This is a genomic window from Paraburkholderia haematera (assembly GCF_905220975.1).
In the GTDB taxonomy this organism is placed as follows: Bacteria; Pseudomonadota; Gammaproteobacteria; order Burkholderiales; family Burkholderiaceae; genus Paraburkholderia; species Paraburkholderia haematera.
In genome coordinates this window covers 1-113,850 of the sequence record NZ_CAJNBK010000014.1, presented here as the reverse complement: position 1 = coordinate 113,850, position 113,850 = coordinate 1, and the positions used below count along the sequence as shown (strand labels likewise).

Genomic DNA, 113,850 nt, shown 5'->3' with positions numbered 1-113,850 from the left:
GTCGTGCAATAGCGTCACGAGGTCTTCCGGCAAAGCCGGTTTGGTCATGAAATGCTGGAAGCCTTCGCCGATGCTGCGCAAGCGGTAAGCGTCGTCGGTATGGCCCGTGAGCGCCACGGCGACCGAAGGCGCGTGGTCGCCGCGAATCTCGTGATCGCGCAGCCGCTGGATCAGATAAAAGCCGTCCATGGCCGGCAATTCGAGGTCGCACACCACGGCGTCAGGCAACAGCCGCAGCGCCGCTTCGACACCCTCTTCCGCATCCGCCACTGCGACGACATGCGCGCCTTCCGCCTCGAGTAACAAGGCTAGTGATTCCCGGCTATCCGGGTCGTCCTCGACGAGCACGATCGTGGCCTGATCGAGTCTCAATGCTCCGTTCATGTGCTGTTGTTGCTCTAAAAAACCGGTTGGGCCGTCAGACGCGGCCAACATATCGTCCTGCTGTTTGCCGCGAAGTTGCGCGGCTGCGGTATTGCTGCTCATGGTTCCGACTCGATTTGATGCGTCGAGTTGCATGCAGGCCCGCGATTGTAAAACATGGCCCTGGCGCAACGCGTGCGCACAGTAACGCGCCAAAATTGCACGCGGATGAAAAACCGGCCCTCGGCGCCGTTGCTCCGGCAGACAGATGCCGATATCCGATTCGCCGTGACCACTGACAGAAACCCGTGTGCACCGCCCTGTACGCGAGGCGTGTGCTCTGAACATTCATGCTCTTTGCGACACCGGCGCGCTTGCGTTTCACGCGCGGCGGCCACCTCCACGCTTCAGGTAGCATGCCGCGTGCCTCGGCGCTATTCGTCAGGTGTGCCGGCATGGTTGCGCGGGCCTGCTTCACGATCCAAGGCGGCGCTATCATCGGGTGCGCGAAACCGCCGTGGCTGCGTTCAGCCGCTGCGACGCAGCACGGCAGATGAACGCCATCTCCCCGCCCCCAAACCTGAGGCCGCCCGACACCATGTCCGATCTCGACTCCGCCACGCTTGAAACACTCCGTCATGTCAGCACCGCCACGCTGACCACCCAGTTGTTCAAGCGCGGCTTGCGCAATACGTTCATGCAGGGTGTCGCGCCGCTCGCCGCGCACAGTGGCGCGAATCTGGTCGGCCCGGCATTCACGCTGCGCAATATTCCCTCGCGCGAAGATATCGACGTGCTCGAACTCTTTGCCGATCCCGAGTACGCGCAGCGCAAATGTGTCGAAACTATTCCTGCCGGCCATGTGCTCGTGCAGGATTGCCGCGGCGAGCGCGGCAGCGCCTCGTTCGGTTCGATCCTCTCGCAACGGTTGCAGGTGCGTGGCGTGGCGGGCATGGTCTCCGACGGTCCGGTACGCGACAGCACGACGATAGCCGCGCTCGGCATGCCGGTGTTTTGCGCCGGGGCAAGCGCGCCGCCGAATCTGATCCGGCACCATGCGGTGGATATCAATGTGCCGATCGGCTGCGGCGGCGTAGCCGTGTTTCCGGGCGACGTGATCGTGGGCGATGCGGACGGCGTGGTGGTGATCCCGCTGAAAATGGCAGCCGAAGTTGCACAGGCCGCGGCCGAACAGGAGCAACTCGAAGCGTTTCTCACTGAGCGTATTCGCGACGGCGCTGCCTTGCCGGGCACCTATCCGCCTAACGAGAAAACGAAGGCCGCGTACGAGGCGTGGCGGCAGAAACGTCATTCTGAATGAGTGGGTTGGGGGTCAGTCCGCTTTGCCCGGACCGATGCCCTGCACTAGCAAGGCCACCGCATGCCGGGCGATCTCCGCGCCGCCGATCTTGCGCCGCACGGGGTCGTTACGCCACAGCTTCGAGGTGGCCAGCGGCAGAATCGTCAGGCCCAGCAGGGTGACGAATACCAGCGACGGCTCCAGCCCCGCATTCAGGCGCCCTTCCTTTTGCCAGCGCGCGATGGACGACAGCGACGCCTTCTGAGGCGCGTCGCCGAACCGCTCATGCATGCGCTGGCGCAGCAGGCCGCCGTCGCTGATCACTTCACGCACCCACAGCGAAGGAAACCACGGGTTGTCGCTCGCCACCTGCACCAAACGCTGCGCAAGCTGCGTGATTGCCGTTATCGGGTCGTCGGGATGTTCCTGGAACGGCAGGCCGATCGCCGCGCGTAACGGAACGAAACGCTCGTCGATCAGCACGTCGAGCAATTGATCGCGCGTCTTGAAGTAGTAATGCATCATCGCCGGCGTGAAACCCGCCTCGCGGGCAATCTCCCCGAGCGTCGTGTCGACGATGCCCTGCCGCGCGAACAAGGCGAGCGCGGCGTCCAGCAGGCGGCTGCGTTGCTCCGTGCCGCCCGCGGAACCCGAAGGCCTGCCGGGGCGCCGTGCGGGTGCCGCCTTCGCTGATTCGCCCACGGCGGCCGACGCCGCCGGCTTCGCAAGCTTTCGTGCCTTCACGGCGGCCGTACTGCGCGGTGTGCGTTTCACTTCGTGTTCATCTGACGGAATCCTTGCCATTGCATTCAATTTGACGAGTGACGCGATGTCGCCTATATTAATCTCCGAATTAATTAATTTCAACATCGTGGTGCCATGGATCAATTGACAACGACTCAACCCGCCGGGCCCTTGCAGTCGGACGTGCAGTCGGGCGTGCAGCCAGCCGTGCAGGCTGGCGCGCAGGCGAGCGATCACCCGCCGATCCGCCTCCTGTTTCCGGCGTTGCTGCTGGTCATGCTGCTCGCCGCGCTCGATCAGACGATTGTCTCGACCGCGCTGCCGACCATCGTCGGCGAACTCGGCGGACTCAACAATCTCTCATGGGTCGTGACCGCCTACCTGCTCAGCTCGACCATCGTCGTGCCGCTGTATGGCAAATTCGGCGACCTGTTCGGCCGCAAAATCGTGCTGCAGACGGCGATCATCGTATTTCTCGTCGGCTCCGTGCTGTGCGGCATCGCGCAGGACATGACCCAGCTGATCGTGCTGCGCGCGCTGCAAGGACTTGGCGGCGGCGGTCTGCTGGTCGTGACGATGGCCGCCATCGCGGACGTGATTCCGCCGGCTGAACGCGGCCGCTACCAGGGGGTATTCGGCGGCGTGTTCGGTCTCGCCACGGTGATCGGCCCTCTGCTCGGCGGCTTTCTTGTCGAGCATCTGTCATGGCGCTGGATTTTCTACATCAACCTGCCGCTCGGCATCATTTCGCTGGCCGTGATCGGCGCGGTCTTCAAACCGCACGTGCGGCACGTGAAGCACACGATCGACTACATGGGCGCTGTGTTTCTCGCCGGCGCACTCACCTGCATCATCCTGTTCACGAGCCAGGGTGGCACGATCCTGCCGTGGTCGTCGCCACAGTTGTGGTTCACGTTAGGGATGGGGCTCGTGGCGATCTGGGGTTTCATTCACGAAGAGCGCACCGCCGTCGAACCGATCATGCCGCTCGAGCTCTTTAAACAGCGCACGTTTTTGCTGAGCAGTCTGATCGGCTTCATCATCGGCGTGTCGATGTTCGGCTCGGTCACCTTCCTGCCGCTCTATTTGCAAGTAGTCAAAGGCTCGACACCTTCGAAAGCCGGCATGCAAATGCTGCCGATGATGGGCGGCCTGTTCGTGATGTCGATGGTGACGGGCCGTTTGATCAGCAGGATCGGCAAGTACCGCATGTTCCCGATCGCCGGCACGTTCCTCGTGGCCTTGGCCATGCTGCTGCTCGCGCGCCTGCAGATCAGCACGCCGATTTATGTGATGTATATCGACATGGGCATTCTCGGCTGCGGCCTTGGCATGGTGATGCAGGTGCTGATTCTCGCCGTGCAGAATACGGTCGAGTTCAAGCACATGGGCGTCGCCACGTCAGGCGCGACGCTGTTCCGTTCGATCGGCGGCTCGATCGGCGTGGCCGGTTTCGGCGCGGTGTTTTCGAATGGCCTCGCCGCGCGCCTGGAAAAACTGATTCCGCCCGACACCGAATTGCCGCACGCGCTCGGGCCGGCGACCATTCACCAGTTGCCGCAAGCGTTGCGCGACGATTATCTGCAGGCGTTTGCCGGCGCGTTGCACACGGTGTATCTGTCGGCGACCTGCGTGGTCGTGCTGGCCTTCGCGCTCGCATGGCTTCTGAAGGATCACCCGCTGCGCAAGCACTGATTCCGTATCGCGCTTGCTGCAAGCGTTTTCTGCAAGCGCTTGATGACGAGGTCGAACGCCGCGGGCTTCGACCTCGTTCTGTTTTCATCGCCCCCCGCGTTTTACCGCTTCCGTTCCGCCGATCCCGCCGCCTTGCGCTAGCCTCCTTGCCATGACCGCGCAGGCGGCGTGAAAAAAACGATCCGCCTCTTCGTTCTCACGACATATGAAGTGTTTCGTCGTACCTACAAATGTTCTTTTTCTGCGCCTGAGGTAGGTGAGAACGTCGATTGACGTTCTCACCGAAACGCCACATATTGCAAGCAGCGGCACTGCAAGCGAGGACTTGCGTCCCTAGGCTCTCCAGCGCATGTGGATCGTGATTTCCGCGGACATTCCTCCTGCCTCAACACGATCTGGAGCATGCCGTAACGACGTTGTTTTCCACAGGTGGGTCCACAGTATGTCCACCCAGACAATACTCGGCCATAGTTTCCCTATGCCCTGCAAACGCTGTGGCGGCGCCCTGTATCGGCAAGTCGACTATTGTCCATATTGCGGCGCGGTGCATCCACTCGAAGCGGGCCCACACAAGCGCACTGTGATTCCCGGCAGCCGCGCCAGCGCTAGCGCGACGAGCAAGACGGCGCAGAAAAGCGATTTCGATCCGGCACAGCCGGGCGAATCCGAGTTCACCGCGCAGACCGCGCAGACCTCGTTCAGCGACGAAGCCGCCCCTGTCGAACCTCCGATGCAACTGCCCGTACTCGCGTCGCTTCCTCCGCGCACCGATCCGCCACTTTCCGCCGATCCGCCGCACGCTCAAGGCCTCACTGCTCTCCCGCTGCGCTGGGTGCTGCTCGCGATCGCGGCCATTGGCGCAATCGGACTAGCGTATGTCGCGTATGCACTATTCAGCGAAAATCGCGAATCGCAGAACGGCAACGCCGAGCAGACCGCAGACACCGTCCAGGACGCAAGAACGGCAACCGGCACAATTGCGCTCTACGCACCGGCTCAGTCGACGAAACCGGCGACAGCGAGTAAGCCCACCGCCCCTGCCAGTCCAGTGAAGGCCGCGCCGGCGACACCCTCTACGCCCATTGTGGCGCCGTTGGCCGCGGCCCCAGTGAAACCGGCAACGCCGCAGTTCCGCGATGCCGCGCAGGCGCTGCAGGCAGCGCGTCTCGCCTTCCGCGCCAACGATCTGTCCGCTGCACAAGCGGCGCTCGGCGCGGCGCAAACGCTGCAACCCGCCAATAGCGACGCGCAAAGCCTGCAGACGGAATTGAAGCCGCTCGCCGCGCGCCGCGACGCCGCATTGCAGGCAGCGCAAGCGTGTGCGGCACAGCAGTCGTGGAACTGCGCACGTCAGCACGCCAACGAGGCGCTCGCGATCGACACCGGCAACGACACCGCGAAAACGATCCTCGAACGCGTGATTCGCGAGACAGGCTGGGCGCCGCTCAAACCGCATGCCGCGATAGACAGTCCGGTCAACGATAGATCGTTTGGATACCGAATTTCATAGCAGCGCGCAGGACCGGTTTTACTGGCTGACTGCCCGAATCACGGCGCGCGATTGCACTGCCACCGCGTGCACTCTGAGCGGCAACAGACGGACATGGCACGCGCAGCGGATTGAACATCAGGGAGCAAGCCGGCTCACCGGCGCTTCGCGCGTGCCGGCGCGAGAAGCTGTTCAACCCTGACCGATAGGAAGGTAGACCATGCTGAAGAGACTTCTGGCGGGATGGCTGGGGCTGCTGCTGATGATCGTGTCTTCGATGGCCGGCGCCGAGCCTGCGCACTACAAGATCGTCACCGGTCCGGAACGGGGCACGTATATTCAGATCGGCCAGGATCTGTCGAAATGGGTTGCGCAGCCGGCGGGCATCGATCTGGACGTGGTGGCGTCGAAAGGCTCGGCCGAGAATGTGCAGCGCATGCGCTTCGAGCCGGGCGTGAAACTCGCGCTGGTGCAGTCCGACGTGTATCAGGCTTACATCGACATGGCCAATGCGGGCAATGCCGACGCAGGCACGGCAATCCGGCCGCTACGGCTCATCATGCCGCTCTACGACGAGGAAATTAACGTCGTGGTGCGCGCGGACTCGCCGATGAAAACCTTCGCCGACATCAAGGACAAGAGCATCAGCGTGGGGCTGATCGGCAGCGGCACCGCTCAATCGGCCACGACCCTCTATCACCTGATGTTCGGCCAGGCTATTCCCGAGCAGAACATCCAGCATCTGAGTAACGAAGACGCGCTGGCCGCGTTGATCGTCAAGAAGGTGGATGTTGCGATCATCGTGGTCGGGCAGCCGGCGAAACTGTTTACCGACATGAACCCTGAACTGCTGCAACAGATCCGCCCTCTGAGGGTTGATCCCAACGCGCCCGAAACCGCTCGTGCGAAGCAAACGTATTTTCCCGCGACGCTCCGCGCGACCAGCTATCCGAACTGGCTGAAAGAAGACGTCCCTACGCTGACCGTGAAGGCCTTTCTCGTTACCTACGATTACGGTCTGCGCGATACCGTCGGCAATCTGAATCATTTTGCCGACTCGCTGTGCGCCAACTTCGACAATCTGCAGGAGCACGGGCATCCGAAGTGGAAGCAGGTGAAACTCGAATTGCCGACGCTCGTGCGCGGATGGAAATACTACGGCCCCGTGGAGAAACATTTGCGCGTGTGTATCGCGAACCGGAGCGCGGGAATCAAAGCGGCGACGGCGCAAGCCCAAGCCGCGCAGAAACCGCACGCCGCCTGCACGGATCAGGAGCGTCTGCTTCTGCTGTGCAAGTAAAGCTCGCGCGGCGAGGAGCGCGCGCTCAGGCGTGCTCTTTCGCCGTGGCCGACACATCCATCGCCCGTTGCAGCGCCTCGTACACTTTCGGCCGGTTGCACTGCGACACGTTAAAGCGCAGGAAGCCGGCCGCCGATTGCGACGCACTGAACACATTGCCCGGCGCGAACACCACGCTCTCCGCTAATGCGTGACGCGCGATGTCGGCGGCGTCGAGCGCATCCGGCAAGCGCGCCCACACGAAAATGCCGGCGCGCGGCCGCGTCCACACCTCAAGGCCCGCGTAGCCCAGCCGTCTGATCGTCTCTCCCATGGCGTCCGCGAGCTTCGCGCGCATCGATTCCAGATGCCGGCGGTAGGTGCCGTCCACCAGCAGACGATGCACGACGCTCGCCGCAAGCTGGCCGTTGCCGAACGAGGTGGCCAGCTTCAGATCGACCAGCGGCTCGATCCATTCGCTGCGCGCCGCGATGTAGCCGCAGCGCACGGCCGCGGACAAGGTCTTCGAGAAACTGCCGATCGAGACCACCCGCGCGAGACCGTCGAACGCCGCGAGACGCGGTGCCGGTTCGTCCTCGAAGTCGGCGAAGATATCGTCCTCGACGATCAGCAGATTGTGCTCGCCCGCCAGCTTGAGCAGCCGATGCGCGACGGCCGGCGCAAGCGTGGCGCCGGTCGGATTGTGGATCGCGGAATTGGTCACGTAGAGCCGCGGACGGTGCTCGATCAGCGCCCGCTCGAATGCCGCCAGATCGGGCCCGGACGGCGTATAAGGCACCCCGACGATGCGGGCACGATGCGCGCGCAGCAGCGCCTGAAAGTTGAAGTAGCACGGATCGTCGATCAGCACCGTGTCGCCGGGTTCGAGCAGAAAACGGCAGACGAGATCCAGCGCATGCGTACCGCCGTCGGTCAGCACGATCTGTTCGGGCGGCGCTTCCACGCCATGCTGCGCGAGCCGCCAGGCGAGTTGCTGGCGCAGCGCGGGCAAACCGAGCGGGCTCGCATAGTCGGCGAGCGGCGACTGCGGATCGCGCGCCACGGCACGCAACGCGCGGCGCACGCCGTCTTCCGGCAGCCATGAAGGCGGCATCCAGCCGCAACCCGGCTTGAACACCTTTGCACCGGCCTCCAGCGACTGCCGCGTGAGCCACAGCGGATCGACCTCGCGATCCAGCCGCGGCCCGAGATCGGCGAGCGCGAGCGGCGGCGCATGACCCGACACGAAGAAGCCGGAACCGCGCCGCGCTACGATCACGCCTTCCGCGACCAGCCGGTCGTACGCTTCCACGACCGTCGACTTCGACACGCCGAGGGTCTCCGTCATCACCCGGATCGACGGCACGCGCGCGCCCGGCATCAGCGAACGGCTCGCGATGCGCTCGCGCAAGCTGTTCATCACCGTGCCGACCCGCGTGCCGGTTTGTGTGCCGGTTTGTGTGCCCGAGGCCGCCCGCTTGCTATCGCTTTCCGCCATCTGTACTGCTCCATGTTCGGTACAGTTTGTACGAATTGTACTGATCCATAGCTTACCCTTTGCAGCCGGAAAGCGGATGCTATGCATTCTATTTTCGATGCGCGTGGACTTTTCGATGGACAAGACAACGAACGGCTGGGTGAGCGGCATGGTGGGCGTGTTGATTTTCAGCGGCTCGCTGCCCGCCACCCGCATCGCCGTGCAGGGCCTCGATCCGGTGTTTCTGACGGTCGCCCGCGCGACCATTGCGGGCACGCTGGGTCTGTTGCTCCTGCTGGTGTTTCGCGAGGCGCGGCCCGCAAGGCGCGATCTCATTCCGCTGGTGGTGGTCGCGCTCGGCGTCGTGGTCGGCTTTCCGCTCCTGACCGCCCTCGCGCTGCGTCACGTCAACGCCGCGCACGCCGTGGTGTTCGTCGGGCTTCTGCCGCTCTCCACCGCGATCTTCGGCGTGCTGCGCGGCGGCGAGCGCCCGCAGCCGGCGTTCTGGCTGTTCTCGGCGCTCGGCAGCGGCGCGGTGGTCGCGTTCGCCTTGCGCCACGGCATCGACGCGTCGCCAATCGGCGATGCGCTGATGCTGGCGGCGATCGTCGTCTGCGGCCTCGGTTATGCCGAAGGCGCGCGGCTGTCGCGCCATCTCGGCGGCTGGCAGGTGATTTCGTGGGCGCTGGTGCTGTCGCTGCCGGTAATGCTGCCGCTCGCCTGGTGGACGCGGCCGGCCTCGTTTGAAGGCGTGAGCCATGCGGCGCTGTGGGGGCTCGCTTACGTGTCGCTCTTCAGCATGCTGATCGGCTTCGTGTTCTGGTATCGCGGACTGGCGCTCGGCGGCATCGCGGGGGTCGGGCAACTGCAGTTGCTGCAGCCGTTTTTCGGCCTGCTGCTCGCCGGCTTGCTGCTGCACGAACAGGTGCCGCCCGCGATGATCCTGGTGACCGTCGTGGTGGTGGCGTGTGTAGCGGGCGCGCGGCGCTTCTCCCGGACCGCACCGGCGCGGCCGGCAGTCTGAACGGTGCCTCGCCCGCGCGCGCTTCCTGATTTTTGGGACCGCGCGGTCGGCTGTCGGTTGAATATGTCATCATCCCGGTGATCGATCCACTACCCGCACCGCGACTACGATGCCGACCGCTTTTGCACAAACCGTCGAAGCCCGCTTTGCCGAACTCACGCCCACCTCCAAACGCGTCGCCAGTTACATGCTGGCGAATCTCGAGCGGCTCGGCCTCGAAACCGCCGACCAGATCGCCCAGCAAGCCGGCACCAGCGGCATCTCGGTGGGCCGGTTCTTACGCAGCATCGGCTACCAGAACCTCGACGACCTGAAGCGCGAACTGCGCGGCGCACAGGAGCGCCCGTGGCTGATTACCGACCGGCTCGACGCATTTCGCCGCACCTCCGGCCAGCACGACGAAGCCCCCCTCGCGGCAAGCGAGCCTCGCGCCGCCAACTCCGCTCCCAACCCGGCTCTCGCCCACTCGCTCGAACTTGAAATCGGCGCGATCCAGCATGTCTACCAGCTTGCGCAATCGCCGGTGTTCGCCCGCGTGGCCGAACGCATCTCGAATGCGGACGCTGTCTATATCCTCGGCATTCAGTCCACGCGCGGCATCAGCAACGCGTTCTACAGTTACCTCGAGTACATCCGCCCACGCGTGTTCTATTCCGACGGCATGTCGGGCTCCTATGTCGATTCGCTGAACTCCGAGTTCAAGTCACCGTATCTGATCATCACCGACACGCGCGCCTACTCGATGATCGCGCGCCGCTATTGCGAAGCCGCCACGCGCCGTGGGCTGCCCTTCGCGCTCGTCACCGATATTTACTGTCCGTGGGCACGCGAATTCGACGGCGATCTGTTGCAGGTGAAAACCGATGTCGGTCAGTTCTGGGATTCGCTGGCGCCGCTCACCTGCCTGTTCAACCTGCTGATCTCCGCGATTGTCGAACGGCTCGGGCCCGGTATCGACGAACGCGTGGCACGTAACCGCGAACTGCAAAGCGAGTTCGATCAGTTCGATCTTTGAAGCCACCTTCGCCGTACGCCAGATGACAGCGGCGCAAGCGGTCCGCCGCGCTTGATGAAGGGCGTCGAAGGAGCCAGAGGCCGCATTGCGGTATCCTCACCGGCTCGTTCAGAAGGAGAATGGATCAATGAAGTTTTCGATTTGCGTGGCGGTTGCCGCCCTGACACTGTCCGCCACCGCGTACGCCCAGACCTCGCAAACCTTTCGCTTCGGCGAAGGCCAGACCACGCTGCCGTCCGGCAATGCCCATCCGGCACCCGCGCCGGGTGCGCAGGCCCAACAGCCGCAACAGCCGCAACCGATGCAAGCCCAGCCTCAACCGCAGCCGCAATCGCAAGCCGCGGGCCATGCTCCGGCCAAGGCCCAGCCAAAGCACAAGGCAAAGCATCACCGGCATCACCGCGGGCACGTGACGCAGCCGGATACGTATTCGCATAGCTGAGCGCCGGAAAGCACACCGCGTGCATGCGTCTTCGCAACGGGAATCCGGAGCGCCCGGCACAGCCGCATGGCCGGGCACTACGCGCGACACCTCGGACGCACCGGCCACTTATGCATGCGCGGAACGTGCCATACCCCGGTCGCGCCAGTCACCTACGCATACGCCGATACCGTCAATAGATCGCGACGATTTTTGACTCGCTTCAAATTCGGGCGCGCGGCGGGCATAGTAAAACGTATCCGCAGACTCACCGGCTACGACAGGAACACGTATGAGCACCACCCGCCCCTCGCCCTCCACGCCCCATTCAGCCGACTCGGCCGCCACCCCGCCGCCCACGGCGCCTTTGATCCGCGACGCCACCGAAGCCGATCTGCCCGCGATCCAGGCGATCTACGCGCACCATGTGCTGACCGGGGTTGCTTCGTTCGAAGAAACCCCGCCTTCCGTCGACGATCTGCGCACGCGGCTCGCGTCGGTGCGCAGTCATGGGCTGCCGTACATGGTGGCCGAGATCGACGGCGAAGTCGCCGGCTATTGCTACGCGACGCCCTACCGGCCTCGCGCCGCCTATCGCAACACGATCGAAGATTCGATCTATGTGAGCGACGCGTATCGTGGACGAGGCCTGGGACGCGTGCTATTGCAAGCGCTGATCGAACGCTGCGAAACCGGACCGTGGCGCCAGATGGTCGCCGTGATTGCGGACGGCGGCAGCGGCGGTTCGCTGTCCCTGCATACGCAACTGGGTTTCGAATTGACCGGCACATTGAAGGCGGTCGGGTTCAAACACGGCCGCTGGCTCGACACCACGCTGATGCAGCGTCCCTTGGGCGTGGGCGATTCGAACGCGCCGGACGACGTGGCGCAGGGCCGCGGATAAAACGCCTGGCGTTACGCCGGCCTCAGGAATGGCGGCTTGTCGCGAGGCTCCCTTTTTCCGCCGCCTCACTCCTCAAACCGCTGCGTGGATGGGCACCCTGGCCGTGGCATTCGTGGCATTGGCCGACGCACGAACCGACGCACTAACCGACGCATAGGCCGCCGCGTTAAAATCCCCCCATGCCCAATACGCCGCCCCCCTTTCCGCCCTTGCCCGCCGACTCGAGCGTTCGGCCAAGCGACGCGCCGCCCAACGAATACACGGTCGACGAACTCGCGCGCGTCACTGACAGCACCGTGCGCAACGTGCGCGCCTATCAGGACCGCGGCCTGCTCGCACCGCCGGAAAAGCGCGGCCGGGTCGGCGTGTATGACGACACGCATGTGTCGCGTCTGAAGCTGATCAACCATCTGCTCACGCGCGGCTACACGCTCGCGAACATCCAGGACCTGATCATGGCGGTGGACGAAGGCCACGATCTGCGTTCCATCCTCGGCCTTGAGACCGCGATCGGCGGCCGCTGGTCGCGCGAACGGCCGAAAAAATACTCGCTGATCGAGCTGCTGCACATGTTCGGCGACAAAGCCTCGCCGAGCGCGCTCGGCAAAGCGGTCGATCTGGGTTTGCTGGAGCGCAACGGCCTCTCCTTCGTGTCCGGCAGCCCCACGGCGCTGGCCGCTGGCGCGACCATGGCGAAAGAAGGCATTCCGCTCGCCGACCTGCTCGACGCCGTGGGCATCGCAAGGCCGCATTTCAATGCGGTCGCCAAGGCGCTGGTCGATCTGGTGGTCCGCCAACTGGACCGCTACGACGCCGACGCGCTGCCGCCGCCCGCCGACGTGCCCGCGCTGGTCGAGGCGATCTGGCGTGTGCGGCCCCTGGCAATGGTATTGGTCGAAAGCGAAATGAACCGTGCGCTGGAAGAAGCCTCCGGCGATTATCTCGGCGACCGCGTCGCGGCGATCATGGAAAAGAAGCTGGGCCATCCGGCCGAAGGCACAGCCGCCAAGAAGAGTAAACCGAAAAAATAGTCATTCCTGCGGGCGCTCGCGGCCATCCGCGTTGCAACCCGCGTTGTAACACGCGCCGTTCCTGTCTCCGCTTATACGGGCGCTTCCATGCGCCACTTCGCGTGCGCGTCATATTCAAATCTGCATTGCTTCGTTTGATCGGCGAAACGTCCGTGCGAGGATCGTCGATCAATCGAACGCAATGGAGATTCGCCGGATGGCCCGTCATACCCGTGTTTCGCTTCACGTCGCCGCCGCGCTGCTGGCGGCGCTCACCACATTGAGCGCAACAGCTCAGAACAGCAGTAGCGGCAACGGCACCGAGCCGTCCAACGTGCTGCGCATCGGCTATCAGAAATCGGGCTTGCTCGCGGTGCTCAAGGCGCAAGGCTCGCTCGACGAAAAGCTCAAGCCGCTCGGCTACAGCATCAAGTGGTTCGAATTTCCGGCCGGCCCGCAATTGCTCGAGGCGCTGAACGCCAACAGCATCGATTTCGGCTACACCGGCGCACCGCCGCCGGTGTTCGCGCAAGCCGGCGGCGTGCATTTCGTGTACGTCGGCGCAGAGCCATCAGGGCGTCACGCCGAAGCGATTCTTGTCCGCAGCGATTCGGCGCTGCATAGCGTGGCGGAATTGAAGGGCAAGCGCGTCGCGCTGCAAAAGGGTTCGAGCGCGAACTACCTGCTGCTCGAAGCGCTGAAAAAAGCCGGCCTGCGTTACGAAGACGTTCGCCCGGTCTATCTGGCGCCCGCCGACGCGCGCGCGGCCTTCGAAAGCGGCACCGTCGATGCATGGGCGATCTGGGACCCTTACTACGCGTCCGCGCAACAGGCGTTGAACGCGCGCACGCTGGTCGATTATTCGGAACTCAACAGTCCCTATAACTTCTATGAGGCCACGCGCGACTTCGCCCAGCAGCATCCCGATGTGGTCGGCGCGATTCTCGGGCAGTTGCGCACCGCCGGCCTGTGGGTGAACGCTCATCCGGTGGAAACCGCCGCGCTGATCGCGCCGAAGGTCGGTCTCGATCAGAAGCTGGTCGAAACCTGGGTGCGCCGCTATCCGTACGGCACCACCGCCGTCACCGACGAGATCGCCCGCTCGCAGCAGGTCGTCGCCGATGCGTTTTATGGCGCGCATCTGATTCCGCAAAAGATCACCGTGAAGGACAACGTCTGGCAAAACCGCGAGGTGGCCGCGAGTCTTGCGGGAAAATAGACGTTGGTCGCCCGAAAACACAGGGCAACCCATTACTTCGTCATCCGTATCAAATAATGCATTGACGCTGCGTCAGCCAGAGGAAGAATTTCTCAGGCTGACGCCACATTTCAATGGTCACCCGTCATTCAATCCATGACGGCGCCACGTCAACACACCCTCTCACGTCGCCATTGCGCGCCGCCCGCCCTTTCGTATCCGGAAACTCAATTTGTTAAAAAGAGTGTACCGGCAGAACTTTCCATTTGCGAAACGGTCCCTTTTTTGCGCGCTTTAATCGCGTCATTCTCCGGATACCTGCCCGTCGCTCGTGTTGCGCGGACACACGGTATTCATGCTTCTTGTGAACCAGGCGGCGAACCATACGCCGTCGCTTAAAAAATCAGGACCGTCAAGGCCATGCAGAATTTACTCGCTGAGATTCACCCTGACCGGTGGACCTTCCTCTGGGACGCACTCTCCACGATCTCGATGCACCTGTGCGCGGCCGCATTGATACTGGTGGTGGGCTGGTGGGTCGCCCGCCGCGTCGCACGCTCGCTCAACCGGCTGCTCGCGCGCCAGTCGCGCATGGACGCCACGCTGCGTCCAGTCATTTGCGACACCTGCCTGTGGAGCATTCGCGTCGTCTCGATCATCGGCGCACTGTCGCAACTGGGCATTCAGACGGCGAGCATCGTCGCCGTGCTCGGCGCCGCCGGCCTCGCTATCGGTCTCGCGCTGCAGGGCACGATGCAAAACATCGCGGCCGGCATCATGCTGTTGCTGCTGCGGCCGTTCAAGGTGGGCGATTCGATTGAAGCCGGCACAGGCACCGTCGCAGGCACGGTCGAAGAAATCAGTCTGTTCACGACACGCCTCACGAAAGCTGACGGCATTTGCGAATACGTGCCGAACAGCGCGCTGTGGAGCAATTCGATCCGCAATTACAACCGCAACCCGACCCGCCGCCTCGATCTGGAAGTGGAAATCTCGGTGCGTGACGACGTCGACCAGGCGCTAGCCGCCCTGCGCAATCTCGCCGTTGCCGACCCGCGCGCGCTGCAGAAACCCGCGCCGCAGGTGATGGTGGCCCGTTTCGACGACAGCACCGTGGTGCTGAACATTCGCGTGTGGGCGAACATCGACGCGTTCTGGGACATGCGCTGGGACCTCGCTCGCCAAGTCCGTCAAACGCTCAACAACGCCCAATGCAGCTTGCCGGTTCGCACACGTGAACTGCATATCGTGCAAAGCAACGACGCCGACGAGTCTGCCGCGACTCGCGTGACTGCCGCACCTAAGGCTTCGGTGCAATAACGCGCTAAAGCTGCTGTACGGAGGGCGGGTTTTCAAAGCGAATCCGCCCTGCATTTTTCACATGACGGAATGACCTGCGCTTCCGCATCCGTCTCAAAGCCCTGCCCGGCCAGCGCCGTCGCCGCCTGGGCCTTGCGCCACAACGTTCTCCGCTCCATAGAGTTTCCCGTCTAACCCGCTGCTTGCGTCATCCGTTGACAGCCTCTATTGTTACATCACCCAATGTAACAGTTAAGAGCGAACAACAAGGAGACGGATCGGATGAACGCACGCATGATGCCCCTCGACGACGCGGCGCCCAACGCATCCGCGCCCATCGATACCGACATCGCCATCATCGGCTCCGGCTTTGCCGGCCTCGGCATGGCGATCCGCCTGCGGCAAGCCGGCATGACCGACTTCATCATCGCCGAAAAAGCCGAGTCGGTCGGCGGCACCTGGCGCGACAACCACTACCCCGGTTGCGCCTGCGACGTGCAATCCCACGTCTATTCGTTCTCTTTCGCCCCGAATCCGCGCTGGACCCGCATGTTCGCGCGTCAGCCGGAAATTCGCGCGTATCTGGAACAGTGCACGCAGAAGTTCGGCATCCAGCGCCATCTGCGCTTCGGTCATGAACTTGCCTCGGCGATCTACGACGAAACCCGCCACCGCTGGCAGTTGACGTTCGCAAACGGGCAGCAATGGTCGGCGCGCGTGCTGATCTCGGGAATGGGCGGACTCTCGCGCGCGGCCGTGCCGGACATTCCAGGCATCGAAACATTCAAGGGTAAGGCGTTCCACTCACAGCACTGGGACCATACGTATTCGCTCGAAGGCAAACGCGTCGCGGTGATCGGCACGGGAGCGAGCGCGATTCAGTTCGTGCCGCAGATCGCGCCGCGCGTCTCGCACCTGAACCTGTTCCAGCGCACGCCGCCGTGGATCATGCCGAAGGCCGACCGCGCGGTGAAGCCGTTCGAACAGTGGTTGTTCAGGCATCTGCCGTTCACGCAGAAGATCATGCGTTCGGCGCTCTACTGCATGCTCGAATCGCGGGCATTCGGCTTCGCGATTCATCCTTCGCTCATGAAGACCGCGCAGAAAGTCGCGGAGCGGCATCTGCGCCGCCAGGTGCTTAATCCGCAATTGCGCGCCACGCTCACGCCGAACTACACGATGGGCTGCAAGCGCATCCTGATCTCGAACGACTACTTCCCCGCGCTGTCGCGCCAGAACGTGTCGGTGACGACCACCGGCATCGCCCGCGTGGAAGCAGACGCGGTGATCACGACCGACGGCACGCGTCATCCTGCCGATTGCCTGATCTTCGGCACCGGCTTTCAGGTGGCCGATCCGTTTCCAGCGGGCGTGGTGCGCGGCCGCGGCGGCGTCGATATCGTCGATACGTGGCGAGACGGCGCGCATGCCTATCTCGGTACGACACTGCCTGGTTATCCGAACTTCTTCATGATTGTTGGCCCGAATACCGGCCTCGGTCACAACTCGATGGTGTTCATGATCGAGTCACAGGTCGAATACATCCTGCGTGCACTGAAGACAATGAGCGCGGAACGCGCTGACGCGATCGAAGTGCGTCCGCATGTCGAGCGTACCTACAACGAACAGATCCAGCAGAAACTCGGCCGTGCGATCTGGTCGACGGGCGGCTGCAAGAGCTGGTATCTCGATCCCAAGACCGGCAAGAACACGACACTGTGGCCGGGATTCGCTTACAAATTCCGCCAGGCGACTCGCACCTTCAGCATGGACGACTACCTCGCGTATTCGCCCACGGCGCAGCCGCTGAGCGGGCACGCGGGCTCGCAGCAGCCTGCGCATGCGCAGGCGCAGGCGCACGGCAATGCCGTTACGACGGCGGCTGCGACGTCTGCGGAAGCAACCTGAAAAACATAACGACAAGGCACCGCTCAGAGAGGACAGGAGATAAGCCAATGAAGAACTTTACCGACAGAGTGGCCGCGATCACCGGTGCAGGCTCGGGCATGGGCCGTTCGCTCGCGATCCGGCTGGCGCGCGAAGGCTGCCACCTCGCGCTCGCCGACCGCAATGGAACCAGCCTCGCCGAAACCGCGCAACTCGCGCAAGCTGCCGCGCCGCATATCGTCGGCTCGCCGCTGCGTATCACCACGCGGGTGCTCGACGTGTCGGATCGCGCCGCGATGTTCGAATGGGCCGCCGAAACGGCCGCGCAGCATCAGCGCGTGAACCTCGTGTTCAACAACGCGGGCGTGGCGCTGTCGAGCACGATCGAAGGCATGGAGTATGCGGACCTGGAGTGGATCGTCGGCATCAATTTCTGGGGTGTGGTGCACGGCACGAAGGCGTTTCTGCCATATATCAAGGCGTCGGGCGCGGGGCACATCGTCAATACGTCGAGCGTGTTTGGCCTCTTCTCGCAACCCGGCATGAGCGGCTACAACGCGACCAAATTCGCCGTGCGCGGCTTTACCGAAGCGTTGCGCCAGGAGCTCGATCTGATGAAATGCGGCGTGTCGGCGACCTGCGTGCATCCGGGCGGCATTCGCACGAGCATCGCGCAGTCGAGCCGGATCTCGTCGAACATGGTCGGCTTCATGCTGGAAAACGAACAGCAAGGCAAGGACGATTTCGAGAAGTTTTTTATCACCACCGCCGACGAAGCCGCACGCGTGATTCTCGACGGCGTGCGCAAGAACAAACGGCGTGTGTTGATCGGCCGCGATGCGCGCGCCGCCGACTGGCTGGCGCGCACGTTGCCGGCGGCCTATCAGGCGCTGGTCGTGATGCAGACGCGCCGCATGAAGCGCATTGCGGAAAAACGCGCGCGCCGCGCCGCGCAAGTGGACGGCCGGCGTGCGTGACGCCGCGTCTATCTAACGCAATGCAAAGAAACCGATCAGCACGATCCGCACAATCAGCAGCACGTAAAGAATCACAAGGAGAAAGGCCATGATGCCGGTTCGCCGCGACCTCCGTTTCAATTTACCGCAGGAACGCGCCTGCGATTGGCACGTGCAGGGCTCGCATGTGACACACTTTTTCAACGCGCTCTCGCTGCTGTTCCCGGCCGGCGAGCGTTTCTTCATGGACAGCGTGCGCAACTACCGCGATCAGATCGACGACCCCGTGCTCAAGAAGCAGGTGCTCGGCTTCATCGGCCAGGAAGCGATGCATACGCGCGAGCACATCGAATACAACGATCTGCTGCAGGAAGCCGGCTTGCCCGCGCATAAGCTGGACAAGCGGCTGTGGGCGATTCTCAACTTCTTCCGCAGAGTCCTGCCGCATTCGTATCAACTCGCGGTGACGGTCTGCCTCGAGCACTACACGGCGATGCTGGCCGGCTTGCTGCTGGAAGACGCATCGCGTATCGGCGGTTCGGTCGAAGGCTATACGCAGATGTGGACGTGGCATGCGCTTGAAGAAACGGAGCACAAATCGGTCTCGTACGACGTGTGGAACGCCGTGCTGAAGCCCGGACTCGGACGCTACCTGCTGCGCACCGGCACGATGCTCACCACCACGCTGACCTTCTGGCTGATCGTGTTCGACTTTCACGTGCGTCTGCTCATCGCCGATCGCAAACGCGGCGGCCATATCCGCGGCATGTGGCGCGTCGCGAAGTATCTGTATGGCCCGCGTCACGGCGTGTTTCCGCGTATTGCCCGTGAATGGCGGAGCTTTTTCCGGCCGGGCTTCCATCCGTGGGATCACGACAATCGCGCGCAACTGGCGCGCATCGATGGTCTCGTCGCCGCTGTCGACGCGAGCAACGCGGCCACGCCAGGTACACGGAAAGCCACGCGACGCGGCGTGCGGGCGGCCGCGTGATACGCGACACGCTGTGGGTCGAAGCCGGCGACGTGCGGCTCGCGGTCTACGTGAGTGGACCGCGCGACGCGCCGCCGATCGTGCTGGTGCACGGTTATCCGGATTCGGCGGCGGTGTGGGAACCGGTGCGCGCGCAACTCGACGCACGCTACCGCGTGATCAGCTATGACGTGCGCGGCGCGGGAGCATCCGGCGCGCCGCAGTCGCGCGCGGCTTACCGGCTCGAGCGGCTGGCCGCCGATCTCGCGGCCGTCGCCGATGCAACGAGCGGCGCACGGCCGTTTCACCTGGTCGGTCACGACTGGGGTTCGATTCAATGCTGGGAAGCGGTCACCGACCCGGCCTTTAAAGGCCGCATTGCGTCTTACACGTCGATCTCCGGGCCGTGTCTCGATCACGCGTCGTTCGACTTGCGCGGCGGCCCTGGCGCCGGCGCTGGTGCGGGTCATGCGGGGCAGCCCAAGGCACGTCAGGCGGCAAAACGGCCATTCGGCAGCGGACTGCGGCAAACGCTCAAATCCTGGTACATTTTCTTCTTTCACCTGCCGTTGCTGCCGGAGCTGGTCTGGCGCGCGGGCGGCGCACGCCTGTGGCCGTTGTGGCTGCGGCTAACGGAACGGGTGCGCCCTGAACGCGATCCCGCGCAAACGCGCAATGCGATCAATGGCCTGAATCTCTACCGCGCCAATTTCATCGACAAACTGCTGCACCCGCGCGCACGTCATGCCCATGCGCCGGTGCAATTCATCGTACCGCTGCGCGATCGCTACGTCGGGCCCGAGCTCTCCATTGGGCTCGAAGGCTGGCTCGGTCCGTATAGCCGCACGGAAATCGATGCCGGCCACTGGGTCGTCTTGCGCGAACCCGAGCGTATCGCGGCTGGCATCGAGCGCTTTGTCGAGTTGCACCGGGGGCAGCGTCCGGCAGACAGCGCCGGCCCCGGCACATCGACGATCAACGCCCGCGCGGCAGGCGTGTGAACAGCGTCGGGTAGTCGATTACGAGGCCGTCTTCATCCACCGTCAGGTCCGCGGTGAAATTGCGGAAAATGCCTTCGTAGCGATACACGCGATTCAATTCGATGCACGAATACGCCTGCTCGGCACGCGTGACCTGCAAATCCGGCGTCGAAATATAGGCCACCGAAATCGGCTGGCGCTCGCCTTCGGCCTGTTGCAGCCGGCGGATCGGCAAGGTGTTCGTATAGGGCGTGGCGGCGATATCGATATCGATGCACCCTTCAATCGCGCTCAGTACCAGGCCATGGCCATCGTGCCAATGGCCGGCGCCGTCGCCGTGCAATTCCACCTCGCCACCGCCAACAATCTTCAACCACGCATAGGTGGTGCGCCATTGCGCATCGCAGCGCACCTTGTAGTAAAGGCCATACTCTTTGCCGTAGCGCTGCCCGACCACGACGCTTTCCACCGCAAAGCCGTCCGCGCGCGCGTCGAACGCCAGGTGTTCGAAACCCTCGCCCTCTTCCGATTCCCACCGTAATTCACGCATCAGTCTGTCTCCTTCTGGAACGAAACAAAACGGAACGGAACGGCACGGCAAGCGCGCCGGATTGATATCGTAGCGCGAAAGCTTTCGGTTCGCCGACGGACCGCTTGTCGGCTCGCAGCGCCTGGGTGCGCATGTGTCGCAAATAGCCACTATCAACGCCTGGCAATGCCCGCCGCGCGGCAAGTGGCCTATGCTCGCGGTTCACACTCAACCTGACCTGCTGCGTGCACTTGATTTGCGCGCGGCCAGGTCGCGCCGCATCGAATTCGCCGCCTTTAAACCATGCACGCCGCCGCAACCGAAGCACAATCCGCCGCCTTGCGCACCTTGTTGCGCAGTTTCGGCCAGATCGTGCTACAGCCGAACGCATTCACCGGTGCGTGCCTGCTCGCCGCATGGCTGCTATGCGATCCGCGCCTCGCATGCGCGGCGCTGATGGGTGCGATCGCGGCTAACGTCAGCGCGGTGCTGGCCGGCTATTGCGAGGACGACACACGGGCCGGCCTGCACGGCTTTAACGGCGCGCTGGCCGGTCTCGCCGCGTTCAGCTTCATCGCCGACAACGCGACGGCCGCCGCCGTGGCGATTCTGGCCGCGACAGGCACTGCGTGGTTGCTGGAACCGTGGTCGCGCCGGTTGCGCGCGCGTGGGCTCGGTTATTTCTCCAGCCCTTGCCTGCTCGTCACGTGGCTTTGGCTGCCGCTGGTGACGCGCGTCGCGCAGCAAGCGAGCCTCACCGCTGAGCACGCGCTCGGCGCGGCGCAATTGAGCCGCGGCGTACTCGCCGGTTTCGCGCAAACCGGTTTTGCGTCCGGCGCGCTGCCAGGTTTGCTCGTGCTGGCCGGCATCGCCGTGGCGTCACGGCGGCACGCGCTGTGGGCGTTGATCGGCGCGGGTCTCGCGAGTGCCACGCATCTGCTGCTCGGCGCGAGTACAAGCTCGTTCGACGCGGGCCTGTTAGGATTCAACGGTGTGCTGAGCGCGATCGCGCTGGCCGATTACGGTATTGCGGTGACGCTCGGCGGCGTTGCGATTTCGGTCGTATTGCAGGCGACGGCCGCTTACTATGCGTTGCCGGCCATGACTGCGCCGTTCGTACTCGCAACGTGGAGCATGCAGTGGCTCAATGGCCGGCTTACACGCGGTGCGGCGGTCTCCGAACCGGCCGAGCGTGCCGAAGCCGGACGGCGCGTCACGTCGCCAGCATCGGCCAGGTCGCCGGCGTCGGTCAGGCGCGCGGGTTAGCGCTGCTGTTTTGGGCGGCAGGTTTAAGCCATAGGTCTGGGTGTCGATTCAGGCCGCAGATTCAGGCCGCAGACTCAGGCCGCAGACTCGGACCGCAAACTCAGCCCGCCGGTTGAGTCCGCACAGTCCGGCCGCAGTCACAGTCCACCAGGCAATCTCAGGAGACACACATGTCGTTCACCCACACGCCCGCCGGCCGTGTCGCCGAGGCGGGGCCGATGTCCGAAGCCGAACAGCAGACCCGCGTCGATCTGGCTGCCGCCTATCGCCTCGCGGCGCTCAACGGCTGGGACGACCTGGTCTACACGCATATTTCGGCCAGCGTTCCTGGCGAACCCGGCCATTTCCTGATCAATCCGTTCGGTCTCGCGTTCGACGAGGTGTGCGCGTCGAACCTGGTGAAGATCGATATCGAAGGCAACATCGTCGGCGCGAGCTTGCATCCGGTCAACGCCACCGGTTTCGCGCTGCATGCCGCCGTGCACGCCGCTCGCGCCGACGCTTTCTGCGTGATGCACTTGCACAACACGGCAGGCGTGGCGGTTTCCGCGCAGCCGGCCGGTTTGCTGCCGGCGTCGCAGCACGCGCTGCGTTTTTACGGCCACCTCGCGTATCACGATTACGAAGGCCTCGCCTTTACGCCGACCGAGGGCGAACGCCTCGTCGCGCATCTCGCCGACAAACCGGCCATGCTGTTGCGCAATCACGGCACGCTCACCACCGGCCGCACCGTTGCCGAAGCCTATGTGCTGATGGCCACGCTGATCAAGGCCTGCGAAATCCAGTTGCAGGCGCAGGCATGCGGCAGCGCGCTCGTCGTGCCGGGCGATACGGTGGCCGCACGGACGGCTGAGCAACTGGTCGACGGCGGTGCGATAGAAGGCGCGCTGGAATGGCCTGCTTTGCTACGCAAGCTCGACCGGCTCGATCGCACGTACCGCGATTAGTTTCACTTATCGACGTCCTTATCGACGTCCTTATCGCCGTCACCTACTGACGTCACTTATCACGGAGTCACGCAATGCCCACGTTTCATATCGAACTCTTCGAAGGCCGCTCGCTGGAACAGAAGCGCCAGTTCGTCGAAGCCATTACCAAAGCGACCTGCGAGTCTCTCGGCGTCGAGCCGAACTCGGTGGACATCATCCTCACCGACGTCAAACGCGAAAACTGGGCAACGGGTGGGCGTTTGTGGTCCGAACCGGACGCGTGAGCGTCGGACGGCGTTCGAGGGTTATCCGGGACGCGGAACTCGAGTGCCGAAATGGTCGCGATGGGATTCACACTCAGCCGGATCGGCGAGCCCGATGCTCGACGGCCGTGCGCCGCCGACAATGCTGCGCGCGTTGCGCGCGCAGCGGGTGCTTCTGAGCGACGCGCATCCGACACGCGTCGCCGTGGCGGCGTCGACAGACGCCGCCACTATCCTGCCCGCTTAGAAGCGGTGAATGATACCCACGCCTGCAGCGAACTGGCTGCGTGACGAGGACGGCGCGCTGTTCTGGCCGTCGCCGATATCGGCCGTTGCGTCGATGATGCTCGTGGCGGTGCCGGCCTTGTTCGGGACCAGGGTCTTGCCGCCCGCACGCTGGTAGGCCTCCAGCGCATACAGGCCGGTCCGCTTGGAGAGGCTGTAGTACTGCGAGAGATTGAACTGCTGATAGCTGGCCGCGCTCGTGATGCCGTTCGACTCCGTTGCGCGCGTATAGCTATAGCCGGCGGCCAGGTCCAGCGCCGACAGCGGCTTGAAGTGCAGCACCGCGCCCGCGGTGTTGAAAATCGCCTCGTTGTGGAACGCCGAGTGGATGCCCGGGATGTACTGCACGTTCGAATACGAGAACGACACGTCCCATTGCGAAGTGAACGCATAGCCGCCCGTCACCGCAACGCGCTGTTGCGCCTGCGCCGTCTGGTAGCCGTTGTTGATGCCCGACACCGCCGTCTGCGCGCCGTTATTCGACGTCGTGGAGTTGGGGTCCCACGCACCGCCGCCCGACGCCGCATTATTGATGCGCTGGTAACCCGCCGCGATCCCGAACGGACCGTTCAGGTACTGGACCGCCGCACTATACGTCGATCCGGCATTGGTGCTGCCCGCCACGCCGCCCAGCGAATACGAACCGCTCACCGTCAGGCCATGCAGGCTCGGCGACGTGTACACCAGCGAGTTATTCGCGCGGTACAGCGTATCCAGCGAATCGATGTCGCCCGGGTGTGCGCCGTATGCGCCCGTCAGCCACGTGGTCGGGCTATAGGGCGACAGCAGCGTGTAGTACGACGTGTACTGGCGGCCGGCCGTGAACGTACCGTACATCGCATTGGTCACACCGACGTAGGCTTGCCGGTTGAACGCCAGACCGGTGACCGACTGCGCGCCGGTTGCACTGTTAAAGCCTTCTTCCAACTGGAAGATCGCCTTCGTGCCGCCGCCCAGGTCCTCGCCGCCCTTCAGGCCGAAGCGGCTGCCCGCCCAGACGCCGTTGACCATCTTGACCACCGAACGACCGCCGGTCGTCGAACCAAGCGACGTCTGGCTGCTCTGATAGCCGATCCCCGCATCGACGATACCGTACAACGTCACGCTGCTCTGAGCGTGCGCGCCGAGGGCGACCAACCCAAGGGCCGAGGTTACCAATGCCTTTTTCATTTCTGCTCCTCTTTAAAAAAATTATTCTTTGCGTCTGGCAGTGCCACACCGGCGCCGACTCTTAATCAAGCGTTCAAAACACCGGGTGGCCATTAATCAGGCTAGGCAACCACGTCGAGAACATGGGCACATAGGTCACAATGTTGATCGCGCTGAAGATAGCCAGGTAATACGGCCAAGCCACCTTGGTGGTTTCACCTATCGACACATTGCCGATCGCGCAGCCGATAAATTGCACCGAGCCGATAGGCGGATGCACGAGGCCCAATGCACAGTTCAGCAGAATCATGATCCCGAACTGCACCGGGCCAACGCCGGCGTGCATCGCCATCGGCAGGAACAACGGCGTGGTGATCAGGATGTGCGCCGCCATGTCGACGAATGTGCCGAGGAAAATCTGGATGACGTTGATGTAAAGCAGCATCAACCAGGGCAGGCTCGTTGCACCGTCGAGCATGTGTTCAATGGCGTCGGGAATCTCCAGATAGGCCATCTGGTAGCGCAACATGTTCGACACGCCGATCAGCAGCAGCACCACGCCGGTGGTTTTAGCCGCCTTGGACAGCGCGTGAGCGAGCTTCTTCATCGTCATCGTGCGGTACACGACGATGGTCAACACCAGCGAATAAGCCACGGCAATGGCTGCTGCTTCCGTCGCAGTGGCGATACCTCTCGCCACGCAGAACAGAATGATCGCGATCACCATCAAGCCGGGCAATGCGCCGAGGAACGTCCGGGCTACCGCGAACCAGCCGGGAAAGCGCTGCAATTCGCTCGAGCCGTCAGCGCGGCGCGGATAGCCGAATTTGACCGCTTGCCAGTACGCGGCGATGAGCACGAAACCCATCACCCACAGCACCGGCAATAGACCAGAAAACAACAGATCGCCGATCGACACGCCGCTCATCTGGTGACCGTTCAGCGTCCCGGTGATGCCTTGGGCCGCAAACGCATAGATGATCATGTTCGTCGAGGTGGGCATCAGCGCGCCCGCCAGCGACGAATGGGTCGTCACGTTGACCGCATAGGCCGCGCTGTAGCCTTCGCGCTTCATCAGCGGAATGACGACGCCGCCCATGGCGGATGTGTCGGCCGTCGGCGAACCGGACACGCCGCCGAACAACGTGCACGCGACCACGTTAGCCATGCCGAGTCCACCGCGGAAATGGCCCACCGTGGCCTGCGCGAAGCGCAGGATGCGGTCGGCGATACCGCCGTGCAGCATCAACTCGCCGGAGAAAATGAAGAACGGGACCGCGAGGAACGAAAACGCGTTCATTCCCGAGATCATCGACTGCATGGCGGTGGCCGCCGGCAAGCCTTCATACAGATAAGTCAGGACGCACGAGAGTCCCAGCGCAAACGAAACAGGAACCCCGAATACGAGGAAAACGAGGAAGCTAACGGAGAGGATGGCAAGTTCCATGATTCTTCTATTTGTGTTTCTGTGCGAAAAGCCCCAGCAGGTTCTCGAACGAGAACAGGGCGATGCAGGCGCTGGCAATGACCGGGATCACGTAACGAAGCGCTTCCGGAAGGCCCAGAATCGGGATCTTGTCGTCCATCGTCGTCTCCGCCATCTGCAAACAGCCGAAGAAAATCGCCACGGCCAACGCGATCAGGCACAGGTGCTGGAATGCATGGGCGATCACCTGACCTTTCGGCGGCAGTTTCTTGACCAGCGAGTCAAGGCCGATATGGCCGCCTTCGCGAACCTTGAGCGCGGCGCCGAACATGGCGATCACAATCACCAGCAGGAGGGCAATGGGCTCGACGAAATCCGGTGCGTCGCTGAAGGCATAGCGCATCACCACGCTGTAGATCACCAACAGGCACAACGCGGCAAGACTCGCCGACGCCACGACAACCAGCACGCGGAAGAGAAAATCATTTGGGCGCTTCATGAATCTCATTGACCCCATCCTTGCATACGGCGGACTTAGTTTTAATCTTCAGGAATCCTGCTAACCACCACCATCGGCTCAGGAAACCGCGCGGCGCGAAAAACCCCGCAGCGCCTGGCTGCAAGGCTTTTCGCCACCGCGTTACTGCCAAGCTTATTTGACTGCCTGGATTTCGTCGACGATCTGCTTCATTTGCGGCGTCTTTTCGTACTTTGCCCAGACCGGTTGCATCGCTTTCACGAAAGCAGGACGGTCGATCTGCGCGGCGGTAATGATCGTCGCGCCACCCTTGGTGACCGTCTTTGCCGCATCCGCTTCACGCGCGGTCCAGAGCTTCTCGTAGTAAGGCACGGAATCAGCCGCGGCCTTCTTGATGATGTCCTGCTCCTGTGGCGTCAGTGTGTCCCACACCTTCTTGGAGAACACCAGGACTTCCGGTGTCATTGAATGCTGGGTTTCGGAATAGAACTGCGCGACTTCAAAGTGCTTGGTCTCTTCGTACGACGGCAGGTTGTTTTCCGCGCCATCCACCAGACCCGTCTTCAGGCCCGTATAGACTTCGGCGAATGGCATCGGTGTGGGCGTGCCGCCCATCGCCCTGATTTCGTCGACCATCAGATCCGAAGGCTGCACGCGCACCTTGAGGCCCTTCATGTCGGCCGGCGAATGGATCGCCTTCTTCGCGTACATCGAGCGCGCGCCGCTCTCATAGAACGTCAGCGCGATCATGCCCTTCGCCTTGAAGGCGTCGAGAATCTTCTGGCCTTCCGGGCCGTACATCACTTTGCGGAAATGGTCGATGTCGCGAAACAGGAACGGCAGCGACGGAATCATCGATTCAGGAACGATCTCGTTGAACGCGGCACCGTTGGCGCGCGCCATGTCCAATGCGCCGATGCGCACCTGATCGATCGTGTCGTTTTCGGAACCCAGCGCGCTGTTGCCGAAGACCTTCACGGAATCCTTGCCACCGGTTGCCTTGCTGATTTCTTCACCCATGTACTTCACGGCCATATTGGTCGGATAGGTGTCGCCATGCACGTCCGACACACGGAACACGCGAGCGTGTGCCGACGCGGTGCTGAACGCCAGCACGGAGGCCGCGACAATCATCGAAACACGGGAAGAGGCAAACTTCTTGTTCATCGTGACATTCCTTGAAATTAGATCATCCGATCGATTGCGGGGGGCCGCCTGCTGCGGGCCGCTATCGGATGCGACATGGTTTTGATGCGTCTCCCGGCTCCACGCGCGCTTCCCTACTCGGGAAGCAAGCGATTTGCCGTGCTGGCCTGTTTTACTTCCCCGGCACAGATGCTCAGCACTCCTGTCAGACAACTCGACTTCTTTACTACAACTGCATCGGCGTGAACCCCGCGCGAGTTGGTCACACGCGCAGCGAACGCCGCCCTCTTTGTCCAGCGGCCAAAACTATCTTGAAATGAATTTGTTTGGGCTCATATGTTGTACGACGACATATGAAGTCTATAAAACGTAATCTGAGTTGTACAGCCGGTATTTACCCGCACCGCGACGGATTGGACGTAAATGTTTCCGGATCGAAATAAGACACCAAAGCTATGCCAGAAGGGAGGGCGCGCAAGATCTCCACCTCGCGGATTTATATTTTTCGTGGAGAGGAAGATGACCTGAAAGTGGCATTTTTGCCACTATGTTGTACGACAAGCGATGAATAAAAGGTTGCAACTGTTGGACGCCGGCGTGCTAATAGCCCGGCGCCCCGTCTCAAATACGTCGTTTATTCAGAGTTCGCCCGCGTATTCGGGCTCGGGCAGCCCGGTCACGCCGGGGCGAATGGCAAAGAGATGGCCGTCGTGTTCGCTAGCGCCTGTCGCGGGACGAATCGACGTCACGAACAAGGTATCCAGATTGCTGCCGCCGAACGCGCACATGGCCGGCTTCATGGCCGGCACGGCAATCTGCCGATCGAGCTTGCCTTGGGGCGTAAAGCGCAGCAATAGACCTGCGTCGTTCGCGCAGATCCAGTAGCAGCCATCCGCGTCCACTGCGGCACCGTCCGGCCGGCCGGCATAGTGATGCAGATCGGCGAATACACGCCGGTTACGCGGCTCGCCTGCTTCGATGTCGTAATCGAACGCCCAGATCTGTCGGCGCAGAGGATGCGAGTCCGACAGATACATCGTGGTCCCATCCGGCGACCACGCGAGACCGTTTTGCGTGATCAACGCTTCGACGACCGGCTCCGACAGCACGCCGCACTCGTCGAAGCGATAGAGCGCGCCCGCAGGATTTGCAGCCGCCATGTCCTGCACCATCGTGCCGGACCAGAAGCGCCCCTGCCGATCGCAACGGCCGTCGTTGAAGCGCATATCGTCGAATGCGAAGATCGGCGCGGCGAGCTTTCTGCCCGTCACCTTCGTGGGTTCGCCGCCGGGCGCGCCTTCGGTCAGCGCGACCGCGAAGAGCCCTGTCTCACAGCCCGCCAGCACCGTGCCGCGACGATCGAAGGCGATGCAGGCTACCTTCTCCGGCAATTGCCATTCGGAGCGCTCTCCTGAATCGAGCCGTAGCCGCACAATCTTTTGCGCCGGAATATCCACCCAGTAGAGCGCCTGCTCCGCGGCGCGCCACACCGGGCTCTCGCCGACCGACGCGGGTGCCTGCCCTGCCGCCTCGACGCGCTCAACGCGCGGGTTCGCCACGGCGCTCATCGCTTCGGCTCCATCGGACCGGCCAGCACGAACGGGCCGCCCTGGAAATGCTGCGTCGGATCATCGAGCTCGGCGGTGGGTGCCGTGACCGGGAAAAGATGCTCGAATTCGATCGAACTGTCCTGCGGACGAAAGCCGAGGAACGCCGCCCTGGTGTTATCGACCCACTTGGTGCGATTATCCGAGACGCCATAAACGATGGCATGCCCGACCCGGTTGGTGAACAGCGAGCAGCGCACCAGTTCGATAAAGTCGCGGAAGCTCAGATAGGTGACGAGCATGCGCGGATTCTTCGGCTGCTCGAATGATGAGCCGATCCGCAGGCACACCGTCTCGAGACCGAAGCGGTCGAAGTAATAGCGCGACAGCGATTCGCCGAAACACTTCGTCACGCCATACAGGCTGTCGGGACGCAGCGGCGCGTCGGCATCGAGTACCGATGTCGTGGGATGAAAACCCACCGCGTGATTCGAGCTCGCGTACACGATGCGCTTCACGCCCTGCTTCTGCGCGGCCGAATAGAGGTTGTACAGGCCGCGGATATTCGCTTCGAGCAGATCTTCGAACGGCGCCTCGACGGAAATGCCGCCAAGATGGATGACCGCATCCACGCCTTCAAGCAGCGCGTGAACGGCGGCTTCATCGGCGAGGTCGACGATCGATGCTTCTTCATGATCCGCCACGTCGCCGAGCGGTGCGATATCGGTGACGCGCACGACATCGGCCCACGCCGCGAGCGCACCGCGCAACTGCTGGCCGAGGTTACCGGCGGCGCCGGTGAGCAGAAGACGGCGAAAAGGTTTTTGCGCCGCCGGGCGCTCAGGGTTCGAGTCGGTCATGTTCCAGTCTTTTTCGTAATTACGTTCAGTACTATCAGGTCACCGGCGCCGGATTGAACAGCACCAACGCGTTGTGAAGCTTGAGCTTCTCCGCGCAGGTCTGCTTACGTCCGCTTGCCACATCGAGCATCAGGCGGAACAGCTCCCAACCCACGTCCTCGATCGTCGCGGCGCCGGTTGCAATGGTACCGGCGTTGATATCCATCAGATCATGCCAGCGGCGCGCGAGATCCGAGCGCGTCGCGACCTTGATGACGGGCACTTCCGCGAGGCTGTAAGGCGTGCCGCGGCCCGTGGTGAACACATGCAAGTTGATGCCCGCTGCGACTTGCAGCGTGCCGCAGATGAAATCGCTGGCCGGCGTGGCCGCGTAAATCAGGCCCTTCTGCCTGACCTTTTCACCCGGCGACAACACGCCGGAGATGGCCGAGTTGCCCGACTTGATGATCGACCCCATCGCCTTTTCAACGATGTTCGACAAGCCGCCCTTCTTGTTGCCCGGCGTGGTATTGGCACTGCGGTCCGCGCCGCCGCGCTTCAGATAATCGTCGTACCACTGCATCTCGCGGATGATCGCGGCAGCCACGTCGGCGTTAGCCGCGCGCGCCGTCAGTTGATCGACGCCGTCGCGCACTTCGGTGACTTCGGAGAACATCACCGTCGCCCCGGCGCGCACCAGCAAATCAGTGGCGAAGCCCACGGCGGGATTCGCGGTCAGCCCCGAAAATGCATCGCTGCCGCCGCATTGCACGCCAATTACCAGATCGGAGGCCGGGCAAGTCTCGCGGCGGCGATTGTTCAGCCGCTTCAGATGGCCGTCGGCCATTCGCATGATCGACTCGATCATCGACTGAAAGCCGACGTGCGCTTCGTCCTGAAGCACCACCACATCGCCATTCAGATCGGCCTCGACGTCGCCGATGTCGGCCACTTCGGCGACATTCGCGGCAGCGGCAATCGGAATCGTGCCCGGCGGCATCAGGCGCTCAGGCTGCAGCTTTTCGCAACCGAGGCTGACCATCATCACTTCGCCGCCGAAATTCGGATTCAGACTGATGTTGCGCACGGTGCGGATCGGCACCATCGCGTCCGGCGCGTCGATCGCGACGCCGCAACCGTAGGTGTGCCCAAGGCTCACCACATCGTCGACGTTCGGATAGTGCGGCAGCAGCTCGGCCTTGATGCGTGTGACCGCGTGCTGAACCACGTCGGCCACGCATTGCACCGTGGTCGTGATCGCCAGAATATTGCGCGAGCCAACCGAGCCGTCGGCATTGCGGTAGCCTTCGAACGTGAAGCCCTCCAGCGGCGGCATCTCCGGCGCCTTGATCGTGGCGATCGGCAGATCTTCCAGTCCGGGCGGGCTCGGCATGCGGATGACGTGTTCGTTGATCCAGCTGCCCTTCGGCAAAGCCTTGAGCGCGTAACCGATCACCACGTTGTAGCGGATGACCTCGTCGCCTTCCGCGAGATCGGCCAGCGCGACTTTGTGCCCTTGCGGAACACGCTCGCGTAGCGCAAGGCCATCGGGAAATACGGCGCCCTCACCCAGACCGCCGTCGTTGACGACGATCGCGACATTGTCATTGGGGTGCACACGAATGTAGAGCGGGGTTTGTTCCATTGCATCGATCCTTATGGCGGTTTCACGCCTGCTGCAGCGATCATTCATACGTCATCCTACAACATAGAAGATTGCCAGGACGTTCCGTATTTACCCTATGACGTGCATTATGCCGTGAAAACACCGTTGAGTTAGTCGATTTGTTGTTGTACGATGACGTATAAGAAATCTCCATTTCTCAAATACCGACCCTATTCGACGCCCTGGATACTCATCATGACGACACCGCAGGAACTGAAGCAGATCGTTTCCGAAGGCCTTCTGTCCTTCCCCGTTACCGACTTCGACGAACAAGGCGATTTCCGCGCCGATACCTATGCCGAGCGCCTCGAATGGCTCGCGCCTTATGGCGCGTCGGCCTTGTTCGTCGCCGGCGGCACGGGCGAATTCTTCTCGCTCACGCATAACGACTACTCGAACGTCGTGCGCACGGCAACTGAAGTCTGCAAAGGCAAGGTGCCGATTCTCGCCGGCGCCGGCGGCCCGACCCGCGTGGCGATCGCGTACGCACAGGAAGCCGAACGTCATGGCGCGAACGGCATTCTGCTGATGCCGCACTACCTGACCGAAGCCTGCCAGGAAGGCATCGCGGCGCACGCGGAAGAAGTCTGCAAGTCCGTGCCGAACATGGGCGTGATCATCTACAACCGCGCGAATTCCAAGCTTAACGCCGACATGCTCGAAGGGTTGGCCGAGCGCTGCCCGAACCTGATCGGTTTCAAGGACGGCGTGGGCGAGATCGAGAACATGGTGTCGATCCGCCGCCGCCTTGGCGACCGCTTCTCGTACCTCGGCGGCCTGCCTACCGCTGAAGTCTACGCCGCGGCGTACAAGGCGCTGGGCGTACCGGTGTACTCGTCGGCCGTGTTCAACTTCATTCCGAAGACCGCGATGGATTTCTATCGCGCGATTGCCGCGGACGACCACGCGAGCGTCGGCAAGCTGATCGACGAATTCTTCCTGCCGTATCTGGCGATCCGTAACCGCCGTCAGGGCTACGCGGTCAGTATCGTGAAGGCCGGCGCGAAGCTGGTTGGTCACAGCGCGGGTCCGGTGCGCGCACCGCTGACCGACCTGACCGAAGAAGAAATGGCGCAACTCGACGTGCTGATCAAGAAGCTCGGCGCGCAGTAACGCAGCAAGGCGCCCAGCCGTGCGAACCGGGTTCGCGCACACGGCACCGCTAAGAGCGCCTGGGACGGTAACGTCGCCGGGCGCTTTTTACTGATAAGAATTCAGGAGATGACGATGGAAATGAGCCGCACTGCGAGCCCCGCCCATGTCGCCAGGCGCACCAAAGTCCGCTACGCGATTTTGCTGCTGATCTTTGTGATCACGACATTCAATTACGCGGACCGCGCCACGCTCTCGGTGACCGGGTCCGCGATGCGTGCCGAATTCGGCTTCGACGCGATCAAGATGGGCTACATCTTCTCCGCGTTCAGCTGGGCCTATGTTCTGTCGCAATTGCCGGCGGGCTGGCTGCTCGACCGCTTCGGCGCACGGCGCGTCTACGCGGCGAGTATTTTCCTGTGGTCGCTGTTTACGCTGCTGCAAAGCTCGATCGGCCTGCTGGGCAGCGCTGCCGCCGCTGTCACCGGGCTGTTCGTGCTGCGCTTCGCGATGGGCGCGGCGGAATCGCCGGCGTTTCCGGCCAACGCCAAGGTCGTGGCCAGCTGGTTTCCCACCAACGAACGCGGCACCGCCTCCGCCATTTTCAATTCGGCGCAATACTTCGCGGCGGTCATTTTCACGCCGCTGATGGCGTGGCTGACCCATGCGTTCGGCTGGCACGCGGTCTACCTCGTGATGGGCGTGACCGGACTGTTGCTCGCCATCACCTGGCTGAAGGTGATGAAGAACCCCGCGGACCACCCGCGCGTCTCGCGTGCCGAACTCGACTACATCGAACAGGGCGGCGGCGTGGTGAACGGGCACAAGCAGACAGCCCGTGCCGAGGACATCGCCAGTGCCGGCGGCTGGTCGCTGGTGCGTCAACTGCTGAGCAATCGGATGCTGCTCGGCGTCTATCTCGCGCAGTACTGCATCAACGTGCTGACCTACTTCTTCCTGACGTGGTTTCCGATCTACCTCGTGCAGGCGCGCGGCATGACAATTCTGCAAGCGGGTCTGGTGGCATCGCTGCCCGCGATTTGCGGCTTCTCCGGCGGCGTGCTCGGCGGCATCCTGTCCGACGGGCTGATCCGGCGCGGTCATTCGCTCACCATCGCGCGCAAGGTGCCGATTGTCGGCGGCATGCTGCTGTCGGTGTGCATCATCGGCTGCAACTACGTGTCGACCGACTGGATCGTCGTCGCGCTCATGTCGCTCGCGTTTTTCGGCAAAGGCATCGGGGCGCTTGGCTGGGCCGTGGTGGCGGATACGTCGCCGAAAGAGGCCCTCGGTCTGTCGGGCGCCATCTTCAATATGTTCGGCAATGTCGCCGGCATCGTGACGCCGATCGTGATCGGCTACCTCGTCGCGAAGAGCGGCTCGTTCAACGGCGCGCTGGTTTTCGTCGGCCTGAATGCCCTGCTGACGGTGTTCAGCTACCTCGTCATCGTGAAAGACATCAAACGGGTCGAACTGCGCGCGGGCTAGCCGTCAGGCTGTTATCGTACTTCCCAGGGCGCCGGCAAAGCCTGGCGGCTGGCCCGCCTGGCGCCTGAACCCGGGCATCGGCGCCGAGTCTGACGTCGATGCCGAAAATGATCCGGCGTTTATATAATCAGTCGTCAGACGACGGTATAATAGACAACAGGAAGTATCTGCAACTATCTGATTCGAGGGGCGTTTTCGATGGCTACACCACTGGCATCCGCGGCACCGCCACGACGCGCGCGCAATCTTGCCGAGTTTGTCGTCAGCTACGTCACCGAGCAAATTGCGTCTAACGCCTTGAAGCCCGGCGACAAACTGCCGACCGAATCACAGCTGATGGTCACGCTGAGCGTGAGCCGCACCGTTATCCGCGAAGCGATTTCACGCTTGCAGGCGGGCAAGATCATCGAGACGCGCCACGGCATCGGCAGCTTCGTGCTGGAACCGCAGCGCGAAAAGCTGGGCATCGACATGGTGCCCGCCACCACCTTGCGCGATGTGCTGTCGATCCTGGAACTGCGCATCAGCCTCGAAACGGAATGTGCCGGCCTCGCCGCTCAACGGTCCAAGCCGGACGACCTCGCGCGCATGCGCGCCGCGCTCGATGCGATCGAAGCCACCCGCCACAACGGGCTGGACAGCGTCGATGCCGACCTGCAGTTCCATATCTCCGTAGCGCGTGCAACCGGCAACCGGTATTTCGTCGATATCCTCACACAAATGGGCAGCGCGCTAATCCCGCGCAACCGGCTCGACTCGGCGGGGATCGCGCGCGCCGAGCCCGACGCGTATCTGTCGCTCGTCAATCTGGAGCACGAAAGCATTCTCGAGGCGATCACGCGGCACGACGCCGAAGGCGCGCGCGCGGCGATGCGTATGCATCTGTCCAATAGCCGCGAGCGGCTGCGGCGCGCCAACGAAAGTGCAGAAGCGAATAGCTGAATCGGTGTACTGAGCGACAGTTGATTCGTCACGCTGGGCGCAAAAAAAATGGCCGGGATATCCCGGCCATTTTTCTATCTTACGCGGCGCCCGCTCGGGCGCCGCTCATATGCCGCTCATATGCCGCTTAGCTGCGCGTGATCTCGCCGTCGCGACGCCGCCACAGGTCCAGCGGATTACCGTCGGCCAGCGACACCGGCAGCAGATCGGCCGGGAAATCCTGATAGCACACCGGACGCAGGAAGCGCTCGATCGACGTCGTCCCCACTGACGTCGCCCGGCTATCGGACGTGGCTGGGAACGGGCCGCCGTGCACCATCGCGTGTGAAACCTCGACGCCGGTCGGGAAGCCATTGACCAGAATCCGGCCCGCCTTGCGCTCGAGGATCGGCGCAAGCTTCTTCGCTGCTGCCAGATCAGCGCTATCCATTTGCACCGTGGCGGTCAACTGACCGGCGAAGTGCTCGGCAACGGCGAGCATTTCCTGCTCGTCCTTGCAACGTACGACGGTCGACGCAGGCCCGAAAACCTCGTCCTCCAGAGCCGGCGTGGACAGGAAGGTCAGCGCGTCGGTCACGAACAAAGCCGCGCGCGCTTGCGTGGGGCCCTTCGCGTCGACACCTTGCGCGAGCGTTTCGACACCCCTCGTTGCCGCCAGCTTGCCTTCGCCCTCTTCATAGGCCGCGTGAATGCCGGCAGTGAGCATGGTCTGGGCCGGTTTGCCGCTCAGCGCCTCGGAGGCCGTCACGACGAAACGCTTGAGTGCGTCGCTATCGACGGCGATTGCGAGCCCCGGGTTGGTACAGAACTGCCCCGCGCCGAGCACCAACGAATCGACAAAACCACGTGCGATTGTGTCACCGCGTTGCGACAGCGCATTCGACAGGAGGAACACCGGGTTGATGCTGCTCATTTCCGCGTAGACCGGAATCGGCTCGGCCCTAGCGGCCGCGACACGCATCAGCGACGTGCCACCGGCGCGCGACCCCGTGAAGCCGACTGCCTTGATGGCCGGATGCGCGACCAGCGCTTCACCGACGGAATTGCCGGCGCCGACGATCATCGAGAACACGCCTTCCGGCAGGTCCATGTCCTGCGCGACCTGTTGAATCACACGGCCGACCATCTCCGAGGTGCCCAGGTGCGCGCGATGCGCCTTCACCACCACCGGGCAGCCCGCCGCGAGCGCCGCAGCGGTATCGCCGCCCGCCACCGAAAACGCGAGCGGAAAGTTGCTGGCGCCGAACACCGCGACCGGGCCCAGCGGAATCTTCTGCATCCGCAGGTCGGAGCGCGGCAAGGGCTTGCGCTCGGGCAACGGCGAATCGAGCGTTGCGGCGAGCCATTGGCCGGCACGCACGACTTGCGCGAACAGTTTGAGCTGACCCATCGTGCGGCCGCGCTCGCCTTCGAGACGCGCCTTCGGCAAGCCCGACTCTTCGTGCGCGCGCTGGATCAGCGCGTCACCAAGCGCGGCGATGCCGTCCGCGATACGCTCGAGAAACTCGGCGCGCACCGTGAGCGGCAGATGCCGGTACGGATCGAACGCTTGCCGCGCGAGTTCGCAGGCGCGCTCAACATTCGCGGCCGAGCCGCTGCCGAACACCGGCTCGGCGATGTCGGATCCCGTGGCGGGATTGAACGCGCGCAAGGGTTTTTCCTCGCCGCGCACGGCTTGGCGGCCAATCAGCATTTCGCCGGTAATAGACATTTCGCTTTCCTTGAATGGACGTCACAGATATAAGTCATCCTACAACATTGAGCGCCATACGTGCAAGCCGAAACCCCTGTCTCGTGAGGAGTTCGGGTTTACGTGGCAGTTACAAGCAGATGAGCCAATGCTAATCTTCAACAAGACGTACGACAACTTATGACACTCGATTTAGCAACCGTCGGAGCATGCCCGGTTAATTTTGCAGTTTGAGGAGACATCCCCATGACAGCCGCCACGCCTTACCAGCCCTTACCCAATAGCTTTCGCCGCGCCGTCTGCGGCGGAGAAACCCTGATCGGCTGCTGGGCTTCGCTCGCCAGCCCGATTGTCACGGAACTGCTCGGCATGGTCGGCTTCGACTGGATGCTGCTGGATGCGGAACACGCTCCGAACGACGTTTTGACGCTGATCCCTCAGTTGATGGCGCTCAAGGACAGCCCGAGCGCGCCGGTAGTGCGCCCGCCGGCCAACGACAGCGTGTTTATCAAACGGCTCCTGGACAGCGGTTTCTCGAATTTTCTGGTGCCGTTCGTCGATAGCGCCGAAGACGCGGCGCGCGCTGTCGCCGCGACGCGCTACCCGCCGCAGGGTATCCGCGGTGTCTCGGTGGGCCAACGGGGCAATCGCTACGGGACCGTCGCCAATTACTTCGACATCGCCAACGACAACGTCTGTGTCATCGTTCAGATCGAAAGCCACAAGGCCGTCGACAACATTGACGAGATTCTCGCGGTCGAGGGCGTCGATGCCGTTTTCGTCGGACCCTCGGATCTCGCGGCGGCCTACGGCCACATCGGCAACCCGAACCATCCCGAGGTGCAGCAAGCGATTGCGCGCGTCTTCGAGCGCGCCCATGCCGCCGGCAAGCCAAGCGGCATCCTCGCGCCCATGCAGGCCGATGCGGAGCGCTACATTTCAATGGGCTGCCGCGTCATCGCGGTGTGTGCGGATATGGGACTGCTGAAAGCCGCCGCGCAGACGGTCCAAAAACACTTCATGCAGAAATAAGCGGACCGGAAACAGAAACGGCCGCCCTGACATCTCCGGAGAATTCCATGCAAAAAGCAGGCTTTATCGGACTCGGCATCATGGGCAAGCCCATGGCCGCCAACCTTCTCAAGAATGGCGTGGCCCTTGCGGCATTTACGCGCAGCGGCGTGCCCGACGATCTCATCCAGGGCGGGACTGTCGCGTGCGACAGCCCCGCCGCCGTGGCCGCGCATGCTGACGTGATCTTCGTCATGGTGCCGGACACGCCGGACGTCGAACGCGTGCTGTTTGGCGAACACGGACTCGCCGACGCCTTGCACCCGGGACAGATCGTGGTCGACATGAGCTCGATTTCGCCGATGGCCACGCGCGACTTCGCCGCCCGCGTGCGCGAGCACGGCGCGGACTATCTGGACGCACCGGTTTCGGGTGGCGAAGTCGGCGCCAAGGCCGGTTCGTTGACCATCATGGTGGGCGGCGAAACGGCGACCTTCGAGAGCGTCAAGCCGCTCTTCGACATGATGGGCAAGAATGTCACGCTGATCGGCGCCGTCGGGGCAGGCCAGGTGTGCAAGGTGGCGAATCAGGTAATCGTCGCCGCGACGATCGAGGCCGTCGGCGAAGCGTTGCTGCTCGCCTCCAAAGCCGGCGTCGATCCGGCGCGCGTGCGCGAAGCCCTGATGGGCGGCTTTGCGTCCTCGCGCATTCTCGAAGTGCACGGTGAACGGATGACGAAGCGCACCTTCGATCCGGGATTCCGGATCGAGCTTCACCAGAAGGATCTGAATCTCGCGCTTTCGACGGCCCAGGCACTCGGCGTCTCCCTGCCGAATACGGCCACCTGCCAGCAGCTCTTCAGCGCCTGCGTGGCGCACGGCGGCAAGGCATGGGATCACTCCGCCATGGTGCGCGCGCTCGAAATACTCGCCAATCACGAAATCGGCCAGCAGCCCGCCTAAACCCGCAAACCTACTCCACGCGCCGCTCCATCCCCTCTATGCAGATAGAGAAGATGGAGCGGCGCATCCGCACGTTCACAGCCTGAGCGAGCGAGTCTCCACGACAAAAGCTTCGCGCTCATTCCCAGCCTTTTATTACAAATATTAAGGATGCCTTACTAGAAGAAAGGCTGCCTCGATAACCACCGCCGATTCGGGCGATGGATTGAAGCACCGCGCCCCATCGAGTACTGACGATCACTTACAACGCCCGCAAAGGGCAAGGAGACATCCGTGGCAACTAAAGATAAAAACAACCGCAAGCCGGCAACATCGAGAATCCGCGGCCAGGACGAGCCGAACTCGCTTAAACGCAGAGCGTTTATGGTGCTCGCAGGAACCTCCGCAGGCGCAACCATGCTAGGCGGACTGTCCGCTTGCGGCGGCTCCGTCAACGCTCCCGCCACGACGCCACCGGCAACGCCGCCGGTGGTACAAGACCCGATCTGGGGCACCTCGGGCGCCGCGACGCAGATCATCGCGTCGCTCCAGAACATCACGCAGGCCATGTTCCCGGCGCGCGATTTTGTGGTCACCCAGTACGGCGCAGCGCCTTGCGCGGTCGTCGCCGCGACCAATCCGTACACCGGCGCGACTTCAGTTGCGAGCCCGGGCTCGGCACAAACCAATGCCGCGAACGCGCCCGACGCGAGGCCCGCGTTTCTCGCCGCGATACAGGCATGCAATGCGGCCGGCGGCGGCCGCGTGGTCGTGCCAGCCGGCACGTGGTATTGCGCCGGCCCGATCGTCCTGCTCAGCAACGTGAACTTCCACCTCAGCGCGAACTGCACGATCTATTTCAGCCCTAACCCGGCGGACTACGCGAAAGACGGCCCGGTCAACTGCGGCGCGAACGGCAACCTCTTCTATAGCCGCTGGCAGGCGAACGACTGCCTCAATTACGGCTCGCCGGTCTACGCACGCAACCAGACCAACATTGCCCTGACCGGCGAAGACGCCACGTCAATTCTCAACGGCCAGGCGATGACGCCGTTCGCCGGAACCGGCAATACCGCCACCTGCTGGTGGACCTACAAGGGATCGAACGGACTATACGGCTGCGTGAACTCGTCGACACCGTCGCAGGCCTACATCAATCCGAAGAACGTCGACCTTAAAATTGCTGCGCCCGGCATCTCCAACGCGCTGTACGCGCTGCTGACAAGCCCTACGACACCCTGGCAAGAGGATCAGAACTACCTGCCGGCTTTGTCCGAAGCGGGCGTACCGATCGCACAGCGGATTTTCGGCATCGGACATTATCTGCGGCCGTGCATGGTCGAGTTTATTGGTTGTACGAACGTACTGATGGAGAACTATCACACCAACAACACGCCGTTCTGGCAGCACCACCCGACCGATTGCAAGAACGTCGTGATTCGCGGCGTGATGGCTGACAGCATCGGCCCGAACAACGATGGATTCGATCCGGACGCGTGTAACAACGTTCTCTGCGACAGCGTCACGTTCAACACCGGCGACGACTGCATCGCGATCAAGTCGGGCAAGGACCTCGATACGCAGTATGGTCCCGCGCAGAATCACGTGATCCAGAACTGCACGATGAATAGCGGCCACGGCGGCATCACGCTCGGCAGTGAAATGGGCGGCGGCGTGCAGAATATCTACGCGCGTAATCTGCAGATGCTGAATCAGAACTGGGCCACCAATCCGCTGAACATCGCGATCCGCATCAAGACGAATATGAATCGCGGCGGCTTTGTGAAGAACTTCTATGTCGATACGGTCACGCTGCCCAACGGCATCAATCTGAAAGGCGGCGGCTACGGCAGCGCGTTGCTGAGCGGCAGTCCGATCAATGGCACGGTGCCGGTGGGCGTCGTCACGGCGACGGCGGGTAATCCTTCCGCGTCGCAGGGTGGCCTGATTACGTTCGACTGCGACTATCAACCGGCAAACGACGCCATCCGCACTCGCCCGGCGGTCGTACAGAACGTGAACATTTCCAACGTGCAGGCGAGCAACGTCACGCTCAACGGGGTAACGGGTTCATGTTTTCAGGCGATCGTGGCTCAGGGACCGGTCGCCTTCGACTACAACGGGCCCGCCCCTACACCGTCCATTCCGCCAATCAGCGGCGTCACGATCTCGAACTGCAATCTGGGCACGGCGGTCTCCGCCGGGCCCGCAAGCGCTACGACGCCGGGACCGATCTATGCCTACAACGTCAATGCAATCACGTTAAAAAACGTGATCATCGGCTCGACGACTTACAACACGACGGTCGTCGATCAGCGTTAAACGAGAGATAAAACAAATGGCGGCGCCCTCGGGCGCCGCCATTTTTCTTCATTACCCGGCGCGATTCGCGCCAGGGTCCAAATCGTTACTCACTTGGCCACGGCACCCGCCCCCGCCCAGCGCGGATCAGGCACCTTGTCACTGCTTCGGGCCAGCAGGCACACCACGGCCGCCGCGATGATGTCGAACACCGCCAACACCACGAACAACGGGCTGTATCCGATCTGCGTGACCAGCACGCCGAACAGCGCCGTGAATGCCGCCGCGCCGAGGTACCCCGCCATGCCGCCCATGCCCGTGGCGGTGGCGACTTCGTTCTTGCCGAACATATCGGAAGTGATCGCGTAGAGCGCACCCGACAGGGTCTGGTGAGCAAAGCCGCCGACACACAGCAGCGCAACGGCCGCATAAGGACTCGCCACCAGCCCGACGCAGGCCGGCCCGATCATGCAGAGCGCGCCCACGACGAAGACCATCTTGCGCGACGTGAACAGCGAGACCTTCGCGTACTTATGAAACAGCGGGCTGAGGTAGCCGCCGAGCACGCAGCCGATATCCGCGGCCAGAAAAGGCATCCACGCATACAGCGCGACTTCCTTCAGGTTCATGTGCCGCTCGGTCATCATGTACAGCGGGATCCACGCGTTGAAGGTCTGCCAGGCCGGCTCGGAAAGAATCCGGGGAATGCCGATTGCCCAGAAATCGCGGCTGCCAAGCATGGAAACCCAACTGCGTTTGACCGCGCCGGCGTCGCTGTGCTTCGCCTCCTGCCCGCTGAGAATGTAGTCGCGCTCGGCGTCGCTCAACAGCTTCTGTTTCTGCGGGTGCTTGTAAAGCAGCATCCACAGCACGCTCCAGACAATCCCCGCCACGCCGACGATCAGGAAAGCCCATTGCCATTCACCGTGCAACAACGCCCAAACGACCAGCGGCGGCGCCAGCAGCGCACCCACGGACGAGCCGATATTGAACCAGCCGATCGCAACGGAACGCTCCTTGGCCGGGAACCACTCGCTCGTCGCCTTGACGCCCGCCGGGATGCCCGCCGCTTCGGCGATACCGAGCACGCCGCGGAAGAACGCCAGGCTGCGCCAGCCCGTCGACCATGCCGCCGCGGCACAGGCCAGCGACCAGGCGATCGCGAACGCCGCAAAGCCGATCTTGGTGCCAACGGTGTCGAGCACGTAGCCCGCGACCGGCTGCATGAACGCATAGCAAAGCTGCCATGCCACCACGACGTGCGAATACTGCGCGGTCGTGATATTGAGGTCCTTCATCAGCGTCGGCGCCGCCACCGACAACGTATTGCGCGCGAGGTAATTGATGATGAGCCCGGCCGCGACCAGACTGACCATCCACCAGCGGATGCCCTTGATTTTCATGACTATGTCTCCTCGTATTCCTTAACCAATCAGACGGGGCGGCCCGCGGTGTCGCTGCTCGCGGCGTCGTCGCGCGAGTAATCGATGCCGACGAAGCTGCCGCCCTGGTAACGCTGACCCAACGCATCGAGCGGATTCGGTCGTGACAGTATTTCCTCGGCGTAGACCTCGGCGTCCTGAGTCGGCTGATAACCGAGGCGCGCGGCGCCGCTGTTGTCCCACCAGCTACGTTTGTTGGCCGACACGCCCCACACGGTGATGAAACCGATGTCTTCTGCCTCGACACAGCGGTCGAGGAAATGCATCAGGTCGCGATGACCGAACCAGGTGCTCAAGTGTCTCTGCTCGGTCGGCCGCTCAAGACAGCTGCCGATGCGCACGCAAATACTCTCGATGCCGTGCTTGTCCCAATACATGCGCGCGAGCGCTTCGCCCCACACCTTGCTCAGGCCGTAGAAACCGTCCGGGCGCAACGCGCAGTCGAGAGCGAGATGTTCGGTGACCGGATACATGCCGATCGCATGGTTGGAGCTGGCAAACACCACGCGCTTGACGCCTTTTCGGCGCGCGCCTTCGTACACCTCGACCAGCGCACGCAGGTTGTTGTCGATAATTTCCGGCAGCGGGCGTTCCACGCTCGTGCCGGCGAAATGAATCAGCACGTCGACGCCCTCCAGCAGGCGATCCACGACGTCGGGATCGCGCAGGTCGCCGCGCATCACGTCCTCGCCCTCCATCAGAGGAACCAGCGCCCTGGAACCCGCGGCCGAACGCAAGGAGACGCCGCGCGCGATCAACGCCGCACGCACTACCGAGCCGAGCTGTCCGCCGGCCCCACTCAGGGCAATCTTCTTCATAAGGTTCCTTTACAGCGCTGCGCGCGATTGAGCCGGAGGACGGCAAGCGGTCGAGCCGTGAGGGCATCGAGCCGAGAACGACCGGCTAGTTGTACGATAACGTACTATCAACGATCCTAGGACGGATTTCAACTAGGCACTTACCCGCACTGGTCTTTGTAGTTCAGTCATTTGTCTTTGGAAAACAAACACGTACGATCGTTACATTGATACGACATCGTATAACATAAGGCAAGAATTGATGCCAGGTCGCACTCCGGTTGGCTTGATGGGCATCGCCGCTCGGGCACTTATCGTCAAGCGCGCGTAGACTTGACGCGCATGCGCGTGATCGAACTGCGGCGCGCCCGCGGTAAAGTCGCCCTTCTCACCACAATCTATTTTTCAGCACAGCATCTTCCCATGCCAGACGCCAACCACTCTGTGCTTTCCGTCGCTGTGCCGGCCGAATCCGGCATAGCCCGCCTGTACGATGCCCCGGACCTCGCGGACGCGTACGCCGTCCGCTTGCCGGACGACGCAATTGATGATCCGGAATTACTCGCGCGTTTTCTGTTCGCACACCAGGCGGGATGGGTTGGGAAGCTGCTGAGGCTGCGCGATGCGCTGGTCGCTCGCTTCGGAATCAAGACGTCGAAGCAATTGCGCGCGGCAAGTTCGTATGGCTCCAGAGAGCGCGTCGACATCTTCAGAATCTACACGCGCAGCACGCGCGAGATTATCCTCGGCGAGAACGACAGCCATCTCGACTTCCGGCTTTCGGTGTTGCAGCAAACACGCGACACGCGTGAGGGCAGCGCCCGTTATCTGATCCTGACCACGGTTGTGCACTGTCACAATGCGTTCGGGCGTTTCTATATTTTCGCCATCGCACCGTTCCACCGACTGGTGGTTCGCTCGTCATTGCGCCGGGCGGCGCGCATCGGCTGGCCGACTGCCTGAGCGGCGCCGTCGCAGGCGGGCACGGATGCGGCTGACGCAAGGCAATCGCCTCACGCCGGCCGCACTCGCTACACCTGCGTATTACGCGCTGATAAATTCCAGCAGATCGGCATTTACCTTGTCCGCCTCGACGGTGCACATGCCGTGCTGCCCGCCCGGGTAGACCTTGAGCGTTGCGTTCTTCACGATCTTCGCCGTCTTGCGGCCTGCCGCGTCGATCGGCACGATCTGGTCGTCGTCACCATGCAGTACCAGAGTCGGCACATCGATCTTCTTCAGATCTTCCGTGTAGTCGACTTCGGAGAACTGCTTGATGCAGTCGTACAAGCCCTTGATCGAACCCACCATGCCTTGTGCCCAGAATGAATCGATCACGCCTTGCGACACTTTCGCGTTCGGACGGTTGTAGCCGTAAAACGGCAGCGCCAGATCCTTGAAAAACTGCGAGCGATCGTCGACCACACCCTTACGGATGCCATCGAACACATCGATCGGCGTGCCCTCGGGGTTGCTCTCGGCCTTGACCATCAGCGGCGGCACCGCACCGATCAGCACAGCCTTCGCCACGCGTTTCGTGCCGTGCCGGCCGATGTAGTGCGCGACCTCCCCGCCGCCGGTCGAATGACCGACCATCGTGGCGTCCTGCAGGTCCAGGTGCTCGATCAGCGCGGCGAGATCGTCGGCATAGGTATCCATGTCGTTGCCGTCCCATGTCTGCGCCGAACGGCCATGACTGCGCCGGTCGTGTGCGATCACGCGAAAACCTTTGCTGCCGAGGAACAGCATCTGCGCGTCCCAGGCGTCCGCGGACAACGGCCAACCGTGCGAGAAGACAACCGGGCGGCCTTTGCCCCAGTCCTTGTAGAAGATTTCCGTACCGTCTTTCGTGGTGATCGTGCTCATCTGCTGACTCCTTTGGATGAAGTCTGCCGTCGCCGGCAGGTGGATGAAGCGTGCCTCTCAAACCATTCGGGCGCCACGAACCGTGCCGCCCGACGAAAATCGTTAACCGCGAATGCAGGACTCACTCGACGCGCGTGGAGGGAACATGGGAGAACAACGACCGGCGATACGCGGCGGTCATGCTTACTCAAGCATGACACGGCCTGCAACACACTTTGATGACGGACCCACGAAGAACCGGAGCGGTTCACGCGGTATTCGAAACGACTACCAGGAATGAAACAGCGGATGGCGATGCTGCGCTCATCCATCTCGAGCATACGGCGACTTTCGGAGGGGCCGCCGGTTAGCAGCTTGCATGGTAGAAGCAAACTAGCCTGATGGCTAGCTGACAGGCTAATAGAAAGTCGGCATGAACGGAGTTATTGTCGGTTGGTGACGAGCGGCCCTTGATTCGTTATTCCCGCTCAACGAGCCGATGTCAAAGGAGACCTCCACCGTGCCGCGCCCAAATTCGCGTCCCGCACGACTCAGCCCAGCCGGACAACTAGTTGCGCCAACGCCGTCGTAACCGCTCATCGCGGTCCTGCCTTCGCCCTCTTCCCGTCGTTCGATCCCGTGCTGTGCAATGCCTCCTCCTTTTGCTCAATGACAGCAGCAAACGGCAAGGTGGCCTGCTTGCGCACAAATAACATATTTGTTATCATCAATTCCAATGGCATTTACGATCGGTTTCTACAACGAAAAGGTCAAAGTGAACGTTGCCTCCTTGCCGAAAACGCTGCTCGCGCGCTTTATCGCGCTGGTCGATCGCATGGAGGAATACGGGCCGAACCTCGGTGAACCGCACACTGCATCAATGGGTGGTGGTTTGTTCGAGATGCGCCTGAAAGGTGCTGAGGGCATCGCCAGAGTGTTCTACTGCTCGATCGTGGAACGGAAAATCGTCATGCTTCACAGCTTCGTGAAGAAGTCGCAACAAACGCCGCGTAACGAACTGGACGTGGCGCGCAAAAGACTGCTGGAGATCAGAAATGGCAACCTATAAGGCAATGCGCGAACGGGCGCTCGCCGATCCCGAAGTACGCGCTGAATACGAGCGGCTGAACCGTGAAGAATTCGCGCTGCTCGATCAGATGCTCGCCGCGCGGCGTGAGGCCGGTTTGACGCAGGCGCAAGTCGCCGAGCGCATGGGCACGAAAGCGCCGGCCATCACGCGGCTGGAACGGGCGCTTGCTTCGGGCCAGCACTCGCCTTCTATCGACACATTGCGCAGATACGCCGCCGCGTGTGGCAAGCAACTGTTTATCTCGATCGCGTAGCTGGTGTGTTCGTAGCGTCCTGCCTTCGCGGGGGCTGCTTCTTGCGTGGCAACACCGGGCCGGCGCAAGTCGCCGCGAAAGCGCCGGCATCGCGTTGCTGCAGCGCGGTCTATTGCCGCAGTTCCATGCCGGCTGCGAGAAACACACGCAAGCACGCAACACGGAAAACTTGATGCCCATCAAGGCTTTGCCGTCTCAAAAACGAAGAACCGCGCAAAACAACGTGGTTTTTTGACGCACGTCGCATTGCAGCAAAATTTCCACTCATCCCCTACTCTTGCGTCATCTGCCCAGCGCAGTGCGCACCGACAACGGTCGACGCGCGTAGTCCGCCCCCACGGGCATCACGACCTTCACGCTCATGAACTCCGCTCTATCGGCATTCGATCTCGCCCGCATTCAGTTTGCGTTCACCGTCTCGTTTCACATTGTTTTTCCGGCGCTCAGCATCGGTCTCGCCAGCTTCATCGCCGTACTCGAATGGCGCTGGCTCAAAACCGGCAAGGCGTACTACAAAGATCTTTGCCTGTTCTGGTCGAAGATCTTCGCAGTGGCCTTCGGTATGGGCGTCGTGTCCGGCGTCGTGATGAGCTACCAGTTCGGCACCAACTGGTCGGGCTTCTCCAGTTTCGCCGGCCCGATCACCGGACCGCTGCTGATGTACGAGGTGATGACCGCGTTCTTCCTCGAAGCGGGCTTCCTCGGCATCATGCTGTTCGGCTGGCAGCGTGTGAGCCCGCGCGCCCACTTCGGCGCCACGCTGATGGTGGCGATCGGCACGCTGATCTCGACCTTCTGGATTCTCGCGTCCAATAGCTGGATGCAAACGCCGCAGGGCTTTGAAGTCGTGGATGGCCATGTCGTGCCGCTCGACTGGTTCAAGATCATTTTCAATCCGTCATTCCCGTACCGGCTCGCGCATATGGCGCTCGCGGCGTTCATCGTCGCGGGGCTGGTGGTGGCAGCAGTGGGCGCATGGCATCTGCTGCGCGGCCGGCGCGATCCGGCGGTCAAGAAGATGTTCTCGATGGCGCTGTGGCTGCTCCTGATCCTGACGCCGATTCAGGCATTCGTCGGCGATCAGCATGGTCTGAACACGCGCAAGTATCAGCCGGCCAAGATCGCCGCGATCGAAGGCCTGTGGGAAACCGAGAAAGGCGGCACCGCGCTGAATCTATTCGGCATTCCGGATATGCAGGCGGAGACCACGCGTTATGCCGTGTCGATTCCGCACCTCGGCAGCCTGATCCTCACGCATAGCTGGGACGGCGAGATTCGCGGCCTGAAGGAATTTCCGCCAGAAGACCGGCCGAACTCAACCGTCGTGTTCTGGAGCTTCCGCATCATGGCCGGGCTCGGCGTGCTGATGATCCTGATGTCGCTGGCGGCATGGGCGCTGCGTCGCCGCGAGCGCCTGTTCGAAGCGAAGTGGTTCCAGCGCGTTGCGGTCGCGATGGGCCCGACCGGCTTCATCACGCTGCTGGCGGGTTGGGTCACCACTGAGGCCGGCCGTCAGCCGTGGGTGGTGTACGGCGTGATGCGCACGTCACAAGCGGTGTCGCCGCTCACCACGCAGCAGGTCGGCATCTCGCTGATGGCGTTCGTGATCGTCTACTTCCTCGTGTTCGGCACCGGCATCTACTACATGCTCAAGCTGATGCGCTCGGGCCCGGCACTGCCGGGACACACACCGCACGGCGTGCCTGACCACACGCCGAATCAGACCGCGCGCCGCCCGCTGTCCGCCGCCGATCGCCTGATCGATGCCGCCTAACCTCTTCTGCCTGCGAGAAAGAAAATGGACGTAACCGTAGCGTGGGCCGCGATTATTGCGCTGGGCCTATTCATGTATGTGGTACTCGACGGCTTCGATCTGGGCATCGGCATCGTCTTCCCGTTCTTCCCCGATGAGAAAGAACGCGACCTGATGATGAACACCGTCGCGCCCGTGTGGGACGGCAACGAAACCTGGCTGGTGCTGGGTGGCGCCGCGCTGTTCGCGGTGTTTCCGGTGGTCTACTCAACCGTGCTGTCCGCACTGTATCTGCCGCTGATCTTCATGCTTGTGTGCCTGATTTTCCGCGGCGTGTCGTTCGAGATCCGCGCCAAGGCCAAGCGCACGAAACATCTGTGGGATCTGGCCTTCATCGGCGGCTCGGCGGGCGCGACCTTCTTTCAGGGCATCGTGCTGGGCGCGTTCCTGCAAGGCATTCCGGTGATCGACGGCGGCTATGCGGGCGACGCCTTCGGCTGGCTCACGCCGTTCAGTCTGCTAACCGGTCTCGGTCTGGTGATCACCTACGCGTTGCTCGGCTGCTGCTGGCTGGTCGCGAAGACCGAAGGCGATTTGCAACGCCGCCTGCATCGCGTAGTGTGGCCGCTGACGCTCGTGCTGCTCGGGTTCATCACGATGGTGAGTCTGTGGACGCCGCTGCAAGATCCGACCATCGCACAACGGTGGTTCCACGACAACCTGTTCTATCGTCTGCTGCCGGTGCCGTTCCTCGTAGCGATCTGCGCGTTCTTCATGCACCGCGCGGTGCGTGCGCGGCATCACAACACGCCGTTCGTGCTGGCGCTCATGCTGGTGCTGCTCGGTTATGCAGGGCTGCTGGTGAGCCTGTGGCCGTATGCGATTCCGTCGAGCCTGACGCTCTGGGAAGCCGCCGCGCCGCGCTCGAGCCAGATGTTCACGCTGGTCGGCGCAGCGGTGATTCTGCCGATTATCATCGCCTATACGACGATGGGTTATTGGGTATTTCGGGGCAAGGTGCGACATGGCGACCAACATCACTATCACTAAGGACGCGGGCACGAACGCCGCCTGCAAGATGCCTTCAACGCCGGCGCGCCGCCTGCCCGGCTGGCTGTGGTTCGTCGCGCTGTGGTGCTTCGGCGTGGCCTCGGCAATGTCGCTCGGTTTCGCGTTCAAGCTTCTGATGAATGCGACGTTATTTGCAGTCAAATGAATCACGCATTGGCGTGATTCGATCTGGCGCGCATAACCTTCGGATTCCTGCGTTGAAAGCTTCAAAATTGTGTCAGGCGGCTCGTCTACGTAGCAAGCCGGAACCTATGCGCGGGAGACCTGCCTTACGCATCATGCTGGTGCAGCAAACCAGCCGGCGATCATATAAATATGACTGACAATTATGCGGCGAACCGTAAGGCGCGCCGCGCCACCGATCGGCATATGATCGCGGGGAAGCCGGACATGACGCGAATCGAAAATAGAAGTAAAACGGGAAGTAATCTCAGCAGCACAGCGGCGGTAGTCCACAACGCGCAGGCCCGACTCGCGGAGACATCATGAAGTTTCTTGTGGCCGACGACCATGAACTGATCCGGCAAGGCGTCAAGGGGCTGTTGCGCGGCCTCGATCCCGACGCGCAATTCGACGAAGCCGATAGCTGGGAAACACTCGCTGCCGCCGCGCGGCCCGACGCCGACCACGATCTCGCGATCGTGGATCTGCATATGCCGGGCATGAGCGGGGCTTCGTCGCTGGAATTGCTGTTGAAGGCGAATCCCGCGCTGCCGGTCGTCGTACTCTCCGCTGAAGAATCGCCCGACGAAATGCGCGCGGTGCTGGCCGCCGGCGCGCTCGGCTTCGTGCCCAAGCGGCAGCCGGCCAGCGTCATGCTCAAGGCGATCGAACTGGTCCTGTCTGGCGGCGCCTATGTGCCGATGGAAGCGCTCAGCCTGCTGGGCGCGCGGGACACGCATGCGTCACCCGCGCGCGCCGACGCGGCGGCTGAGTTTGCCGCTGGAGGTGCCTCTCAGGGTGCGCCCCACGCCTCGACTCAAGGGGCCGCCGCGCTTACGGAGCCGATCGCGCAAATCCAGGCATTGCAGCCGCACCAGCAACATTTGCTGGAAAACCTGTCGCCAAGACAGCAGGACATCATGCGGCTCGTGCATCGCGGCTGGACCAATAAGATGATCGCGCGTGAACTGGGCGTCGCGGAAGGGACGGTCAAGGTCCATCTGTCGGTGATCTTCCGGGCGCTCGGCGTGCACAACCGCTCCACGGCGATCGCCGTGATCAACGGCTGGCTCGAAGCCGGGAGAACCCTGTAACAACGAGTCGAAGGGCGGCGCTCATGCCGCCCTTCATGCAATCCTTCACGCCGCCCGCCCTTTATCCAGCTCCGCCTGCTGCCACAGCATTTCCAGGGTACGCCGCAAGCGCGCCGGCGTGACCGGTTTGTGCAGCACCGGAATCCCTTGCAAGGCCAGCGCCGCCAGTTCCGCGGACGCCATATCGCCGGTGATCAGCAAGGTCACCACGCCCTCGTGCCCCGCCCGCGCAAGCACATTGCGCACGGCCGACAGCGCTTGCGCGCCGGTTCGGTGATTGGCCAACTGGTAGTCGCATAGCACGGCATCCGGCACGAAGCCGTCTTCCAGCGCGACGAGCGCGTCGACCTCGTCGCGCGCACCGTGCACGATACACCCCCAGCGTCCGAGCAGACTGGTGAGGCCTTCGAGAATCGACGGCTCGTCGTCGATGCAGAGCACGCGCCGGCCTTGCGCCGACAGCCCGCCCGCCACCGTCTCGTTCAAGCTCGCGACAATTCCGCCGGCCTCGCCCGCCTGCACGGGAAAGCGGAACACCGAGCCGCGCCCGGGCGCCGAGCGCAGTTGCAATTCGCCGCCGAGCATCTCGATCAGACGCTTCACCGTCGGCAAGCCCAAACCGTGCCCCTGGCGCGCGTCGCGCTGCGGATTGGCGACCTGATAGAACTCTTCGAAGATGTGCTCATGCTCCTCGGCCGGAATGCCGATACCGGAATCGCGCACCTCGATGTAGCCGCCCGAAGGACGCCCGGCGCGGCGATAGCCCACCCAGATCGCGCCTTCCTCGGTATAGCGCACCGCGTTCGAGAGCAGGTTGCTCAGCACGCGTTCGAGCAGCACCGGATCGTCATGCAGGATCACCGAGGACGGTGCGATCCGCAGCGCCAGACCCTTGGCCGCGGCTTGCGGACGGTACTGGCTGCCGACCCGCTCGAACAGTTCCGAAAGCCGGAAATGCAACCGGATCACCTGGGTCACGCCGCTTTCGAGCCTGGCGAGATCGAGCACCTGGTTGAACAACTGGTTCAACGCCTCGACGTTATAGACGATGTGCTGGGCCGTTTTCACATGCTGAACCGGCGTCGCCGCCGTGTCGTTGAGCGAAGCCGCCAGCAGCCCGATCGCGTGCAGCGGCTGGCGCAAATCGTGGCTCGCGGCGGCAAAAAAGCGCGTTTTGGCAAGGCTGGCCTCTTCGGCGACACGCTTTTGCGCCGCCAGCGATTCCGCCAGGTACTGCTGATCGACGCGCGCCTGCACGACCTGCTGGAAGAGCTTGCGGTAGCTCAGCGCATAGACGTTGATAGCGCAGAAGAAGAACGCGAGGACGATCGCGAGAATCGTGCGATCGAACGTGTGCGTGCCGAAATGCAGCACGATCGACGGAAACAGCAGAAACGGAATCGCGGTCGAAAAGTTCAGCAGATCGAAGCCGTTCGACATGAACACGCCGGCCGCCAGCGTGACGAGCATCACCGTGTGCAGCAGCGGCAAATCGGTTTGCGGACTCTGAAACGCGAACCACACCGCCAGTCCCGGCGCGCTATACAGCAGCACACCGCGCACCGCGTGCAGGTTGATCCAGCCGCGCGGCGTGACGAGATGCGGGTAGCGGCGGTTGCAGATCCAGAGCGCGAGGCCGCCGCAATTGGCCACCGCATAGAACCCGAAGCACGCCACGAACAGATGCGGCGACGGGACGTTCGGCCAGTAGATCGCCACCAGCACCGCGATCGAAAACCAGTGCGAGAAGAAGGCGATCGGATCTTGCGCGTAGAGCACGCGCACCAGGTCTTCGTCGATTGCACGCTGGATCGGGTCGGCCCGCGTCATGCGGTCTCCTTTGTCGGCAGGAGTTAGCGCTTTAGCGCTTACTCCTGCCCCATGCAAAGCTGTCGGCAGGAGTTAGCGCTTTAGCGCTTACTCCTGCCCCATGCAAAGCTGTCGGCTGGGGTTAGCGCTTTAGCACTTACTCCAGCCCCATGCAAAGCTGTCGACCGGATGGTTTACCCGGCAGTTTACCCATCAGCTACCACTTAATCCATATAGGCGAAACCGTCGCCGGAAACCATACTGGGTTCACATTCCAGCGCGGCTTAACAGTTCCAACACCCCCTTCTTCGCCTGCAGTCGAGGCTCCCCGCGCTCCTTGCCTTTCCCCTTATGGAGGTTTTCATGGGCGCAGTTCCGAGCCACGCGTTCGTCCGCAATCTCGACGATGCGATCCTGCCCGATCTGTGGCGCCGGCGTACCCGGTTGTCCGCCGACGAGATGGTGTCGATGGTCGATCTGGTCAAGCGGGCGCTGCGCACCTATCACCCGCTTGAATTGCAGGCGCTCGGCGAGGACAAGGAAGAACTGGTCGCGCAGTTCATCTACGCGAAAGTACTGCGCCTCGCGCCCGGCCACACGGAAACCCATGCCTGCGCCGATAGCGCGCCGTCCAATGGCTACGCATTGTGCGCGTATTTTCGCCGTTACCTGATCGACTGCCTGCGCAGCGCCGGCCATCAGCGCAATGTGTCGATGGAAAACGAGGGCATGGCGCAGGAAATCGACCTGCATGCGCAAGCGCTGGAAGACCCCGTGGAAAGCGTGTTGCTGCAATACGGCCTCGATGAACAACGCGTGCGGCTCGCGGCGCGCGCCTTTATCGACAGCCTCGACGAGCCGGAGCGCATCGTGCTGGCCGGCAGCCTCGGCTGGTGCTCGGAAGGGAAAGGCGGCCTGTCGGCAGTCGCAGCTCAGCATCGGGTGCCCTCGTATCACTATCGCGCCGTCAAACTTGGCGTCACCATGAAAAAGACGGCCGGCGCCGACGAATTTTCCAATACCAAGATCGGCCGCTGGCTGACCGACGAACTCGGCATCGAGATCGTCATCGACAATCGCGCGGCGATTCTGCTCGCGTTGAACCTGCTGGCCGCCGAATCGAGCGACAGCGAAATGAATGAAGTAGCCGCGTAATAGCGCACCGCACAGACCAGCGCGGGGTGACGGCGGTTTTTTCTTCCTTCCGGACGTCGAGCACACTCCACGCACGCGCCACGTACGATGCGCCTTTTTTTGTCATCGCGCACCGCCTACGATAAAAAAGCCGCAGCCGCACACCGTTTTCCTTCCGAAGTCCGGGTTCCCCTACCCGGCATCCCGTTCCTGACGAGGTGGTCCTGATGAACCGCTTATCGAGCGCCCTGACAGCAATGCAGCCGCATTACGACGTGGTGGTGGTGGGTTCGGGATATGGCGGCGCGATTGCCGCGAGCCGGATGGCGCGCGCCGGCAGAAGCGTGTGCGTGCTGGAACGCGGCCGCGAATTCATGGCCGGCGACTATCCGCGCACGCCGCTCGAAGGCGCCGCGCAGGTGCAATACAACACCGCCCTCGCGCAAATCGGCTCGCCGCTCGCGCTGCTCGAAGTACACGTGAATGAAGACGTGAATGCGGTGGTGGGCTGCGGACTGGGTGGCACGTCGCTGATCAACGCAAACGTCGCGCTCGAAGCCGAACCACGGTTGTGGGACGACGGCCGCTGGCCAGAGGCGCTCCGCGCCGACAAGGCGGGACGCGATAAGGGCTACGAACTGGCTCGCGCCATGCTGCAGCCGTCGCCGGTGTCCGGCGATTTCTTACAGTTACCGAAACTGCAGGCGCTCAAACAATCCGCGCAGGCGCTCGGGATGGAGGATCGCTTTTACCCGCCGCCGGTCACCGTCACCTTCGAGGACCGTATCAACGCTGCGGGCGTCGAGCAGAAAGCCTGCGTCGGTTGCGGCGATTGCAACTCGGGCTGCAATTACGATGCGAAAAATTCGACGCACATGAACTATCTGCCCGATGCGGTCGCGCACGGCGCCCATATTTTCACGGGCGCAGCGGTGCATTCCGTGTTGCGCGACGCAGCCACGCAGAAGTGGACCGTGGGCTTTCAGGAGGTAAGCCTCGGCCGCGAGAGCTATGACGCGCCTGATCTGTTCGCGAGCGCCGATATCGTGATCGTGTCGGCCGGCACGATCGGTTCCACCGCCCTGCTGTTGCGTTCGCGCAAGGTGGGACTCACCGTATCGGACATGCTCGGCAAACACTTCACCGGGAACGGCGACGTCCTCGCTTTCGCCTACAACACCGAGGAGCCGATCAACGGCGTCGGCTGGGGTGTGCACGAAAAGGGCGAGATCCCGCCGGTCGGGCCGACCATTACCGGCATCATCGACCACCGGAATACCCCGAACGTGAAAGACGGGTTCGTGATCGAAGAAGGCTCGCTCGCCGGGCCGGTAGGTGCCGCGATGGTCGCCCTGCTCGGCGGCGCCGCGCCGCTCGAAGGTGTCGACATTCCCGCGCCGCGCGCCGCTCACGAACCACTCGGTTACGACGCGCGCGTGATCGAGGGCCTCCTGCGCGGGCCCTATTACGGCGCCCTCAACCACACGCAAACCTACCTGGTCATGGCGCATGACGACGAAAGCGGCCAGATCAGCGTGAACGACGCAGGCAGGCCGCGCATCGACTGGCCGAACGCCGGCAAGCAGCCGATCTTCAGCACCGTCGAAGCAACGCTCGAGAAGGCGCAGGCGCCGCTCGGCGGCAAATACGTGCGCAACCCGATTTCGACCAGGATCCTCAAGAACCGCACCGTCACCGTGCATCCGCTCGGCGGCTGCGGGATGGGTGAGGACGCGGCGCGCGGCGTCGTCGATCATCAGGGCAGGGTTTTCAGCAGCACGACGGGAAATACGGTGCACGAAGGCCTGTATGTGATGGACGGCGCGGTCATGCCGATGTCGCTCGGCGTCAATCCGCTGCTGACGATTTCCGCGCTAGCGGAGCGCAATTGCGCGCTGCTCGCAAACGCGCGGGGCTGGAACATCGACTATCTGGCAAAGGGCACGGCCGCGACACCGCCGCCCCAACAGATCGGCCTGCGCTTCACCGAGACGATGATCGGCACGTATACGCCGGCCGTCGTGGGTGACGCCGCCAACAGTCCGATCGAATTCACGCTGACCGTGGAATCGGACGATCTGGCCAATATGCTAAGTAATCCGCAACATTTGGCCCACACCACCGGCACGCTGACTTGCCCCGCGCTCTCGGCGCAACCCATGACGATCACCGACGGCACTTTCAATCTGTTCGTGGTCGATGAATCGGACGTGGACGAGCGCAACATGAACTACCGCATGACGCTCAATACCACCGAAGGCAAGACGTACTATCTGAGCGGACAGAAGATCATCACGCGTACGTCGCCAATCAATCTGTGGGAACAGACCAACACGCTTTACGCTGAAATCCGCGCGTCGGCGCAGGCGGACACACCGGCAATCGGCAAAGCAACGCTGATCATCACGCCCGAGAATTTCCTCAAGCAGCAACGCACGCTTGAAGTCACCAACGCGCCCGATCTGACAACGCGCCTCGAATGGACCCTGAAGTTCGGCAAGTTTTTCGCGGGTGTGCTGTTCACCGAATACGGCGGCGTGGCCGCGCCCCTGCAGTTTTACGATCCGAAGGCGGCGCCGCGCCTGAAGCGCGCGCTGCGCGCGCCCGCGCCGCAAGTGGTCTTCTTCGACACGCCCGACGCAACCACCCTGCGACTCACGCGCTACGCCGGGCCGCCTGACAAACCGCTGCGTCCCGTCCTGCTGATCCATGGCTCTGGCGTGTCGAGCCGGATCTTCTCCACCGATCTGATCACGACCAACCTGGTGGAATTTCTCTGTGCGGCCGGCTACGACGTATGGCTCGTCGATCTGCGCGTCAGCATCGAAATGCCGAGCGTGCTGGTGCCGACAAACGTCGACAAGGTCGCTCGCGAAGACATTCCGGCTGCCGTCGCCAAAGTGCGAGCGTTGACCGGCGCGCCCGACATTCAGGTGCTGGGCCACTGCATGGGTGGATTGGCGTTGACCATGTCGCTGCTATCGGGCCTCGAGGGCGTGCGCTCGGCGGTCATCTCGCAGGTCTCCGCGCATCCGGTGCCGGGCACGCTGGAAAAGATCAAGTGCGGGCTGCACGTCCCGGACATCATGGCGCATCTCGGCGTGCTCGATCTGACCGCTTTTACGGAGCACCGGGCGTGGCCCCAGAACCTGCTCGACGAAGCGTTGCGGCTCTACCCGGTCAATCACAAACAGGGCTGCGGCAGCCCGATCTGCCACCGTGCGACTTTCCTTTACGGCCTGCTCTACGAACATGAAAAATTGAGCGAGACGCTTCACGCGAACCTCCAGGAATTGCTTGGCGTGCATGACGTCGAGGTATTCAGGCATCTGGCCGCCATGGTCCGCGCGGGCAAGGTTGTCGATGCCCAAGGCAAAGACGTCTACCTCACGGGTATGGGCGGCATGAAGGGTCTGGAAGGCATGCGTCTGCCGATTGGTTTTATCCACGGCGAAAAAAACGAAACCTACCTGCCACGGAGTACCGAGCTCACGTACGACATGCTGATCAACCGGTTTCCCGAGCAACCGTATGAGCGGCATCTGATTCCCGGCTACGGGCATATCGACTGTATCTTCGGAAAGGACGCGGTGGTGGATGTTTATCCGGTGATTGCAAGGTATCTGAACGCACATTGAGGCACGCTCGCCGGAACACTCTTTTACGTTCGATTCACAAAGGGGCTTAGAATCTGCCCGGCGGGATGACAACATAAACGAACGGTGCGAGTGATCGACATGCGGCAGATGAGTTTCGGTGAATGCGCCGGTAAAGCGTGGTTGGGTACGTGGCAAATCGTAACAACGATGCCGTTTTTCTTGCTGAGCTTCATGGCGGCACTGGCCTGCACGTTCGCCTTCCCCGATATTCTCGCGGCCGCAGCGGCACCACCGGATGCAGGCGTTCAAGAGGCGATGCGAGCCGCGCCAGGGTCGAGCGTGATGAATTTTGCGCGCGTGTTCATCGGCGCCCTGCTATCCGTCAAGATTCATCGCACGGTGTTGCTAGGTGAAGGAGAAAAACCCCTGTTTCCCGCCGAGCGCCGCGTGGTGCCGCGCTATGTCGGTCTTTATCTGCTGATCGGCGTAGCGACGCTGGTGTTTGCCATCGCCATCATGCTGACCGGAAAATTCGTCTTCAATCTGCCTGTTGCTTCGCCAGCCACACTCCTGCTTTCATTTGCCGTCGGCCTGTTCATCGCGGTACGGCTCAGTCTTCTGTTTCCCGCCTTGTCGCTCGGCAGCCGCTTTGCGTTGAAGGCCGCCTGGCGCGACAGTCGAAAGCACTTCTGGCAAATCGGCGGCATGATGTTCTTCGTGTCAGCGCCGCTGATGGTGATCGGCATTGCCGCCGCGCTCGCCTTGAAACCGCTCCTCGAAGGATTGCATCCGGTGCAGCAACTCATGCTCATCGCGGCGGGCCAGGCGTTTTTGAGCACGCTGTTCTCGGTGCTGAGTGCCGTCACGCTGTCGTGGCTTTACGCCCGTTTCGCCGGCGAACTGCGCACGCTCGTCAACGACCAGCCCGTTGGCGAGCTCGCATCCTGAACGGGCCGCGCACGCGCCGCCTCGCTGATTAGAACAGCTTGCCCGGATTCAGAATCCCGTGCGGGTCCAGAGCGTGTTTGATGGCCGCCATTGCGGCCAATTCAGCGGGCGAGCGCGAGATCGGCAAGAACTCGCGCTTGAGCAAGCCGATCCCATGTTCCGCCGACACCGATCCGTGCAAGGACCTCAGCATCTCGTAGACGAACGCATACACCGCATGGTGGTCGACACCCGGAATCGAATGACCGTCGACGGTGACATGAAGATTCGAATCGCCGATATGACCGAAGAAATACGACACATTGCCGGGCCACTGCTGATCGAGCGCCGCGCGGCAACGGTCGACGAAAGCGCCGATCTCGCCGATAGGCAAGCTGACGTCGAAGTTGATCGCATCCAGCCGCACCGGAAACTCGGCGGTGCATTCACGAATCGCCCATAACGCCCGCACGTCGGCCACCGATTGAGCGATCACCGCGTCGCGGATCACGGCTGAGTCGAGCGCTTCGGTTAGCGCGCAGGAGAAGCGTTCGCCGTCGTCGCTTGCGTCGAAGCTCGCGTGTTCGATCAATGCATAAAGCGGATGCGGGTCGGCGAACGGCGAGCGCGTGCCGGTCAGTTTCACGCCGAAATCGTAGAAATCCGGCCACATGATTTCGAACGCGCCGATGTCGTTGCCAAAGCGACTCGACAGGCGGCGCAGCAGATTCACGGCCGCGGCGTAACCGTCGAGTGCGACGAGCGCCGTATGGCGTGCCGCGCGCGGCGGATGGAGCCGCAGCACCGCGCGCGTAATCACGCCGAGCGTGCCTTCCGAACCGATGAACCAGTGTTTCAGGTCGTAGCCCGTATTGTTCTTGACCATCTTGCCGAGCGATGTCAGCACGTCGCCGTTGGCGAGCACGACTTCGAGGCCCAGCACCTGGTCGCGCGCGGTGCCTGACTGGATCACGCGATTGCCGCCCGCGTTAGTCGCCAGATTGCCGCCGATCTGGCACGAGCCGCGGGCGCCGAGATCGAGGGCGAGTTCGAAGCCGGCTTCGGCGGCGGCTTCCTGTGCGGTTTGCAAGGTCGTGCCGGCGCGAACGGTTAGCGTGGCCGAGGCGGCGTCGATTTCTTCAACGCCGGTGAGCCGTTCGAGCGACAAAGCAATATCGGTCGAGCGGGCAATCGCGCCGCCAGCGAGGCCGGTCATGCCGCCCTGCGGCACCACCGGTTGATGCGCCGCGTGGCAAATCGCCAGCGCGCGCGAGACTTCTTCCGTGCTGCGCGGCAAGAGCAGCGCGGCGGGACGCGTGGGATCGTGACGTGTCCAGTCGGTCATCGCATGTTCGCCGATCTGCTCGCCGATACGCACCGCGTCGTCACCGAGTGCGGCACGTAGCGCATCGAGTGTTGCCGGAAGCGGCGCGGTGCCGCGGGTTGCGTTGCTGCTTATGTTGCTGCTTATGTTGCTGCTTATGTCGCCGCCCGAGTTGCTGGTTGAGTTGCTGCCCGCGCTACTCGCCACGCCGCTTGCCAAACGGTTATCTGTCATACCGGAGTTCCTTGCGTGCCTTCAACGGCCGCTTTCTTCCGATAACCCATGGAATCGTTGATTCGCCCGAGGATGTAATCGCCCGCGGAGACCGGTTGGTACTTGAGGTCTGTATCGCTCGTTCCAAGCTCACGTGGATCGACCATCGCACCGTAAGTGGGATCATAAAACGTCGCGATCGAATAGCGCTCGCACCCCGATGCATTGATCACGCGATGCAACGTGGAACGGAAACGGTCATTGGTCCAGCGCGCCAGCAGATCGCCGACGTTCACCACGAAGCTCCCTTCGATCGGCGGTGCATCGACCCATGTATCGTTGGCGATCTCACGCACCTGCAAGCCGCCCACCTGGTCCTGCCACAGCAAGGTAATGCACCCGTAGTCGGTGTGCGGCGCGACGCCGAACTGATCCGCGTCCGACTGGGGTGGCTGCGGCGGATAGTAGACCATCTGCGTACGCTGCATCCGCTTCGTGTAGCGCGGCGTGAAGAAATGCTCGTCGACACCGAGACTCATTGCCACCGCCCGCAGCAAATCGGCGCCGCATGCCGCCACCGCTTCGTAGTAACCGTAAAGCGCGGGCCGCAATTCGGGCATGAAATCCGGCCAGTTATTCGGCCCACGCAGCGCCTGGCCCGCGCGCACGTCGGGATCGTCCTCCGGCAACTCGAGGCCGATGCTGAAGAACTCCTTGTAGTCGGGACGCTTGGCCTGATACATGGTGGCGTCGCCGAGCGCGTTGAAACCGCGATGCCTTTGATTGACCGCCACGCGCCGCTTCGTCTCGACAGGAAACGCAAAGAATGTGCGCGCGGCCTGTTCGGCGGTATCGATCACTGTTTGCGGCACGCCGTGATTGACGATGTAGAAGAAGCCGATTGTCATGCATGCTTCGCGGATTTCGTCCGCCACACGCGTCAAAGCCTGCGGGTCGCCCGCGCGAACGCCGGCAATATCAATGATCGGAATGCGGGTCACGGGCATTGCGCTGCTCCCTGAAAGGCGGGCCTATTCAACTGATTAAAGAGGTTTGCGAATCACTCGCGACAAACTCGTGCGTCCTCGTGCATCTTCGTTGTATATACCGCCAAAAGCGCCCCCGCAAGTTGCTTCACGGAGCTTCATATAAGGGCTTTTCTCTAGCCACGCGATTATTTATTTTGTGCTGAAACTGCGGTATATACTGCCTCGCATAACTCGCGCAAGGTCCGCTGACGAACCGCTTTCGCGCGACACCGCTTTGCCAACCGGAGAATCCCATGAGCATCCTTGCAGGCTGGAAGTGTCGTTTGGTCATGCTGGCGTTGTGCGCGGCAAGCGTCGCCGCCCACGCGGAGGACCAGCTCGCCAAAGTGAAGAAAGCCGGCGAACTGGTGGTCGGCACCGAGATGCAGTTCGCCCCCTTCGACTTCCTTGAGAACGGCCAGCAGGCGGGCTTCAATAAGGATCTGTTCGCCGAGGTCGGCAAGGAAATGGGCGTGAAGGTGCGCTTCATCGACTTGCCGTGGCCGAGCGTGCTGCCGGGTCTCGAAGCCGGCAAGTTCGATATGGTGGGCGGCCCGCTGACGGTCACCAAGGCGCGCATGGAACGCTACACGTACACCCTGCCGATCGCGGACGCTACCGACGCGTTGCTCAAGCGCGCCAACGACGCCTCCGTCAAGCAATCGTCGGATATCGCCGGCAAGACTGTCGGCGCGGGCAAAGGCTCGGCCCAGCTCGACCAGTTGAAGACCTACGTCGCCACCTTGCCGAAGCCGCCAGAAATCCGCGAATACGTGGACAACAATCAGGCCTACGCCGACCTCGCCGCCGGCCGCATCGCGGCGGTCGCGAACTCGATGACCAACATCGCATACGTCGCCAAGCAACGCCCCGAAACCTTCGCCGTCGTGCAGCCGCCGTTCGGCGCGAAAGTGTACTTTGCTTACTGCCTGCGTAAAGACGCGGATAGCAAGCCGCTCGCCGACGCCTTCAACGCGGCGCTCGTGAAAATGCACAACGACGGGCGTCTCGCGACCTTGCAGAAAAAGTGGTTCGGTGTTGCGATGGATGCGCCGACTACGATGCCGGCGCCGAACTATTGATGCATTAGTCTAGCGAGTGCGACGCTTATGTTCAGCACGACCGTCTTCGCCCAGGGTTTGCCGCTGCTGCTGCATGCGGCGCTCGCCACCGTCGGCATTTCGCTGACCGGTCTCCTGATCGGTTTCTTCGTCGCGATCGGCGTGTGTGCGGCACGCCTTTCGCCGAAGCGCGCCGCGCGCATGTTCGGCGGCGCTTACGTGTTCTTTTTTCGCGGCGTGCCCCTGCTGGTGCAACTGCTGCTGGTGTACTACCTGCTGCCGTTCGCCGGCATCAATGTATCGCCCATCGTCGCGGCGATCAGCGCCGTGTCGCTGTGTTCCGCTTCCTATATCGCCGAGATTCTGCGCGGCGGTTTCCTCAGCATTCCGCCGGGTCATATCGAAGCCGCGCGCATGCTCGGTCTTTCACCGTTCGATATGCTGCGGCGCATTCTGGTGCCGCAGGCGTTTCGCCTGACGCTGCCCTCGCTCGTCAATGAAATGGTGCTGCTGATCAAGGCTTCCTCGCTGATCTCGGTGGTGGGGGTGGCCGAGTTGACGCGCACCGCGCAGAACATCGCGGCCAGCACCTATCGGCCGCTCGAAGCCTACCTCGCCTGTGGGCTGATTTACTTTGTGATCTGCGGCAGCCTCGCGCTCGTTGCGCACGCCGCCGAATACCGTTTGCAGCACGCCTGACCGACCCTGAGCTTGAGATCGAATAAGCCATGCAAACGCTCGACCCCACCGTCATCACGCACAATCTGCAGCCGATTGCCGCCGGTCTCGCGACCACGCTCGGCACCTGGGCCGCGGGCGTGGCGATCGGCATCCTGATCGGCTTTCTGATCGCCGTGCTCCAGATCTTTTGCGGACGCTGGGTGCGTGGCGTATTGCGCTTCTATATCGAACTCTTTCGCGGCACGCCATTTCTGGTGCAACTGTTTTTGCTGTACTACGGCGGCCCTTCCATCGGCCTCACGCTCGAACCGATGACGGCCGGCGTGCTCGGCCTGGGCCTCTACGGCAGTGCGTATTTCGCGGAAGCATTCCGCTCCGGTTTTCAATCGGTACCGCCGGGTCATCTCGAAGCGGCCTCCTGTCTTGGGCTCACCCGCTGGCAAGCCGTCCTGCGTATTCAGGTCCCGCAAATGCTGGTGCTGATCGTGCCCGCGCTGACCAATCTGATTATCGTGCTGAGCAAGGAAACCGCGGTGCTGTCGATCGTCACCGTCCCAGAACTCACGTTCGTGCTGACCGGCATCGGTTCGGCCACCTTCGCTTTCGTCGAAACGCTGCTGGTGCTGTGCGTGTGCTATCTCGCGCTAGTTGAATTGACCTCGCGCTTGGGGCTGTGGGCCGAAACCCGCATCGCGCGCTTCATGGCATGAACGGAATCCGGACCCTCTTATGAACGCCATTGCCGATATGCCCTCCTCCGCGTCCACCGTTGCCTACGATACGCCGCGCGGCGCGCCGCTAATCGAAGTACGCGACCTGAAGAAACGCTTCGGCGAAGTCGATGTGCTGCGCGGCGTCGATCTCGAGATCGCCCGCTCCGAAGTGGTCTGCATCATCGGCCCGTCGGGCTCGGGCAAAAGCACGCTGTTGCGCTGCCTCGCCGCGCTCGAAACCTACGATCAGGGCGACGTGCGTATCGAAGGCGAACTGCTCGGCTACAGCGAGCGCAATGGAAAACGCGTACGAGCGACGCAAAGCGAGATCAACCGCGTGCGGCGCAACGTCGGCATGGTGTTTCAGCAATTCAATCTATGGCCGCACATGACGGCGCTCGGCAACGTGATGGAAGCCTTGCTGCGCGTGCGCCATCTATCGCGTGACGAAGCGCGCCGCCGCGCCCATGCGATGCTGGAAACAGTCGGCCTCGCGCATAAAGGCGAGGCCTACCCGTCGAAGCTCTCGGGCGGCCAGCAGCAGCGCGTCGCAATCGCCCGCGCGCTGGCGATGGAGCCGCACATCATGCTGTTCGACGAGCCGACCTCGGCGCTCGATCCCGAGCTGGTCGGCGAAGTGTTGCAAGTGATGAAGCAGCTTGCTCGCGACGGCATGACGATGGCCGTGGTTACGCACGAAATGGGTTTTGCCGCGCAGGTCGCCGACAAGGTCATGTTCATCGACCAGGGGCGCATCGCCGTCCAAGGCAAACCGCGCGAAGTCTTTCACGATGCCGGGCAGCCGCGCTTGCGGCAGTTCCTGCAAAACTACTTCGACCGCAATGCGTTCTGGGCGCGCGGTCCTGACGATGCAGAGCCGCAATGAAAACCGCGCACGTGACCACCGAGGCACCGGCCGCCCGCTACGAGCAGGTCAAAAACCACATCCGCCAGATCATCGAATCGGGCGGCCGGCAAGCGGGTGAGCGTCTGCCGTCCGAGCTGGAGCTGGTCGCGACGCTCGGCGTGTCGCGCATGACGGCGAACCGCGCGCTGCGCGAACTCGCCGACGAAGGGCTCGTCACCCGCGTGTCCGGCGTCGGCACCTTCGTCGCGCAAAGCAAGCCGCAATCCACGCTGCTGATGATCGCCCATATCGGCGACGAGATCCGCTCACGCGGTCACGAATACAGCTACGACACGGTCCTTTCGCAACGCGAAACCGCGCCGGTGACGGTGTCGAACGCGTTAGGGCTTGCGCCCGGCGCTTCCGTGTTTCATGTGATTTGCGTGCATCGGGAGAACGGTTTGCCGGTGCAGCTCGAAGACCGCTACGTCAATCCGGCAACCGCACCTGACTTTCTGAAGCAGGACTTCTCCACGACGAGGCCGTCCGAGTATCTGTTCGTGACCGTCCCGGCGCACGACGTCGAGCATGTCGTCGACGCGGGCCTGCCGACACGCGCCGAAGCCCAATTGCTGGAAATTGGCGCTGACGAAGCGTGCCTGACGCTGATGCGCCGCACGTGGACGAACGGCGTTTCGGTCACGTTCGCGCGTTTCGTGCATCCGGGCTCACGCTACCGGCTGGGTTGCCGGTTCACGCCGGATCTGTCGCAGCGCCAGGGCTAGCGGCACACATGCCGTGCCCTCGCGCGCGTCTTGCCGCTCACACGTTGCCGGCCAGATGAAAACGCGAGGCCGGATGCCACAACTGCACCGACGTCGCCACATCGTCGCCGACCCATGTGCGGCGCCATAACTGCAAGCAGGGCTCGCCGATATCCATTGTCAGATGCCGCCGCACATACGCGTCGGGCTTCTGCGCATAGATGCGAAACTCCGCGCGCTGGATCGGCGCGAGCCGCACCATGTAGTGATTCGGCGTCTCGACGGTGAAGTCCTGTTGCAGGTAGTCGGGGAACACCTTCGGATTGACGTAGCGGTCTTCGTACTGGATCGGCTCGCCCTCTTCGCTGTGCACGATGCACGAGTGAAACGCCGGGCCGCTGGTGAGGCCGAGCGCTTCGAGCGCGTGCGGATCGTCGCTGGGCTCGAGCGTCAGTACACGCGCTGAATGGCGATGGCCGCGCGCGGCGATTTCGTCGGCAATATTGCGGATTTCCAGCACCGTCGATTCGTAGCGCTGTGGCGCGACGAACGTGCCGGAACCTTGTACGCGCGTCAGCACGCGTTCCGTGGTGAGTTCACGCAATGCGCGCGAAACCGTCATGCGCGCGACGCCGAATTCCTTGACCAGCTCCGTTTCGGATGGAATCAGGCCGCCCGGCTTCCAGTCGCCCTCGCTGATGCGCCTGATCACGTAGCGCTTGATCTGCTCATAGGCGGGCATCGCCTTGGCGGGTGTCTCCTGGGTACGGCCAGGACGGTCCTGCGTGTCTACGATTTGCGCGTTTGTAATAGTGTTCACGTCGACCTCGTGGGTGGTACGCGGGTGGTGCACGGGTGATGCACGGTTCGTCCACATTCGTGCCGGCTCACCGGCGGGTAAGCCCGTTCACCGGCTCTGTCTCCATCAATACCGTTCCATCGATACGGTTCCATCAACTCGGGCCCTGCACCTGCGCCCGCTCAACTCGCGTGGGCAGCCGCCAGACCATCATTGGCCGCCGGGTCGGCGCCGAGCTTGCCCGCTGCGGCAACGCCCGTCATGCTCGCCAATGCGGCAGGACCCGCGCCGCTGACTGAAGCATCCGGCCCGGGCCGAATATTACCCGGGTTTGGCAACGGTGGCGGCATTCCGTCGGCGATCATGCGAAATGCGACCGTCATGTCGTCCGCGAGCGGCCGGTCGTCGCGATAGGTCGGCACGACGCGGCGCACGCTTTGCCAGAGTGCGTCAGTGTGCGGCGCGCGCGGTGCGTCGATGCTTTGCAGGTCGTAAGCCTGTGTCGCCGCCAGCAGTTCGATCGCGAGGATACGCCCGGCGTTGTCGACGATCTCCAGCGCTTTCAGCGCGGCGGGCGTGGCATGGCACAGGTGGTCCTCCTGGAGCCCGGACGTGATGCCGCCGTCGAGACTCGCGGGCATCGCGAGTCGCCGGTTCTGCGCGACCAGCGAAGCCGCCGTGTACTGCGAGATCATGAAACCGGAACACGTACCGCCCGGCTCCGCGAGAAACGCCGGCAAACCGCTCACGAGCGGATTGACGAGGCGATCGAGGCGCCGCTCGGCCATTGCCGCGACCTGCGCGATGGCGGTGGCGAGGCTATCCATCGCGAGGGCGATCGACGCTCCTACCGCGTGCGCCTGCGAATAGACGCGTGGGTCCTCCGGCGTGCCGGCGACGATCGGGTTGTCGGTAATCGATGCGAGTTCGCGATTGAGCACTTCCGCGGTCGCGGCCAGCACGTCCCGCGCGGCGCCGTGCACGTGCGGAATGGTCCGCAAGCTCAACGGGTCTTGCGTGCGCTGGCCAGCCACCGCAGCGAGAATCCCGCTGCCGGCAAGCGCCGCGCGCATCCGGTCGCCGACCAGGCTCAGACCGGGCGAGATGCGCAACGCCAGCGATTCGGCATCGAACGCGGCGAGCTGGCCGCGCAGATTCTCGAAACTCATTGCCGCAACCATGTCGCTCCAGTCGAGCAGGCGCTCGGCGCGTGCCAATGCCAACGCCGCGAGACCTGTCACGCACGGCGTGCCGTTGACGAGGCTCAGACCTTCCTTGGCCTGGAGCACCAGCGGTTCGAGCCCGAGCATCTGCAACGCGTCGCGCCCTTTGAGCCGTTCGCCGCGATAGCGCACATAGCCTTCGCCGATACATACGAGCGCGATATGCGCCATATGGCTCAGATATCCGACCGAGCCGAACGCCGGCACCTCAGGCAGGCAATCGGCGTTGATCAACGCGACGAGCCGGTCAGCGACTTCGAGGCGAATCCCCGAAAGTCCGTGTGCATAATTGTTGACGGCCGCCACCATGATCGCGCGCGTTTCAGCACTCCCGAGCGGCACACCGACACCGACTGCGTGGCTCATCAGAATGTTGCGCGACAGCGTGTGCTGTTCGGAAGGCGAGACGATCACATCGCACAATGCACCGACGCCGGTATTCACACCATACGCGCGAATGCCGCGCGCGACGATCTGCTCGACCAGCTCGCGCGACGCGGCGATCCGTGCGCGCGCATCGGCGGAAAGCTCAAGCGGCTCGCCGGCGGCAACCGCCGCGACCTGCTGCCAGTTGAGAGAACGATCGGAACGGATGACGGTCATGATAGTGCTCAGCCCGGTGAAATGACGAAGTGGCGACCCGCAATTACGGATCGATTAGTTAGTCGTGCGATCCTGGTGGCTCGATACGAATTGGCGAAAGCGATCCGACTTGCATTCGACGAACACTTCGTCTGGTGTACCGTCGGCTTCGACCTGACCTTGATGCAGAAACATCACGCGATTCGACACATGACGCGCGAAGCCCATTTCATGGGTGACGACCAGCATCGTGCGACCTTCTTCGGCGAGCGAGCGCATCACGCGCAGCACTTCGCCGACCAGCTCAGGGTCGAGCGCCGAAGTCGGTTCGTCGAACAGCATCACCTTCGGGTGCATCGCCAACGCGCGTGCGATCGCCACACGCTGCTGCTGACCACCGGACAAATGGGCCGGATAGTGACCGCGTTTTTCCGCGAGACCGACTTTCGCGAGCAGCGCTTCCGCTTCTTCAACCGATTCGGCGCGGCTGCGCTTCTGTACGCGCATCGGCCCTTCGATCAGATTCTCCAGCACGGTCATATGCGACCACAAATTGAAGTTCTGAAACACCATGCCGAGTTGCGAGCGCACGCGGTCCACCTGGCGGCGGTCGCTCGGTTGCAGCTTGCCGTCGCCGCGACGCTTCATTTTCAGCTCTTCGCCACCGAGCGCCACTGAGCCGTCATCCGGCGTTTCGAGCAGATTCAGGCAGCGCAGGAAAGTGCTCTTGCCGGAGCCGCTCGCGCCGAGAATCGAAATCACGTCGCCTTGATGGGCGTCGAGCGAAATGCCTTTGAGCACGTGGTGGTCGCCGAACGACTTATGAATGTTCTTGACCGACAGTGCAACAGGTGCCGTAGCGTTCATGGAATTCTCCAGATTCTGCAAATGGTGCAATCGTTCAGTGCGCGGCGCGGCGGGCTTCGGTCGTGGTTGAAACCGGCCGCTTCGGCGAGCTTTGCGCGGGCGCCGCACGCAGATGGCGCGATAGACGCGTCTCGAGGAAGCCGAGCAAACGCACGATGACGAAATTCAGGAACAGATAGATCAACGCGGCGCAGATGAATACTTCAGTGGTGCGATACGTTTGCTGAATGATCTGCTGTGCGACGCCGGTCACTTCCCACACGGTGACAAGACTCGCGAGCGCGGTGGATTTGACGAGCAGCACGGCCTCAGTCGAGTAGGCGGGCAAACACTGGCGCAACGCAATCGGACCGATCACGCGGCGCAGCAGCGCGAAACCCGACAGGCCGATCGAATAGCCCGCTTCGATCTGGCCGACCGGCACAGCCATCAAACCGCCGCGGATAATCTCGGCGGTATATCCGGCGGTGCACAACGCCAGGGATAAAACCGCGCACATGTACGGCTCGCGCAACACCGGCCACAGGAAGCTCTCGCGAATCACGCCGAACTGGCCCATGCCGTAGTAGACGAGGAACATCTGGATCAGCAGCGGCGAGCCGCGGAACACGAGGATATAAGCACGGGCGAAGCGATTCGGCAGCCAGTGCGGCGACACGCGCATCGTGACGATCACGAGGGACAGCAGGCCGCCCAGAATCAACGAGCAGAAGAACAGCCCGAGCGTGGTTGGCACGGCCGCGATCAGTTGCCGCAGCGTGTCGAGCAGAAAATCGAAGTCGAAATGCATGATGTCCGGTCCTCGTCAGTTGCGCGCGAAGTTGCGCTTGAAGGATCGGCCCACGCGCGCTTCGGCGCGGTTGAAGATCCGGTTCGAGATGCTGGTCATCACAAGATACAGCGCGCCGCCCACCACGAAGAACGTGAAGTACTGATGCGTCGAACCTGCAGCCACCTGGCTGGCGCGCAGCAGTTCGGCCAGTCCTGTGACGGAAATCAGCGCCGAGTCTTTCAGGCTCAATTGCCAGACGTTGCCGATGCCAGGCAACGCGAAACGCAATACTTGCGGAATCAGAATGCGGCGCGCCATGGTCATGGTGGGCATGCCGATCGATCGCGCCGCTTCGAGTTCGCCGCGCGAAACCGCGAGCACCGCCGAGCGATACACCTCGGCCTGATACGCGCCGGAAATCATCCCGACCGCGAGCGCGCCGACCACGAACGGCGGCACGCCGACAAAGCCTTCCGCGCCGAACCATTGACCGATCGTGGTCACGAGCGTCGAGCCGCCGAAATAGAACAGATAGATGACGAGCAGTTCAGGCACGCCGCGAAACACGGTGGTGTACACATCGCCGATCACGCGCAGCGTGCGAAATCGCGACAGCTTGGCCGCCGCGACCAGCGCGCCGAACACCGCGCCGACTGCGAGCGCGGCCAGCGTGAGCACGACCGTCATCAATGCCGCGAGCAGCAACACGCCGCCCCAGCCTTCCGGCCCGAAGCCGAGCATCTCTATCAGAGCCATTCCCTATCCCTCATCCATGACGGCGGATCGAACCGCCGGCCTGCGCGGCGTGACGCCGCGCGGGGCCGTTACAACTGAACGCTCAGGCGAATCAAGGCGTGACGTCGGTGTTGAACCACTTGGTGGAGAGTTTCCTGACGGTGCCATCGGCAATCGCGGCACTCAGCGCGGTATCGAACTTCGCTTTCAGGTCCGCGTCCTGTTTGCGGAATGCGATGCCTTCACCCGGACCCCAGATCGGGCCGCCAATCTTCGGACCGGCCAGGAACACCGACGTGGCATTTTTCTTGTCGATGTTGGCGGCGTAGTAGGTCACGTCGTCGAACGAGGCGTCGATACGGCCGTTAGCCAGATCGAGGTCACGCTCAGGCGAAGTTTTGTAGACGCGGATCGTGGCAACGTCCTTGAAGCTGTCGTTGATGAATTTCGTGTAGACCGTGCCCGACTGAATGCCGATGGTCTTGCCCTTCAACTGTTTGCGCAACGCGTCGACGGTGGGCTGATCGGTTTTCGGATCGCCCGACAGCTTGACGACGGCCGCGGTCGGCACGGCCTTGGGCAGCACCTTCACGTCAGTCACGGCGAACGTGGCCGGCGTGGCGGCGTACGGCTTCGAGAACGCGATGATTTTTTCGCGTTCCGGCGTGATCGAAATCGCGTCCATCAGCACGTCGAACTTGCCCGCTTGCAGACCGGGGATCATGCCGTCCCAGTCTTGTGCAACCAGGTTGCACTGCAGCTTGATGCGCTCGCACAGATTGGCGACCAGCTCAGGTTCGAAGCCGCCCAGCTTGCCGCCCGGCAAGGTCAGGTTCCACGGTGCGTAACCGCCTTCCAGCGCGATCGTCACCGACTTCCAGTCTTTAGCCTGCACCGGTGCCGCGAAAATTGTCGCGGCGCCGAGAACGGCGCCCATCAATGCTTTTGCTAACGTCGTGCGCTTCACTTTCACGTCGAAACTCCTTGGATTGAGGAAACCGTCGAGGCGGGTTGTTTAACTGCTGCTGAATTTGTATAGACAAGTCTGCATCAGTCAAAAAGCCCCCGCAAGAGGATTTGTTCAAAATCGCGGGAATCATCGGGTAAGCCCCTATAAGATGCGGCGCAGCAAGGCTTTTAAGGGAGTCTTGAAAGTGTACAGACAACGCACCGGTCGAAACCGGATGCGTCAGCGTGGTGCGCTTTGTCTAGACAGGTTGGTGCGTGAAGCGTCGACGCGCTTCGAGTTGGCGCATTGCGCGCCCTACCAGATGAACGGCACGAAGCGGTAACGCACGCGTGAGGTGTAGGCGATATAGCCGTCGAGTTGCGCGGCCAATACACGCTCCTCGCGTACCGCGCGCCAGCCGATGCCGATCACCAGCAGCGGCACGCAGGCCAGCCCCCACCATGAGCCAAGCAGCAAAGGTGTGCCGACGAATATCAGCAATGCGGCCGAGTACATTGGATGGCGGACGATGGCATACGGGCCGGTGTCGATGACTTTATGACCGCGGTTCGCCTGAATCTTCACGACCGGCGCGGCATAGCTATTGGCCCGAAAGACGATCAGGCACATGAAAATACAAAGGAAGATGCAGAGCGAGCCCAAGCTCACCAGCCAGACCGGCAACGGTGCCGACCAGCGATAGCGCATGGCGTCGAGTGCCATCAGGACGAGCCAGGCGCACCACATCACCGCCACGCCCACCATAAAGAAGCGGTCCCAACGGCTTTGTTGCGCCTGGATAATTGGCGCGAGACGTTCGGCAAGCAAACCGGGATCGTGGCGCGCCAGCCAGAAACCGACCCATAAACTCAGCCCGCCGGTCTCGATCAGATACCACCACCCTGCAGGCCAGGCGAACGTGCCCGCGGCGCCGAACAGCAGCGCGCCCATGCATGCCAGCCAGACCACGGTTTGCAGGACAAGGCGTGTGATCATGGTTGGCTCGTGGCGCTCGTGGGTGATGGAAGGCGGTTGTGGGTACGCGTCACGCTCTAGTCTCAGGCGGAAGTCGCCGCGAGCGAACGCACACGCGCGAATACGTCTGCAATGTCGATATCGCCCGTGATCAGACCGAATTGGTCGCGCAGGCAAGTTGCGAGTTCGTCTGCGGTCTTGAGTTGCCGCTCGCCGAAGATCTGGCCATCTGCCGTGCGTTCATTCAGTTGGTCATTGCGCAATGTCAGACGCGATTCCGGCAGCACCCGGCAGACAATCAGGTTGCTCAGGAAGATGGAATCGGGTGCGCTCGAGGTGTACCAGTTCGAGGTCTCGTAGTCGATCCATTCGACCGGATGCAAATCGAAACGGTAAACGCGAGCCCAGGTTTCATCGCGCGATTGCACTTCGAGATTGAACGCGCCGTGCGATGCATCGGCCAGACGGAACGTGCCGAGTTGCGTGTGCTGCGCGGTGCCGGCGATCAGCCGCAGCGGTGTTGTTAGCGTCATGCTGCCGAAGCCGACGTCGGCGATCCAGGCTTCGTTCTTGATGTCGACACGCAAGACCATGTGCGTGCGCGGGGGGATCGCGCCGGATTCGCGGCCCCACAAGACTCGCCCGATTAGCGGAATGACGTTGAAGCCCAACTGCGTCAGGACGTTCGCGAACAGGGCGTTCTGTTCGAAGCAGTAGCCGCCGCGTTTTTGCGTGATCAGCTTGTGTTCGACTGATTCGAGATCGAGTTTTACCGCACGGCGCGTGAATGGATTCAGGTTCTCGAAGGGAATCGATCGGGGGTGCAGCTTATGGATTTCCTGGAGGACTTCCAGCGTCGCCGCGCGGGGCCCTTCATAGCCTATGCGGGTGAAATAATTTTCCAGATTCACGGTGTGCGGCATCGGTGTCGTCCCGGTATGGTTTGGCGGCTGGGCACTTAAAAGCTTCGCGCCAAGGCGTGGCATCGGAAGATGATCATAGCTGCTTTTGATGCCCGCCCTGCACGCGGGCCTTTCTTGTTTCCGTAGTGACCCGCGCCGGTCCATTGGCGCCGCCCTTGCGCAGGGCGGCGCCTACTTCAGAAAACGCTGCTACTGCCCGCCCTTCAATGCCGACGTCGCGATCGACGGCACACTGATCCCATGACTCGACGCGAACTGCACCGCCGAGCTCAGCGTCGACATCAGCGACTGCAATTGGCCGGGCGCCGATTGCGCGATATAGGACGCGCTCTGCGCCGTCTGCGGATTCATCCCCGCCTGCAACAGCGACGACGGATTCATCTGGCCGATACTGCCCAGCCCCGACTGCAAACTCGAATACTGGCTCACGCCCTTCCCCAACGACGACAATCCATCCGTGAACGCCTGTTTGTTCACCGGTGTTGCCGACGCGCCGCCACTCGCGCGGCTCGCGAACGCCTGGGTCAACGACTGCGATAACGACTGCTGCGTGCTGCCCATCTGCGTCAACTGATTCACCGACGGCGTTCCGCCGCTCAGCAATCCCGCCGCCTGCTGCGCCTGCCCCGCAGCGCTCGTCATGCCCATCGCCGATGCAAGACTCGACTGGCCGCTCAGTACCTGCTGGTTCGCGCCCACGTAGGTCTGCAACAACTGCGATACGCCGCCCGACGAAGCAGTTGCGCCTGCATCCGCCGAACTATTGCCGCCGCCTATGCCGAACTGCTTCAGATTCAGTTGCGCGTTCGATACGCCGCTCACCAGCAAACCGGCGCTAGCCAGCAACGAAAGCAAAAGGATGCGTTTGTTCATCTCTATCTCCTGACATTGGTCTTTCGGGGTACTCGTGCCCTTCGACACCGCTCTTCCGTACCGGTTCGATATGACCACATTCATACTAAAACATTACGCTTATATTCCATTTAACTTTCAAACAAACAGCCTTTAGCCGCAGTCCGTAAAACTCAAAATTACACATCGGCAATATTGATACGAATCGTTCTCATTTGTGTTGACGCACCTATTCCGCATGCGTACGATCTCGCCATCTGCTGCATCTGGCGTCGCGAACCGATGCGGCAGATCGCAGGCACACGGCAACGTAGTGCCGCGATAGTCAGATCAGTCGATACAACACAAATAAGGATTTCGATGAAGTTCGCCCAATCCACTGAACCCGCCGGCCGGGCGCGTTCGTTTCGCGACTCCACCACCGGCGCCGTGCGTCGCTCGCGTTTGCCTTCGATGCGCCGCGCTGCGCTCTGCACGGCTTTCGCCTGGGCCTCGTTGACCGCCGGCGCAGTAATGGCTGAAGCCAATCCCGATGCCACACCGGAAGCGCCGGAAGCCGACCTGAACATCAAGGCAACTCAAACGAATCAGTGGACCGGCTTCTGGAATCGTCCGACCATGCTCGGCGACATCGGCGGCCTTCGCCCCTGGCTCGGCAAATACGGCGTGACCTTCGCGCTCACCGAAACGAGTGAAGTGCTCGCCAACGTCCGTGGCGGTCTGGCGCGCGGCGCGGACTACGACGGCCTGACAACAGCGACCGTGCAAATGGACACGCAAAAAGCGTTCGGTTTGCCGGGTGGCCTGTTCAACGTCAGCGCCTTGCAGATCCATGGCGCCAACCTCAGCGCGAACAAGCTGGGTACGCTGAATACGGCGAGCGGTATCGAAGCCCAGGATACGACCCGCCTGTGGGAACTGTGGTATCAGCAATCGTTCCTGAACAAGCGCATCGACGTCAAGATCGGTCAGCAAAGTATCGACCAGGAATTCATCACCAGCACGAACTCGGCGCTGTTCGTGAATACGATGTTCGGCTGGCCTGCCCTGCCTTCCTACGACATGCCCTCCGGCGGTCCCGCTTATCCGCTCGCCGACCTCGGCGTGCGTGTGCGCGGCCAGATCACGCCTTCGTTGACGGCGCTCGCGGGTGTGTTCGATGGCGATCCGCTTGGCAACAACCCGAACAACCTGAGCGGTACCAACATCAACCTGCACAATGGCACGCTGTTCATCGGCGAGCTGCAGTACGCGATCAACCAGCCGGCTGACGGCGAAATGGTCGGTGCGGGCGGCGGAGGATTGCCTGGCACCTACAAAGTCGGCGTCTGGTACAACAACGGCAGCTTCGCTGACCAGCGTTTCGACAACACCGGCCTCTCGCTTGCGAACCCGGCGAGTACCGGCGTTGCGCAGAATCATCGCGGCGACTACAGCCTCTACGCGGTCGCCGACCAGATGATCTGGCGCCCGGATCCGGACGGACCGCGCAGCCTCAACGTTTTCGCGCGTGTGATGGGCGCGCCTGGCGACCGCAACCTGGTGAGCGTTGCCGCCAATCTCGGCATCGTGATGAAAGCGCCATTCGCCGGCCGCGACAACGACAGCGCCGGTATCGCCCTTACGTACATCAAGATCGGCAACCACGTGAATGGTCTCGATCAGGATAACCGGGCATTCAGCGGCGGCCCCTATGGCGTGCGCACCAGCGAAACCGCGCTCGAAGCGACCTACCAGTATCAGGTCAACCCGTGGTGGCAGTTGCAGGCCGATGCGCAATACACGTTCAATGCCGGCGCCGGCCAGAATCCGAGCGATCCGGCGCAGCCGCTGCGCAACACGTTCGTCATCGGCGTGCGGACCAACATCACGTTCTGATGCCGTTTGCCATGACTACATTTGCAAACTCGTACGCAAATCCGCACGCTCAAGAAAAATCGAATCCCATGCTTTCGATCATGACCGCAACTATCGCTTTGTGCGCAGGCACGGAGGCTCACTCATGAACAACCCCACGCGCTCTTTTTCACCGCGCGCCGCGCGGGCCCTGATTGCTGCAACCGTCAGCGCCGCCGCATTTGCGACGGCAGGCGTCGCGCACGCCGAACCGCAAGGTTTCCTCGAGACCGTCAAGCATCACACCACGCTGATCAACACCGTGCCGGAAAACGGCGATCAGAATCCATACGCGGTAGTGGTTGCACCGGCCACGGCAGGCACCATCAAACAGGGCGACGTGCTGGTCGGCAACTTCAATAACTCGACCAATCTGCAAGGCACCGGCAGCACGATCATCAACTATCATCCGGACACCAAACAGATGACGGTGTTCGCGACGGTGCCGCGCGATCTGAAGGAATGCCCCGGCGGCATCGGCCTCTCGACCGCGATGACGATGCTCAAGTCGGGCTACGTGATCATCGGCAGCACGCCGAGCAATGACGGCACCACCGGCACCAAGGGTGCCGGCTGCCTGATCGTGATCGATCCGAACGGGAAAGTCGCGTCGACTATCACCAGCCCGAACATCAACGATCCGTGGGGCAACATGGCGGTCGTCGACAACGGCACGAGTGCGACGCTGTTCGTCAGCAACGCCGGCTTCGGCGTGGGCGGCGCGAACGGCGAGCCGCCGGTGTTCAAGCAGGCCACGGTGCTGCGTCTGGACCTCGACGTGCCTACGGCCAAACCGCCTGTCGTGAAGAAGGAAACCGTGATCGGCAGCGGCTTTGGCGCGCAGGCGGACAAGGGCGTGTTCCTCGTCGGTCCGACCGGCCTCGCGCTCTCGGGCGATCAGAAACTGCTGTACGTGTCCGATGCGATCGGCAACCGCATCACCGAGATCGACGAACCGATGACGCGCGACACCAGCGCCGGCGTGGGCCGCCAACTGACCGCCGACGGTCTGCTGCATCGCCCGCTCGCCATGGTCACCGCACCGAACGGACACCTGCTCGTCACTAACGCACTGAACGGCCAGATCGTCGAAATCGATCCTGCCAGCGGCAAGCAGATCTACGCGCGCTGGATCGACACCGACAAGGCGCAATCGCCCCCGGGCAACGGCGACCTGTTCGGTCTCGCGATGACACCCGAAGGCGACGGTTTCTACTTTGTGCAGGACGACGTGAACACACTGGTGCTCGCGAAGTAAATCAAACAAAGACGGACGCAGATCCGGCCACTGAGCCGGACGCAACCCCGGCACCCCCACACGGCCAAATGAAGGTGATGTAATCATGGCAAACGATCAACCCCCGCGGCCCTCACGGCGCGGCTTTCTGAAGGCCGGCAGTGCGGCGGTCGCGGCGGGCGCAAGCCTCGGTGCGACCGGCGTCGCCCAGGCCGCGCTCGGCAAGACGCCGGCGCACGCCGCCGATCCGACCATGGCGGTCGAGCCGTTCTACGGCGCGCATCAAGGCGGCATCGTCACGCCGCAGCAAAGCCACACGTATGTCGCCGCCCTCGATCTGACGACCGAGAAGCGCGATGACGTGATCGCCCTGCTGCGCGCCTGGACCGACGCCGCTGCCCGCATGACGCAAGGCAGCACGGCCGCGCCGTTGCCGCCGGCCGACATGACTAATACGGCTACTAATATGGCCGATGCGGCCAATGCCAATGGCACGTATAACGCAGGCAGCAATAAGGGCGCCCCGGATTCCGGCGATGTGCTCGGCCTCGGTCCCTGCGGCCTGACGATCACCTTCGGCTTCGGCCCCGGCCTCTTCACGCATGAAGGAAAAGATCGCTACGGGCTGGCCGCGCGCCGCCCGGCCGCGCTCGTCGATCTGCCGCGTTTCAATGGCGACCAGTTGATCGCCGAGAAGACCGGCGGCGACCTGTTCATTCAGGCTTGCGCGAACGACCAGCAGGTTGCGTTTCACGCGGTGCGTCAACTGTCGCGCCTCGCGTACGGCGTCGCGACGATGCGTTGGGGCCAGTCCGGCTTCCTGTCCGGTCCGCGCGGCCAGACGCCGCGCAATCTGATGGGATTCAAGGACGGCACCAACAATCCGTCGACCGCGAAGCCGCAGTTGATGAATGAATTCGTCTGGGCCGGCGCCACCGCCGACGCACCGTGGATGGAAGGCGGCACCTACACCGTGGTACGGCGCATCCGCATCACGCTGGAACACTGGGACAATACGGAAGTCGACTTCCAGGAACAGGTGTTCGGCCGCCACAAGTACAGCGGCGCGCCGATCGGCAAGAAGAACGAGTTCGACGCCGTGGACCTGAAGGAAGAAGACAAGGACGGCAATCCGGTGATTCCGGAGAACTCGCACGTGCGTCTGTCGAATCAGGCCAGCAACAACGGTGCGCAGATTCTGCGCCGGTCCTATTCGTACAACGACGGCACGAACTTCTATATCGAGCGCTGGCCGCCATGGCGTCAGGAAACCGAATACGACGCGGGCCTGATTTTCGTGGCTCACCAGAGCGACCCGCGTACCGGCTTCATTCCGATCAACGATAAACTCGCGAAGTTCGACATGATGAACCAGTTCACGACGCACGTCGGCAGCGCGGTGTTCGCTGTGCCGCCGGGCGCGAAGCCGGGTTCGTATATCGGCGCGGGTCTGTTCGAGACCTAATGCAAGCCGCGAAGCAAGCCACCATGCCGTGAGGCATGGCGGCGCATCAAAAACCAACGACAACATCATCAACGGATTTTAGGATCATGGCTCATTCCTGGTTTGGCTCCCGCCTGCGTCTCGTCAGCAGCGCTGCCGCGCTCACGCTGGCCGCCTTCGCAACCGTGCCGTCGACTGCCCACGCTGCGTCGATCACGCTGTACAACGCGCAGCACGAACAGGTCGTCAGTCGGCTTGCCAAAGACTTCGAGAAACAGTCGGGCATTACGGTGAAGATCCGCAACGGCGAAGGCCCGGCGATGGCCGCGCAAATTGTCGCGGAAGGCGCGGCGTCGCCCGCCGACGTGTACTTCACGGAAAACTCGCCCGAGCTGATGCTGCTCGAAGAGAAAGGCCTGCTGAACAAGGTGGACGGCTCGACGCTCGCCACCGTGCCGGCGCGCTTCAGCTCGCCGACTGGCGTATGGGTGGGCGTGAGCGCGCGCGAAAGCGTGCTGGCCTACAACACGGCCAAGCTGCAGGCTTCGCAACTGCCGCAATCGCTGTTCGATCTCGCCAAGCCGGAATGGAAAGGCAAGGTCGGCATCGCACCGAGCGATAGCGACTTCCTGCCGCTGGTGAGCGCCGTGCTCGCGCTGAAGGGCGAAGCACAAACTGTCGCGTGGCTGAAAGGCCTGAAAGCCAACGCGCAGATTTTCGACGACGACGAAGGCGTGGTGGCGGCCGTCAATCGCGGCGGCGTCGCGACCGGTCTGATCAACAACTACTACTGGGCTCGCCTGCACGCCGAACTCGGCGATGCGAAAACCCGCAGCGCGATCTATCACTTCGGTAATGGCGACGTCGGCGCGATGGTGAACGTGTCGGGCGCAGCGGTGCTGAAGTCGGCCCACAACACGGACGGCGCGCAGAAGTTTCTGGCCTATCTGGTCAGCGACCGCGCACAGCAGTTGATGGCGAACAGCCACGTCATGTTCGAGTATCCGCTGCATGCAGGCGTTGCACCGGACCCGATCCTCAAGCCGTTCGCTGAACTGAAACCGCCGGCGCTGACAATCCAGCAACTCGGCGACGACAGCCAGGCAGGCAAGCTGCTGCGTCAGGCAGGCTTGCTGTAAATGAGCGATGCCGTGTCAGCCGCCCCTCCGGCTGTAACCCCCGCCCCGGTGCGCGCCCATTCGCGCGCGCCGCGCGGGTTGTTCGCGGCAGCAGCACTCAGCGCTTTGCTGGTGTTGCTGCCGATTGCGTTTACCTTCTGGCGCGCGGCGAGCTTCGGTATCGGCGAGGCGGTCGATCTCATCTTCCGGCCGCTCGTCGGCGAACTGCTCGTCAATACGGTGCTGATCACCGTATCGACAACGCTCGTCTGTGCTGCCGTCGGCACGGCCGCTGCATGGTTTGTCGAACGCACGCACCTGCCTGGGCGTCGAATCTGGGCTGTGCTCGCCGCGGCGCCGCTCGCCATGCCGGCGTTCATTTCGAGCTATGCGTGGGTGTCGCTGAGCCTGGATCTGCAGGACTTCAACGGCGCGTTGCTGGTGCTGAGTTCCGCGTATTTCCCGCTCGTTTATCTGCCGGTTGCCGCGGCATTGCGCAGCATGGATCCCGCGCTCGAAGAGAGCGCGCGTGCGCTCGGCTGCAACCGCTGGACCACGTTCATTCGCGTCGTGCTCCCGCAACTGCGTCCGGCGCTGCTCGGCGGCATGCTGCTGGTGGCGCTCGGCGTGCTGTCCGAATTCGGCGCGTTTACTTTGCTGCGTTTTCGTACCTTCACCACGCAAATCTACGCGGAATACCGCACCAGTTTCGATGGCGGCGGCGCCTCACTGCTCGCGTGCCTGCTCATCGTAATCTGTCTGGTCGTGCTGGCATTCGAGTTTCGCGTGCGGGGCGCCGCGCGTTATGAACGCGTCGATCGCGGCACACGCCGCGCGGTTTTGCGCTACGACCTCGGCGCATGGCGCTGGGCCGTCGTCGCCGGCTTCGCCGCGCTGGCGATCGCAACGCTTGGCGTGCCGCTCGGCATGATCGGCTACTGGCTCACACAACCGGGCGCGGCTGCCGTCACACCGGTCGACGTGTCACCCGAACTGCTATTCAACGCGACGATCTCGTCGCTCGGCTTCGGGCTCGCCGCTGCCCTGCTGACCACGCTGCTGGTCGTGCCGCTCGCGTTCCTGCTGGTGCGCTATCCGACGCGTTTCGCAACGCTGTTCGAGCGCACCGTGTTTCTGGCGCAAGGCATACCGGGGCTGGTGATCGCGCTGGCCATCGTGTCGCTCGCGGTGCATGCGCTGCAGCCGCTTTATCAAAGCGCGACGCTGCTGGTGATCGCTTACGCGATGCTGTTCATGCCCGTGGCGCTGGTGAGCGTGCGCGCCGCCTTCATGCAGGCGCAGCCGCGACTTGAAGAGACTGCACGCGCGCTCGGCCTGACCTGGACGCAGACCCTGTTTCGCGTGGTGTTGCCGCTCGCGGGCCCAGGACTCGGCGCGGCCGCGGCGATGGTGTTCATCTCGGTCGTCACCGAGCTCAACGCGACGCTGCTGCTCTCCCCGATCGACACGCAAACCCTCGCGACCCAGGTCTGGGCCGACACGTCGACGATGGCGTTCGCCGCCGCAGCGCCCTATGCTGCACTGCTCACCGGCATCTCGCTGTTCGCCTCCGGCCTCCTGTTCGCGTTGCTCGGCAAATCGGCCTTACTCGGCGAACGCAGCTGAACGCCGCGCGCCATCGCCTGTTTTTTCCATCGGATTTTCATGAGCGAACTTCGTATCAGCGGACTGCAAAAATCGTTCGACGGCCATCCGGTGCTGCACGGCATCGACCTCTCCGTCGAACGCGGCACGCTGCTCGCGCTGCTCGGACCGTCCGGCAGCGGCAAGACCACCTTGCTGCGCCTGTTATGCGGTTTCGAACGCGCGGATAGTGGCAGCGTCGAAATCGACGGCCGCCGCGTCGCCGGCGACAACCTGCATGTGCCTTCCGAGCAGCGCCGCATTGGCTATGTGCCGCAGGAAGGTGCGCTGTTTCCGCATCTTTCCGTGGCGGACAACATCGTGTTCGGCTTGCCGCGCCCGCAGCGCCGCGCGCGTCATCGGGTGGCCGAATTACTGGAGCTGGTCGGCCTGCCAGCGAACTTCGGCGCGCGCGCGCCGCAGCAGTTGTCGGGTGGCCAGCAGCAGCGTGTCGCTCTCGCTCGCGCGCTCGCGCCGTCGCCGACACTGGTGATGCTCGATGAGCCGTTCTCGTCGCTCGACGCCGCATTGCGGCTCGAAACGCGACAGGCGGTGGCAAGTGCTTTAGCCGCGGCCGGCGCGACTGCCGTGCTCGTCACGCACGATCAATCGGAAGCGCTGTCGCTCGGCCATGAGGTCGCGGTGCTGTGGAACGGCAGGCTGATCCAGACCGCGACGCCGGAGACGCTGTACCGCCGGCCGGTGACGCGCGAGCTTGCGTCGTTCGTCGGTGAAGCGGTGCTGTTGCCGGGCGTGGTCAAGCAAAATCGCGTCGACTGCGAACTCGGCGATTTGCCGCTGTGCGAGCCGATGGGCAACGGCGCGGTCGACGTCATGGTGCGGCCTGAACAGATCCGCCTGTTGCGCGCCGAAGAAACGATGCCGAATGGCGCGGCGTCACATGACGCCGTCGTGCAGGAGGTGATCTTTCAGGGACAGGACGCGGGCGTCGCACTGCAATTGCAGTCCGGCGCGCGGACGGTGGTGCGCGCTCGCGTGCCGGGGTATCTCTCGCCGCGGCCGGGTGAGCACGTGCGGCTTGCGGTGGATGGTGAGGTGACGGCTTATCCGCGGGGTTGAGAGGCGCACGCGGTTCAGTCACGCGCCAAAATCGCGCGTTCGAGCCACGCAGTAAGCTGCGCGCTCAAGTAACGCCCTTTACGTCCATCGCCGCATCATCACGCCGGCGCCGCCGCCCCGCGCGTTGGCGTGCGCAGCGACAAATCCTGCACCATCTGCGCGGCCAGATAATCGCACGTCGGCCGGTCCGATTTGGCGCTGCGCGCCACCACGATTTCCAGCGGTGCGATTGTCGGCAAGCCTTGCGCTTCACCGAGTATCGCGAGCCGCGGCGGCACGCTGCAGCGCGTGAGCGCGATCACTGACAGCCCCGCATCCACGGTCGCCACCAAACCCATCAGACTTGCGCTGCTGAACGCTGCCCGATAGCGGATACGCGCACCGTCGAGCGCCGCCAGCGTATGCTGGCGCGCGACACAGCCCGGCTCGTACAGCCCGACCGGCAACGGCGAGGCCGCCAGTACCGGCGTATCCACCGACGCCCCCACCCATACCATCGGTTCGCTGCGCACAAATTCACCGCGCAATTTGTGGTCGCGCGTGACGAAGGCGAGATCGATCTTGTTATCGGCCAGCATGGGTGCGAGCGACGTGCTCTGGGCGCAGACGATCTCGATCTCCACGTGCGGATACAGATTCGAAAAGCGCCGCAATACCGGCGAGAGCAGCGACGACACGTAATCGTCCGGTGCGCCCAGCACCACGCGCCCGGTTACCTCGGGCCGCACGATCGCCGACCACGCCTCCTCATGCAACGCCAGCACACGCCGCGCGTATTCGAGCAGCGTATTGCCGGGCCGCGTGAGCGAAAGATTGCGCGTGTTGCGGGCGAACAGCGTGGTCCCGAGCATGGTTTCGAGCCGCTTGATCTGCATGCTGACCGCCGCCTGCGAACGATGCACGGTGGCCGAAGCCTTCGTGAAGCTGCCCGTTTCCACCACCGCGACGAAGGTGCGCAGCAAATCGACGTCGAATTCCGGATGCATGATTTATCAATCCAGCTTATGGAATTTCTCAATTTAATTCGTTTGTCGACAGGAGGCAAGCCGCGCAATACTTGTGGCTCCACTTGATGTGACCCACTTCCGGAGCCGCCTCGCATGTCCCTCACGCAACGTCAACAAGGCGCCATTACGCTGGCCAGCGGCGGGCTTCTGATGGGCACGATCGGCATTTTCGTCGAGGAAGCGCGGCTCGGTGCGCTGACGCTGGTGTTCTTCCGCTGTCTGTTCGGCTTCCTTTCGCTCGCCGCGTATTGCGCGTGGAAAGGCTTCTTCACACGCGCGCATTTCACGCCGCGCACCGTCGCGCTCGCACTGATCTCCGGCGTGCTGATGGTCACGCAGTGGGTCGGCTTCTTCGACGCGATCCATCGCACCAGCATTGCGGTGGCGACGGTGGTATTTCATGTGCAGCCGTTCTGGGTCGTGCTGATGGGCGCGGCGCTGTTCAATGAGCGCCTCGGTGTTGACCGGCTCGGCTGGATCGCGACCGCGTTCATCGGGCTCGTGCTCGCCTCGGGCGTTTCGGCCGCCGCGAATCTGCAGGGGCATACGAGCTATCTGATCGGCATCGGCGAGGCATTGGTAGGTTCGGTGCTATACGCGAGCGTCACGCTGATCGCCAAAGGGCTCGGCAATTTGCGGCCGCATCTGCTGACGCTCGCGCAATGCGCGGTCGGCGTGGTGTGCCTGCCGTTCATTGCGCCGCTCACCGCGGTGCATATCGGGCCGATGCAGTGGTTCTGGCTGGTCGGCATGGGCGTGCTGCATACGGGGCTTTCGTATGTGCTGATCTACGGCGCGCTGCCGAAGCTGACCACGCCGATCATCGCTGTGTTGCTGTTCGTCTATCCGCTGACGGCGATCGTGGTGGATGCCGTGGTGTATGGCAGGGCGCTCTCGCTGCCGCAGCTCGCGGGCATGGCATTGATCGTGATCGCCAGCCTTGGCGTGAATCTTGGTTGGCCGCTACTTTCGATATTGCGTCCTGGAGGACGAGCGCGCAGCACGCGTTGATACGTTAAACAAAAAAAACCGGGCGGCTCGGTTGCGCCCGGTTTTTTGTTTTAGTCGTCGTAGTGGAAGCGGCAAGCAAGCACATAGATCCTTCCGTCTCTTGGCAAGTAGATCAAACGATCAGCATGAGTAATGCGTCTTGACCAGAAGCCGCTTAGGCTGCCCATCAGCGCTTCCGGTTTTCCCGTGCCGCGGTAAGGATCGCGCCGACATTCCTCTAGCAACGTATTGATCTTGCGCAAGACCTTTCGATCAGTCTCTTGCCAGTACAGGTAGTCGTCCCACGCTTCGTCCGTGAACATAAAAACACTATTAGCCTTTGCGGCCTCCTCGTTGCGGCTTTTCTGTTTGTTCACCGGTCAGCAGGTCGCGCGAAACCGCACTGCCGGCATTCAACTGAGCGATGGATTTGGCAAGCCGCTGGGCGTTCTTCGACGAACTCAACAGATACAAGGTTTCTTGCATCGCGTTGAAATCCTCGAGCGAAACCATGACCACATTTTCGCCACTCTGCCGGGTTATCAGCATGGGCGTGTGATCGCGGCAAACGTCGTCCATCGCTTGCTTAAAGCCAGCGCGTGCCTCGCTATAAGTAAGGACGTTCATTCGTTTTCTCGATCTGAGAGGTTTCCCTCCAGTCGCTCCTGTCAAAAAGTTAGAGACGTTTCCGCCGCAGAACGGAGTATTTGTACCCCGAAGGCTGCCAAACGAGGCGGCAGCTCGCAGCAATAAAGTCGCGCTGAGCCACCACAATCATTGTACAGAGCACTGTACATATCAGCAAACCCAAAACTGCGTAGGAAGATGTCGTCCAACCAATAGGAAGCATGCCCGCCAGCGACCTCGCCCGCCACTCAGCCAAACGGCCAACCTCACTGCGGCAGCACCTCGCCCTTAGTCTCCGGCGCGAACGGAATCACGAACAGGCCTGCGATAAACGCCAGCGCCGTGAGCGCTACCGGCACGCCGAGCGTATGCATATGCAGCACCGCCGCGCCAAGCAGAAAGTTGACACCCGCCCCAACAAACCGTCCGAACGACGTGCAGAACGCGAACGCCGTAGCCCGTACGCGGGTCTCGAACTGCTCCGGCAACCACAAGCTGAACAACGCGAAATTACCGCCGAAGAAGCCCAGCACGAAGAGCCACGCGATAAACGGCGCGAGCCCATTCGGCAGATAGAACGCCCAGCCGAAACTGCCGGCAATCGCCACCGCCATGCCGGTGAAGTAAAACGCCAGGGTCTTTTTGCGGCCGATGCGCTCGGCCATCGGCGGCAACGCAAGACAACCGAGAATCGTCGCAATCGACAGCAAGCCGGTTGCCAGCGACGCCGTCCTGATCGCATCGTTCTTCGCCATGCCCGCCTTCGTGGCCAATTGAATCACCGCCGACGGCTCGTACACCGCGCCAGCCCACAAACCGACAATTGCAATCGTCAGCAGAATGCATGCAACCCACGTGCGGCGCCGATACACCGGCCCGAAGATTTCGCGCAACGGTTTGACGTGCTCGGTGCCTGCATCCGCCTTCTGCCACTTCTCCGTTTCCTTCACCCGCAGCAGCACCAGAATCGCGACCACGACCGGCACCGCGCCGGTCAGGAACATCGCGCGCCAGCCGAAATGCACGCCGATGGTGTAATTGAGCGCGGCTGCCAGAAAGAACCCGGCGTAGTAGCCGGTCTGCAGATACCCGGCGCCCATCTTGCGGCGATCTTCCGGCCATGACTCAGCCACATACGTTCCCGCCAACGCCCACTCGCCGCCAATGCCGACGCCGGCAATGAAGCGATAGATGGCAAGCTCCCAGACGTTGTGAGACGTCGCGGCCAGTCCCGTGAAAATGGCGAACGTGAAAATGGTGCCCGCCAGCACCTTGGTGCGGCCGAAGCGATCCGCCAACGGCCCCCAGATGAACGACAGCCCCCAGCCGACCAGAAACAGCGCGAACAGAATCGACCCGGCGAGGCCGACATTCGCGGGCGTGGCGGCGTACCCCGAGCGCGGCAACAACTCGGTCAACGCCGGCGTCAGCACGAGCGCGTAGATGAACGAGTCCATCCCGTCGAGCGTCCAGCCGGCCCAAGCTCCCCAAAAACCTGCGATCTGCGAACGATTGAGCGGCGTGCGCCGCCGCGCGGCTGACACGCTCTCGGTAACTGAATTCATCATGCTCCTCCGGCCCTGCGGTTGGCGTACGTGGCGTACCTGACGTACCTGGCTTGCTTAAAGGAAACGACGAGACGGCGCGCTTGCTGGTGGATCGAGGTGCCTCGTTCGTATAACGTTGAGAGGACTTCACAGGCGCCGGTGGTGAAAAATTTGCGGGTTTGCCCGTCTTCAAATTGCGCATTTTTATATATAATATTTGAAATTATGAACGACGCAATCGATGGTTTTCCCCTGGACGCACCGTCGCGCAGCCCGCTCCTACCCGCGGCGGCGCCGCGTGAGAGCACGTCCCACGTCATCGCGGAGGCGCTGCGCGCGGCGATTGTCGACGGCACGCTGGCGCCTGGTGCGCCGCTGCGGCAGGACGCGATCGCGCGGCATTTCTCGGTCAGCGCAATTCCCGTGCGCGAGGCCTTGCGCCAGCTCGAAAGCGAAGGCTGGGCGAGAGCCGCCGTGCATAAAGGCGCGACCGTCGCGCCCTTGTCGGCGGATGAAGCGCGTGAAATCTATGAGATCCGTTCCGCGCTGGAGAGCCTCGCCATCGGGCTCGCGATTCCGAATCACACCGCCGCCACGCTGCGCGAATCCGCGAGGCTGTGCCGGGCCGCCGAACGCGAGCCGGACCCGTCGTTGTACGTCGCGCGCAATGTGGCCTTTCATATGAGCCTGTATGCCCCCGCCGCCCGTCCGCAACTCGAGGACATGATCGGCACGCTGCATCGGCGCGGCGAACGGTATTTGCGCCTCAAGTTCGGCTTGCCGTCGTACAAAGGCGAGTCGGACAACGAACACGCCGCCTTGCTCGACGCCGTACAACGCCGTGACATTCCTGCTGCGCAGTCTCTCGTCGTCGCGCATCTGCTCGGCACGGGCGACCTGCTCCATCGTTTCCTGACCGAACGCGCGCAGGCGGAAGCCGCGCTTGCGAACCAACCCAAGCCGCGCGCTCGACGCGCGCGCACCACCACCGGGAGCTGAATCCGCCGATGAACCGACCCGCCGAAGCCGCCGAAGCGTCCACCGCCGCACGCTCGTGGACCACACGCCGCGACGAAAAGAACCGTCGCCTTGCGGCCATCGCACCGTGGCTGGAAGGCGGCATCCTGCCGACAAATCGCATCGTCGATGCACTCCAAACGCTGATTCAACCGGGCGACCGCGTCGCACTCGAGGGCGACAACCAGAAACAGGCCGACTTCCTGTCGCGCTCGTTCGCCAAGGTCGATCCACAAAAAATTCACGACGTGCATCTGCTGATTTCGAGCATCAGTCGTCCTGAACATCTGACGCTGTTCGAGCGCGGCATCGCGCACAAAGTCGATTTTTCGTTTGCGGGACCACAGAGTTTGCGCGTCGCGCAGTTGCTCGAAGACGGCCAGCTGGAAATCGGCGCGATCTACACATACGTCGAGTTGTACGCGCGGATGTTCGTCGATCTCACGCCGCAGGTCGCCCTGCTGTGCGCGGAAAAGGCCGACCGTCACGGCAATCTGTACACCGGCCCCAACACCGAGGACACGCCGACTATCGCCGAAGCCGCCGCGTTCCGGCACGGCATTGTGATCGTGCAGGTCAACGAGATCGTCGACGAACTGCCGCGCGTGGATATTCCGGGTTCGTGGGTCGATGTGGTCGTGCAAGCGGACAGGCCGTTCGCCGTCGAGCCGCTCTTCACGCGCGACCCGCGCCATATCGGCGATCTGCAGGTGCTCACCGCGATGATGGTGATTCGCGGCATCTACGAACCGTATGGCGTGAGCTCGCTGAATCACGGCATCGGCTTCGATACCGCGGCGATCGAATTGCTGCTGCCCACCTATGGCGAATCGCTCGGTCTGAAAGGCAAAATCTGCCGCAACTGGACGCTTAATCCGCACCCCACCATGATTCCCGCGATCGAATCGGGCTGGGTCGACAGCATCCATTGCTTCGGCAGTGAAGTCGGCATGGAGGCGTATATCGAGGCGCGCCCCGATGTGTTTTTCACGGGCAACGACGGCAGCCTGCGCTCGAACCGTGTGCTGTGCCAACTGGCCGGTCAATACGGCGTCGATCTGTTTATCGGCTCGACTTTGCAGATCGACGCGGACGCGAATTCGTCGACGGTCACGCGCGGGCGTCTTGCCGGTTTCGGCGGTGCGCCGAACATGGGCCACGATCCGCGCGGCCGGCGTCATTCGAGCGAAGCATGGCTCAAGCTGCTAAAGGATCAGGGTCCGGTCTCGCGGGGGCAGAAGCTGGTTGTGCAGATGGCCGAGACGTACAAGAAAGGCGGCGAGCCGACCTTCGTCGATGAGCTCGATGCGGTCGCCGTCGGCGCGAAAAGCGGCATGCCGATTGCACCCGTGATGATCTACGGCGACGACGTGAGCCATGTCGTTACCGAGGAAGGCATCGCGTATTTGCACAAGGCCGAAGGCATCGACGAGCGGCGCGCGGCGCTGGCAGCGGTGGCCGGCGTCACGCCGATCGGACTGCGCGCGAGGCCGGAGAAAACGGCCGAGTTGCGCCGGCGCGGCATCGTCGCGTATCCGGAAGACCTCGGCATTCGTCGCGGCGAAGCGAAGCGTTCGCTGCTGGCGGCACGCAGCATCGACGATCTGGTGACGTGGTCGGGCGGCCTGTACGCGCCGCCGGCCCGCTTCAGGAGCTGGTGACGATGGCGCCCGCCGCTTTGCTCGAGCGCGAGGCCACGGTAAACAGGCCAACGGTCATCGCACGGACAGCGCCGTCCGATGCGCAACTCGCGCGCTTCGCCGTCACCGCGCTGATCGAAGAAGCGCAACTCACGCCGAAACCCGCGCTGGTGGACCGGCGCGGCAGCGGCGCGCATCGCGACCTCGATCTCGCCACCATGCTGCGCTCGGCACACGCGCTCGAATTAACTTTCGCCTCTCTCGCACGCGCGGCGCACCGCCATAGCGAACCATCCGCGCTTTTGCGTGCTGAACTCGCGCAAATCGGCCGCGCCGGCGAACTGGACATGCTGCGTGCCACCGGCGGCAGCAACGCACATCGCGGCGCAATCTGGATCGTCGGCCTGCTGGTGGCAGGCGCCTCGATGACAGGCGACACCAGACGTCCGAACGCGTCGCATGTCTGCACGCTCGCCGCGCAGATCGCGTGCTTCCCGGATCGCTTCGCCGCTCCGGCCGATAGTCATGGCGAGCGTGCACGGCGGCGCTATCAGGTGGGCGGAGCACGACGTGAGGCACAAAACGGTTTTCCGCACGTCATCGATATCGGCTTACCCGCGTTGCTCGCAGCGCGAGCTAACGGCGTCGACGAAAGCGCCGCGCGCATCGACGCCCTGCTCTCGATCATGGTGTCGCTCGACGACACCTGTCTGCTGCATCGCGCAGGGTTGCCTGGTTTGCACGCTGCGCAACACGGCGCGCGTCGCGTGCTGCAAGCCGGCGGAAGTTCGACACCTGATGGGTACGCCGCCCTCGTTTCACTCGAACATGCCTTGCTGTCGCTCAACGCATCGCCTGGCGGCGCCGCCGATCTGCTCGCCGCCACCCTCTTTCTCGACATGCTGGCGCATTACAACGCCAGTGGGAGCCCAGCCTCATGGAACATCTGACCTTCGACTATCCGGCGCAACGCGTCGTCACGACCCGCGCGCACGTCGGCGTTGTCGGTTCGGGCGATCTGGAAGTGCTGCTGTCGCCGGCTGAAAACAGCGCCGCGTTGACCGCGCATGTGGTCGTGCGGACCAGCGTAGATGGCTACAGCCACATCTGGAAAAGCGTGCTCGACCGCTTCTTCACCCGTTACGACGGCGCGGCGCAAATCGAAATCAACGACTTCGGCGCGACACCCGGCGTTGTGGCGTTACGGCTCGCGGAGGCTATCGAAGCCGCTGAACAGGGAGACGACGCATGAACGCTGTCGCCACTGTCCATTCCGCGCCGCTGCTGCGCGAAAGCTTCATTGAACTGCCCGCGCGCGAACGCGCCCGCTCGCTGCTCGACGCCGGCACGTTCCGCGAACTGCTCGGACCGTTCGACAAGATCGAATCGCCGTGGCTGCCGCTGCAAGGTGTCGTCTGCCAGGCGGACGACGGCTGCGTGATCGCGCGCGGCACCATCGACGGCGAGCCGGCCGTGGTCGCCGCGATAGAGTCCGCCTTCCAGGGCGGCAGTATCGGCGAAGTGTCGGGCAGCAAGATCGCCGGCGCGCTGGAAATGGCCTTGCGCGACTGCGAACGCGGCAAGATCGTCCGCCCAGTCGTGCTGTTCGAGACCGGCGGCGTGCGGCTTCAGGAAGCCAACCTCGGCCTCGCGGTGATCGCCGAGATTCAGGCCGCGATCGTCGCGTTGCGCCGGCATGTGCCGGTCGTCGGTGTGATCGCGGGGATGGTCGGCTGCTTTGGCGGCATGTCGCTGGCGGCCGCCTTGTGTTCGTATCTCGTCGTGACAAAACAGGGGCGGCTCGGCATGAACGGCCCCGAAGTGGTCGAACAGGAAGCCGGTATCGAAGAACTCGACGCAAGCGATCGGCGCCGCGTGTGGCAGTTGATCGGCGGCGAACAACGCGCCGCGACCGCGCTCGCCGATCACCTGGTCGACGACGATGCGGACGCAGTGCGCGCCGCCGTGCGTTCAGCATTCACTCAAGGACTACCAGCTACGCATCGCAGCGAACAGGTCGACACTTTTCTTGACCGTCTCGCGCGGATCGACCCGGCCAGCGTCACGCCGGAATCGATGCGTGAGGTGTACAACCCGCACGCGCGGAACAACGCGGGCAAGGAGCAGGCATGAGCGATACTTTCCTCAGCCGCGGCGCGCGCTGGTTCCACGCGCTGGCCGGCGAACCGTCCGGTAAAACGCCCGTATGGAGCGGCGATGCGTCGCTCGGCGGCGAGACCGCGCGCTTCATTGCGGTTGTCCCCGATCCTGACAACCGCTTTCCTCGTGCGACCGATAACGTCGTCGGTCTCGAGCAAGGCTGGCAGCTCGCGCGCGCAGTACGCGAGGCCATCGCGCAAGACGAAGCGAGCGCTACGCGCCGCCCGATCGTCGCAATCGTCGATGTCAAAAGTCAGGCGTACGGTTACCGCGAAGAGATGCTCGGCATTCATCTCGCCTGCGCCGCTGCGGTGGATGCGTATGCATCGGCGCGCGACGCCGGGCATCCGGTGATCGCGCTGATCGTCGGGCCCGCCATGTCGGGCGCTTTCCTCGCGCACGGCTATCAGGCCAACCGGATCGTCGCACTCGACGCGCCCGGCACAATGGTCCACGCCATGGGTAAGGAAGCGGCCGCCCGGGTCACGCGGCGCACCGTCGAAGCACTCGACGCGCTCGGCGAGACCATCGTGCCGATGTCGTACTCGATGTCGTCGTTTGCCAAACTGGGCCTGCTCGATCAGTTGATCGAAAATGTCGACGCCAATGCGCCGGATGCCGCACAAATCGATCGCGTGCGCCAGGTGTTGACCGAGCAGATTCGCAGCACGCGCGATGGCAGCCGCGGTCTGTCGCATCGTCTGAAATCGGCGGCGGCCCAAAAGAATCGCGCGGCGTCGATCGAAGTGCGACGGCGTCTCGCCGAACAATGGGACGCCGTGTAATGCAGGTCTGCGCAACGCCGCCGTTTGCAGCCGATCACGCTTTGCCGTGCGATGCGCGTTGGCAGCCGCACGATCTGCTGCGCCTGAACCGTTTGCGGCCGTTTGACGGCGAACCGGCATGGGTTCGTGGGTCATTCGAACGCGCACCGTATGCGGTAGTAAGACGCGCGCCGGCCGCTGACGGCTTCGTGGCGATCGGTTTGCGCGGTGTGGAGCGGTCGCAACGTTACGGCGCGTGGGCGCATCTGGACGATATAGAAAACGTCGTGCCGCCGGAAGCGTTAGCGCGGCGCAGCCCGCTTGCGGAGCGCAATGCGTTGCCTGCTTTCACGGCGCTTGCCGCATTACAACGCGATGCGACCGGCGACGATACAACCGACGCATTGGCCCGATTCGTCTGGGGACCAACCGGCAGCACAGGTTTCGAACTGGCCACGCAGGCACCCACCGTCACTTTATCGAGCGATCTCGACCTGCTGATCCGCGCGCCGGAGAAAATCTCGCACAACACGGCCATTCAGTTGCTGAACTATCTGCAAGCACTCGCACACCGCGCCGGTATTCGCGTGGATGCGCAACTGGAAACGCCCGCAGGCGGCGTTGCGCTGGCCGAGTGGGCAGCGGGCAAAGCACGTGTGATGGCGCGTCATGCTCGCGGCCCTCAACTGCTTACCGATCCGTGGGCGCCCACTCACGGCGATGCCTGATGCTTGCCCTTCTGTTTCCCGGTCAGGGCGCACAGTCGGACGGATTCCTGCATCGTCTGTCGCAGCATCATGCCGTAACCGACACGCTCGAAGAAGCATCTCAATTGCTCGGCACAAACGTACTCACACTCGACACACCCGACGCACTGCGCTCGACCGTAGCCGTTCAGATCGGCTTGACCGTCGCGGGCGTGGCGATCACGCGCGCCCTGGCGGATGAACAGCTCAAGCCGGAGATCAGCGCGGGTTTGTCGGTGGGTGCCTATGCGGCGGCGGTCAGTTGCGGCGCGATTCGCTTTGGCGACGCGTTACGGATGGTGCGAAAGCGCGCCGAATTGATGGAGAGGGCGTACCCGTCGGGCTACGGTCTCGCGGCCGTATCGGGCTTGACCGAGCACCAACTGGAAACGCTCGCCGAGCAGCACGCGGATGCGGGTAATCAACGCGTCTATATCGGCAATGTGAATGCGCCACGTCAGATCGTCATGGCCGGGGCGAATGATGCGCTGGACACGTTTATCGAACGCGCTTTGGCGGCAGGCGCACGCAAAGCAATCCGTCTTGCGGTGAGCGTGCCGTCACATTGCGTACTGCTCGCGCATGCCGCCGACGAGCTGGTCGCATACTCACAGGACGTCCCTTTCCACACACCGCAAAGCACTTATATCGGCAATCGCGGCGGCCGTCCCCTATACACGGCGGATGCCATTCGCGACGATCTCGCGACCAATATGCGCCACACAGTGCGTTGGTTCGATGCGCTCGCCGTCATGCAGGAAATGGGCGCCCGCGTGTTGATCGAAGCCCCGCCGGGCCAGGTGTTGACGGACATTACGCGCGAGAACTTTCCGGATACCACCGCGCTTGCGGCGAGTACTTTCACATTCGAAAGGCTAGTGGCGGCTGCCCGACGGCGCCTCGAGCCAGATTGAACACAAGCACGTCGCCGTTCGTCCGACGCCATGCCTCATGCTCACTCGACAAAAATTTCCTGCAACGTCGACAACGCATTCGATAGCGCCGTATCTGACACCGCGCCGGCTCGCTTCACGAGCCGCGTCTTGTCTACCGTGCGAATCTGGTCGAGCAGGATCAAACCCTTCTTGCGCAAGAAAGTGAGTGGGATTCGAAAAGGCGCGGCATGGCCCGCGGTGGTCATTGGCGCGACGATCACCGTGCGCAAGTGATCGTGCAACTCGGCCGGCGAAACAATCACGCAAGGACGCGTTTTCTGAATCTCGCTGCCTACGGTCGGATCCAACGCAACGAGCCAGACCTCGCCGCGCGCTACCACTCGAGCCCCGCGTCATCGGCATTGGGAAATTCGCCCATCACCAGTGCGTCGTCTTTCGATGCCGCCAACGAACGGCTTGCGTCCGCCCAACCAACACGCGCTTTTTTCTGCGGACGCCTTATCACCAGAGCGTTTCCTTCAACTTGCATATCCACTTCGTCCTCCAGCCCAAGTTGGGTCAAGATCGGTTTCGGAATCAGTACACCATGGGAATTACCCATTCTGCGGATGGTCGTTTTCATGGCTGAACCTGAAGTGAAATCCTAAACGGTCGGGGCATTAAAGTAAACACAATGTTATTACAGTGTAGCACGGCAAATGGCATAAGACGAATGACGTGTTTGCGTGCCTAACGATCAATCACATCACCGCCTCTCAATCAACTGCCGCCCCATCGTCTTCGCATACTGATCGCACGCGCTACGCGCAACACGTGAGGCCGCCAGCACGCCGACGTCGGCGTCGTCGCGGTAATACATCGCAACGTCGATCGGCGGCGGCAGCGGACGCACCTCCAATTGCCCCAGTTCGCCGCTGCTCAGGAAAGGCGCCACGAACAGCGCCGGCACCGCCGCGATTCCATAGCCATCGCGCAACAGTTTCACGATCACCGCCACCGACGGCATACAGGTCACCTGTGTATCCGCAAGCGCCACGCCGGCACGCTTCGCGAGCGTCGCGACAATCGCTTCCACGGCGACTTGCGGTGCGGTGCCACGGCCGAACGTCAGAACAGGTTTGTGCAATACCGTCTGCACATGTTTCGCGCGGCTCGCCGGAATCAGATCGCTGCGCGCAATCCAGCGCACCGGATAGCTCGCCAGCAAGGTCGAAACAATCGACGCTTCCTGCTCGCCGGTTTCCTCCACCTGAATCACGAGATCCAGTTCGCCCGCGCGCAACCGGGGCCCAAGTACGGCACTCGAGTCGACGCTCAGGTCCACGACGATGCGGTGGTACTCGACGTTCAACATCCGGATGTAGTCCGGCAGCCAGCTATGCACCACCGTTTCGATGACGCCGAGCCGCAGCCGCTTCGTCACCTGGGTTTCGTCCTGTGCGGCCAGTTGCAGCGAGCGCGTGGCCTGGACTACCGATCGCGCATGCGCGAGCAGCCGTTCTCCATGCGCCGTGAGTTGAAACTCCGCCGCGTCGCGCTCGATCAATTCGACGCCCAGTTCGGCTTCAAGCGTTTTGATACGCAGCGAAATCGCGGCAGGCGTTGCGTGCATGGCTGCCGCGGTCGCGCGAAAACTGCCTAGACGAGCAAGCGTCAGAAACGTTTCGACAAAACGGGTATTCATTGCATTAGCTCTCCCAGCAACAACTCGAAGCATTCGATCATCGCGGCAAAACGCCTTCAGCACCGTTAAGTTTAATTTAACGAAACACAAGAATAACTCGCTGGATGGATATTTTTGGCGTTACTAATCTGGCTTCCATCAATCACTCGAACCTAGCTGGAGTCGCGCCGTTCATGTCCTGCACGCCGTCCGAGTTTCGTCAGCTGATTCGCAGCCGCCGCCTGTCCGGGCCGACTGCGGGCTACTGCGGCGACTATGCGCAAGCCAATCTCGCCATCCTGCCCAGGCAGTACGCCAACGACTTCCTGCGCTTCTGTACGCTCAATCCAAAGGCTTGCCCGCTGCTCGGCATGGGCGAACCGGGCGAATGGCGCGTCCCGTCGCTCGGCGACGATCTCGACATACGCAACGACGTCCCCGCGTTTTACGTCTACCGCCACGGCGAACGTGCCGAGGAAGTGCGCAGTCTCGACGCACTGTGGCGCGACGATCTGGTGGTGTTCGCGATCGGCTGCTCGTTTTCATTCGAGGAAATGTTGAGGCGCGAAGGCATTCCGCTGCGCCATATCGAACAGCAGGTCAATGTGCCGATGTATCGGACGCGTGAACGCAACGTGAGCGCCGGTGTGTTCGGCGGCAACCGCGTGGTCTCAATGCGGCCAATGAAAGCCGCCGACGCGATCCGCGCCATCCAGATCACCAGCCGTTTTCCCGCAGTACATGGCGCGCCGGTTCATATCGGCGATCCCTCGCTGATCGGTATTCGTGACATCACCCGCCCCGATTTCGGCGATGCAGTCGACGTGCGCAGTGACGAGTTACCCGTGTTCTGGGCGTGTGGCGTCACACCGCAAGCCGCAATAGAAAGCGCGCGCTTGCCGTTCGCAATCGCCCACAAACCGGGACACATGCTCGTCACCGACATCCCCAACACCACGCTGGCGGTCTTCTAGCCGCGGCGTTATTTGACTTGTCCCAACGACGAGCTGCGCGGCACGACGCGGCCACTGACTACGACCGGAGTCCATGCATGAAAACCGAAGCGCAATTGACCGCAGACACCGAGCGCTACGACGCGCACGGTACAGGGAAAGGACCGTTCGCGTGGTATCAGCAGACTTCCACCAGCGAGAAGCGTGCGTTCTGGAGCTGCAAGATCGGCTACGTGCTCGACGCAATGGACACGCAATTCCTGAGCTTCGTGATTCCGACGTTGATCGCGACATGGGGCATTACGCGCGGCGACGCCGGTCTCATCGGGACGGTCACGCTGCTGAGTTCGGCACTCGGCGGCTGGGCGGCCGGTGTGCTGTCGGATCGCATCGGCCGGGTGAAGACCTTGCAGATCACGATCCTCTGGTTCGCCGTGTTCACGCTGGCTTGCGCGCTGGCGCAAAACTTCTCGCAGTTGCTGTGGGCGCGCGGACTGATGGGGCTCGGCTTCGGGGGCGAATGGACGGCGGGCGCGGTGCTGATCGGCGAAGTGATCCGCCCGCGTGACCGCGGCAAGGCGGTCGGTCTGGTGCAGGCAGGCTGGGCGATCGGCTGGGGCGTCTCGACGCTGCTGTTCATGGCCGTGTTTTCATGGATTCCGGCCGATTACGCGTGGCGCGTGCTGTTCGCAATCGGTATTGCGCCGGCGCCGTTCGTGATCTGGATCCGCCGCTTCGTCGAAGAGCCGGAGGTGCATCGGCAGCAGAAAGAAACCCAAGCCGCGGCACAAACGCGCCCTTCACTGCTCGACATCTTCCGACGCGATATTGTCTGGACGACCCTGCGCGCGTCCATTCTCGCAACCGGCGTGCAAGGCGGCTACTACGCGGTCACCACGTGGCTGCCGACGTATCTGAAAACCGAGCGGCATCTGAGCGTGATCGGCACCGGCAGCTATCTGGGTGTGGTGATCGCCGGTTCGTACTGCGGGTATCTGACGGGCGCTTACGTCAGCGACACAATCGGCCGCAAGCGGACCTTCATCGCGTTCGCGCTAGCCTCGTGTGCAATCGCGTTGATCTACACGCAACTGCCACTCGATAACCTCACGATGCTCGCGCTCGGTTTCCCGCTCGGCTTCTGCGCATCCGGCATTTTCTCGGGAATGGGTGCGTTCCTCACCGAACTGTTCCCAACGCGCATTCGCGGCTCCGGCCAGGGATTCTGCTACAACTTCGGGCGAGCGGTCGGCGCGACGTTTCCGTTTCTGATCGGCTACGTCTCGCAGACCATGACCCTCGGTCACGCAATCGGTGTATTCGCCGCCGCGGCATACAGTGTCGTGATCCTCGCTGCGCTGACGCTGCCAGAGACCAAAGGACGTGAACTCAACGCTTAAGCCCCACCTCCGTACGTTCGCGCTACAACGCCTGCTCCGGCGCGCGTCCGATCGCATGCGAATCGGACGCTGTTGCGTCGGCTCGCCCGCGCTCGCGGCCTGGCGTCACGACAGCGCCGGTGCCACCGGGACGTCGCGCCGATTTTGCATGCCGCTCGATCAGCCGTTGCAGCAGGCAGAACGCACACAGCAAGGCGCCGATCACGATGCGAGTCCACCACGAACTGAGCGTGCCGTCGAAGGTAATCAGCGCCTGGATCGTGCCCAGAATGCCGACGCCGAACAGCGAGCCGATCACATAGCCGACGCCGCCCGTCAGCAAGGTCCCGCCTATGACCGTCGCCGCGATCGCATCGAGTTCCATGCCCTGCCCCTGCAGGCCATAACCCGATAGGACGTAGAACGTGAACACCGCGCCGCCGAGCGCCGAACAGAATCCGCTCAGCGCATACACGCCGATCCGCGTACGCGCGACCGGCAAACCCATCAGCAACGCCGAGCGCGGATTGCCACCCACCGCATAGACGTTGCGGCCAAAACGCGTGAAATGCGCGACATAGATTGCCGCGACAAGCGTGACGAGCGCAATCAACACATTGGCGGTCACCGAACCGACGCCGATGTCGAGGCGAAACGCGGAAATCTTCTGGAACGTCGGATCGTTGATGGTGATCGACTGTGTCGTAATCAGAAAGCACAAGCCACGAGCGAAGAACATCCCGGCCAGCGTGACGATGAACGCCTGCAGACGGAAGAAGTGAATCAGCGCGCCCTGTACCGCGCCGAACACCGTCCCCATCATCAACACGATCGGCACGATCAGCCACACCGGCAGATGCCGATGTTCGGACAGCACCGCTTCGACGATGGTGGTCAGCGCCACCACCGAGCCCACCGACAGATCGATCCCGCCGGACACGATCACAAACGTCATCCCGATTGCGACGATCAGCAGGAAGGCGTTATCAACCAGCAGATCGAGCAGCACTTGCCACGAGAAAAAGCCGGTGTACATCACCGAGCCGAAACCGAACAGCGCGCAAAACAGGAGGATGGTGACGGCGATCGGCAGCGTGCGCGGATCGACAATATGGGCCCAGGCGTCGAGGAGTCGTCTCATCGCGCCACCCCGCGCTGCGTGAAGAGCGACATCGCGAGCGCACGCGCCGAGGGCGACTGGATCACGCTCACCGCGAGCACCACGGCCGCCTTGACGACGAGCGTCGCTTCCGGCGGTACGCCGATCGAATAGGTCGTGTAGGTGAGCGTCTGGATAATCAGCGCGCCCAGCACGGTGCCCGTCAAACTGAAGCGGCCGCCGAGCAGCGACGTTCCGCCGAGCGTCACCGCCAGAATCGCGTCGAGTTCGAGCAGCAGACCCGCGTTATTGCCATCGGCGCTGCGCACGTTCGAGCTGATGAGGATGCCCGCCATCGCGGCCGTCAATCCCGAGAAGCCGTACACCGCGAACACCAGTGCCTTCGAGCGCAGGCCGACAAGACGCGTCGCTACCGGATTGATGCCGATCGCGCGAATGAAGAGTCCGAGCGCCGTGCCTTCAACGAGCGCCGCGGTGGCCAGCACGGCCACGCTTGCGATCCACACGGAGCACGGCACACCAAGCCAGTAACCGCCGCCGACGAACAGATAGCCGGGTGCGCCGATCGGAATGATCTGCCCCGCCGTCAGCAATTGCGCTATGCCCCGGCCCGCAACCATCAGGATCAACGTGGCGATGATCGGCTGCATGCCGACGAACGACACCAGCAGCCCGTTCCACATGCCGCTCAATACGCCGACGATCAACGCCGCGATCAGGGCCTGCGCAATCAATCCGGCGCCCGGCGCGGGTTGCGTGGCGAGGATCGTGGCCGCGGCGGCGCCGGCAATTGCCACAACCGCGCCAACCGAAATATCGATACCGCGTGTGGCGATCACGAGCGTCATGCCGGTAGCGACCAGTACCAGCGGCGCCGCGCGATTCAGGACGTCGATCGGCGCGCCGAACAGGTGGCCCTCGAGCATCCGCAGCGACAAAAAATGCGGATTCACCCACAGGTTCAGGCCGCACAACAGCACCAGGGTGACACACGGCCAGATCAACGGGCGCTCCACACCATCGCGCACGAACCAGTTCGATAGCTTCATTCGGCGCTCCCCGCGATGAGTCGATAGATGTTGTCTTCGTTCGACGCCTTGCCGACCACTTCCGCGATCTTGCGGCGATCGCGCAATACCGCCACGCGATGGCTCACACGCAGCACCTCGCCGATCTCCGATGAGATGAACAGGATGCTCAGACCGTTCGCGCACAGCGCCAGCAAGCGGTCCATGATGTCGAACTTCGCGGCGACATCGATACCGCGCGTGGGTTCGTCGAGAATCAGCAGCTTGGGGTCGGTGGCAAGCCAGCGCGCGAGCAGCGCTTTCTGCTGGTTGCCGCCGGAAAGCAGCCCGATCGGCTGTTCGGCGTCGGTCGCCTTGATGCCGAGACGCTCGATCCACATGTCCGCGATTTCATGTGCGCGATTCCGTTTGATCTTGCGCCACCAGCCGCGCCGCGCCTGCAACGCCAGCAGAATGTTCTCGCGGATCGACAGTTCAGCGACGATTCCCTCTTTCTTGCGGTCTTCCGCGCAGTAGCCGATGCCGTGCCGCACGGCGTCCCGTGGCGAACGCAGCCGCACGAGCCGGCCCTCGATCAGGATGGTGCCGCTATCGGCACGGTCCGCCCCGAACAGCAGCCGCGCGGTCTCCGTGCGGCCCGAGCCCAGTAGACCGGCAAGCCCCAGGATCTGGCCCGGCTGCACGTCGAGGTCGACCGGTTGCAGCGTGCCGCGCCGTCCGACGCCACGCAGTTCGATGAACGGTTGAACCGCTTCCTTGCTTTGCGGCCCGTCGTACGCCGCGTGCCCAACATGCGCCGCTTCGCGCAGGCGCGCGCTCATGCGCTCGTGACCGACCATCTTCGCGACCAGCTGATCGGCCGGCAGATCGCGTGCGAGGTATTCGCCTTCACGCTCGCCGTTGCGCATCACTGTGATGCGATCTGAGATGGCATAGGTCTGCTCGATAAAATGCGTGACGAACAGAATGGCGATACCCGATTGCTTAAGATGCCGAAGTATTTTGAAAAGCTGCGCGACTTCGCTGTCGTCGAGGCTGGAGGTCGGCTCGTCGAGGATCAATACACGTGCGTCGACTGACAGCGCTCTGGCAATCGCCACCATCTGCTGCACGGCGATCGGGTAGGCGTCGAGCGATCGGGTGACGTCGAGCGAGACGTCGAGGCGGGCAAGCGCGGCCTGCGCGCGGCGCTTGATGTCGGGCCAATCGATCGCGCCAAACCGCTTGGGCTGCCTGCCCGCAAAAATGTTCTCCGCAACGGAGAGGTTCGGGCACAGGTTCACTTCCTGATACAGCGTGCGCACGCCGGCCGCCTCGGCCTCCTGTGGCGAGGCAAACGCCACCGTCTCGCCACCCAGGCGGATCGTGCCGGCATCGGGTGCGACCACGCCGGTCAGCACGTTGATCAGGGTGGATTTACCGGCGCCGTTCTGCCCCATCAGCGTATGGATCTCACCGGGAAAGAGGCGAAAGTCAACTTGCTGCAGCGCTTTCACGCCGGGGAACGTCTTGCTGACACCGGCCGTGGCCAGAATGGGTTCGAGTGCGTTCGAGGCAACGCCTGCGTGAGGCTCGTCCGTGATGCCCTTCATGGCCGGCGGATTGGGTTCCGATGCGGGATGCGTCATAGACCTCGCTCGATGGGCGGTGCGTTGGTCGGATGGGCTCAGGCGGGTCAAGTTGGACGCAACCCGATTCAGCGGAAAAGAGACCGCCCGTTGCCGAAGCAACCGGGCGGTCAGGCACCGCTGGAGAAACCCCTTCGATCTGTCCGTATTTCGCTTGTGTTCTACGTCTATCGTATGGATAGCTAATCAGTTAGCCACCCTACTCTGCCCAATACTGTGCGCCTCAGTACTTGCGCGTCGGCAGAGTCTGCGCTGCGACGCTCATCGGGAAGACGGTCTCTTCCGTCAGGATCCGCTTGGGCAGCGGCTTGCCGGCCACCACGTCCTTGACCGCCGACATCAGTTGCGGTCCCAGCAACGGACTGCACTCCACGTCGACGTTCATCTTGCCCGCGGCCATCGCCTGAAAGCCGCCCTTGGTCGCATCGAACGAGACGACGGTGATGTCCTTGCCCGGATGCATGCCGGCTTCTTCCATCGCCTGGATGGCGCCGAGCGCCATATCGTCGTTATGCGCATAAACTACATTTATTTTATTTCCATAAGTTTTTATAAACGCTTCCATCACCTGCTTGCCACCGGCAAGCGTGAAGTCTCCGCTTTGCGACGCGATGATCTTGAATTTGGGATCGCTTTTGATCACTTCGATCAGCCCGGAATGCCGGTCGTTGGCAGGCGCTGAGCCGACCGTTCCCTGAAGTTCGGCAATGTTGATGGGACCTTGATCATTTTTATAGTGATCCGCCAGCCAGTGACCGCCGCGCCGGCCCTCTTCCATGAAGTCCGAGCCGATCATCGTCACGTATAGAGACGTGTCTTTCACGTCGATGTTGCGGTCTGTCAGGATCACCGGGATTTTTGCGGCTTTCGCTTCCCGCAGCACCGGCTCCCAGCCGGATTCGACGACCGGAGAGAATGCGATCACATCGACTTTCTGCGCAATGTAGGAGCGGATCGCCTTGATCTGGTTTTCCTGCTTTTGCTGGGCGTCGGAAAATTTGAGCTTGATCTTCGCATCCGCCGCCGCGGACTTCACCGACTCGGTGTTGGCGGTTCGCCATGCGCTTTCCGCGCCGACCTGCGCGAAGCCGAGCGTGATCTGTTTGTCCTGCGCGTAAGCGCCCGGCGTTGTCAGCGCCAGCGCACCGATGCTCGAGCAAAGCGCGAGCGCGCCCAACGCACGGCATGCGGCGCGTCGTGTATTCGCCATGACTGTCTCCTGATCGTTGTTGTTCAAGCGATCCATCGAACCCGCCCGGCGTTCGCGGCCCTCACGGTGCGTGGATCGTGCTGTAGCGTAGTGTCTGGGGCGTTAACCGTCCAATCATATGATTCGCGTCGTCGATACCAATTTTGGTATAGCGCGCAGTCTGGGCTGTGGTGCGGACGTGGGCAATGCTGCGAGGTTCGCTCGAGTTCGGAAGGCGCTGGAGCATGGCGTTGGCGATGCTTTTTTATGCGCTTAAGTGCTCGACGTCGGAGTCGGGCGGGCGGTGAGTGGGCTTCGGGCTTCGGGCCGGCGACTAAACGGCCGACAGCTAACTTGCAAGCTAGCGGACTGCCCCGCGCGGCGTCACCCAACGAAACGTCAGATTGATTCGCTCGCCCGTGACACGCGGCTCCTTCGGCACACGATGCCGCCAGTTAGCCTGCGTGTCGCCCTTCATCGCCAGCAAGCTGCCGCCCTTCAGCGAAAACGACTGTACGACGCCGGTCCGGTTGTGCCGCAAGTCGAAAGTGCGCGCAACGCCCAGGCTGACCGACGCAATCACCGGCTGGGCGCCGAGCTCGGGCTCGCGGTCCGCGTGCCATCCCATGCTGTCCGTGCCGCTGCGGTAGCGGTTGATCAGTACGCTGTTGAAGCGCGCATGGCACGTCGCCTCCGCGGCGGCCCGCAGTTCGGCGACGGTCGGAGTCCACGGTTGCGGTACGTTGCGAATTCCGGAGTAGACGTAGACCGCATCCGGCTCGCCCTGCCAGGCAGTCAGCCGCGGCAGCGGCACACGGCCAGCTGGCGTGCCCATCATGTCCTGACGCCAAGCCACTTCGCTGACGAGTTGCGTCAACGCATGCGCCGCGGCCTCGGGCGAGAGCCACTCGGGATACCAGTCCACGTCGGGGACCGGAAGGTCATCGAAAAGGTCCGCCATGAGATTGCCTGAATGCGATTGCGCGCGCGAGTCGTGAACGATACGTGCGCGAGTGAAAACTCTGGCTATTATGGCGGCATCGACGACGGCGCTCACGCCTCTGGCTTGCGCTGTCATCCGTTTTCTCACTCTGCTACTTCAACGGATTTTCACCATGACGCTTTCCGATCAGGCTCTCAATCAACTCTTTCGCGAAGCGCGCACGCATAACGGCTGGCAGGCCAAACCGGTCGATGACGCCCTGCTCGAACAGCTCACCGAGCTCGTACTACTCGGGCCGACCTCGGCTAATTCGAGCCCCGGCCGCTTCGTCTTTGTGAAAACGCCCGAAGGCAAAGAAAAGCTGCGCCCGGCCTTGTCGCCGGGCAATCTCGAGAAAACGATGGCGGCGCCGGTCACGGTGATCGTCGGCATGGACATGGCGTTTTACGAGCATCTGCCGAAACTGTTTCCGCATGCCGACGCGCGCAGCTGGTTCGCGGGCAACGACAAGGCGATCGCGGATACGGCCTTTCGCAATTCGACGCTGCAAGGTGGCTATCTGATTCTCGCGGCCCGCGCGCTCGGTCTGGACACGGGTGCGATGTCGGGATTCGACGCCGCCAAAGTCGACGAGGCCTTCTTCTCCGGCACGACCGTGAAGTCGAACTTCCTGATCAATCTGGGCTACGGCGACCCGTCGAAGCTGTTCCCGCGCAGCCCGCGCTTCTCCTTCGACGAAGCCGCCCGGATCGTCTGACAGGCCTTAGGCCGCCAGTGCATTTAACTGAAGAGCGCCACGTAGAACACCACCGCGCCGATCACCGCACCGATAAAGCAGAAGCCTTCTTCGGCGTCGTCGCCATTGGAACGCAACCACGCGCCGACGACGCCGAACAGCCCCGCGATGCCGAGCGCGACGCATACCATCACCACGTCGAATAACGCACTTTTGCCCAGCTCGGAGAAGTCGAAGTTGCGCACGCCGAAGTACAAGCCGAGCGCCATCAACGATATGCCCACCAGCGGCAGCATGACGTGGCTGCCCTCTCGTCCGACGTGATGCCCATGAAGTCCGTGGCGTGCGTGATTGCCTGATCCAAGCAGTTTCATGATGCGCCTCCCGCCTCGCCCTCAATCGACGACAAATGAACCGTCTCAAGGACACGATTGCCCTGACGCAAGACGGTTCTATTTGAGAATAGTCCACCCGAAACGCAATTCATAGTCCATTTAATTAGGTGCCGCCGCAGGTCAGACGGCTGGCATGCGGCGAGGGAAACTGCTGCAATGCAATACCCATCTGGCGCGTCAGGCACGGACGTCTTCGGCCGCCCTTGGGCGCAAATCTGGCGCCGTCGGCAAGGGGGTGCACATCTCGGTAGAATGATCCGGCTCGTCCGCTTTTTTCTGGTTTCGGCGGCGAGACTCTGCCGTTGCTCCGTTCGTGTCGGCCCCTTCCCGCCTCTGTGCTCCCTATGCGCCGCTCATCGTTTCTTGTTCGCTTCATCCTGATTGGCATCCTGCTGCATATCTACGTCGGCTTTCGCCTGATTCCCGACGTGCCAGTCAATGCCGCCGGCCGATGGCTCTGCGCGTTGTGGCTCGTGTTGTCGATCTTTCTGATACCGCTCGGCATGCTGGCGCGCACCATCAAGCAGCAGCCGCTCAGTGACCGCCTCGCGTGGGTCGGCCTGCTGGCCATGGGCTTCTTCTCGTCGCTGCTGGTCCTGACGCTCGCGCGCGACCTGGCGCTCGCCTCGCTGCTCACTGTCGATGCAATCTGGCCGAATACGATTGCCATCGCGCACTGGCGCATCGGCTCGGCGGCAGCGGTACCGTTGCTTGCGCTGCTCTCGACACTCGTCGGCCTGTTCAACGCACGGCGCCGCGCCAGGGTGGTAACGATCGAGGTGCCGATCGACGATTTGCCGGCAGCGCTCAACGGCTTCACGATTGTCCAGATCAGCGATATCCACGTTGGCCCGACCATTAAAGGCCGCTATGTGGACGCGATCGTCGACGCGGTGAATCGTCTGAAGCCGGATCTGATTGCGGTCACCGGCGACGTGGTAGATGGCAGCGTGCCGCAACTGACCCGGCACACGCAGCCCCTGTCGCGGCTCAGTGCGCGTCACGGCGCGTTTCTCGTGACCGGCAACCACGAGTATTACGCCGGCGCAAACGCCTGGATCGACGAATTCCGGCGCCTGGGGTTGAACGTCCTGCTTAACGAGCATGTGATCGTGGAACACGACGGTGCGCGTGCCGTGATTGCCGGGGTGACCGATTACTCGGCGGGCCATCATGACCCCTTGCATCGCAGCGACCCGGTTGCGGCCATCGCCGGCGCGCCTGGCGACGTGCTGATCAAAGTCCTGCTCGCACACCAGCCGCGCTCGGCCGAAGCAGCCGCAGCGGCAGGTTTCACGCTACAACTGTCCGGCCATACGCACGGCGGCCAGTTCTTCCCGTGGAATTTCTTTGTGCGGTTCCAGCAGCCATTCACGGCCGGTCTCGCACGGCTGAACGGCCTGTGGGTCTACACGAGTCGCGGCACCGGCTACTGGGGACCGCCGAAGCGCCTGGGGGCTCCCTCGGAAATCACACGACTGCGCCTCGTGCCCGGTGAGCCCGACTGAAGCGTCGATCCAGGCGCCAGGTATCACCGCGCCGAGGTTGTGTTGGATTGCGCGAAAAAAAGCGGATGCCTGTAAAGGACATCCGCGCTCCGGCTCTGATGCGCCGCTTCATCCAGATTGACTTACTGCGCGGGCGCCACGGCCACGCTGACCTGCGGAGCGTATGCCACCGACACTTGCATACCCGGCGTTACGCCGGCGACCTTTGCCGGCTCGCGGCCCTGGATATGAAACACCCCGCCATTCTGGTCCTTCAAGGCCATGATGCCGGACGCGTGGTCGACGGCTTGAACTTCGGCAGTCACGTTCTGTGCAGTGTTCTGATGTACCGGTTGAACAGCCGTGCCGTGGCCGTCGGCACCACGCGTAACGCTGACCACGGCGTTGCGCATCATGCGGATGTGGATCTTGCCGCCCTGCTTGATCTGCGCCAGGTTGCTCGTATCGGTGATGTTGAACGAAGCTTCGCCGCCCTGTGCGTCGATCACGGTCACTGAATGTTTGGCCTGATCGACCGATTTCACGACACCGTCGGCCTGCAGCGTGCTGCTGCCTTCAAACGGCGCGGGCAGGCCTGCGGCGAACGACACGAGGGGAGCCGCAGCAATCAATGCACCGGCAATGATGCCAAGAGCTTTATCTTTCATATATTCCTCAATTGGGTAAACAGCGGAAAAGAGATGATGTCGCGCGGATCGGATGCGCTTGGCATAGCGCGAGGGCAACCGAAAAATTCTGGGCGAAACCGTGAGAGGTAAAACGCGGATTGAGCGCCAAAACGCACGACGAGTTTCGAAGTGTTCCAACAGTGTGTTTTCCGGGATGAACACCGTCAACATTCGGAGTCCGTATTTACGCGAGGAAAATTCTGAGTTTGCCTCGGGAGAATCGGCGTGCATCGGATAATTCGTTCCGCCTCCCTGCTTCGTTGCGGCTTGACTTAACTTTGCAGAATTGCCTAAAATTCGCCCAGTTCATTTAACCGGAATCACGATCTTGGACAGTAGCAGTAGAACCAGTCGAGCTTCGATTCGCCCGATCGCCTGATCGGCAAGATTTCCGCGCCAGCCTTTGCCTGTCGCCGTCTTGCCTTCGGGCCCGACGGTGTACGTCGTCTATACCCTCGTACTGCCAGTGAAGCGCCGCATGGCTCGATGCCCGGCTGTCGCTCCATGACTTTCCCGCGCGCGAGCTTTGGCTCGCCTGCCTCGTCACGCCTGACCGCCGCCGCGCTCCACGTGCGGATACGCGGCTGTCACGCGTAAGGTTCACACTGTGCGAACACGCGCCTCAACCTTTCTTACCGATGACAATTGAATTCGCCCTGCGGCTCCTTGCCGCCTTCAGCTGCGGTGTCGCGATCGGCCTCGAACGGCAGATGCGCCAGCGCAACGCCGGCCTGCGGACCATCACGCTGGTCGCCAGCGGCGCGTGCCTGTTCGTCACGCTCGGCGTGCTGACCGGCAACGGCACGGCCGGTATCACGCAGATTGCGGCGTATGTCGTATCCGGCGTCGGCTTTCTCGGCGGCGGCGTGATCATGCGCGACAAGGGCTCCATTCAGGGGATCAACACCGCCGCGACTTTATGGTGTTCGGCGGCGGTCGGCGTATTGTGCGGTGCGGGGCATTACGGCCCGGCGCTCGCCGGCACCGGGGTCGTCCTGCTGACCAATACGGTGCTGCGTGATGTGAGCCGTATGATCAACGCGACGCCTGTGTCGAACGCGGATCTGGTGCGCGAGTATATGCTGACGATCGTATGCCGGGCGGCTGACGAGATTCACATTCGTACCGCGGTATCCAACTCGATGTATTCCACACCGCTATCGTTCCAGAGCCTGACCAGCGAAGACGTCGAAGACGACACGGAACGCATTCGCGTTACGGCAACCTTAAAGCTGCATCCGAAAGATCAGCCGAAGCTTGAGCAAATGGCGAGCCGCATCAGCATGGAAAAGAGCGTATCGAGCGTCAGCTGGACAGCCAAAGAAGCGGAGCCGACGCCGGAGTGAGCCCCACGCGTAAGCTCCCCATATTCGCGCGCATCGTCTACACTTAGCTTGCAATAGATTTAGACAATGTTAATTTCACGTCCTGAATATGGACTGTCCCATAACCTTCGACTAAGCTCTGTCACCGTGAATTTTTCACACTCAACCATGGAGTCTCGATTATGGAACACGGCATCATTGCATGGCTCATCATCGGCGCGATCGCCGGCTGGCTTGCCGGTGTGCTCGTCAAGGGCGGCGGTTTCGGCCTGATCGTCGACATCATCGTCGGGATTGTCGGCGCATTCATCGGCGGCTGGCTTGCCGGTGTGCTGCACATTTCGCTCGGCGGCGGCTGGATCGGTTCGATCATTACCGCTGTGATCGGCGCCGTCATTCTGCTGTTTCTTATCCGGCTTGTCCGGCGCGGTACCTGAGCGTAGCACCTGATGTCTTACGGCGTCGGCGGCGAATGCCACCTGACGCCGGCTTTACCAAGTATTTAGAGAGACGCCTCCACTGCCGGCAACATCGAGCCGGTGTCACGCAGCCGTGTATGCCAGGCGAAAGCCTGGTCCAACCGATGCGGCGTTTGCCCACCCCATTGCAAGGCCTCCCGATAGTAGTCGCGAAGCAGATCGCGATAGAGCGGATGCGCGCAATTCTCAATGATTAGCGCAGCGCGTTCTCGTGGCGCCAGTCCGCGCAGATCGGCGAGACCCTGCTCTGTCACAACCACGTCCACATCGTGCTCGTTGTGATCGCAGTGCGGCACCATCGGCACGACACTCGAAATGCGGCCTCCCTTCGCCATCGATTTCGTCGCAAAGATCGCGCATGACGCGTTACGCGCGAAATCGCCCGAGCCGCCAATGCCATTCATCATGTGCGTGCCGCCCACGTGCGTGGAATTCACATTGCCGTAGATGTCGAACTCCAATGCGGTGTTCAACGCGATCAGACCGAGGCGGCGAATCACCTCAGGATGGTTGCTGACCTCCTGCGGGCGCAGCACCAGGCGATCGCGATAGCGCTCGAGTTCACCGAACACTTGCGCCTGACGCGCGGCGGACAGCGTGATCGACGCACCCGAGGCGAACGTCACCTTGCCGGCGTCCATCAGGTCGAAGGTCGAATCCTGCAGCACTTCTGAGTAAATTTCGAAGGCGTCGAAAGGTGAATCGACAAAGCCGGCCAGCACCGCATTGGCAATCGTGCCGATGCCCGCCTGCAGCGGCGGTAACTGATGAAGCATGCGCCCGCGTGACACTTCATGCTGGAAGAATTCGATCAGATGGCCGGCGATCAGCTCGGTTTCCGTATCCGCCGGCAGTACCGTGGACGGGCTGTCCGCCTTATCTGTAATCACAATCGCCGCGATCTTATCTAGCGGGATTTCGATCGCTTGCGTGCCGACACGGTCTTGCGGACGCACGATCGGCAGCGGTTCCCGATTCGGCCTGCGGCCCGGAATCCAGATGTCGTGCAGTCCCTCGAGGGCGAGCGGCTGAGCAAGATTGATTTCGACGATGACCTTATCGGCGAGGATCGCGAAGCTGGCCGAGTTGCCGACTGAAGTGGTCGGCACAATGCCGCCGGTTTCGGTGATCGCCACGGCTTCGATAATGGCGACATCGAGTTTGCCGAGCTGATTTGCGCGCAGCATCTCGACTGTTTCAGACAGATGTTGATCGACGAACATCACCTCGCCGCGATTGATTGCATCGCGCAAGGTCTTGTCGACCTGAAACGGCAAGCGGCGCGCCAACACATGCGCCTCAGTGAGCATGCGATCCACGTCATGACCGAGCGATGCGCCGGTCATCAACGTAATTTGCAGCGGCTTGCCTTCCTGACGGGCCCGCTCGGCGAGCGCGACAGGGACAGCTTTGGCGTCGCCCGCGCGCGTAAAGCCGCTGGCGCCGACGCGCATGCCGTCCCGAATCAGAAGCGCCGCCTCGGCGGCTGAAGTGATTTTTCCGCTCAGCGCGGAGCAACGAATCCGGTCTTGGTACATGAAACTGAGTCTCTCCATAGTCATCAGTCCGGTCTACCGGTGCGCACGTCTGCGGTGTGCTTCGCTCAGTAGCCAGATTGTCACGCCAGCCGCGGCGTCTCGATGGAACGGCGTCGCGGCGAGGCGTTTCGTCACGTGCAAAATCCCCGCGACAGGTACAGCGAGTGTTGCTCGTGGCGCTGCCTAGCTGCCGAAGTAGATCGTGCAAAAGCTCACGGGCCCGACGCACTCTTCAGCTTTGACCTTCGGTGCAACGACACTGCCTTGCGCGGCGACGCTATTGGCGCGCGGCGCATTCGCCTGTGCGACCTGTTGTTCCGGCGCGGCCGGCGCCGTCTGCGCATGAGCGACGATAGCGGACATAGAGCAGGCAATCAGAGCAATCTTCAACACATTCATTTCGTTCTCCAGTACTTACGGTTACCGCCGGTAGGAAGTCCCCTTGGGAGACTGCGTGGCAGTGATAAAACTATATGACCGCCACCTGCGCAGATAAACGGGTCTGGACGGAAGTGATCTTTCCATCTGACAGAAAGATCGAGGCGCGCGCCCGATCCAAAGCACCTGGATCAACGCGCATTGAAAGGTGCGTCTTTGTCGAGCAACGCTGTACGGATGAAGTGCAGGCAGCTCAGAATGCGCTGCAGGTCGTGCCGCTTGTCGCGGTCGGCATGAACGGTTTCCAGTACGTCCTGCGCGATCCACGTGGCCGAGCGCACGGATACGAGCGTTTGCTCGAGAGCACGCACGTCCGGCCGCTCGAAAAGCCGCGCGAGGTCATCGCAAGTCCGCGCGAGGCTGCTGCTCCAGCGCGAATGAAGAACCTGTACATAACCGGCACGCGCTGCTTCATTGCGCAGATCGATCACAGCGTGCCCGACTTCGAGCGTGACGAGCATCCAGCGCAAGGCATCACGGCGGCGTCGGGAGCGGCGTGTCAATAGCATGCGCAACTGCGCGGTCAGATCGTGCGTGCTCGACTGAAAGCGCTGATTGAGTCCGGGCAGTTCGTCCTTGCAGGCAGAGACGACCTGCGCGCGCAAATCACCCTTGATTCGCTCAGTGAGCCACGGCATATCCGCGGGAAACACGACCGCGAAAACGATCGCAGCAAGCAACAGCGACGCAGTGATCGCAATGCCGTTGTTGATCAGCAGATCGGGCGCATAGGTGACGACGTTGTCCGGCCCGGCGAGCAGGCAGAAGAACACCGAAAAACCGATGCCAAACCCTGCCGCGCGCTTACGAGACGCGATGAAGGCGCCGAGTGCAAGCACCGGGGCGAGTGTCGCGCCAAGCAGCGGAAAACCGTCGATGCCGGGATACACGTAGCACGTGAAAAGGTAGCCCGTCATGGTCGCCAGCACGGTGCCGACCGCCATCTGCACAGCCATTTTCGATGCATTTGGCGCAGTCGACGTCAACGCACAGACCAGCGCCGCGCCGATTACCGCCAGGCCGCCGCTGGGCCAGTCGGTAGCGATCCAGAACCAGCCGGCGATCGCCATGATCACTGCCGACCGTGCAAAGGTAAACGCGACCACAAAGCCATTTGTCCTGCTCACGTAGCGCCCGGCGATACGCTGCCCGGCGCCCGGCTTGCGCCGCGCCAACGATGCGTAAGTCTCGGAGTAACGGATCCATTCGCCGACGAACCGATAGAGCAATTCTGCGGCCGTATCGAAGTCCGCCAGCGATTCAGCGGGAGCGGCTTCCAGCGGCCGTCTCGTTTCGCGTACACGCCTTGGCAAGCCGGCTTGAAAAAACCGCATACGTGCTGCTGTGCGTGATGCCTCGACGTCCGCTTCCTGAGTAGACGCCAGCAGTGCCGACAACTCTCGGAAGTACGGTGTGATAGCGTCAACCATCCGGCTCGGGCCGCCAGCGCGTAGACGTTTGAGCAGCTGGTGCAGCGCATGCAGTCGCGCGCAGGCGTCCATGAACTCGCCGTTCAGACGGCCGAGATGCTGGCTGCGAGAGCGCATGGCCGGATCTTCGAACGCGGCAAATATTCGCGTCGCTTCAAACCCAACAATCTCGTCGACGAGGTCCGCAAAGCGCCGTTCAAACTGGCCGCGTTCGATTCCACGACCCAGCACCGCGGCAGCGAACGCAGTAAAATTTGTATATCGAATGTGGAGCGTGCGCCGCAATACAAGACTGGAACGTTGCGGCACGATCAGTGCGCTCACGGCACTCGAACACACGATGCCGACTGCCACCTCCGCCGCGCGCGTGAGCGCCGCCAGAAACAGGTCATGAGGCGCCGTGACATTCGGGATGCCGATCAGAGCGGCGGTATAACCTGCCAGCACAAAGCCGTACCATCTGAAATGCCGATACCGGACCGCTGCCGCGATACAGGCGCTCACCCAACCGATCATGCCGAGCATGTACAACTCGGGCTGCTGGACGAACAGCGCGCCGAGCACCAGCGCGGCAATCGTACCCACCGCTGTACCGAGAATCCGATAGAAACTCTTGGCGAGCACCATGCCGCTAAACGGCTGCATCAGCACGAACACCGTGGTCATCGCGATTCGCGGCTGCTGGAGATCCAGCAACATGGCAATGCCCAGTGCCAGCAGACCCGCCGTGACCGTTTTCAGCAGATGCAGCCAGATCAGACCGTCGCTATTTGCCCAGTCGCGAATGGCCGGACTGAGCGTCGGCAACATGACGCTCCACGGCCCGCGGGAATCCGCCGTCGGTTTGATCGCATGCTGGCGTTTCATCAGAAAGCAACGCGTCCCGGTTTGTCGCTGAAAGAGGCACCGGTGAACGCTGCGCACACCGGCAGGCAAGGCGCCGATTGTAGGACCATGCGCTGCGCGCATTAATAGGACGGGCGCGGAACGACCCTTCCAGATCGAACAACAATGGGCTTGCGGGACAGGCGGACAATACGGCTTCTGCCGTGAAATAGAAGGATCGATGGATACGTTACAAAATATGCGAGTGTTCGTGCGCGTGGTTGAAGCCGGTAGCTTTACCGCCGCCGCGCTGTCACTCAACTCGACGACTGGGGCGATGTCCCGCGCGGTCTCTGAACTCGAGGCTCATCTGCGTACACGCTTGCTGAACCGGTCGACGCGGCGGCTCGCGCTCACCACTGCAGGCGAGCGTTACCTGAAGCGATCTCAACAGATCCTTGCCGATGTCGATACAGCGGAAGAAGAGGCAAGTTGCGCGCACGAACGCCCGAGCGGCGCGTTGCGCATGCACAGCTTTGCCAGCATCGGGCAGCATTACGTGCTGCCGGCCATCTCGCGCTATCGCGCGCTTTATCCCGAAGTGACCGTCGAACTGACGTTGTCGCAGCGCATGCCCGACCTGTTCGAAGGCAGCGCCGACGTTGCGGTGATCGGCGCCTCGACTCTGCCGAATTCCGAGCTCGTGTCGCTCCCTCTCGGTACAACTTTCAGCATTCTGTGCGCATCGCCTGCTTACGTGCGCGCTCATGGCGCGCCGCAACAGCCATGTGACCTGGCTCATCACGAGTGTCTGATCCTGCACACGCCGGCATTTCCGCCCCACGAATGGGTACTCGACGGCCCCAATGGCAGCGAAATGATGGAAGTGAACGGACCCGTGCATGTGAATATCGCGGAATCGCTGATCGTCGCGATTCGCGAGGGAATGGGCATTGGTATGGTGCCGCTGTATGCGGCCATCACCGGGTTGCGTGACGGGTCGTTAGTCCGTGTGTTGCCTGAATATACGCTGCAGAAGATGAACGTTTATGCGCTGTATCCGTCACGCAAGTTCATCGATGCGAAGACGCGAACGTGGGTTGAGTTCTTACGTACGCATCTGCCGAAGGTGATTGCACGCGACGAGGCGTTGCTTGCAGAAGTCGGCCAGATGGTTGCAGGTGATGGCGTGGCGCCTGTGGGCGCGGCCAGCACTGGGGACGGAGACGTCGCTGCGCGCTGACGCGGATTTTGAATCTAAAGAGCAGGCCGGACCCGTGTAAGGCAGCGACGCGGATAGTGAAGTGGCGGACCATGTGTGATGGCGTCTATGGTCCGCCAGACAGCGGCGATGTTTTTTTGTGCCTGTTTTTTACGGCCGTAAACGCAAAAACCCCGCCTTTTCGGGGTGGGGTTTCTGTCTGCTGCTAGGGAGCCTGACGATTACCTACTTTCACACGGGAATCCGCACTATCATCGGCGTGGAGTCGTTTCACGGTCCTGTTCGGG

At 62.6% G+C, this 113,850-nt stretch carries 105 protein-coding genes and 1 pseudogene (1 of these 106 only partly in view); 62 read left to right on the top strand and 44 right to left on the bottom strand.

Features of this window, described 5'->3' with window-relative positions; genetic code table 11:
* On the bottom strand, positions 1 to 486 hold the 5' portion of the coding sequence (locus tag KHO23_RS22645; protein WP_211613460.1) for a response regulator. It extends 27 nt beyond the left edge of the window; only the first 486 of its 513 coding nucleotides appear in the window; its start codon is at positions 484 to 486; its stop codon lies off the left edge, out of view.
* A 475-nt stretch (positions 487 to 961) separates the two neighbouring features.
* Between KHO23_RS22645 and KHO23_RS22640 the strand changes: the two genes are divergently transcribed.
* Positions 962 to 1,684 (top strand): ribonuclease activity regulator RraA, encoded by a 723-nt coding sequence (locus KHO23_RS22640; RefSeq protein ID WP_211613496.1) that lies wholly within the window; start codon positions 962 to 964, stop codon positions 1,682 to 1,684.
* A 12-nt stretch (positions 1,685 to 1,696) separates the two neighbouring features.
* On the opposite strand, the gene KHO23_RS22635 is transcribed toward KHO23_RS22640, so the two are convergent.
* Positions 1,697 to 2,467: a TetR/AcrR family transcriptional regulator gene (locus KHO23_RS22635; RefSeq protein ID WP_211613459.1), complete on the bottom strand. Its 771-nt coding sequence runs from the start codon at positions 2,465 to 2,467 to the stop codon at positions 1,697 to 1,699.
* A 75-nt stretch (positions 2,468 to 2,542) separates the two neighbouring features.
* On the opposite strand from KHO23_RS22635, the gene KHO23_RS22630 reads away from it, so the two are divergent.
* The 3 genes from KHO23_RS22630 (at position 2,543) to KHO23_RS22620 (ending at position 6,891) form a co-directional block, all read left to right on the top strand.
* Entirely contained in the window at positions 2,543 to 4,102 is a 1,560-nt protein-coding gene (locus KHO23_RS22630) for an MDR family MFS transporter (protein WP_211613458.1), read from the top strand.
* A gap of 442 nt (positions 4,103 to 4,544) precedes the next feature.
* Positions 4,545 to 5,612, top strand: coding sequence for a hypothetical protein (locus KHO23_RS22625; protein ID WP_211613457.1), 1,068 nt, complete (start codon positions 4,545 to 4,547; stop codon positions 5,610 to 5,612).
* A 199-nt stretch (positions 5,613 to 5,811) separates the two neighbouring features.
* The gene (locus KHO23_RS22620; RefSeq protein ID WP_211613456.1) at positions 5,812 to 6,891 is read left to right on the top strand and encodes a TAXI family TRAP transporter solute-binding subunit; all 1,080 of its coding nucleotides are present in this window, start codon (positions 5,812 to 5,814) and stop codon (positions 6,889 to 6,891) included.
* 25 nt (positions 6,892 to 6,916) lie between these two features.
* Here KHO23_RS22620 and KHO23_RS22615 read toward each other — a convergent pair whose 3' ends face one another.
* Complete coding sequence (locus tag KHO23_RS22615) at positions 6,917 to 8,368, bottom strand: aminotransferase-like domain-containing protein (protein WP_211613455.1); 1,452 nt, start codon at positions 8,366 to 8,368, stop codon at positions 6,917 to 6,919.
* Positions 8,369 to 8,483: 115 nt separating this feature from the next.
* On the opposite strand from KHO23_RS22615, the gene KHO23_RS22610 reads away from it, so the two are divergent.
* From KHO23_RS22610 to KHO23_RS22560, 11 genes are all read left to right on the top strand, one after another.
* Positions 8,484 to 9,371 (top strand): DMT family transporter, encoded by an 888-nt coding sequence (locus tag KHO23_RS22610; RefSeq protein ID WP_211613454.1) that lies wholly within the window; start codon positions 8,484 to 8,486, stop codon positions 9,369 to 9,371.
* 109 nt (positions 9,372 to 9,480) lie between these two features.
* On the top strand, positions 9,481 to 10,386 hold the full coding sequence (sapR, locus tag KHO23_RS22605) for a sap1 transcriptional regulator SapR (RefSeq protein WP_211613453.1): 906 nt from the start codon (positions 9,481 to 9,483) through the stop codon (positions 10,384 to 10,386).
* Positions 10,387 to 10,513: 127 nt separating this feature from the next.
* Positions 10,514 to 10,828 carry a hypothetical protein gene (locus tag KHO23_RS22600; RefSeq protein WP_211613452.1) on the top strand — a complete coding sequence of 105 codons (315 nt, stop codon included), beginning with the start codon at positions 10,514 to 10,516 and terminating at the stop codon, positions 10,826 to 10,828.
* Between the two features lie 271 nt (positions 10,829 to 11,099).
* Positions 11,100 to 11,711, top strand: a complete 612-nt coding sequence (locus tag KHO23_RS22595) for a GNAT family N-acetyltransferase (RefSeq protein ID WP_211613451.1) — start codon at positions 11,100 to 11,102, stop codon at positions 11,709 to 11,711.
* Positions 11,712 to 11,920: 209 nt separating this feature from the next.
* Positions 11,921 to 12,742: a MerR family transcriptional regulator gene (locus KHO23_RS22590; protein ID WP_236066956.1), complete on the top strand. Its 822-nt coding sequence runs from the start codon at positions 11,921 to 11,923 to the stop codon at positions 12,740 to 12,742.
* A 196-nt stretch (positions 12,743 to 12,938) separates the two neighbouring features.
* A complete protein-coding gene (locus KHO23_RS22585) occupies positions 12,939 to 13,940 on the top strand; it encodes a sulfonate ABC transporter substrate-binding protein (protein ID WP_211613449.1) in 1,002 nt (333 codons plus the stop codon).
* Between the two features lie 399 nt (positions 13,941 to 14,339).
* Entirely contained in the window at positions 14,340 to 15,239 is a 900-nt protein-coding gene (locus KHO23_RS22580; protein WP_211613448.1) for a mechanosensitive ion channel family protein, read from the top strand.
* Between the two features lie 261 nt (positions 15,240 to 15,500).
* The gene (locus KHO23_RS22575) at positions 15,501 to 17,126 is read left to right on the top strand and encodes a flavin-containing monooxygenase (RefSeq protein WP_211613447.1); all 1,626 of its coding nucleotides are present in this window, start codon (positions 15,501 to 15,503) and stop codon (positions 17,124 to 17,126) included.
* A 47-nt stretch (positions 17,127 to 17,173) separates the two neighbouring features.
* The gene (locus tag KHO23_RS22570) at positions 17,174 to 18,082 is read left to right on the top strand and encodes an SDR family NAD(P)-dependent oxidoreductase (protein WP_211613446.1); all 909 of its coding nucleotides are present in this window, start codon (positions 17,174 to 17,176) and stop codon (positions 18,080 to 18,082) included.
* 88 nt (positions 18,083 to 18,170) lie between these two features.
* The gene (locus tag KHO23_RS22565) at positions 18,171 to 19,052 is read left to right on the top strand and encodes a metal-dependent hydrolase (protein WP_211613445.1); all 882 of its coding nucleotides are present in this window, start codon (positions 18,171 to 18,173) and stop codon (positions 19,050 to 19,052) included.
* Entirely contained in the window at positions 19,049 to 20,032 is a 984-nt protein-coding gene (locus KHO23_RS22560; protein WP_211613444.1) for an alpha/beta fold hydrolase, read from the top strand. Before KHO23_RS22565 ends, KHO23_RS22560 begins: the two co-directional genes overlap by 4 nt.
* Here KHO23_RS22560 and KHO23_RS22555 read toward each other — a convergent pair.
* Positions 20,007 to 20,561, bottom strand: coding sequence for a putative glycolipid-binding domain-containing protein (locus KHO23_RS22555; RefSeq protein ID WP_211613443.1), 555 nt, complete (start codon positions 20,559 to 20,561; stop codon positions 20,007 to 20,009). The genes KHO23_RS22560 and KHO23_RS22555 overlap by 26 nt on opposite strands.
* 282 nt (positions 20,562 to 20,843) lie before the next feature.
* Between KHO23_RS22555 and KHO23_RS22550 the strand changes: the two genes are divergently transcribed.
* The 4 genes and pseudogenes from KHO23_RS22550 to KHO23_RS35470 all read left to right on the top strand — a co-directional run bounded on the left by KHO23_RS22550 (position 20,844) and on the right by KHO23_RS35470 (position 23,245).
* Positions 20,844 to 21,806 carry an urea transporter gene (locus KHO23_RS22550; RefSeq protein WP_211613442.1) on the top strand — a complete coding sequence of 321 codons (963 nt, stop codon included), beginning with the start codon at positions 20,844 to 20,846 and terminating at the stop codon, positions 21,804 to 21,806.
* Between the two features lie 170 nt (positions 21,807 to 21,976).
* On the top strand, positions 21,977 to 22,753 hold the full coding sequence (locus KHO23_RS22545) for a class II aldolase/adducin family protein (RefSeq protein ID WP_211613441.1): 777 nt from the start codon (positions 21,977 to 21,979) through the stop codon (positions 22,751 to 22,753).
* Between the two features lie 68 nt (positions 22,754 to 22,821).
* Positions 22,822 to 23,019 (top strand): annotated as a pseudogene (locus KHO23_RS22540) (4-oxalocrotonate tautomerase); the annotation flags it as partial.
* A gap of 94 nt (positions 23,020 to 23,113) precedes the next feature.
* Entirely contained in the window at positions 23,114 to 23,245 is a 132-nt protein-coding gene (locus KHO23_RS35470) for a hypothetical protein (protein WP_268963905.1), read from the top strand.
* Here KHO23_RS35470 and KHO23_RS22535 read toward each other — a convergent pair.
* From KHO23_RS22535 to garD, 7 genes are all read right to left on the bottom strand, one after another.
* Complete coding sequence (locus tag KHO23_RS22535) at positions 23,242 to 24,453, bottom strand: porin (RefSeq protein WP_211613344.1); 1,212 nt, start codon at positions 24,451 to 24,453, stop codon at positions 23,242 to 23,244. The genes KHO23_RS35470 and KHO23_RS22535 overlap by 4 nt on opposite strands.
* Before the next feature lie 73 nt (positions 24,454 to 24,526).
* Positions 24,527 to 25,879: a TRAP transporter large permease gene (locus KHO23_RS22530; protein WP_211613440.1), complete on the bottom strand. Its 1,353-nt coding sequence runs from the start codon at positions 25,877 to 25,879 to the stop codon at positions 24,527 to 24,529.
* 7 nt (positions 25,880 to 25,886) lie between these two features.
* A complete protein-coding gene (locus tag KHO23_RS22525) occupies positions 25,887 to 26,366 on the bottom strand; it encodes a TRAP transporter small permease (protein ID WP_211613439.1) in 480 nt (159 codons plus the stop codon).
* A gap of 144 nt (positions 26,367 to 26,510) precedes the next feature.
* Positions 26,511 to 27,503, bottom strand: a complete 993-nt coding sequence (locus KHO23_RS22520) for a TRAP transporter substrate-binding protein (protein WP_211613438.1) — start codon at positions 27,501 to 27,503, stop codon at positions 26,511 to 26,513.
* Between the two features lie 617 nt (positions 27,504 to 28,120).
* Complete coding sequence (locus KHO23_RS22515) at positions 28,121 to 29,050, bottom strand: SMP-30/gluconolactonase/LRE family protein (RefSeq protein WP_211613437.1); 930 nt, start codon at positions 29,048 to 29,050, stop codon at positions 28,121 to 28,123.
* Complete coding sequence (locus KHO23_RS22510; RefSeq protein WP_211613436.1) at positions 29,047 to 29,889, bottom strand: NAD-dependent epimerase/dehydratase family protein; 843 nt, start codon at positions 29,887 to 29,889, stop codon at positions 29,047 to 29,049. The genes KHO23_RS22515 and KHO23_RS22510 overlap by 4 nt, the downstream gene beginning before the upstream one ends.
* A 34-nt stretch (positions 29,890 to 29,923) precedes the next feature.
* On the bottom strand, positions 29,924 to 31,513 hold the full coding sequence (gene garD, locus KHO23_RS22505; protein WP_211613435.1) for a galactarate dehydratase: 1,590 nt from the start codon (positions 31,511 to 31,513) through the stop codon (positions 29,924 to 29,926).
* A gap of 216 nt (positions 31,514 to 31,729) precedes the next feature.
* Here garD and kdgD point away from each other — a divergent pair, with 216 nt between their 5' ends.
* The 3 genes from kdgD (at position 31,730) to KHO23_RS22490 (ending at position 35,056) form a co-directional block, all read left to right on the top strand.
* Positions 31,730 to 32,647: a 5-dehydro-4-deoxyglucarate dehydratase gene (gene kdgD / locus KHO23_RS22500; protein WP_211613434.1), complete on the top strand. Its 918-nt coding sequence runs from the start codon at positions 31,730 to 31,732 to the stop codon at positions 32,645 to 32,647.
* Between the two features lie 114 nt (positions 32,648 to 32,761).
* The gene (locus KHO23_RS22495; RefSeq protein WP_211613433.1) at positions 32,762 to 34,114 is read left to right on the top strand and encodes an MFS transporter; all 1,353 of its coding nucleotides are present in this window, start codon (positions 32,762 to 32,764) and stop codon (positions 34,112 to 34,114) included.
* 198 nt (positions 34,115 to 34,312) lie between these two features.
* On the top strand, positions 34,313 to 35,056 hold the full coding sequence (locus KHO23_RS22490; RefSeq protein ID WP_211613432.1) for a FadR/GntR family transcriptional regulator: 744 nt from the start codon (positions 34,313 to 34,315) through the stop codon (positions 35,054 to 35,056).
* Positions 35,057 to 35,183: 127 nt separating this feature from the next.
* On the opposite strand, the gene KHO23_RS22485 is transcribed toward KHO23_RS22490, so the two are convergent.
* A complete protein-coding gene (locus KHO23_RS22485; RefSeq protein WP_211613431.1) occupies positions 35,184 to 36,767 on the bottom strand; it encodes an aldehyde dehydrogenase (NADP(+)) in 1,584 nt (527 codons plus the stop codon).
* 225 nt (positions 36,768 to 36,992) lie between these two features.
* Here KHO23_RS22485 and garL point away from each other — a divergent pair, with 225 nt between their 5' ends.
* The 3 genes from garL (at position 36,993) to KHO23_RS22470 (ending at position 41,020) form a co-directional block, all read left to right on the top strand.
* Positions 36,993 to 37,778 carry a 2-dehydro-3-deoxyglucarate aldolase gene (garL, locus tag KHO23_RS22480; protein WP_211613430.1) on the top strand — a complete coding sequence of 262 codons (786 nt, stop codon included), beginning with the start codon at positions 36,993 to 36,995 and terminating at the stop codon, positions 37,776 to 37,778.
* 26 nt (positions 37,779 to 37,804) lie between these two features.
* Positions 37,805 to 38,719, top strand: a complete 915-nt coding sequence (locus KHO23_RS22475) for a 2-hydroxy-3-oxopropionate reductase (RefSeq protein ID WP_268963910.1) — start codon at positions 37,805 to 37,807, stop codon at positions 38,717 to 38,719.
* 363 nt (positions 38,720 to 39,082) lie between these two features.
* Positions 39,083 to 41,020, top strand: coding sequence for a glycoside hydrolase family 28 protein (locus tag KHO23_RS22470; protein ID WP_236066955.1), 1,938 nt, complete (start codon positions 39,083 to 39,085; stop codon positions 41,018 to 41,020).
* 89 nt (positions 41,021 to 41,109) lie between these two features.
* Here the strand turns inward: KHO23_RS22470 and KHO23_RS22465 are convergent, their stop codons facing one another.
* Together KHO23_RS22465 and KHO23_RS22460 are read right to left on the bottom strand one after the other, a co-directional pair.
* Positions 41,110 to 42,402 carry an MFS transporter gene (locus KHO23_RS22465; protein ID WP_211613427.1) on the bottom strand — a complete coding sequence of 431 codons (1,293 nt, stop codon included), beginning with the start codon at positions 42,400 to 42,402 and terminating at the stop codon, positions 41,110 to 41,112.
* A 29-nt stretch (positions 42,403 to 42,431) separates the two neighbouring features.
* Positions 42,432 to 43,259, bottom strand: a complete 828-nt coding sequence (locus KHO23_RS22460) for an NAD-dependent epimerase/dehydratase family protein (RefSeq protein ID WP_211613426.1) — start codon at positions 43,257 to 43,259, stop codon at positions 42,432 to 42,434.
* 321 nt (positions 43,260 to 43,580) lie between these two features.
* Between KHO23_RS22460 and KHO23_RS22455 the strand changes: the two genes are divergently transcribed.
* Positions 43,581 to 44,201, top strand: a complete 621-nt coding sequence (locus KHO23_RS22455) for a DUF2867 domain-containing protein (protein ID WP_236066954.1) — start codon at positions 43,581 to 43,583, stop codon at positions 44,199 to 44,201.
* An 81-nt stretch (positions 44,202 to 44,282) separates the two neighbouring features.
* On the opposite strand, the gene KHO23_RS22450 is transcribed toward KHO23_RS22455, so the two are convergent.
* On the bottom strand, positions 44,283 to 45,104 hold the full coding sequence (locus KHO23_RS22450) for an alpha/beta fold hydrolase (protein WP_211613425.1): 822 nt from the start codon (positions 45,102 to 45,104) through the stop codon (positions 44,283 to 44,285).
* 715 nt (positions 45,105 to 45,819) lie between these two features.
* On the opposite strand from KHO23_RS22450, the gene KHO23_RS22445 reads away from it, so the two are divergent.
* From KHO23_RS22445 to KHO23_RS22420, 6 genes are all read left to right on the top strand, one after another.
* The gene (locus tag KHO23_RS22445) at positions 45,820 to 46,152 is read left to right on the top strand and encodes a type II toxin-antitoxin system RelE/ParE family toxin (RefSeq protein WP_211613424.1); all 333 of its coding nucleotides are present in this window, start codon (positions 45,820 to 45,822) and stop codon (positions 46,150 to 46,152) included.
* Positions 46,139 to 46,426, top strand: a complete 288-nt coding sequence (locus KHO23_RS22440; protein WP_063498788.1) for a helix-turn-helix domain-containing protein — start codon at positions 46,139 to 46,141, stop codon at positions 46,424 to 46,426. Before KHO23_RS22445 ends, KHO23_RS22440 begins: the two co-directional genes overlap by 14 nt.
* 361 nt (positions 46,427 to 46,787) lie before the next feature.
* Positions 46,788 to 48,200: a cytochrome ubiquinol oxidase subunit I gene (locus KHO23_RS22435; RefSeq protein ID WP_211613423.1), complete on the top strand. Its 1,413-nt coding sequence runs from the start codon at positions 46,788 to 46,790 to the stop codon at positions 48,198 to 48,200.
* A 24-nt stretch (positions 48,201 to 48,224) separates the two neighbouring features.
* Positions 48,225 to 49,229, top strand: coding sequence for a cytochrome d ubiquinol oxidase subunit II (gene cydB / locus KHO23_RS22430; RefSeq protein WP_211613422.1), 1,005 nt, complete (start codon positions 48,225 to 48,227; stop codon positions 49,227 to 49,229).
* On the top strand, positions 49,204 to 49,395 hold the full coding sequence (locus KHO23_RS22425; protein WP_211613497.1) for a hypothetical protein: 192 nt from the start codon (positions 49,204 to 49,206) through the stop codon (positions 49,393 to 49,395). The genes cydB and KHO23_RS22425 overlap by 26 nt, the downstream gene beginning before the upstream one ends.
* A gap of 340 nt (positions 49,396 to 49,735) precedes the next feature.
* On the top strand, positions 49,736 to 50,506 hold the full coding sequence (locus tag KHO23_RS22420) for a response regulator transcription factor (protein ID WP_211613421.1): 771 nt from the start codon (positions 49,736 to 49,738) through the stop codon (positions 50,504 to 50,506).
* 45 nt (positions 50,507 to 50,551) lie between these two features.
* Here KHO23_RS22420 and KHO23_RS22415 read toward each other — a convergent pair whose 3' ends face one another.
* Positions 50,552 to 52,336 carry an ATP-binding response regulator gene (locus KHO23_RS22415; protein WP_211613420.1) on the bottom strand — a complete coding sequence of 595 codons (1,785 nt, stop codon included), beginning with the start codon at positions 52,334 to 52,336 and terminating at the stop codon, positions 50,552 to 50,554.
* A gap of 342 nt (positions 52,337 to 52,678) precedes the next feature.
* Here KHO23_RS22415 and KHO23_RS22410 point away from each other — a divergent pair, with 342 nt between their 5' ends.
* The 3 genes from KHO23_RS22410 (at position 52,679) to KHO23_RS22400 (ending at position 57,996) form a co-directional block, all read left to right on the top strand.
* Entirely contained in the window at positions 52,679 to 53,470 is a 792-nt protein-coding gene (locus KHO23_RS22410) for a hypothetical protein (RefSeq protein WP_211613419.1), read from the top strand.
* Between the two features lie 206 nt (positions 53,471 to 53,676).
* Positions 53,677 to 57,087: an alpha/beta fold hydrolase gene (locus KHO23_RS22405; RefSeq protein WP_211613418.1), complete on the top strand. Its 3,411-nt coding sequence runs from the start codon at positions 53,677 to 53,679 to the stop codon at positions 57,085 to 57,087.
* A 168-nt stretch (positions 57,088 to 57,255) separates the two neighbouring features.
* Entirely contained in the window at positions 57,256 to 57,996 is a 741-nt protein-coding gene (locus tag KHO23_RS22400) for a hypothetical protein (protein WP_211613417.1), read from the top strand.
* Between the two features lie 28 nt (positions 57,997 to 58,024).
* Here the strand turns inward: KHO23_RS22400 and KHO23_RS22395 are convergent, their stop codons facing one another.
* A complete protein-coding gene (locus KHO23_RS22395; protein WP_407946063.1) occupies positions 58,025 to 59,533 on the bottom strand; it encodes an FAD-binding oxidoreductase in 1,509 nt (502 codons plus the stop codon).
* A complete protein-coding gene (locus KHO23_RS22390; protein WP_211613416.1) occupies positions 59,530 to 60,519 on the bottom strand; it encodes an isopenicillin N synthase family dioxygenase in 990 nt (329 codons plus the stop codon). Before KHO23_RS22390 ends, KHO23_RS22395 begins: the two co-directional genes overlap by 4 nt.
* Positions 60,520 to 60,794: 275 nt before the next feature.
* Here KHO23_RS22390 and KHO23_RS22385 point away from each other — a divergent pair, with 275 nt between their 5' ends.
* From KHO23_RS22385 to hutC (KHO23_RS22365), 5 genes are read left to right on the top strand one after another with little or no spacing between them, the layout of a single operon-like run.
* Complete coding sequence (locus KHO23_RS22385; RefSeq protein WP_211613415.1) at positions 60,795 to 61,622, top strand: transporter substrate-binding domain-containing protein; 828 nt, start codon at positions 60,795 to 60,797, stop codon at positions 61,620 to 61,622.
* A gap of 27 nt (positions 61,623 to 61,649) precedes the next feature.
* Entirely contained in the window at positions 61,650 to 62,300 is a 651-nt protein-coding gene (locus KHO23_RS22380; RefSeq protein WP_211613414.1) for an amino acid ABC transporter permease, read from the top strand.
* 29 nt (positions 62,301 to 62,329) lie between these two features.
* Positions 62,330 to 62,992 carry an amino acid ABC transporter permease gene (locus tag KHO23_RS22375; protein ID WP_211613413.1) on the top strand — a complete coding sequence of 221 codons (663 nt, stop codon included), beginning with the start codon at positions 62,330 to 62,332 and terminating at the stop codon, positions 62,990 to 62,992.
* A 19-nt stretch (positions 62,993 to 63,011) separates the two neighbouring features.
* On the top strand, positions 63,012 to 63,881 hold the full coding sequence (locus KHO23_RS22370) for an amino acid ABC transporter ATP-binding protein (protein ID WP_328821993.1): 870 nt from the start codon (positions 63,012 to 63,014) through the stop codon (positions 63,879 to 63,881).
* A complete protein-coding gene (gene hutC, locus KHO23_RS22365; protein WP_211613412.1) occupies positions 63,878 to 64,627 on the top strand; it encodes a histidine utilization repressor in 750 nt (249 codons plus the stop codon). Before KHO23_RS22370 ends, hutC (KHO23_RS22365) begins: the two co-directional genes overlap by 4 nt.
* Positions 64,628 to 64,664: 37 nt before the next feature.
* Here the strand turns inward: hutC (KHO23_RS22365) and hutC (KHO23_RS22360) are convergent, their stop codons facing one another.
* From hutC (KHO23_RS22360) to KHO23_RS22320, 9 genes are all read right to left on the bottom strand, one after another.
* Positions 64,665 to 65,426, bottom strand: a complete 762-nt coding sequence (hutC, locus tag KHO23_RS22360) for a histidine utilization repressor (RefSeq protein WP_407946062.1) — start codon at positions 65,424 to 65,426, stop codon at positions 64,665 to 64,667.
* Between the two features lie 161 nt (positions 65,427 to 65,587).
* Positions 65,588 to 67,231 (bottom strand): HAL/PAL/TAL family ammonia-lyase, encoded by a 1,644-nt coding sequence (locus tag KHO23_RS22355; RefSeq protein ID WP_211613411.1) that lies wholly within the window; start codon positions 67,229 to 67,231, stop codon positions 65,588 to 65,590.
* A 54-nt stretch (positions 67,232 to 67,285) separates the two neighbouring features.
* On the bottom strand, positions 67,286 to 68,077 hold the full coding sequence (locus tag KHO23_RS22350) for an ABC transporter ATP-binding protein (RefSeq protein WP_028197383.1): 792 nt from the start codon (positions 68,075 to 68,077) through the stop codon (positions 67,286 to 67,288).
* Between the two features lie 34 nt (positions 68,078 to 68,111).
* Complete coding sequence (locus KHO23_RS22345) at positions 68,112 to 68,867, bottom strand: ABC transporter permease (RefSeq protein WP_211613410.1); 756 nt, start codon at positions 68,865 to 68,867, stop codon at positions 68,112 to 68,114.
* A gap of 15 nt (positions 68,868 to 68,882) precedes the next feature.
* Positions 68,883 to 69,605, bottom strand: coding sequence for an ABC transporter permease (locus KHO23_RS22340; protein WP_211613409.1), 723 nt, complete (start codon positions 69,603 to 69,605; stop codon positions 68,883 to 68,885).
* A gap of 91 nt (positions 69,606 to 69,696) precedes the next feature.
* Positions 69,697 to 70,521 carry a transporter substrate-binding domain-containing protein gene (locus tag KHO23_RS22335; RefSeq protein WP_407946064.1) on the bottom strand — a complete coding sequence of 275 codons (825 nt, stop codon included), beginning with the start codon at positions 70,519 to 70,521 and terminating at the stop codon, positions 69,697 to 69,699.
* A 327-nt stretch (positions 70,522 to 70,848) separates the two neighbouring features.
* On the bottom strand, positions 70,849 to 71,529 hold the full coding sequence (locus KHO23_RS22330; protein WP_211613407.1) for a methyltransferase family protein: 681 nt from the start codon (positions 71,527 to 71,529) through the stop codon (positions 70,849 to 70,851).
* 62 nt (positions 71,530 to 71,591) lie between these two features.
* Positions 71,592 to 72,431, bottom strand: a complete 840-nt coding sequence (locus KHO23_RS22325) for an arylamine N-acetyltransferase family protein (RefSeq protein ID WP_211613406.1) — start codon at positions 72,429 to 72,431, stop codon at positions 71,592 to 71,594.
* Positions 72,432 to 72,620: 189 nt separating this feature from the next.
* Positions 72,621 to 73,304: a hypothetical protein gene (locus KHO23_RS22320; protein ID WP_211613405.1), complete on the bottom strand. Its 684-nt coding sequence runs from the start codon at positions 73,302 to 73,304 to the stop codon at positions 72,621 to 72,623.
* A 339-nt stretch (positions 73,305 to 73,643) separates the two neighbouring features.
* On the opposite strand from KHO23_RS22320, the gene KHO23_RS22315 reads away from it, so the two are divergent.
* From KHO23_RS22315 to KHO23_RS22290, 6 genes are all read left to right on the top strand, one after another.
* Positions 73,644 to 75,161 carry a carbohydrate porin gene (locus KHO23_RS22315; RefSeq protein ID WP_211613404.1) on the top strand — a complete coding sequence of 506 codons (1,518 nt, stop codon included), beginning with the start codon at positions 73,644 to 73,646 and terminating at the stop codon, positions 75,159 to 75,161.
* Positions 75,162 to 75,285: 124 nt separating this feature from the next.
* Entirely contained in the window at positions 75,286 to 76,437 is a 1,152-nt protein-coding gene (locus tag KHO23_RS22310; RefSeq protein WP_211613403.1) for an NHL repeat-containing protein, read from the top strand.
* An 85-nt stretch (positions 76,438 to 76,522) separates the two neighbouring features.
* Positions 76,523 to 77,881 (top strand): iron uptake transporter deferrochelatase/peroxidase subunit, encoded by a 1,359-nt coding sequence (gene efeB / locus KHO23_RS22305; protein WP_211613402.1) that lies wholly within the window; start codon positions 76,523 to 76,525, stop codon positions 77,879 to 77,881.
* Between the two features lie 86 nt (positions 77,882 to 77,967).
* The gene (locus tag KHO23_RS22300) at positions 77,968 to 78,999 is read left to right on the top strand and encodes an iron ABC transporter substrate-binding protein (protein WP_211613401.1); all 1,032 of its coding nucleotides are present in this window, start codon (positions 77,968 to 77,970) and stop codon (positions 78,997 to 78,999) included.
* Positions 79,000 to 80,604: an ABC transporter permease gene (locus KHO23_RS22295; protein ID WP_211613400.1), complete on the top strand. Its 1,605-nt coding sequence runs from the start codon at positions 79,000 to 79,002 to the stop codon at positions 80,602 to 80,604.
* A 39-nt stretch (positions 80,605 to 80,643) separates the two neighbouring features.
* On the top strand, positions 80,644 to 81,702 hold the full coding sequence (locus tag KHO23_RS22290) for an ABC transporter ATP-binding protein (RefSeq protein ID WP_211613399.1): 1,059 nt from the start codon (positions 80,644 to 80,646) through the stop codon (positions 81,700 to 81,702).
* Positions 81,703 to 81,800: 98 nt separating this feature from the next.
* On the opposite strand, the gene KHO23_RS22285 is transcribed toward KHO23_RS22290, so the two are convergent.
* Positions 81,801 to 82,688, bottom strand: coding sequence for a LysR substrate-binding domain-containing protein (locus KHO23_RS22285; RefSeq protein WP_211613398.1), 888 nt, complete (start codon positions 82,686 to 82,688; stop codon positions 81,801 to 81,803).
* A gap of 114 nt (positions 82,689 to 82,802) precedes the next feature.
* On the opposite strand from KHO23_RS22285, the gene KHO23_RS22280 reads away from it, so the two are divergent.
* A complete protein-coding gene (locus KHO23_RS22280) occupies positions 82,803 to 83,720 on the top strand; it encodes a DMT family transporter (protein ID WP_211613397.1) in 918 nt (305 codons plus the stop codon).
* A 50-nt stretch (positions 83,721 to 83,770) separates the two neighbouring features.
* Here the strand turns inward: KHO23_RS22280 and KHO23_RS22275 are convergent, their stop codons facing one another.
* The 3 genes from KHO23_RS22275 to KHO23_RS22265 all read right to left on the bottom strand — a co-directional run bounded on the left by KHO23_RS22275 (position 83,771) and on the right by KHO23_RS22265 (position 85,891).
* A complete protein-coding gene (locus tag KHO23_RS22275) occupies positions 83,771 to 84,022 on the bottom strand; it encodes a Txe/YoeB family addiction module toxin (RefSeq protein WP_211613396.1) in 252 nt (83 codons plus the stop codon).
* A gap of 10 nt (positions 84,023 to 84,032) precedes the next feature.
* Positions 84,033 to 84,326, bottom strand: coding sequence for a type II toxin-antitoxin system Phd/YefM family antitoxin (locus KHO23_RS22270; RefSeq protein WP_211613395.1), 294 nt, complete (start codon positions 84,324 to 84,326; stop codon positions 84,033 to 84,035).
* Positions 84,327 to 84,592: 266 nt separating this feature from the next.
* Positions 84,593 to 85,891, bottom strand: coding sequence for an MFS transporter (locus KHO23_RS22265; RefSeq protein ID WP_211613491.1), 1,299 nt, complete (start codon positions 85,889 to 85,891; stop codon positions 84,593 to 84,595).
* A gap of 207 nt (positions 85,892 to 86,098) precedes the next feature.
* Between KHO23_RS22265 and KHO23_RS22260 the strand changes: the two genes are divergently transcribed.
* From KHO23_RS22260 to mdcH, 8 genes are read left to right on the top strand one after another with little or no spacing between them, the layout of a single operon-like run.
* Positions 86,099 to 86,872: a GntR family transcriptional regulator gene (locus tag KHO23_RS22260; protein WP_211613394.1), complete on the top strand. Its 774-nt coding sequence runs from the start codon at positions 86,099 to 86,101 to the stop codon at positions 86,870 to 86,872.
* 8 nt (positions 86,873 to 86,880) lie between these two features.
* Positions 86,881 to 88,551 carry a malonate decarboxylase subunit alpha gene (gene mdcA, locus KHO23_RS22255; protein WP_211613393.1) on the top strand — a complete coding sequence of 557 codons (1,671 nt, stop codon included), beginning with the start codon at positions 86,881 to 86,883 and terminating at the stop codon, positions 88,549 to 88,551.
* Between the two features lie 2 nt (positions 88,552 to 88,553).
* On the top strand, positions 88,554 to 89,480 hold the full coding sequence (locus KHO23_RS22250) for a triphosphoribosyl-dephospho-CoA synthase (RefSeq protein ID WP_211613392.1): 927 nt from the start codon (positions 88,554 to 88,556) through the stop codon (positions 89,478 to 89,480).
* Entirely contained in the window at positions 89,468 to 89,782 is a 315-nt protein-coding gene (locus KHO23_RS22245) for a malonate decarboxylase subunit delta (protein WP_211613391.1), read from the top strand. Before KHO23_RS22250 ends, KHO23_RS22245 begins: the two co-directional genes overlap by 13 nt.
* On the top strand, positions 89,779 to 90,663 hold the full coding sequence (locus KHO23_RS35465; RefSeq protein WP_211613390.1) for a biotin-independent malonate decarboxylase subunit beta: 885 nt from the start codon (positions 89,779 to 89,781) through the stop codon (positions 90,661 to 90,663). Before KHO23_RS22245 ends, KHO23_RS35465 begins: the two co-directional genes overlap by 4 nt.
* Positions 90,660 to 91,475: a biotin-independent malonate decarboxylase subunit gamma gene (gene mdcE, locus KHO23_RS35460; RefSeq protein WP_211613389.1), complete on the top strand. Its 816-nt coding sequence runs from the start codon at positions 90,660 to 90,662 to the stop codon at positions 91,473 to 91,475. Before KHO23_RS35465 ends, mdcE begins: the two co-directional genes overlap by 4 nt.
* Positions 91,475 to 92,182: a malonate decarboxylase holo-ACP synthase gene (locus KHO23_RS22230; protein ID WP_211613490.1), complete on the top strand. Its 708-nt coding sequence runs from the start codon at positions 91,475 to 91,477 to the stop codon at positions 92,180 to 92,182. The genes mdcE and KHO23_RS22230 overlap by 1 nt, the downstream gene beginning before the upstream one ends.
* Positions 92,182 to 93,114, top strand: a complete 933-nt coding sequence (gene mdcH / locus KHO23_RS22225) for a malonate decarboxylase subunit epsilon (protein ID WP_211613388.1) — start codon at positions 92,182 to 92,184, stop codon at positions 93,112 to 93,114. The genes KHO23_RS22230 and mdcH overlap by 1 nt, the downstream gene beginning before the upstream one ends.
* A gap of 41 nt (positions 93,115 to 93,155) precedes the next feature.
* Here the strand turns inward: mdcH and KHO23_RS22220 are convergent, their stop codons facing one another.
* From KHO23_RS22220 to KHO23_RS22210, 3 genes are all read right to left on the bottom strand, one after another.
* Positions 93,156 to 93,476 carry a type II toxin-antitoxin system PemK/MazF family toxin gene (locus tag KHO23_RS22220; protein WP_211613387.1) on the bottom strand — a complete coding sequence of 107 codons (321 nt, stop codon included), beginning with the start codon at positions 93,474 to 93,476 and terminating at the stop codon, positions 93,156 to 93,158.
* Entirely contained in the window at positions 93,470 to 93,718 is a 249-nt protein-coding gene (locus KHO23_RS22215; protein WP_211613386.1) for an AbrB/MazE/SpoVT family DNA-binding domain-containing protein, read from the bottom strand. Before KHO23_RS22215 ends, KHO23_RS22220 begins: the two co-directional genes overlap by 7 nt.
* A 123-nt stretch (positions 93,719 to 93,841) precedes the next feature.
* Complete coding sequence (locus tag KHO23_RS22210) at positions 93,842 to 94,780, bottom strand: LysR family transcriptional regulator (RefSeq protein WP_211613385.1); 939 nt, start codon at positions 94,778 to 94,780, stop codon at positions 93,842 to 93,844.
* Between the two features lie 173 nt (positions 94,781 to 94,953).
* On the opposite strand from KHO23_RS22210, the gene KHO23_RS22205 reads away from it, so the two are divergent.
* Both KHO23_RS22205 and KHO23_RS22200 read left to right on the top strand, forming a co-directional pair.
* Positions 94,954 to 95,733, top strand: a complete 780-nt coding sequence (locus KHO23_RS22205; RefSeq protein ID WP_211613384.1) for a putative hydro-lyase — start codon at positions 94,954 to 94,956, stop codon at positions 95,731 to 95,733.
* A 77-nt stretch (positions 95,734 to 95,810) separates the two neighbouring features.
* Positions 95,811 to 97,112 (top strand): MFS transporter, encoded by a 1,302-nt coding sequence (locus tag KHO23_RS22200; RefSeq protein ID WP_211613383.1) that lies wholly within the window; start codon positions 95,811 to 95,813, stop codon positions 97,110 to 97,112.
* 22 nt (positions 97,113 to 97,134) lie between these two features.
* Here the strand turns inward: KHO23_RS22200 and yjfF are convergent, their stop codons facing one another.
* The 5 genes from yjfF to KHO23_RS22175 form a co-directional block, all read right to left on the bottom strand.
* On the bottom strand, positions 97,135 to 98,232 hold the full coding sequence (gene yjfF, locus KHO23_RS22195; RefSeq protein WP_211613382.1) for a galactofuranose ABC transporter, permease protein YjfF: 1,098 nt from the start codon (positions 98,230 to 98,232) through the stop codon (positions 97,135 to 97,137).
* Positions 98,229 to 99,260, bottom strand: coding sequence for an ABC transporter permease (locus KHO23_RS22190; RefSeq protein ID WP_211613381.1), 1,032 nt, complete (start codon positions 99,258 to 99,260; stop codon positions 98,229 to 98,231). The genes yjfF and KHO23_RS22190 overlap by 4 nt, the downstream gene beginning before the upstream one ends.
* Positions 99,257 to 100,867: a sugar ABC transporter ATP-binding protein gene (locus KHO23_RS22185; protein ID WP_211613380.1), complete on the bottom strand. Its 1,611-nt coding sequence runs from the start codon at positions 100,865 to 100,867 to the stop codon at positions 99,257 to 99,259. Before KHO23_RS22185 ends, KHO23_RS22190 begins: the two co-directional genes overlap by 4 nt.
* 223 nt (positions 100,868 to 101,090) lie before the next feature.
* Positions 101,091 to 102,077 (bottom strand): ABC transporter substrate-binding protein, encoded by a 987-nt coding sequence (locus KHO23_RS22180; RefSeq protein ID WP_211613379.1) that lies wholly within the window; start codon positions 102,075 to 102,077, stop codon positions 101,091 to 101,093.
* A gap of 340 nt (positions 102,078 to 102,417) precedes the next feature.
* Complete coding sequence (locus tag KHO23_RS22175; protein ID WP_211613378.1) at positions 102,418 to 103,017, bottom strand: alpha-ketoglutarate-dependent dioxygenase AlkB family protein; 600 nt, start codon at positions 103,015 to 103,017, stop codon at positions 102,418 to 102,420.
* A gap of 154 nt (positions 103,018 to 103,171) precedes the next feature.
* On the opposite strand from KHO23_RS22175, the gene KHO23_RS22170 reads away from it, so the two are divergent.
* Entirely contained in the window at positions 103,172 to 103,756 is a 585-nt protein-coding gene (locus KHO23_RS22170; RefSeq protein ID WP_211613377.1) for a malonic semialdehyde reductase, read from the top strand.
* Between the two features lie 23 nt (positions 103,757 to 103,779).
* Here the strand turns inward: KHO23_RS22170 and KHO23_RS22165 are convergent, their stop codons facing one another.
* Positions 103,780 to 104,109, bottom strand: a complete 330-nt coding sequence (locus tag KHO23_RS22165; protein ID WP_211613376.1) for a hypothetical protein — start codon at positions 104,107 to 104,109, stop codon at positions 103,780 to 103,782.
* A gap of 365 nt (positions 104,110 to 104,474) precedes the next feature.
* On the opposite strand from KHO23_RS22165, the gene KHO23_RS22160 reads away from it, so the two are divergent.
* Positions 104,475 to 105,638, top strand: a complete 1,164-nt coding sequence (locus KHO23_RS22160; RefSeq protein ID WP_211613375.1) for a metallophosphoesterase — start codon at positions 104,475 to 104,477, stop codon at positions 105,636 to 105,638.
* Positions 105,639 to 105,760: 122 nt separating this feature from the next.
* Here KHO23_RS22160 and KHO23_RS22155 read toward each other — a convergent pair whose 3' ends face one another.
* The gene (locus tag KHO23_RS22155) at positions 105,761 to 106,285 is read right to left on the bottom strand and encodes a hypothetical protein (RefSeq protein ID WP_211613489.1); all 525 of its coding nucleotides are present in this window, start codon (positions 106,283 to 106,285) and stop codon (positions 105,761 to 105,763) included.
* Positions 106,286 to 106,944: 659 nt separating this feature from the next.
* On the opposite strand from KHO23_RS22155, the gene KHO23_RS22150 reads away from it, so the two are divergent.
* Entirely contained in the window at positions 106,945 to 107,652 is a 708-nt protein-coding gene (locus KHO23_RS22150) for an MgtC/SapB family protein (RefSeq protein ID WP_211613374.1), read from the top strand.
* 161 nt (positions 107,653 to 107,813) lie between these two features.
* Positions 107,814 to 108,068, top strand: coding sequence for a GlsB/YeaQ/YmgE family stress response membrane protein (locus KHO23_RS22145; protein WP_028197420.1), 255 nt, complete (start codon positions 107,814 to 107,816; stop codon positions 108,066 to 108,068).
* Positions 108,069 to 108,133: 65 nt separating this feature from the next.
* Here KHO23_RS22145 and KHO23_RS22140 read toward each other — a convergent pair whose 3' ends face one another.
* From KHO23_RS22140 to KHO23_RS22130, 3 genes are all read right to left on the bottom strand, one after another.
* The gene (locus KHO23_RS22140) at positions 108,134 to 109,648 is read right to left on the bottom strand and encodes an acetyl-CoA hydrolase/transferase family protein (RefSeq protein ID WP_211613373.1); all 1,515 of its coding nucleotides are present in this window, start codon (positions 109,646 to 109,648) and stop codon (positions 108,134 to 108,136) included.
* Positions 109,649 to 109,831: 183 nt separating this feature from the next.
* On the bottom strand, positions 109,832 to 110,047 hold the full coding sequence (locus KHO23_RS22135; protein ID WP_211613372.1) for a hypothetical protein: 216 nt from the start codon (positions 110,045 to 110,047) through the stop codon (positions 109,832 to 109,834).
* Between the two features lie 170 nt (positions 110,048 to 110,217).
* Complete coding sequence (locus KHO23_RS22130; protein ID WP_211613371.1) at positions 110,218 to 112,383, bottom strand: FUSC family protein; 2,166 nt, start codon at positions 112,381 to 112,383, stop codon at positions 110,218 to 110,220.
* 199 nt (positions 112,384 to 112,582) lie between these two features.
* Between KHO23_RS22130 and KHO23_RS22125 the strand changes: the two genes are divergently transcribed.
* A complete protein-coding gene (locus tag KHO23_RS22125) occupies positions 112,583 to 113,584 on the top strand; it encodes a LysR family transcriptional regulator (RefSeq protein WP_211613370.1) in 1,002 nt (333 codons plus the stop codon).
* Positions 113,585 to 113,850: the final 266 nt, after the last annotated feature.

Excerpts from the sequence above, each read along its gene's own strand:
- KHO23_RS22190 (WP_211613381.1), bottom strand. The coding sequence starts at position 99,260 with ATGAAGCTATCGAACTGGTTCGTGCGCGATGGTGTGGAGCGCCCGTTG.
- garD (WP_211613435.1), bottom strand. The coding sequence starts at position 31,513 with ATGGAACAAACCCCGCTCTACATTCGTGTGCACCCCAATGACAATGTC.
- KHO23_RS22215 (WP_211613386.1), bottom strand. The coding sequence starts at position 93,718 with ATGAAAACGACCATCCGCAGAATGGGTAATTCCCATGGTGTACTGATT.
- KHO23_RS22130 (WP_211613371.1), bottom strand. The coding sequence starts at position 112,383 with ATGAAACGCCAGCATGCGATCAAACCGACGGCGGATTCCCGCGGGCCG.
- KHO23_RS22575 (WP_211613447.1), top strand. The coding sequence starts at position 15,501 with ATGAACGCACGCATGATGCCCCTCGACGACGCGGCGCCCAACGCATCC.
- KHO23_RS22380 (WP_211613414.1), top strand. The coding sequence starts at position 61,650 with ATGTTCAGCACGACCGTCTTCGCCCAGGGTTTGCCGCTGCTGCTGCAT.
- KHO23_RS22385 (WP_211613415.1), top strand. The coding sequence starts at position 60,795 with ATGAGCATCCTTGCAGGCTGGAAGTGTCGTTTGGTCATGCTGGCGTTG.
- KHO23_RS22250 (WP_211613392.1), top strand. The coding sequence starts at position 88,554 with ATGGCGCCCGCCGCTTTGCTCGAGCGCGAGGCCACGGTAAACAGGCCA.
- KHO23_RS22165 (WP_211613376.1), bottom strand. The coding sequence starts at position 104,109 with ATGAAACTGCTTGGATCAGGCAATCACGCACGCCACGGACTTCATGGG.
- KHO23_RS22290 (WP_211613399.1), top strand. The coding sequence starts at position 80,644 with ATGAGCGAACTTCGTATCAGCGGACTGCAAAAATCGTTCGACGGCCAT.
- KHO23_RS22350 (WP_028197383.1), bottom strand. The coding sequence starts at position 68,077 with ATGAACGCTACGGCACCTGTTGCACTGTCGGTCAAGAACATTCATAAG.
- KHO23_RS22340 (WP_211613409.1), bottom strand. The coding sequence starts at position 69,605 with ATGGCTCTGATAGAGATGCTCGGCTTCGGGCCGGAAGGCTGGGGCGGC.
- KHO23_RS22295 (WP_211613400.1), top strand. The coding sequence starts at position 79,000 with ATGAGCGATGCCGTGTCAGCCGCCCCTCCGGCTGTAACCCCCGCCCCG.
- yjfF (WP_211613382.1), bottom strand. The coding sequence starts at position 98,232 with ATGAGACGACTCCTCGACGCCTGGGCCCATATTGTCGATCCGCGCACG.
- KHO23_RS22425 (WP_211613497.1), top strand. The coding sequence starts at position 49,204 with ATGGCGACCAACATCACTATCACTAAGGACGCGGGCACGAACGCCGCC.
- KHO23_RS22535 (WP_211613344.1), bottom strand. The coding sequence starts at position 24,453 with ATGAAAAAGGCATTGGTAACCTCGGCCCTTGGGTTGGTCGCCCTCGGC.
- KHO23_RS22580 (WP_211613448.1), top strand. The coding sequence starts at position 14,340 with ATGCAGAATTTACTCGCTGAGATTCACCCTGACCGGTGGACCTTCCTC.
- KHO23_RS22525 (WP_211613439.1), bottom strand. The coding sequence starts at position 26,366 with ATGAGATTCATGAAGCGCCCAAATGATTTTCTCTTCCGCGTGCTGGTT.
- KHO23_RS22450 (WP_211613425.1), bottom strand. The coding sequence starts at position 45,104 with ATGAGCACGATCACCACGAAAGACGGTACGGAAATCTTCTACAAGGAC.
- KHO23_RS22325 (WP_211613406.1), bottom strand. The coding sequence starts at position 72,431 with ATGCCGCACACCGTGAATCTGGAAAATTATTTCACCCGCATAGGCTAT.
- KHO23_RS22160 (WP_211613375.1), top strand. The coding sequence starts at position 104,475 with ATGCGCCGCTCATCGTTTCTTGTTCGCTTCATCCTGATTGGCATCCTG.
- KHO23_RS22355 (WP_211613411.1), bottom strand. The coding sequence starts at position 67,231 with ATGACCGTCATCCGTTCCGATCGTTCTCTCAACTGGCAGCAGGTCGCG.
- KHO23_RS22555 (WP_211613443.1), bottom strand. The coding sequence starts at position 20,561 with ATGCGTGAATTACGGTGGGAATCGGAAGAGGGCGAGGGTTTCGAACAC.
- sapR (WP_211613453.1), top strand. The coding sequence starts at position 9,481 with ATGCCGACCGCTTTTGCACAAACCGTCGAAGCCCGCTTTGCCGAACTC.
- KHO23_RS22230 (WP_211613490.1), top strand. The coding sequence starts at position 91,475 with ATGCAGGTCTGCGCAACGCCGCCGTTTGCAGCCGATCACGCTTTGCCG.
- KHO23_RS22280 (WP_211613397.1), top strand. The coding sequence starts at position 82,803 with ATGTCCCTCACGCAACGTCAACAAGGCGCCATTACGCTGGCCAGCGGC.
- KHO23_RS22175 (WP_211613378.1), bottom strand. The coding sequence starts at position 103,017 with ATGGCGGACCTTTTCGATGACCTTCCGGTCCCCGACGTGGACTGGTAT.
- KHO23_RS22320 (WP_211613405.1), bottom strand. The coding sequence starts at position 73,304 with ATGAACAAACGCATCCTTTTGCTTTCGTTGCTGGCTAGCGCCGGTTTG.
- KHO23_RS22245 (WP_211613391.1), top strand. The coding sequence starts at position 89,468 with ATGGAACATCTGACCTTCGACTATCCGGCGCAACGCGTCGTCACGACC.
- KHO23_RS22260 (WP_211613394.1), top strand. The coding sequence starts at position 86,099 with ATGAACGACGCAATCGATGGTTTTCCCCTGGACGCACCGTCGCGCAGC.
- KHO23_RS22400 (WP_211613417.1), top strand. The coding sequence starts at position 57,256 with ATGCCGTTTTTCTTGCTGAGCTTCATGGCGGCACTGGCCTGCACGTTC.
- KHO23_RS22570 (WP_211613446.1), top strand. The coding sequence starts at position 17,174 with ATGAAGAACTTTACCGACAGAGTGGCCGCGATCACCGGTGCAGGCTCG.
- KHO23_RS22125 (WP_211613370.1), top strand. The coding sequence starts at position 112,583 with ATGGATACGTTACAAAATATGCGAGTGTTCGTGCGCGTGGTTGAAGCC.
- kdgD (WP_211613434.1), top strand. The coding sequence starts at position 31,730 with ATGACGACACCGCAGGAACTGAAGCAGATCGTTTCCGAAGGCCTTCTG.
- KHO23_RS22170 (WP_211613377.1), top strand. The coding sequence starts at position 103,172 with ATGACGCTTTCCGATCAGGCTCTCAATCAACTCTTTCGCGAAGCGCGC.
- KHO23_RS22545 (WP_211613441.1), top strand. The coding sequence starts at position 21,977 with ATGTCGTTCACCCACACGCCCGCCGGCCGTGTCGCCGAGGCGGGGCCG.
- KHO23_RS22630 (WP_211613458.1), top strand. The coding sequence starts at position 2,543 with ATGGATCAATTGACAACGACTCAACCCGCCGGGCCCTTGCAGTCGGAC.
- KHO23_RS22415 (WP_211613420.1), bottom strand. The coding sequence starts at position 52,336 with ATGACGCGGGCCGACCCGATCCAGCGTGCAATCGACGAAGACCTGGTG.
- KHO23_RS22150 (WP_211613374.1), top strand. The coding sequence starts at position 106,945 with ATGACAATTGAATTCGCCCTGCGGCTCCTTGCCGCCTTCAGCTGCGGT.
- KHO23_RS22370 (WP_328821993.1), top strand. The coding sequence starts at position 63,012 with ATGAACGCCATTGCCGATATGCCCTCCTCCGCGTCCACCGTTGCCTAC.
- KHO23_RS22615 (WP_211613455.1), bottom strand. The coding sequence starts at position 8,368 with ATGGCGGAAAGCGATAGCAAGCGGGCGGCCTCGGGCACACAAACCGGC.
- KHO23_RS22205 (WP_211613384.1), top strand. The coding sequence starts at position 94,954 with ATGTCCTGCACGCCGTCCGAGTTTCGTCAGCTGATTCGCAGCCGCCGC.
- mdcH (WP_211613388.1), top strand. The coding sequence starts at position 92,182 with ATGCTTGCCCTTCTGTTTCCCGGTCAGGGCGCACAGTCGGACGGATTC.
- KHO23_RS22135 (WP_211613372.1), bottom strand. The coding sequence starts at position 110,047 with ATGAATGTGTTGAAGATTGCTCTGATTGCCTGCTCTATGTCCGCTATC.
- KHO23_RS22520 (WP_211613438.1), bottom strand. The coding sequence starts at position 27,503 with ATGAACAAGAAGTTTGCCTCTTCCCGTGTTTCGATGATTGTCGCGGCC.
- KHO23_RS22440 (WP_063498788.1), top strand. The coding sequence starts at position 46,139 with ATGGCAACCTATAAGGCAATGCGCGAACGGGCGCTCGCCGATCCCGAA.
- KHO23_RS22465 (WP_211613427.1), bottom strand. The coding sequence starts at position 42,402 with ATGAAAATCAAGGGCATCCGCTGGTGGATGGTCAGTCTGGTCGCGGCC.
- KHO23_RS22490 (WP_211613432.1), top strand. The coding sequence starts at position 34,313 with ATGGCTACACCACTGGCATCCGCGGCACCGCCACGACGCGCGCGCAAT.
- KHO23_RS22315 (WP_211613404.1), top strand. The coding sequence starts at position 73,644 with ATGAAGTTCGCCCAATCCACTGAACCCGCCGGCCGGGCGCGTTCGTTT.
- KHO23_RS22515 (WP_211613437.1), bottom strand. The coding sequence starts at position 29,050 with ATGAGCGCCGTGGCGAACCCGCGCGTTGAGCGCGTCGAGGCGGCAGGG.
- KHO23_RS22565 (WP_211613445.1), top strand. The coding sequence starts at position 18,171 with ATGATGCCGGTTCGCCGCGACCTCCGTTTCAATTTACCGCAGGAACGC.
- KHO23_RS22470 (WP_236066955.1), top strand. The coding sequence starts at position 39,083 with ATGGTGCTCGCAGGAACCTCCGCAGGCGCAACCATGCTAGGCGGACTG.
- KHO23_RS22455 (WP_236066954.1), top strand. The coding sequence starts at position 43,581 with ATGCGCGTGATCGAACTGCGGCGCGCCCGCGGTAAAGTCGCCCTTCTC.
- KHO23_RS22635 (WP_211613459.1), bottom strand. The coding sequence starts at position 2,467 with ATGGCAAGGATTCCGTCAGATGAACACGAAGTGAAACGCACACCGCGC.
- KHO23_RS22270 (WP_211613395.1), bottom strand. The coding sequence starts at position 84,326 with ATGAACGTCCTTACTTATAGCGAGGCACGCGCTGGCTTTAAGCAAGCG.
- KHO23_RS22300 (WP_211613401.1), top strand. The coding sequence starts at position 77,968 with ATGGCTCATTCCTGGTTTGGCTCCCGCCTGCGTCTCGTCAGCAGCGCT.
- KHO23_RS22600 (WP_211613452.1), top strand. The coding sequence starts at position 10,514 with ATGAAGTTTTCGATTTGCGTGGCGGTTGCCGCCCTGACACTGTCCGCC.
- KHO23_RS22495 (WP_211613433.1), top strand. The coding sequence starts at position 32,762 with ATGGAAATGAGCCGCACTGCGAGCCCCGCCCATGTCGCCAGGCGCACC.
- KHO23_RS22155 (WP_211613489.1), bottom strand. The coding sequence starts at position 106,285 with ATGAAAGATAAAGCTCTTGGCATCATTGCCGGTGCATTGATTGCTGCG.
- KHO23_RS22265 (WP_211613491.1), bottom strand. The coding sequence starts at position 85,891 with ATGAATTCAGTTACCGAGAGCGTGTCAGCCGCGCGGCGGCGCACGCCG.
- KHO23_RS22610 (WP_211613454.1), top strand. The coding sequence starts at position 8,484 with ATGGACAAGACAACGAACGGCTGGGTGAGCGGCATGGTGGGCGTGTTG.
- hutC (WP_211613412.1), top strand. The coding sequence starts at position 63,878 with ATGAAAACCGCGCACGTGACCACCGAGGCACCGGCCGCCCGCTACGAG.
- KHO23_RS22335 (WP_407946064.1), bottom strand. The coding sequence starts at position 70,521 with ATGGGCGCCGTTCTCGGCGCCGCGACAATTTTCGCGGCACCGGTGCAG.
- KHO23_RS22140 (WP_211613373.1), bottom strand. The coding sequence starts at position 109,648 with ATGTACCAAGACCGGATTCGTTGCTCCGCGCTGAGCGGAAAAATCACT.
- KHO23_RS22510 (WP_211613436.1), bottom strand. The coding sequence starts at position 29,889 with ATGACCGACTCGAACCCTGAGCGCCCGGCGGCGCAAAAACCTTTTCGC.
- efeB (WP_211613402.1), top strand. The coding sequence starts at position 76,523 with ATGGCAAACGATCAACCCCCGCGGCCCTCACGGCGCGGCTTTCTGAAG.
- KHO23_RS35465 (WP_211613390.1), top strand. The coding sequence starts at position 89,779 with ATGAACGCTGTCGCCACTGTCCATTCCGCGCCGCTGCTGCGCGAAAGC.
- KHO23_RS22275 (WP_211613396.1), bottom strand. The coding sequence starts at position 84,022 with ATGTTCACGGACGAAGCGTGGGACGACTACCTGTACTGGCAAGAGACT.
- KHO23_RS22585 (WP_211613449.1), top strand. The coding sequence starts at position 12,939 with ATGGCCCGTCATACCCGTGTTTCGCTTCACGTCGCCGCCGCGCTGCTG.
- KHO23_RS22460 (WP_211613426.1), bottom strand. The coding sequence starts at position 43,259 with ATGAAGAAGATTGCCCTGAGTGGGGCCGGCGGACAGCTCGGCTCGGTA.
- KHO23_RS22210 (WP_211613385.1), bottom strand. The coding sequence starts at position 94,780 with ATGAATACCCGTTTTGTCGAAACGTTTCTGACGCTTGCTCGTCTAGGC.
- KHO23_RS22200 (WP_211613383.1), top strand. The coding sequence starts at position 95,811 with ATGAAAACCGAAGCGCAATTGACCGCAGACACCGAGCGCTACGACGCG.
- KHO23_RS22185 (WP_211613380.1), bottom strand. The coding sequence starts at position 100,867 with ATGACGCATCCCGCATCGGAACCCAATCCGCCGGCCATGAAGGGCATC.
- KHO23_RS22625 (WP_211613457.1), top strand. The coding sequence starts at position 4,545 with ATGTCCACCCAGACAATACTCGGCCATAGTTTCCCTATGCCCTGCAAA.
- KHO23_RS22345 (WP_211613410.1), bottom strand. The coding sequence starts at position 68,867 with ATGCATTTCGACTTCGATTTTCTGCTCGACACGCTGCGGCAACTGATC.
- KHO23_RS22595 (WP_211613451.1), top strand. The coding sequence starts at position 11,100 with ATGAGCACCACCCGCCCCTCGCCCTCCACGCCCCATTCAGCCGACTCG.
- KHO23_RS22485 (WP_211613431.1), bottom strand. The coding sequence starts at position 36,767 with ATGTCTATTACCGGCGAAATGCTGATTGGCCGCCAAGCCGTGCGCGGC.
- KHO23_RS22530 (WP_211613440.1), bottom strand. The coding sequence starts at position 25,879 with ATGGAACTTGCCATCCTCTCCGTTAGCTTCCTCGTTTTCCTCGTATTC.
- KHO23_RS22550 (WP_211613442.1), top strand. The coding sequence starts at position 20,844 with ATGCACGCCGCCGCAACCGAAGCACAATCCGCCGCCTTGCGCACCTTG.
- mdcE (WP_211613389.1), top strand. The coding sequence starts at position 90,660 with ATGAGCGATACTTTCCTCAGCCGCGGCGCGCGCTGGTTCCACGCGCTG.
- cydB (WP_211613422.1), top strand. The coding sequence starts at position 48,225 with ATGGACGTAACCGTAGCGTGGGCCGCGATTATTGCGCTGGGCCTATTC.
- KHO23_RS22435 (WP_211613423.1), top strand. The coding sequence starts at position 46,788 with ATGAACTCCGCTCTATCGGCATTCGATCTCGCCCGCATTCAGTTTGCG.
- KHO23_RS22330 (WP_211613407.1), bottom strand. The coding sequence starts at position 71,529 with ATGATCACACGCCTTGTCCTGCAAACCGTGGTCTGGCTGGCATGCATG.
- KHO23_RS22405 (WP_211613418.1), top strand. The coding sequence starts at position 53,677 with ATGAACCGCTTATCGAGCGCCCTGACAGCAATGCAGCCGCATTACGAC.
- KHO23_RS22145 (WP_028197420.1), top strand. The coding sequence starts at position 107,814 with ATGGAACACGGCATCATTGCATGGCTCATCATCGGCGCGATCGCCGGC.
- KHO23_RS22395 (WP_407946063.1), bottom strand. The coding sequence starts at position 59,533 with ATGACAGATAACCGTTTGGCAAGCGGCGTGGCGAGTAGCGCGGGCAGC.
- KHO23_RS22310 (WP_211613403.1), top strand. The coding sequence starts at position 75,286 with ATGAACAACCCCACGCGCTCTTTTTCACCGCGCGCCGCGCGGGCCCTG.
- garL (WP_211613430.1), top strand. The coding sequence starts at position 36,993 with ATGACAGCCGCCACGCCTTACCAGCCCTTACCCAATAGCTTTCGCCGC.
- KHO23_RS22180 (WP_211613379.1), bottom strand. The coding sequence starts at position 102,077 with ATGGCGAATACACGACGCGCCGCATGCCGTGCGTTGGGCGCGCTCGCG.
- KHO23_RS22390 (WP_211613416.1), bottom strand. The coding sequence starts at position 60,519 with ATGCCCGTGACCCGCATTCCGATCATTGATATTGCCGGCGTTCGCGCG.
- KHO23_RS22445 (WP_211613424.1), top strand. The coding sequence starts at position 45,820 with ATGGCATTTACGATCGGTTTCTACAACGAAAAGGTCAAAGTGAACGTT.
- KHO23_RS22285 (WP_211613398.1), bottom strand. The coding sequence starts at position 82,688 with ATGCATCCGGAATTCGACGTCGATTTGCTGCGCACCTTCGTCGCGGTG.
- mdcA (WP_211613393.1), top strand. The coding sequence starts at position 86,881 with ATGAACCGACCCGCCGAAGCCGCCGAAGCGTCCACCGCCGCACGCTCG.
- KHO23_RS35470 (WP_268963905.1), top strand. The coding sequence starts at position 23,114 with ATGCTCGACGGCCGTGCGCCGCCGACAATGCTGCGCGCGTTGCGCGCG.
- KHO23_RS22420 (WP_211613421.1), top strand. The coding sequence starts at position 49,736 with ATGAAGTTTCTTGTGGCCGACGACCATGAACTGATCCGGCAAGGCGTC.
- KHO23_RS22375 (WP_211613413.1), top strand. The coding sequence starts at position 62,330 with ATGCAAACGCTCGACCCCACCGTCATCACGCACAATCTGCAGCCGATT.
- KHO23_RS22640 (WP_211613496.1), top strand. The coding sequence starts at position 962 with ATGTCCGATCTCGACTCCGCCACGCTTGAAACACTCCGTCATGTCAGC.
- KHO23_RS22620 (WP_211613456.1), top strand. The coding sequence starts at position 5,812 with ATGCTGAAGAGACTTCTGGCGGGATGGCTGGGGCTGCTGCTGATGATC.
- KHO23_RS22410 (WP_211613419.1), top strand. The coding sequence starts at position 52,679 with ATGGGCGCAGTTCCGAGCCACGCGTTCGTCCGCAATCTCGACGATGCG.